Origin of the sequence: Pseudomonas sp. SMN5, from assembly GCF_052041925.1 — a bacterium.
In the GTDB taxonomy this organism is placed as follows: Bacteria; Pseudomonadota; Gammaproteobacteria; order Pseudomonadales; family Pseudomonadaceae; genus Aquipseudomonas.
Map to the genome: position 1 here is coordinate 1 of NZ_JBKGGX010000013.1, position 115,343 is coordinate 115,343.

Sequence of the window (115,343 nt, forward strand, 5' to 3'; positions counted from 1 at the left end):
GTGGGTGGGGTGGAGCCGGTCGGGGGGTTGGGTTCGTTCCCGGGGGGGGGGGGGGTTTGCTCCCTCGCCACAATGTTTTTCACCACCACACTGATGTGGGAACCCCCTACATGAAGCGTCTCCTCGGCGCCTGCGCCCTGCTGTCCCTGTTGGCCGGTTGTGCCAGCCAGAGCGGGACGGTCGATCCACACGGCTACGACCAGACCGGCGTCGCCTCCTATTACGGTGCCAGGCATCACGGCAAACGCACCGCCAGCGGCGAGCGTTTCGACCAGCACAGCCTGACCGCCGCCCATCGCCAGTTGCCGTTCGGCACGCGGGTGAAAATCACCAACCTTGGCAACAATGACAGCGTCGTGGTCCGCATCAACGACCGTGGCCCGTATACGCGCGGGCGCTTGATCGACGTGTCCCGCGAGGCGGCCGAGCAACTGGGCATGTTGCGCACCGGCACCGCACGGGTGCGCGTGCAAGCCCTCGACGATTGACTGACGGAGCCCGGCCATTTCCCTACTTACCGCCCTGCCGTTGCTCAGCCTGATTGAACTGGCCGGCGGCCTGCTACTGCTGATCGCCGGCGCCGAGCTGCTGGTGCGCACCGCCGTCGGCCTGGCGGCACGCTTGCAAGTACGGCCGCTGATCATCGGCCTGAGCGTCGTCGCCTTAGGCAGCAGTGCGCCGCAAATGGCCGTCAGCCTGCAAGCGACCCTGGCGCATAACGCCGACATCGCCGTGGGCAGCGTGATCGGCAGCAGCATTTTCAACATCCTCGTCACGCTTGGTCTGTCGGCGCTGATCATCCCGTTGCGCGTCTCGCGCCAACTGGTGCGCCTGGACATCCCGCTGATGATCGGCGCCAGCCTGTTGGTGTTCGTGCTGGCCTGGAATGAAGAGCTGACCCGCCTGGACGGCGTCCTGCTGTTGATGGCGCTGGCGGTGTACCTGGGCCTGCTGCTGCGCCAGTCCCGGCACTCGGCGCGGCCCCATGCCGTAGACGTCGAGGGGGCGCGAGCGTCCTGGCTCAAGAGCCTGTCGATGATCGTGCTGGGCCTGGCGATGCTGATTTTCGCCGGGCACCTGTTGCTGGGCGCAGCCGTGGAAGTGGCGACGGACCTGGGGCTTTCAGAGCGGATCATCGGGCTGACCGTTGTCGCGGTCAGCACCTCGCTGCCAGAGCTCGCCACCTCGCTGATCGCCGCCCTGCGCGGCCAGCGGGACATCGCGGTGGGCAACGTGATCGGCAGCAATCTGTTCAACCTGCTGGGCGTGCTGGGGGTGACCGCCCTCGCCGCCCCGACGCCGCTTTCGGTGTCGCCCAACGCCCTGGACTTCGACCTGCCGGTGATGCTCGGCGTCGCGGTACTGTGCCTGCCGGTGTTCTATTCCGGCTATCGCGTCACCCGCGCCGAAGGTCTGCTGCTCCTGGGGCTGTACCTGGCCTATGGGCTGCACGTGGTGTCGTTCACCACTGGCATGCCGTTGGCCGGCCGCCTGGAACATCTGATGCTGTTCTACGTGCTGCCAACCCTGCTGGCCTTTTTGCTGTTCAGTTCCTTGCGCGCCTGGCGTCGCCAACATCACAAGAGGGATTTGCCATGACCGATACTCCGAAAACCGGCCTGGACATGCGTCGCCAGGTCATGGGCGATGCGTTCGTCGACCGTGCCCTGGGCAATGCCACCGAATTCACCCAACCGCTCCAGGACTTCGTCAATGAACATGCCTGGGGCAGCGTCTGGAGCCGCGAAGGCCTGCCGTTGAAAACCCGCAGCCTGATCACCCTCGCCGCCCTCACTGCGCTCAAGTGCCCACAGGAACTCAAGGGTCACGTGCGCGGAGCGCTGAACAACGGTTGCACGGTGGAGGAGATACGCGAAGCACTGCTGCATTGCGCGGTGTATGCCGGCGTGCCGGCGGCGATCGATGCGTTTCGGGCGGCGCAGGAAGTGATCGATAGCTACCAGAAACCTGAGTGACCGTTAAATCGCTATCGCGAGCAAGCTCGCTCCCACAGTTGACCGGCGATGAACACAAATTTTGTATACGCCACAAATCTCCTGTGGGAGCGAGCTTGCTCCGGGCGGCGATCCGACGATTGGCCCTGAAGATCACCACAAACCCTGACCTTAAATCCACCCACCCCACTGCAACACAAAGATCCCGACATTGGTGGTAATCGCCGCCATCAACGTAGTAATGACGATGATCGCCGCCGCCAGTTCGTGGTTGCCCTCGGCCGCGCGGGCCATGACGAAGCTGGCGGCGGCGGTGGGGCTGCCGAAGTACAGGAACAGTATCCCCAACTCTGCCCCGCGAAAGCCCCAGAGCCAGGCGCCCAGGGTCGTCAGCAGCGGCAGGCCGACCATCTTCACCAGGCTCGAACTCAGGGCCATCTTCCCGCTCTTGCGCAGGACCGCCAGTGACAACGTGCCACCGATGCAAATCAGCGCCAGGGGCAAGGTCATCTGCGCCAGGTATTTGCCCGAGGTCTCTAACCAGTTTGGCAGGCCGATCTGCCAGTAGGCGAACGGTGCAGCAGCGATCACACTGATGATCAGCGGATTGCTGATCACACTTTTAAAGATGCTCCACGGATCGGACTTGATCACCGGGCTGTAGACCGCCAGCACGATGGTCGACAAAGTGTTGTAGAACAGGATCACCAGCGCCGCGAGAATCGCTCCCAAGGAAATCCCGTAATCGCCGTACATGCTCGCCGCCAGTGCCAGGCCGATGACCCCGTTGTTGCCGCGAAACGCGCCCTGGGTATAAATGCCGCGATCCTCCCGCGGGCAACGCCAGATCGCCCAGCCCCAGGCCATGGCGAAACTCACCAGGGTAGCGATGGAGAAATAGATCAGCAGGTCCGGCTGCAAGGCCGCGTGCAGGTCGGCGTGGAGGATGCCGAGGAACAACAGCGCCGGCATGGTGACGTTGAACACCAGGGACGAGGCGATGTGGATGAAGTTGTCGTTGATCCAGTAGACGCGCTTGAGCAGCACCCCCAGAAACAGCATGGCAAACACCGGCGCGGTGATGTTCAGGGTTTCGAGGAAAATTGCCAGCATGCCGGGGGACCTTGAGAGGGATGTCGTTAGGTGGCTAATGATAAGCCACTCACGGCATTGGCGTCTGGAGAGACCGCTATCGCCAGCGGGCTCGCTCCCACATTTTTCTTCAGGGGCCGCAGAATCTGTACTCACCACGATTCCCTTGTGGGAGCGAGCCTGCTCGCGATAGCGGTGTCTGAGTCGACATCAATGTCGCATGCACAGCCGTCATCGCGAGCAGGCTCGCTCCCACAGGGGGGGTAGTGATTGGCACCGGCTCAGGTAATCGGCGCCGGGTTGAACAGGGTAATGTCGTTGAACAACTTGTGCTGCTCGGCCCAGGTTTTTTTCTTGCCGCTGGCCACATCCAGGTAGTAGTGGAACAGCTCCCAACCCAACTCTTCGATCGTCGCCCGTCCGGTGGCAATCCGGCCGGCGTCGATATCGATCAGGTCCGGCCAGCGCTGGGCCAGTTCGGTGCGGGTCGAGACCTTCACCACCGGCGCCATCGCCAGACCGTACGGCGTGCCGCGCCCGGTGGTGAACACGTGCAGGTTCATCCCCGCCGCCAGCTGCAAGGTGCCGCAGACAAAGTCACTGGCCGGTGTGGCGCAGAAGATCAGGCCCTTTTGCTTGAAGCGCTCGCCCGGGCCGAGCACGCCGTTGATCGCGCTGCTGCCGGACTTGACGATCGAGCCCAGGGATTTTTCGACAATGTTCGACAACCCACCCTTCTTGTTGCCGGGCGTGGTGTTGGCGCTGCGGTCGGCTTCGCCCTTGGCCAGGTAACGGTCGTACCAGTCCATTTCGCGAACCAATTCCTGGGCGACTTCCTGGGTTTGAGCCCGTGAGGTCAGCAGGTAGATCGCGTCACGCACTTCGGTGACTTCGGAAAACATCACCGTCGCGCCAGCGCGCAGCAGCAGGTCCGAGGCGTAGCCCAGCGCCGGGTTGGCGGTGATGCCGGAAAACGCATCGCTGCCACCGCACTGCATGCCCAGGATCAATTCCGAGGCCGGCACGGTCTCGCGGCGGCGCTGGTCGAGCTTCTTCAGGCGGGTCTCGGCCAATTCCATGATCTGCTCGATCATTTCGGTAAAGCCGTGGCTGGCGTCCTGCAAGCGATACAGCCACGGCTCGCTGAGGTCCACCGAGCTATCGTTGTCGTGCATCACCTGCCCGGCCTGCAATTTCTCACAGCCCAGGCTGATCACCAGCGCCTCGCCGCCCAGGTTCGGGTTGCGCGCCAGGTTGCGCACGGTGCGGATCGGGATGTACGCGTCGGTGGCGGTGATTGCCACGCCACAGCCATAGCTGTGGGTCAGCGCCACCACGTCATCGACGTTCGGATACTTGGGCAGCAATTCGTCCTTGATGCGCTTGACCGCATGATCGAGCACGCCGGTCACGCATTGCACCGTGGTGGTGATGCCCAGGATATTGCGCGTGCCGACGGTACCGTCGGCGTTGCGGTAGCCTTCGAAAGTGTAGCCTTCCAGCGGCGCATCGGCCGCCGGCACGTCGGTGGACAGCGGCAAGCTGTCCAGCGGCGGCGCGGTGGGCATGCGCAGCTGGTCTTCCTTGACCCAGCTGCCACGGGGGATCGGTTGCAACGCGTAGCCAATGACCTGGCCGTAGCGAATCACTTCGCCGCCCTCGGCAATATCCTGCAGCGTGACCTTGTGGCTCTGCGGCACAAAGTCCACGGTGACCAGGCCATCCGGGAACTCGGTCCCGGCCGGTACGCCCTGGTCGTTGACGACGATCACCACGTTGTCCCGCTCGTGCAAGCGGATGTAACGGGGTGAGTCGGCATGTTCAATCAATTGCATTGCTGCCGCTCCTTCAGGATTTAGCTTCGGACAGACTGGAGATGCCGGCATCCTTGGCCGTAGGTTCCTTGAGCACGACACGCTTGATCGGCCCGACGATGACCAGGTAGCTGAACACTGCCACCAGCGCGTTGCAACCGACGAACACCAGTGCCCACTTGAACGAACCGGTGGCGCTGATGATGTAGCCGATGACAATCGGCGTGGTGATCGATGCCAGGTTGCCGAAGGTGTTGAACAGGCCACCGCTCAGACCGGCGATCTGTTTTGGCGAGGTATCGGACACCACGGCCCAGCCCAGCGCACCGACGCCTTTACCGAAGAAGGCCAGGGCCATGAAGCCCACCACCATCCACTCGATGTCCACGTAGTTGCACGCCACGATGCTGCTGGACACCAGCAGGCCGCCGATGATCGGTGCCTTGCGGGCGAAGGTCAGCGAGTGGCCCTTGCGCAGCAGGTAGTCGGAGATCACCCCGCCCAGCACACCACCGATAAACCCGCAGATCGCCGGCAGGGACGCAATGAAACCGGCCTTGAGGATGGTCATGCCGCGTTCCTGCACCAGGTACACCGGGAACCAGGTCAGGAAGAAGTAGGTGATGCCGTTGATGCAGTATTGGCCCAGGTACACGCCCAGCATCATGCGGTTGGTCAGCAGTTGGCGGATGTAATCCCACTTCGGACCGTCGGCCTTGGCTTTCTTGCCCTTGTCCTGGTCCATGTCGACCATCGCGCCGTTGGCGGCGATGTGATTGAACTCGGCTTCGTTGATCATCGGGTGCTGGCGCGGGCTGTAGATCACCTTCAGCCAGATCAGCGAGAACACGATGCCGATCACGCCCATGACGATGAACACGTGCTGCCAGCCGAAGCGATAGACGATCCAGCCCATCAGCGGGGCGAACAACACGGTGGCGAAATACTGCGCCGAGTTGAAGATGGCCGAGGCGGTGCCGCGTTCCGCAGTCGGGAACCAGGCGGCGACGATACGTGCGTTGCCCGGGAAGGACGGCGCTTCGGCCAGGCCCACCAGAAAGCGCAGCATGAACAGCGCAACCACGGCCGTGGACATGCCGAATTCACCCACATAGCCTTGCAGCACGGTGAACAGCGACCAGGTGAAAATGCTCAGGGCATAGATTTTCTTCGACCCGAAGCGGTCGAGCAGCCAGCCGCCTGGAATCTGCCCGGCGACGTAGGCCCAGCCGAAGGCGGAGAAGATATAACCGAGGGTGACCGCGTCGATGCCGAGGTCTTTTTGCAAGCTAGAGCCTGCAATAGCGATGGTGGCGCGGTCGGCATAGTTGATCGTTGTCACCAGAAACAGCATGAGCAGGATCAAGTAGCGGACGTGCGTCGGCTTGGTCGCTTGCATGTAACAGTACTCCCACTATTTATTTTTATGCGGGTCAGCAGATTGTACGGCCGGGCTGGTTGGCCAGCCCGGCCGGTGTTGCAGTTACGAACCGATGTAGGCGGTCTTCACCACGGTGTAGAACTCTTGTGCGTAGCGACCTTGCTCACGCGAACCATAAGACGAACCTTTGCGCCCGCCGAACGGCACGTGGTAATCCACGCCGGCGGTCGGCAGGTTGACCATCACCATGCCCGCCTGAGAATGGCGCTTGAAGTGGTTGGCATACTTCAGGGAGGTCGTGGCGATACCGGCCGAGAGTCCGAACTCGGTGTCGTTGGCCATCGCCAGCGCCGCCTCGTAGTCCGCCACGCGTACCACGTTGGCGACCGGGCCGAAGATCTCTTCGCGGCTGATGCGCATCGAAGCTTCACTGTCGGCGAACAGCGTCGGCGCCAGGAAGTAACCCTCGGTGTCACAGGTCACCAGGCCACCACCGCTGACCAGCCGGGCACCTTCGCTCTGGCCGATGTCGATGTATTTCATGTCCTGGTTGAGCTGGGCTTCGGAGACGACCGGGCCGATGTCGGTGCCGGCCTTCAATGCGTGGCCGACCTTGATCGACTGCATGCGCTCGGCCATCGCCGCGACAAACTTGTCGTGGATGCCGGCGGTCACGATCAGGCGGCTCGACGCAGTGCAACGCTGGCCGGTGGAGTAGAACGCGCTCTGCACCGCCAGTTCGACGGCCTGCTTGAGGTCGGCGTCGTCGAGGATGATCTGTGGGTTCTTGCCGCCCATTTCCAACTGCACCTTGGCCTGGCGCGATACGCAGCTGACCGCGATCTGCCGTCCCACGCCCACGGAACCGGTGAAGCTGATGCCGTCGACTTTCGGGCTGTTGACCAGGATGTCACCGACCACACGGCCGCTGCCCATTACCAGGTTGAACGCACCGGCCGGGAAACCTGCGCGGGAAATGATTTCCGCCAGGGCCCAGGCGCAACCCGGGACCAGCTCGGCGGGCTTGATCACCACACAGTTACCGTAGGCCAGGGCCGGGGCGATCTTCCACGCCGGAATGGCAATCGGGAAGTTCCACGGGGTGATCAGGCCGACCACACCCAGGGCTTCACGGGTGACTTCGACGTTGACGCCCGGGCGCACCGACGGCACGTAGTCGCCGGACAGGCGCAGGCACTCGCCGGCGAAGAACTTGAAGATGTTGCCGGCGCGGGTCACTTCGCCGATGGCTTCGGGCAGGGTCTTGCCCTCTTCCCGGGCCAGCAACTGGCCGAGTTCTTCGCGACGGGCGAGGATCTCGCTACCGACTTTATCCAGCGCATCGTGACGGGCCTGGATGCCCGAGGTCGACCAGGCCGGGAATGCGGCGCGGGCCGCTTCGATGGCGGCGTTGACTTGCGCTGCGTCAGCCTTGGCGTATTCACCGATGACATCGGACAAATCGGACGGGTTGATGTTGGTGCAATAGTCGGCACCGGCTACCCACTGACCGTTGATGTAGTTATCGAAACGCTTTGCATCAGTCACGGATGCTCTCCTCACAAAAAGCCTTACGCAAAAAGCCGCTGATTGCTCAGCGGCTTTGTCGGGTCTGTTACTGCTTGCCTTGCTTGTCCATCAGCGCGGCCAGGGCTTCGTATTCTTCTGGCAGCAGGTCGGTCAGCGGGGTGCGCACAGGGCCTGCGTCGTAGCCGGCGATCTTGGCGCCCGCCTTGACGATGCTCACGGCATAGCCGGCCTTGCGGTTGCGGATGTCTAGGTACGGCAGGAAGAAATCGTCGATGATCTTGCCGACGGTCTCGTGATCGTCACGGGCAATGGCGTGGTAGAAGTCCATCGCGGTTTTCGGGATGAAGTTGAACACCGCCGAGGAGTAGACCGGCACGCCCAGGGCCTTGTAAGCCGCGGCATAGACTTCAGCAGTCGGCAAGCCGCCCAGATAGCTGAAGCGATCGCCGAGGCGACGACGGATCGACACCATCAGTTCGATGTCACCCAGGCCATCCTTGTAGCCGATCAGGTTCGGGCAGCGCTCGGCCAGTTGTTCCAGTTGCACCGCGTTCAGGCGGCAAACGTTGCGGTTGTACACCACCACGCCGATTTTTACGGATTTGCACACGGCTTCGACGTGGGCGGCAACGCCGTCCTGGCTGGCTTCAGTCAGGTAGTGCGGCAGCAAGAGCAGGCCCTTGGCACCCAGACGCTCGGCTTCCTGAGCGTATTCGATGGCCTGGCGGGTGGCACCGCCAACGCCGGCCAGGATTGGCACGCTGGTGGCGCAGGTGTCGACGGCCGTCTTGATGACTTGCGAGTACTCGCTGGCGGCCAGGGAGAAGAATTCACCGGTGCCACCCGCTGCGAACAAAGCAGAGGCGCCATACGGGGCCAGCCACTCGAGGCGCTTGATGTAGCTGTCGCGATTGAAATCGCCTTGGGCCGTGAAATCGGTGACCGGGAACGACAGCAGGCCGGACGAGAGGATGGACTTCAGTTCTTGTGGATTCATTATTCGAACACCCTGGGACGCAAATGGTATGTGTGAGAGTTAAGCTTCGGCCAGAAGTTGTAGGTCATCGTACAACTTAAAATGTAGACGTCAACTGTATTTCGTCTTTTGTGCGCCGCTGGGCATCGTGCGTTCCTCTCCGAACGCCCTGGCACGAGGCTTGGCGCGCTTTCCCCGGTTTGATGAAACTTGCCTCGCCAGGGTATCGGACCGCTCATCGCGACTGTCAACTCTGTCAGTAGGCGCGGTGGCGCGATGCAGGCATAACGCAGCAGTGGCCGTGCGACCGCCCGGCCGGGGTTTTTCTGGCTACCTATCTAACAGTGAGTCACCGTATGCGACGTGCACGGTCGCCTCACAGGGAGAGACACCATGTCGAACTTTGCGCTGCCCATCATCACCCAGTTCTCAGGCAACAAACCCGCCGAGAAGGTCACGATCAGCCTGTCGAAGCTGGGGGCCGATCTGGAAGTCCAGATTCCTGACTCGAATGAAATCTCCGCCGATTGGTCGGTCTATCCGATTCTCGGCGCCAACAAGGATCATCCCGACTGGTCCGGCCAGCAGGTGGCGGCCGGCACCTGGGACGATGCCAACGACGGCATGGTGAAACTGACGGGGCTCAAAGTCACCGTACCCAAGGCAGAACTGCAAAAGTACCTGGGCCGCCAGGTTGAACTGCGCTACCGGTTTGCCAACGAATCGGGGTATGACTTGTATTCCGATCCGTCGGTGAAGTTGAAGATCGAGCCGTAGGCGCTCGGGCACAGCGGCGGCTGACCCGACGCCATCGCGAGCAGGCTCGCTCCCACAAGGGATTCGTGGCGGACCTCAACTCATGGCTCGCCGCGATCAACTGTGGGAGCGAGCTTGCTCGCGAAGAGGCCTTCACATTCAGCCTGTTCATTGACTGGCCCACCGCCATCGCGAGCAAGCTCGCTCCCACAAGGGGACTTGTGGCGGCCCTGAATTCAGGGACCACAGAAGATCCACTGTGGGAGCGAGCCTGCTCGCGATGGCGGTGGGTCGGCTGGCTAGATCTATGTGGCGAGGGAGCTTGCTCCCGTTGGGCTGCGCAGCAGCCCCCTCGCAATGAGCGCTTCGCACTCAAGCGGGAGCAAGCCTCCTCGCCACTGATCAACCCTGCGCCTGCGCCTCTTCATGGGCCTGGCGCAGCCGCTCGCGGCTGTTGGTCAGGTGCAGGCGCATGGCGGCACGGGCGGCGTCGGAGTCCTGGCGGGCGATGGCTTCGTAGATTTCCTCGTGCTCGCGGCTCAGGCGATCCATGTAGTGCTGTTGGTCGTCATGGGCCAGGCGCGCCGAGTTCAGCCGGGTGCGCGGGATGATGCTAGTGCCCAGGTGGGTCATGATGTCGGTGAAGTAACGGTTGCCGGTAGACAGGGCGATTTCCAGGTGGAAAGCGAAGTCCGAGGCCACCGCGTCGCTGGCGTGGGCCGCGCTTTCCTTCAAGGCGTCGAGGGCAGCGCGCATGGTCGCCAGCTGCTCGTCGCTACGGCGTTGCGCGGCCAGGCCGGCGGATTCCACCTCCAGACTGATGCGCAACTCCAGAACCGCCAGCACGTCACGCAAGGTGACCACCGTGGCCGGGTCAATGCGAAAGCCGCTCGGGCTCGGCGTGTCCAGCACGAAGGTGCCGATGCCGTGGCGAGTTTCCACCTGGCCGGCCGCCTGCAACCGGGAAATCGCCTCGCGCACCACGGTGCGGCTGACGCCATGGGCTTCCATGATCGCCGACTCGGTGGGCAATTTATCACCACGCTTGAGCAGGCCGTCGCGAATCTGCTCGGTCAGCACCGTCACCAGCTCCTGCGCCAGGCTGCGGCGCTTGCGGGGAAGGCGGGGTACGTTGATCGGGTTTTCCATGGGTCTGTGTCTCGGCAAGCGGCTGAATGCGCATCATCATAGCGCAACGTGGTTGTACGATCACCGTGGGGTGCAGCGAGTCCGTGTTGTTTGAGCCAGGCAATGGACCGGCGACCTTCATCGCGAGCAGGCTCGCTCCCACATTGGAGCAGTTGCGTACATTAGCACCCGGCTCACCACAAAACCCCTGTGGGAGCGAGCTTGCTCGCGATGGCGGTGGGTCAGCCACATCAATATCAACTGATCCATCGCTATCGCGAGCAAGCCCGCTCCCACAGGTTTTGCCTGCTCAGGCAGTCACGGCACGCTCCACCAACTGGCCATTTTCGATACGCACATGTCGTGGATGGAATCGTTTCAAACTGCTTCGGTGACCGACGCTGACGATACTCAGGCCCGGCAGTTGGTCGATCAACGCCTGATAGAGCGTCGCCTCGTCCTCTTCGTCCATCGCCGACGTGGCTTCGTCCATGTACAACCACTGCGGCGCATAAAGCAAGGCGCGGGCGAAAGCCAGGCGTTGCTGCTCGCCGGGCGAGAGCATGCGCTGCCAGTGGTTGGCTTCGTCCAGACGCTCCACCAGATGCGGCAGGCGGCATGTCTGCAGCACCTGTGCATAACGTTCCGCCGGGTAGATATCGGCAGGCTGTGGATAACTCAACGCATCGCGCAACGTGCCGATTGGCAGATAGGGCTTTTGCGGCAAAAACAGATAGCGCGCCGCCGGCAGCCTGATCACGCCGTGCCCCGCCGGCCACAGATGTCCCATCGCCCGGAACAGCGTGGATTTGCCGCTGCCCGAACGTCCGCTGAGCATAACTCGCTCGCCCGGCGCCACCGTCATTTCGGCGTCGCTGAGCAAATGGCGGCCATCCGCCAGGTCCAGCCCCAGGTTATGCACCTTCAGGGCATCGCCCTGGTTCTGCACATCGATGGCCGGCGCGCGCGCTTCGTTGTCGCTCATGGCCTGGCGGAAGCTCAGCAGACGATCGCAAGTGGCCCGCCAGGCAGCCAGATCGGCATAAGCGCTGATGAACCAACTGAAATTTTCCTGCACATTGCCGAATGCCGAGTTGATCTGCATGAGTTCACCCAGCTGGATCTTGCCGGCGAAGTAGCGCGGCGCGGCGACGATGAACGGGAAGATGATGGCGATCTGGCCGTAGCCGGAGGTGAAGAAGGTCAGGCGCTTGGAGACCCGCATGATGTCCCAGAAGTTATGCCAGACCAGGCCGAAACGCCCGTTCAAACGCTGATTCTCGTTGGGTTCGCCGTTGTACAGCGCAATACTCTCGGCGTTCTCACGGACCCGCACCATGGAGAAACGCAGGTCGGCTTCGAAGCGTTGCTGGTTGTTGTTCAGGCCGATCAGGCGGCGGCCGATCAAATGCGTCAGCCAACTGCCCACCGCCGCGTACACCAGCGCGCACCAGAACATATAGCCGGGGATGGTGTAGCCGAACACTTCGATACTGCCGGACACACCCCACAGGATGATCGAGAACGACACCAGGCTGACCACGGTACGCAGCAAGCCCAGCCCCAGGCTCAGGGTGTTGGTGGTGAAGCTGTTGAGGTCTTCGGAAATCCGCTGGTCCGGGTTGTCGGTGTAGCCGCCCTGCTCCAGCCGGTAGTAATTCTTGTCACTGAGCCAGCGGGCGAAATGCTGCTCGGTGAGCCAGGCCCGCCAGCGAATGGTGAGCATCTGCGTCAGGTACAGGCGATAAACGGCGCCGAGGATCGCCACTGCGGCGATGCCGCAGAAATACAGAATCAACTGCCAGAACGCCTCGCTGTTCTTCTCCTGCAAGGCGTTATAGAAATCCTTGTACCAACTGTTGATCCACACTGAAATCGCCACGCTGAACAGCGACAGCGCAATGACGGCGATCAACAGCGTCCAGGCCTTGCCCTTCTCCTCACTGCGCCAGTACGGCGTGGTCATCTGCCAGACACGGCGGAAAAACTGCCCGCGCACCGCGTCATTGACCGCGGAATATTCAGCGTTCTGATTCATGGTTAAGGCTCGATAAAGAAAAGAACAGACTCGGGCCGATGATAAACAGCGGCCCGATTTATCGCGAGGGTGGACAACATCTGTTCAGCGCAGGTTCAGCGACGTACCGGACGCTTCTGCAATTTGCGCTGCAAGGTACGCCGGTGCATGCCGAGGGCGCGGGCAGTGGCGGAAATATTGCCTTCGTGCTCGGTCAGCACCCGCTGGATGTGCTCCCATTGCAGACGGTCCACCGACATAGGGTTCTCTGGCACCAGACTGTCGAGGTCGGCATGCTCGGACAGCAGCGCAGCCAGCACGTCGTCGGCATCCGCCGGTTTGCACAGATAGTTGCAGGCACCGCGCTTGATGGCCTCCACCGCCGTGGCGATGCTCGAATAGCCGGTGAGGATGACCACACGCATTTCCGGGTCCAGCTCCAGCAATTTGGGCAGCAGCACCAGGCCCGAGTCACCGTCCATCTTCAGGTCCAGGGCGGCATAGTCCGGCAGGTCGGCCTGGGCGATGCTCAGGCCCTCTTCGGCGGAGCCGGCGGTGCTGACGCGAAAGCCGCGACGTGACATGGCCCGGGCCATGACGCGGGTGAAGGTGGCGTCGTCATCCACCAGCAACAGGTGCGGCAGTTCTTCGCCGTCGACTTGGATCTCGTCACTCATATTCGTCTCCTCGGTCGGCACGGGGCAGGCGCAGCTCGGTGAGCGTGCCGCCTCCCTCATGTGGGTAGAGTTTCACCGAGCCGCCGGCGCGTGTCACGCTGGCCTTGCTCAAGAACAGGCCCAGGCCCAAGCCTTTGCCCTTGGTGGTAAAGAATGGCTTGCCGATCTGCTCGGCAATCGCCAGCGGCACACCGGCCCCGTGGTCACGGATGCAGATGGTCAGCTCATAGTCATCCCAATCCAACGCCACTTCCAGGCCTTCGGGGCAGGCATCGGCGGCGTTGTTCAACAGGTTCAGCAGGGCCTGGGTCAGGTCCGGCGGTGGCGCGATGCGCGGGACCACGCCCTTGCCCAGGTGTTGCAGACGATAACTGGCCTCCGGGCGCATCAGGTGCCAACGGTTCAGGGCTTCGTCGAGCCAGAAGGTCACGGCCTGCATGTCGATGTCCAGCCGCCGGTTGGCCTCGGCGGCCCGCACCAGGTATTGCAGGGTTTCCTTGCAGAGCTTGACTTGATCCTGCAACACGCTGAGGTCGTCCTGCAGCGCCGGGTCATGGTGATCCTGGCGCATTTCTTTGAGCAGCACGCTCATGGTCGCCAACGGCGTTCCCAACTCATGGGCGGCGCCGGCGGCCTGGGTCGCCACGGCCAGCAATTGCTCGTCGCGCAAGCCTTCTTCACGCCGGATGGCGCGCAGCTCTTCCTGACGGCGCAACTCCTCGGCCATGCGTGCGGCAAAAAAGGTAATGACCGCCGCGGCCAGGGCAAAACTCAGCCACATGCCATAGATTTGCAGGTTTTCCCGGGCGATGGGAAAGGTTTCCAGCGGGTAGAAGCGCGCCAGCAGCAGGGTATACAGCGCCAGGGCGATACCGGACAGGATCAACGAAAACCGCCACGGCAGCGTCACCGCCGCGATGGTCAGCGGCACCAGGTAATAAGACACGAAGGGGTTGGTCGAGCCCCCGGAGAAATACAGCAGCGCGCTGTGGATGAACAGATCACAGGCCAGTTGTACGGCGTATTCCAGCTCCGTGACCGGCCACGAAGTGCGCAGGCGCACGGCGGTCAGCGCACACAGCACACTGGAGCAGACCAGGGTGATCGCCAGTTGCAGCCAGGGCAGCGGCAACAGGTCGAACCAATAGGCCAGGCCCACGGAACCGGCCTGGGCAGCCAGGACCAGGATACGAATGAACGTCAGGCGCCAGAGGTTCTGGCGAGAGGCGGAAGTCAGTAGCAAAGGGGCGAGCATGAGCTCTCCTGATGAGCGCTCCAGGCGAATCGCACGGAGTATAACCAAGGCGTGGGCAACACAGGCAGATATGCGGCAAAGCGCCACAGCCTCTGAAATCTTGTACATCCCTGTGGCGAGGGAGCTTGCTCCCGCCGGCCTGCGTACCAGGCCCGTTCAATTCTCCCCCCATCAGGCCAGTTGCGACTGCTACGCAGTCGAGCGGGAGCAAGCTCCCTCGCCACAGGTTGCTCCGTGCCTTTCTGTATCTGTATAGAAGTTGTAACTGTGCGAACCGGATGGCAAACGCTAGAGTCTTATCGTTCACGCAGGCCCGGACCTCACCCCTGCGCCTCATCCCAAGGAGTTTTCATGTACACGTTCAGTCGCCCCGCTGCCCTCCTCGCCCTGAGCCTCGGCACTGTTGCCAGCCTGCCGGCCCTGGCCGCCGATGAGCTTCACTACAACCAGATTTCCCTGCGCGCCGAAGTCAGCCAGGAAGTGGCCCGCGACCTGATGATCGTCACCCTCTACACCGAGGAACAAAACACGGACCCGGCCAAACTCGCCGCGGCCGTCAGCACCACGCTGAACAAAGCCATCGGCCAAGCCAAGCAAGTCAAGGACATCACCCTGCGCCAGGGCAGCCGCAACAGCTACCCGATCTACGATGGCAAAGGTCAGAAAATCACCGGCTGGCGCGAACGCGCCGAACTGCGCCTGGAAAGTGCCGACTTCGCTGCGCTGTCCAAGCTCACCGGCGAATTGCTCAATGATATGAAGATGGGCGGCATGGACTTCGCCATCTCCACCACCACCCGCCAGACCAGCGAAGACGCCCTGCTCAAAGACGCGGTCAACGCCTTCAAGGCCCGCGCTCAACTGGCCACCGAGGCCCTGGGCGGCAAGGGTTACAAAATCGTCAACCTGAACTTCAACACCAACGGCTACCCGCAGCCTTACATGCGCGCACCGATGATGATGAAAAGCGGTGCCATGGATGCTGAATCGGTCACGCCGGACGTTGAAGCCGGAACCAGCAAAGTGATCATGACCGCCGATGGGTCGATTGAAGTATCGATGCAATAAAGAGGCATTGGCGGGTCAATTGCCATTGCGTCAATTGATCCGCCGGATCGCGGGCTGCTTCAACAATGCCACGGCGGACCGGGCGAGGTTGATGAACAACTCCTCATCCTGCGCATCAAAATCGCCATCATTGTCGGCGTCACCTTTCACATCCACCTTGTCGTACTTTCCGTCCTTCCTCGAAGAAGAAACAGACGTCGAAAAATCCAGCTCCTTGCCGGTATAGAACTCGAACAGCACCTCGGGGCTGCTGTCGCGATCAAGGTCTTCGATTGAAATGCGGATCTCTTTAGCGGCCATCGTCACACCTCTCCGTAGGGTCAGGTTATGGGGGCATCGCTACTCCCAAGAAGCGCGCCTCTAGCCACCTTATAACCACGCCCTCAAATATCTACTGTCAGAACTGTCAGGTGGATGGGTGCACAGTGAAAGACATCTCCTGTGGCGAGGGAGCTTGCTCCCGCTGGGTTGCGAAGCAACCCCATCCATGACATTCCGATATGCCGGTGGATTGAGTTGCTGTCTCGGGGTCTGCTGCGCAGCCCAGCGGGAGCAAGCTCCCTCGCCACAGGACGGCGCCCGCTTAACCCTGGGTCGCCGGCGCCTCAAGCTGATCCAGCGCCTTGTCCACCAGCAACTGGCACAACTCCACCAACTGCTGAATCCCCAACGCCACACTACGGCGCGTGCCCTCCACATCAAACGCCAGGTCCTCGGCCATGGCCTTGACCGAGGCCAACGTTTCGGAGGTGCTGGTCAGCAGCGTGTCGGTGTCCGCCTTGGCGGTGACCGAGAACAGACTGTCGATGCGCGAGTCGGAAGGAGGCTCTTGCGGGGGCTTTGGATTGAGGTAATGGTCCAGGGCACGCTCGGCGGCGGCGCGGTCTTTTAGGAGGTCTTCAATGGCGTCGAAGCCGGAAAGGGGGGTGGTTTTGTTGAAGGGTGGATCGGGGACTAACTTATCCATTTGCTTGTACCTATTGAGTGATGAAGGCCATCACTCGCCGTTTCTCACTCGGCAAAGTGGTGGCAGCTATGTGCAGGGTGAGAAATCCGAGAATAGGTACTCGGCCAGACCGAGGTCTGCCCGCACACAGCCGCCATAACGCATCTACCGGCAGCGGATAACCTGACGGCGATTATGCAGGTCTGAACGCTGTATGCCTATTAATCGGGTTTCTCACGCCCGGTCGCTGATTAGGCAGCGACAAGCAAAAGGTTAGAGACCCCACTTCCGACGGACAACCTTAAAAACTCGTGGGACGTTTCGTTGTAGGCCAGGCGATCCGTCCGACATCCCAAAGTGATCCCTACTCACCCAGACACACCTCAACCCGTGGCGAGGGAGCTTGCTCCCGCTGGGCTGCGAAGCAGACCCGAACCGGACACTTCGCAGAGAAGGCCTTGAGGATCCGCCCCTCTACAAATCCCCGATACACTCAATCGTCGAGCACCCTTTAAACTCGGGCCGACTATCGGACCGCCATCGCGAGCAGGCTCGCTCCCACAATGGGTCGGAGTACAACCGCAAAAACAAGTCGGCAATGAGACCGCCATCGCGAGCAAGCTCGCTCCCACAATGGATCGGGTCACAACCGCAAAGGATTGGTCGGCTGTCAGGCCGTCTTCGCGAGCAAGCCCGCTCCCACAATGGATCGGGTCACAACCGCAAAGGATTGGTCGGCTGTCAGGCCGTCTTCGCGAGCAAGCTCGCTCCCACAATGGATCGGGTTACAACCGCAGAGGATTGGTCGGCTGTCAGACCGCCATCGCGAGCAGGCTCGCTCCCACAATGGATCGGGTTACAACCGCAAAGGATTGGTCGGTTGTCAGGCCGTCTTCGCGAGCAAGCCCGCTCCCACAAGATTCAGGTACAGCCGGAAAAGCCAGGCCGACCGTCAGACCGCCTCGCTCTGGCTTTTGCTCTGGCTTTTGCTCTGGCTTTTGCTTGGCTTTTGATCTTAGGCGCCCCATTAACCACAAGGGCCGAACGCAGGCATTGCGTAGTGGGCAACCCGGCATGGATGCCGGGTTAGCCGCGCAGGGCCATGGATGGCCCATCGCGGCGGGCCCGCGGAGCAATGCCGGAGTGAGGGAACACCGAGCGTAAGCGAGGTGCCCAGTGGTGGGGCAAGAGCGTTTTGCTTACTTTTGCGCTCCATCAAAAGTAAGCCGCCGTCAGGGCGGAACCCTAAGCCGCCGTTACCGCAGCAATGGATATGTACACAAAAATCCCGGCCGACTGCCAGGCCGCCATCGCGAGCAGGCTCGCTCCCACAATGGGTCGGAGTACAACCGCAAAAACAAGTCGGCAATGAGACCGCCATCGCGAGCAAGCTCGCTCCCACAATAGAAGCGGCGTACCGCCCAAATCCCAGGCCTATACCCAAACCCACCAGTCCCCCACACTTTTGGCTATTTCCCCACCCCCGCCCCAACCGCTACCCTCAAGAAAATCGTCACCACCAAGGGATCTCATGGACCGGACCACCTTCAAGCCACTCCTACTCACCATCGCCCTGATCACCAGCGCCCCCATCGCCCAGGCCGCCACCACCCTGGTCTACTGCTCCGAAGCCAGCCCCGCCGGGTTCGACCCCAGCCAATACACCAGCGGCACCGATTTCGACGCGTCGGCCGAAACCGTCTTCAACCGCCTCACCCAATTCAAGCGCGGCGGCACCGAGGTCGAGCCGGGGTTGGCGACGAGTTGGGAGGTGTCCGCCGACGGCCTGGTCTACACCTTTCACCTGCGTGAAGGCGTGAAATTCCACACCACCGACTATTTCACCCCCAGTCGCGACTTCAACGCCGACGACGTGCTGTTCACCTTCCAGCGCCTGCTCGACCCGCAACACCCGTTCCGCCAGGCCTACCCCACCGAGTCGCCGTACTTCACCGACATGGGCCTGAACACCACCATCAAGAGCCTGGAGAAAGTCGACGAGCACACGGTGCGTTTCCATCTGAACACTATCGACGCCGCGTTCGTGCAGAACCTGGCGATGAGTTTCGCCTCGGTGCAGTCCGCCGAATACGCCGGACAGTTATTAAAAGAAGGCAAGGCCGGCGAACTGAACCAGAAACCCGTCGGCACCGGGCCGTTCGTGTTCAAGCGCTACCAGAAGGACTCGCAGATCCGCTACGCCGCCAATACCGCGTACTGGAAACCCGAGGACGTGAAGCTCGACAACCTGATTTTCTCCATCACCCCGGACGCCGCCGTGCGCCTGCAAAAGCTCAAGCGCGGCGAATGTCAGGTCAGCGGCTACCCGCGTCCGGCTGACATTGAAGTCATCGAGCAAGACCCGAACCTGCAAGTGCTCAGGCAACCGGGTTTCAACCTGGGCTTTCTGGCCTACAACGTGACGCACCCGCCGCTGGACCAACTCAAGGTCCGCCAGGCGCTGGATATGGCGATTGATAAGCCGGCAATCATCAAAGCCGTGTACCAGAGCGCCGGGCAACTGGCGCAGAACGCTTTGCCGCCGGCGCAATGGTCGTTCGACCCGAGCATCAAGGACGCCCCCCATGACGTGACCAAGGCCAAGGCGCTACTCAAGGAAGCCGGGGTTGCGCCGGGTACCACCATCAATTTATGGGCGATGACGGTGCAGCGCGCTTCCAACCCCAACGCGCGAATGTCTGCGCAGATGATCCAGCAGGATTGGGCCAAGATCGGCATCAAAGCCAATATCGTCAGCTATGAATGGGGCGAATACATCAAGCGCGCAAAAAATGGCGAACATGACGCAATGATTTACGGCTGGACCGGTGATAACGGCGACCCGGACAACTGGCTCGGTGTGCTCTACAGCTGCGCGGCGATCAAGGGCAGCAACTACGCCAAGTGGTGCGACCCGGCATATGACCGCCTCATCCAGCAGGCCAAGGTCTCGACTGACCGCCAGCAACGCGTCGACCTGTACCAACAGGCGCAGAAAATCCTCAAGCAGCAGGTGCCGATCACGCCCATTGCCAACTCCACGGTCTTCCAACCGATAAACAGGAAAGTGGTGGATTTCAAACTCAGCCCGTTTGGCCTCACACCCTTCTACGGCGTGGGTTTGACGAAGTAATACCTGCCCCTTTCGGGTGCGTAGAAGGTCCGAAGCGCACCCGAAAGGGGCGCTCGACGCCCCAAAAAAACACTCGCAAACGGTCAACTGCGTCAGAAGTTATACAGATGCGACATTAAGGTACGTTCGTGCCACTGTTTCAGACTTGCGACCGCTCTGGATCTTGCATTGGGTATGGGGCCTGCATAAGTATCCGCAGGACGACTCACGAGGTCGCCCTCAAAATCCAAAAATGACAACAAATCATGAGGCCAACATGCTTAAACACGCGGTCATTCCGTTTTTAGTCGGCGCGAGCCTATTAGCCAGCGCACCCTTCGCCCAAGCCGCGACTAACCTGGTGTTCTGCTCCGAAGGGAGCCCGGCCGGTTTCGACCCAGGTCAATACACCACCGGAACCGACTTCGACGCCTCTGCAGAAACCATGTTCAACCGCCTGACCCAGTTCGAGCGTGGCGGCACCGCCGTGATTCCTGGTCTGGCGACCAAATGGGACATTTCCGAAGACGGCCTGAGCTACACCTTCCACCTGCGTGAAGGTGTCAAGTTCCACACCACCCCGTACTTCAAGCCGACTCGTGAGTTCAACGCCGACGACGTGCTGTTCACCTTCAATCGCATGATCAACAAGGACGATCCGTTCCGTAAGGCATACCCGACCGAATTCCCGTACTTCACCGACATGGGGATGGACACCAACATCACCAAGATCGAGAAAGTCGACGACCACACCGTCAAGTTCACCCTCAAGGACGTTGACGCCGCGTTCATCCAGAACATGGCCATGAGCTTCGCCTCGATCCAGTCCGCCGAGTACGCAGCCCAACTGCTCAAGGACGGCAAGGCTCCGGACATCAACCAGAAGCCGGTCGGCACTGGCCCGTTCGTGTTCAAGAGCTACCAGAAAGACTCCAACATCCGCTACACCGGGAACAAGGACTACTGGAACCCTTCCGACGTGAAGATCGACAACCTGATCTTCGCCATCACCACCGACCCGTCGGTGCGTATCCAGAAGCTGAAGAAGAACGAGTGCCAGGTCACCCTGTTCCCGCGTCCCGCCGACCTCAAGGCGCTGAAGGACGACAAGGCCCTGAAGATGCCTGACCAGGCCGGCTTCAACCTGGGCTACATCGCCTACAACGTGATGGACAAGATCAAGGGCAGCAACGAGCCGAACGTGCTCGCCAACCTGAAGGTCCGCCAGGCGCTGGACATGGCGGTCAACAAGCCGCAGATCATCGACTCGGTCTACCAGGGCGCCGGCCAGCTGGCCGTCAACGCCATGCCACCGACCCAATGGTCCTATGACACCACCATCAAGGACGCCAAGTACGACCCTGAGAAAGCCAAGGAGCTGCTCAAGGAAGCCGGCGTCAAGGAAGGCACCAACATCACCCTGTGGGCGATGCCGGTCCAGCGTCCGTACAACCCGAACGCCAAGCTGATGGCTGAAATGCTCCAGTCCGACTGGAAGAAAATCGGCCTGAACGTAAACATCGTCAGCTACGAGTGGGGCGAGTACATCAAGCGTTCCAAAGGCGGTGAAAACCAAGCCATGATCATCGGCTGGAGCGGTGACAACGGTGACCCGGACAACTGGCTCAACGTGCTGTTCGGTTGCGACTCCCTGAGTGGCAACAACTTCTCCAAATGGTGTGACAAGAAGTTCGATGGTCTGGTCAAGGAAGCCAAGCGCACCACCGACCAGGCCAAGCGCACTGAACTCTACAAACAGGCACAACACGTCCTCAAGGACGCGGTGCCGATGACACCTATCGCTCACTCGACGGTATATCAACCCATGCGCGCCAACGTGCAGGACTTCAAGATCAGCCCGTTCGGCTTGAACTCCTTCTACGGCGTCAGCGTCAGCAACTAAAGCGAACGCTGGTGAGGGAGCCTGCTCCCTCGCCACCGTTGCTTCATGCCAAGACCCGGGAAATCGCCTACATCCAAAAGCACTGCGGACCACAGCAGTTGGTTTCGGACGTATCGCCTTTTCCCACAAGTCTTTCAGGCTTTACGCATTTACTGCCTGGCCCGCGGCTCCTACCGTCGGGACCTGGACAACTTGCTGGCCTTGCGGCATCGCAACGCATTGGATTGAGCTCAGCGCCCCGACCTGTCCCCGGAAGGACACCGGCGCACTGTTAAAACACCCCGAATGAGAGAGGGAACGTCATGCGTCACACCTTGGTTTTTTCCGCATTGCTGGCCGCTACGTCACTGGCCCAGGCCGCTGAAGGCAGCCTGGTGTTCTGTTCCGAAGGCAGCCCCGCCGGTTTCGATACCGCGCAATACACCACGGCCACCGACAACGATGCCGCCGAACCGCTGTATAACCGCCTGGCCGAGTTCGAAAAGGGCGCGACCAATGTGGTCCCAGGCCTGGCGACAAGCTGGGATATTTCCGAAGACGGCCTGACGTACACCTTTCACCTGCGCGAAGGGGTGAAGTTCCATACCACCGATTACTTCAAGCCGACCCGTGACTTCAACGCCGACGATGTGTTGTTCACCTTCAATCGCATGCTTGACCCGCAGCATCCGTTCCGCAAGGCCTACCCCACCGAGTTCCCGTACTTCAACGGCATGAGCCTGAACAAGAACATTGCCAAGGTGGAAAAGACCGGACCGCTGACCGTGGTCATGACCCTCAACAGTGTCGACGCCGCGTTTATCCAGAACATTGCCATGAGTTTTGCCGCGATCCTTTCGGCCGAATACGCCGACCAGTTGCTCAAGAGCGGCAAGCCGAGCGACATCAACCAGAAACCGATCGGCACCGGGCCGTTCGAGTTCAAGAGTTACCAGAAAGATTCCAACATCCGCTACGTCGCCAATACTCAGTATTGGGCGCCGGAACGGGTCAAGCTCAAGAATCTGATCTTCTCCATCAACACCGATGCCTCGGTCCGGGTGCAGAAGCTCAAGGCCAACGAATGCCAGATCACTCTGCACCCGCGCCCGGCCGATGTGCCGGCGCTCAAGAGCGACCCCAAGCTGCAACTGATCGAGAAGCCCGGCTTCAACCTCGGCTACATTGCCTATAACACCCGCCACAAGCCATTCGACCAGGTCGAAGTGCGACGGGCGCTGGACATGGCGGTGAACAAGCAAGGCATTCTCAATGCCGTTTACCAGGGCGCAGGGCAACTGGCGGTCAACGCCATGCCACCGACCCAGTGGTCCTATGACGACACCATCAAGGACACCGCCTACAACCCGGAAAAAGCCAGGGAGCTGCTCAAGGCCGCCGGCGTCAAGGAAGGCACCGAGATTACCCTCTGGGCCATGCCCGTTCAGCGCCCGTACAACCCCAACGCCAAGCTGATGGCCGAGATGCTCCAGGCCGACTGGGCAAAGATCGGCTTGAAAGTGAATATCGTCAGCTACGAATGGGGCGAGTACATCAAGCGCACCAAAAACGGCGAGCACGACATCAGCCTGATCGGCTGGACCGGCGACAACGGCGACCCGGACAACTGGCTGGGCACGCTGTACAGCTGTGATGCCATTGGCGGTAACAACTACTCGATGTGGTGTGATCAGGATTACGACAAGTTGATCAAGCAGGCCAAGGTCGTCACCGACCGTGACCAGCGCACCGTGCTCTACAAACAGGCCCAGCAGTTGCTCAAGCAGCAAGTGCCGATCACCCCTGTTGCCCACTCCACGGTCAACCAGCCGCTGAGTGCCAAAGTCGAAGGGTTCAAGGTCAGCCCCTTCGGTCGCAACGTGTTCTCGGGCGTCAGCCTGAACCCATAACCGATTAGCCCTACAGCGAGAGCCCTAAGGGGCTCTCACGCAGACGTCTTGCCTGAATTCACCGATCAGGCGCCATGCAAACGTTTGCGGTTGTGATGAGTTGTAAAACCGATAGCCGTATCACCAAAAAAGACCGGCATTAAAAAAGAAAGAAAAGGAGCGTTACCCATGAAGTTGAGCAGCACCGCGATCCTGGCCTTGGCCATCAGCAGCATCACCGCGACGGCCTTTGCAGAATCCCAGAGCCAGGCCGTCACCCCGGTGACCCTCAAGACCACCAGCGAGCAAAGCGAAGCCAAAGGTTTCATCGATGGCCAATCGGTAACCGGGTCGACCCGTAACTGGTACGCCAACGAGCAATTCAAGCGCGGCGCGAAGCTGACCTACCGTAAAAACGGTGAAGCACGCGAGACCGACCGTCGTATCAACTGGGTGCAAGGCACCATCGTCAAGTACAACTCGGGCTTCACCGAAGGCACTGTCGGTTTCAGCACCGAAGTCGCGGCCTACAACGCCATCGCCCTGGACCAGGACCGAAAGGACCTGGCGTCCAACAACGGCGGCGCCCCGACCACCCGTCCAGGTGCCGGCAACAACCGCACCCTGACCCGCGAAGGCGGCGACGCCGTCGGCCAGTGGAGCAAACTGGGCCTGGCGAACGTCAAGGCGCGCGTGTCGAACACCACCCTGACCGCCGGCCGTCAGAACTTCAGCAGCCCGATGGTCGATGTCATCGGCAACCGTGCCCTGCCTTCCAGCTTCCAGGGCGTCAGCCTGCACAGCGAAGAGTTCGAAAACCTGGGCTTCGACATCGCCACCTTCGACCGCAACTCGCCACGTACTGAAGAGAGCCTGCGCAAGTTCCGTTCCGAATACGGCGACAGCAGCGTTGAAACCGATCACGTCAACACCGCTGGGATCACCTACCAGCCACTGGCCAGCCTGAAAACCAGCCTCTGGGCGACCCAGGCCGAAGACATGTGGAACCAGTACTACTTCGGCGCCACTCATGAACTGGGCGACAGCTCGGTACTGAGCCTGACCACCGGCCTGAACTACTACAAGACCGTGGACTCGGGCAAAAGCAAGCTGGGCGAGATCGACAACGACACCTACTCCCTGTCGTTCGGCCTGACCCACCAGGCCCACAGCCTGACCTTCTCGTACCAGGAAGTTAACGGCAACGAGTACTTCGACTACCTGCACGAAACCAACGGCATCTACCTGGCCAACTCCCTGCTGTCGGACTTCAACGGCCCGAACGAGAAATCCTTCCAGATCGCCTACGGCCTGAACATGGCTGAATACGGCGTACCAGGCCTGAAATTCAACATCTACCAGGCGCGTGGCTGGGGTATCGACGGTACTCACTACAACAGCACCGGTTACAGCGACGTAAGGGCGATGGACGGCGAGCACCACTACGAATACGGCATTGGCGCATCCTATGCCGTGCAGAGCGGCCCGCTCAAAGCCACCGCGATCCGCGCGACCTACACCGCACACCGCGCCAGCGAAAACCAGGCCGACGGCAGCCTCAACGAATTCCGCCTGGTAACCACCATTCCGTTCAACATTCTCTAAACCTTCCACCGGACGGTCGACTCACAAGGTCGACCGTTCGGCTTTTGCCATTCAGACGATTGCAGAGGATTGACGATGAACATGATCCCCCTACGCGCAGCCATTGCCGCGGCGCTGCTGAGTGTCGCCGTTGGCGCCAGCGCCAAACCCCTGGTGGTGTGCACAGAAGCCAGCCCGGAAGGCTTCGACATGGTCCAGTACACGACTGCAGTCACTGCCGATGCCGTGGCAGAAACCATCTTCAACCGCCTGGCCGATTTCAAGCCCGGCACCACCGAAGTGATTCCGGCCCTGGCCGAATCCTGGGACATCAGCGACGATGGCCTGACCTACACGTTCCACCTGCGCAAAGGCGTCAAGTTCCACACTACCGAATACTTCAAGCCGACCCGCGACATGAACGCCGACGACGTGGTCTGGAGCTTCCAGCGCCAGCTGGACCCCAATCATCCGTGGCACAAACTGTCGAGCGTGGGCTTCCCCTACTTTGAAAGCATGGGCTTCAAAGAGCTGCTAAAAAGCGTCGAGAAAGTCGACGAACACACGGTCAAGTTCACCCTGACCCGCCGCGAAGCGCCGTTCCTGGCCGACATCGCCATGGCATTCTCCTCGATTTACCCGGCCGAATATGCCGATCAGTTGCTCAAGGCCAACAAGGCCGGTGACCTGAACAGCAAGCCGGTCGGCACCGGGCCGTTCGTCTTCCAGCGCTACAACAAGGACGCCCAGGTGCGTTTCAAGGCCAACCCGGACTATTTCCGTGGCAAGCCACCGGCCGATGCGCTGATATTGGCAATCGCCACCGACAACAACGTGCGCCTGCAGAAGCTCAAGGCCAACGAGTGCCAGATCGCGCTGTACCCCAAGCCCGATGACATCCCGAGCATCAAGAAAGACGCCAACCTGAAGGTCGACGAGCTGGACGCGATGACGGTGTCCTACGTCGCCATGAACACCCAGCACAAGTACATGAGCGATGTGCGGGTGCGCAAAGCCATCGACATCGCGTTCGACAAGGAAGCCTACGTCAACGCGCTGTTCGGCAAGGGCAACGCCACCGTGGCGGTCAACCCGTACCCACCGACCCTGCTGGGCTTCAACCACGAGCTGAAGAACCCACCTCGTGACCTGGACAAGGCCCGCCAGTTGCTCAAGGAAGCCGGCGTACCGGAAGGCACCGTGTTTACCCTGTTTACCCGCAACGGCGGCGGCCCGACCAACCCCAATCCGATGCTCGGCGCACAGATGATGCAGGCGGACCTGGCGAAAGTCGGGATCAAGGTCGACATTCGTGTGATGGAATGGGGCGAAATGCTCAAGCGCGCGAAAAACGGCGAACACGACATGGTTTCCGCCGGATGGGCAGGCGATAACGGCGACCCGGATAACTTCCTGACGCCTTTGCTCAGTTGCGAAGCGGCCAAGAACGGCGAAAACTACGCCCGCTGGTGCAACGAGAAATTCCAGGCGCTGATCGACCAGGCCCGCGCCACAGTGAACCCCGAGGAGCGCACCAGGCTCTATGAACAGGCCCAGGTGCTTTTCAACCAGGACCAACCGTGGATCACCATGGCCCACACTAGGATGTTCACGGCAATGCGCAAAAATGTAGAGGGCTACTCCATTAGCCCGCTCACCACCAACAACTTCGCCACCACCCAGGTGAAGTAGATAAGAAAACGCCCGGCCACCTTTATCCAAAGGTGGCCGGGCACGCCTAACCGGCTGATGAGGTACACCTTAAGATGTTTAGTTTTATTGCCCGCCGACTGGGATTGTTGATCCCCACGTTCTTCGGCATCACCTTGCTGACCTTCGCGTTGATTCGCATGATTCCCGGCGACCCCGTGGAAGTGATGATGGGCGAACGTCGGGTCGATCCCGAAATGCATGCTCAGGCAATGGAACGCCTTGGCCTGAACAAACCGCTGTATGCCCAGTACCTGGACTACGTCGGCAAACTGGCCCACGGTGATCTCGGCGAATCGCTGCGCACCCGTGAAAGCGTATGGACCGAATTCAGCTCTCTGTTTCCCGCGACCCTGGAACTGTCCATGGCCGCCCTGTTGTTCGCCGGTATCCTGGGCCTGCTGGCCGGGGTGATCGCGGCCCTCAAGCGAGGTTCACTGTTCGACCATGGGGTGATGGGGGTCTCCCTGGCGGGCTATTCGATGCCGATCTTCTGGTGGGGCCTGATCCTGATCATGTTCTTCTCGGTGTCCTTGGGCTGGACCCCGGTGTCGGGCCGGATCGACCTGCTCTACGACATCGAGCCGCGCACCGGCTTCATGCTGATCGACACCCTGCTGGCCGATGAGCCGGGTGCCTTCCTCGATGCCCTGCATCACCTGATCCTGCCGGCCATCGTGCTGGGCACCATCCCGCTGGCGGTGATCGCCCGCATGACCCGTTCTTCGATGCTTGAAGTGTTGCGCGAAGACTACATCCGCACCGCCAAGGCCAAAGGCTTGTCGCCGACCCGCGTGGTGTTCGTGCACGGCCTGCGCAACGCGCTGATCCCGGTGCTGACCGTGGTCGGCCTGCAAGTCGGCACGCTGTTGGCAGGCGCGGTCCTGACCGAAACGATCTTCTCCTGGCCGGGTATCGGCAAGTGGCTGATCGAAGCCATCGGCGCCCGGGATTATCCCGTCGTGCAAAACGGCATCCTGTTAATCGCCTGCCTGGTGATTCTGGTCAACTTCGTCGTGGACATCCTCTACGGCTTTGCCAACCCACGTATCCGTCACCAGCGCTGAGATCAAATCCATGAGTACTCCAACTACTTCGGTAGCAGTCGATCAAAGCCTGCTGTATCCGTCGCCGTACAAAGAATTCTGGCAAGCGTTTTCCCGTAACAAGGGCGCCGTGGCCGGGCTGCTGTTCATGATCCTGGTGGTGTTCTGCGCCATTTTCGCGCCGTGGGTCGCCCCTCATGACCCGAGCGAGCAATATCGCGACTTCCTGCTCACCCCGCCGGCCTGGCTCGAAGGCGGCCAGATGCAGTTCCTGCTGGGCACCGACGAACTGGGCCGCGACCTGCTCTCGCGGCTGATCCAGGGTTCGCGCCTGTCGCTGCTGATCGGTTTGTCGTCGGTGGTGATGTCGCTGATCCCGGGCATCCTGCTGGGGCTGTTCGCCGGGTTCTTCCCGCGCATCCTCGGCCCGACCATCATGCGCCTGATGGACATCATGCTGGCCCTGCCCTCGTTGCTGCTGGCCGTGGCGATCGTTGCCATCCTCGGCCCAGGCCTGATCAACACCGTGATCGCCATCGCCATCGTGTCGCTGCCGTCCTACGTGCGCCTGACCCGCGCCGCAGTGATGGGTGAACTGAACCGCGACTACGTAACCGCCGCCCGCCTGGCCGGTGCCGGCCTGCCGCGCCTGATGTTCATCACCGTGCTGCCCAACTGCATGGCACCGCTGATCGTCCAGGCGACCTTGAGCTTTTCCTCGGCGATCCTCGATGCCGCCGCCCTGGGCTTCCTCGGCCTGGGCGTCCAGCCGCCGACCCCGGAATGGGGCACCATGCTGGCCTCGGCCCGCGACTACATCGAACGCGCCTGGTGGGTTGTGAGCCTGCCTGGCCTGACCATTTTGCTCAGCGTGCTGGCAATCAACCTGATGGGCGACGGGCTGCGCGATGCGCTGGACCCGAAACTCAAGAATGCCGCCTGAGGAGATTCCCATGTCACTGCTAGAAATCAAGAATCTCAACGTCCGCTTCGGCGACGCCACGGCCGTGCCAGTGGTCGACGGCCTGGACTTGAGCGTGGAAAAAGGCGAAGTGTTGGCCATCGTCGGCGAATCGGGCTCCGGCAAATCCGTGACCATGATGGCGCTGATGGGGCTGATCGAGCACCCCGGCATTGTCACCGCCGACGCGCTGAACTTCGACGGCAACAACATGCTCAAGTTGAGCGCCCGCCAGCGCCGGCAAATCATCGGCAAGGACCTGGCGATGGTCTTCCAGGACCCGATGACCGCGCTCAACCCCAGCTACACCGTGGGTTTCCAGATTGAAGAAGTGCTGCGCCTGCACCTGAAGATGTCCGGCAAGGCGACCCGCAAGCGCGCCATCGAACTGCTGGAGAAAGTCGAGATCCCCGGCGCCGCCAGCCGCATGGACGCCTACCCTCACCAACTGTCCGGCGGCATGAGCCAGCGCGTGGCGATTGCCATGGCGATTGCCGGCGAGCCGAAACTGCTGATCGCCGACGAACCGACCACCGCCCTGGACGTGACCATCCAGGCGCAGATCATGGACCTGCTGCTGGCTCTGCAAAAAGAACAGAACATGGGCCTGGTGCTGATCACCCACGACCTGGCCGTGGTGGCTGAAACCGCCCAACGCGTGTGTGTGATGTACGCAGGACAAGCCGTGGAAGTGGGTAAGGTGCCCGAGCTGTTCGACATCCCGGCCCACCCGTACAGCGAAGCACTGTTGGCGGCGATCCCGGAGCACAGCATGGGCGCCGAACGCCTGGCGACGTTGCCGGGCATCGTGCCGGGGCGCTATGACCGTCCGCAGGGTTGCCTGCTGTCGCCGCGCTGTCCGTATGTACGCGATAACTGTCGTCAAGAGCGTCCTGCCCTCGATCCGAAAACCAACAGCCTCGCCCGCTGCTTCTACCCGCTGAACCAGGAGGTGGCGTGATGGCCGTCGTACTTACCGCCCGTGACCTGACCCGTCATTACGAAGTGTCCCGTGGCATGTTCAAGGGCCACGCGACCGTGCGCGCACTCAATGGCGTGTCGTTCGAACTGGAGGCCGGCAAGACCCTGGCCGTGGTGGGTGAATCCGGTTGCGGCAAATCCACACTGGCCCGGGCCCTGACGCTGATCGAGGAACCGTCTTCCGGTTCCTTGAAAATCGCCGGCCAGGAAGTCGCCGGTGCCAACAAGGCCGAACGCAAGCAACTGCGCAAAGACGTGCAGATGGTGTTCCAGAGCCCTTACGCCTCTCTCAACCCACGGCAGAAAATCGGTGATCAACTGGCCGAACCGCTGTTGATCAACACCAGCCTGTCGGCCACCGAACGGCGCGAGAAAGTCCAGGCGATGATGAAGCAGGTGGGTTTGCGCCCCGAGCATTACCAGCGCTATCCGCACATGTTCTCGGGCGGTCAGCGCCAGCGCATCGCCCTGGCCCGCGCCATGATGCTGCAACCCAAGGTGCTGGTGGCGGACGAACCGACGTCGGCGCTGGACGTGTCGATCCAGGCCCAGGTGCTGAACCTGTTCATGGACCTGCAGCAGGAATTCAACACGGCCTACGTGTTCATTTCCCACAACCTGGCGGTGGTGCAACACGTCGCCGATGACGTGATGGTGATGTACCTCGGTCGCCCGGTGGAAATGGGCCCCAACGAGTCGATCTACAGCCGCCCGCTGCACCCGTACACCCAGGCGCTGCTGTCGGCCACGCCGACCATCCACCCGGACCCGAACAAGCCGAAGATCAAGATCGTCGGCGAACTGCCCAACCCGCTCAACCCACCGTCCGGCTGCGCCTTCCACAAGCGCTGCCCATACGCCACCGAGCGCTGCAAGACCGAAGAACCGGCGCTGCGTCCGCTGGATAACCGGCTGGTAGCCTGCCACTACGCCGAGCGGTTCCTCGACGGCGCGGCGTAAGGAGCCTGGTTAGACGGGCAGTGTTGTTCACAAGGACAACACCGCCCCCCTGTGGCGAGGGAGCTTGCTCCCGCTGGGTCGCGAAGCGGCCCTTTGGGGGGCTGCTGCGCACTCCAGCAGGAGCAAGCTCCCTCGCCACGGGGTCGGTGTAGAACTCAGGACTTGCTCTCTTCTTCATCGCCACCGTCGTCAGGATCCTGCTGGTCGATGGTCGAATCGTCATCATCCTGGTCGCCGGGGTCTTGCTGCTCATTGGCGGCCAGCAGCAGTTCCTCCTGCGCGACCTGCCCACTCGAAGCGTGCTTTTCATGCTCTTCGCATTCAGCCCATGCGGCCGTAGAGCCCAGGGACAGCATGACCACGACTTTCAGCAACAACATGACGCGTAGAAACCTGTTCATAAGCGATTCCCTCTCATGTGAATGAAGCCGCGGCCCGACGGCGTCCAGGAAACAGTCCTGAACAGGCTGGCTCACAAAGAGTAGGACGCAGAACCCCAGTCAGAATGCCCCTGGCCGACAGACCGCTTTCGAATAGGGGTTAGTTCGAACGGTTATGGCTGGAATGTGATTTTCTGTGGGAGCGGGCCTGCTCGCGATTGCGGCCTCGCAGTTTTTTTGACCGGGGACTTATCCGTTGCTGCGGTAACGGCTTCTTATGGTTCCGCCCTGACGGCGGCTTACTTTTGAGAAGCGCAAAAGTAAGCAAAACGCTCTTGCCCCACCACTGGGCACCTCGCCAAGGCTCGGTGTTCCCTCACTCCGGCATTGCTCCGTGGGCCCGCCGCGATGGGCCATCCATGGCCCTGCGCGGCTATCCCGGCATCCATGCCGGGATGCCCACTGCGCAATGCCTGCGTTCGGCCCTTGTGGTTGATGGGGCGCTCAAGATCAGAAGCCAAAGCAAAGCAAAAGCGAGGCGGCCTAACGGCCGACCTGACTTTTCCGGCTGTACCTGAATCCTGTGGGAGCGGGCTTGCTCGCGAAGACGGCCTGACAGCCGACCAATTCTTTACGGTTGTAACCCGATCCATTGTGGGAGCGAGCCTGCTCGCGATTGCGGTGCCTCAGTCAGCATCAATACTGCTGACCCGACGCCATCGCGAGCAGGCTCGCTCCCACACGGGATCTGCGTCGGGAGCAAGATTTTTTGTTCACTGAAGATTTCATGTGGGAGCAAGCTTGCTCGCGATGGCGGCCTCACAGCCGACTTATCTCTCCCGGCTGGACCTAAGTCCAACTGTGGGAGAGGCCAATCGAGGGGCAACAAAAAACCCCACTGCTTTCACAACGGGGTTTCTCGATGCTGCAAACTCAGCGTTTAGTGATGCTCACGCGTCGCGCGGAATTTCACATCCGGCCAGCGTTCTTCCATCAATGCCAGGTTGACCCGGGTCGGAGCCAGGTAGGTCAGGTGGCCGCCGCCGTCCAGGGCAAGGTTTTCCACGGCCTTGTTGGAGAATTCCTCGAACTTCTTCTTGTCGCTGCAATCGACCCAGCGGGCCGAGTACACGGTGATTGGCTCGTAGGAACACTCGACCTTGTATTCCTCTTTCAAGCGGCTGGCGACCACGTCGAACTGCAGCACACCCACGGCGCCGAGGATGATGTCGTTGCTGCGCTCCGGGAAGAACACCTGGGTGGCGCCTTCTTCGGCCAGTTGCTGCAAGCCCTGGCGCAGTTGCTTGGACTTGAGCGGGTCTTTCAGGCGTACGCGGCGGAACAGTTCCGGGGCGAAGTGCGGGATGCCGGTGAAGCCCAGGGTTTCGCCTTCGGTGAAGGTATCGCCGATCTGGATGGTGCCGTGGTTGTGCAAGCCGATGATGTCACCGGCGAACGCTTCTTCCAGTTGCTCACGTTCGGAGGAGAAGAACGTCAGGGCGTCGCCGATGCGCACGTCTTTGCCGGTGCGCACGTGGCGCATCTTCATGCCTTTCTCGTACTTGCCGGAGCAGATGCGCATGAAGGCGATGCGGTCGCGGTGCTTGGGGTCCATGTTCGCCTGGATCTTGAACACGAAGCCTGAGAACTTCTCTTCCACCGGCTCCACGGTGCGCTCGTTGGCAACCCGGGGCAGCGGACGCGGGGCCCAGTCCACCACGGCGTCGAGCACATGGTCGACGCCAAAGTTGCCCAACGCGGTACCGAAGAACACCGGGGTCAGTTGGCCGTCGATGAATTCCTGTTGGTTGAACTCATGGCAGGCACCCTGCACCAGTTCCAGTTGTTCGACGAAACGCTCGTACTCGTCCCCCAAATGCGCACGGGCTTCTGGGGAGTCGAGTTTTTCGATGATCTTGGTTTCGGTGCGCTCATGCCCGTGACCGGCGGTGTAGACGATGATGTAGTCGTCGGCCAGGTGGTAGACGCCCTTGAAATCGCGGTAGCAACCGATCGGCCAGGTGATCGGCGCCGCCTTGATCTTCAGCACCGCTTCGATCTCGTCGAGCAGTTCGATCGGGTCGCGGATGTCCCGGTCGAGTTTGTTGATGAAGCTGACAATCGGGGTGTCCCGCAGACGGCAGACGTCCATCAGCGCGATGGTCCTTGGTTCGACGCCCTTACCGCCGTCGAGGACCATCAGCGCCGAGTCCACGGCTGTCAGGGTGCGATAGGTGTCTTCGGAGAAGTCTTCGTGGCCCGGGGTGTCGAGCAGGTTGATCATGTGGTCGCGATACGGGAACTGCATGACCGACGTGGTAATGGAAATACCCCGTTGTTTTTCCATCTCCATCCAGTCGGACGTGGCGTGGCGGTCGGATTTACGCGACTTCACCGTGCCGGCGACGGCAATCGCCTTGCCCATCAGCAAAAGCTTCTCGGTGATGGTGGTCTTACCGGCATCGGGGTGGGAAATAATGGCGAAAGTGCGGCGTTTCGCGACTTCGGCGGCCTGTTGGGTCATGGGAAATCGCCTGGCTGGTGATTCAAAAAAGGGCGGCGATTATAGCTCAAGTTGTGCCAGGAACCGAACCGTTGAGCGCTTGCAGGGTGACCTCATCTGCCCCGACCGGGGAACCTTTTGACCCTTGGAAACGTCCACCTCCCTGATACAGCTTCGCGTCAGGCTCTGGAAAATCAGCAAGTTAGCTTGACGTAGCTGCGCTCATGGCTCGAATGAACTGCCGTTTTCGGCAGCCAAAAGAGCTGCTTCTCGCGAACGCTTTCCCGGCAACCAGTGATGGCTTGCCGCCCGGGATCGCGTGCGCCGACTGAAAGACAAAGGAGTCCGCCTGTGGCTATCCGCTATGGCAAAGGGCTGACGGGAGGTGCGGTCGTCGTCGCGCTCCTGGCCCTGTTGGTCCACTGGATCGGCATCGAGACGATCCAACGTTACCGCGACGATCTGCTGTTCTACCTGCAAGCACACCTGCTGTTGGTCCTCGCCTCCATGCTCGCCGCCCTGATTGTCGGCATTCCGGCCGGCATCGGCCTGAGCCGCCCCGGCATGGTCGGGCGCGCCGAACGCTTCATGCAAGTCTTCAACATCGGCAACACCGTGCCGCCCCTGGCCGTCCTGGCCATCGCCCTGGGCTTCCTGGGCATCGGCAGCGGTCCGGCCATTTTCGCCCTGTTCCTCGCCTCGCTGCTGCCCCTCGTGCGCAACACCTACGAAGGCCTGAAGAACGTCCAGGGCTCGCTCAAGGAAGCCGCCACCGGTATCGGCATGACCCCACGCCAGGTGCTGTGGCAAGTCGAGTTGCCCAACGCCGTGCCGATCATCGTCGGCGGCGTGCGCGTGGCCCTGGCGATCAACGTCGGCACCGCCCCGCTGGCGTTCCTGATTGGCGCCAACAGCCTGGGCAGCCTGATCTTCCCCGGCATCGCCCTGAACAACCAGCCACAGCTGCTGCTCGGCGCGGCCTGCACCGCCCTGCTGGCGCTGCTGCTCGACGGCCTGGTGACACTGGCCAGCCGCCTCTGGCTGGAGCGCGGTCTGCGCGCCTCATAAAGCCAGGCTGGATAAGGAATCGTTATGAAGAAGTTGAGCTTGATCCTGGGCTGTGTCCTGCTGCTGGCCGGATTCGCCCAAGCCGCTGAAAAACCCGTCATTCGCCTTGGAGCCCGGGTCTTCACCGAACAGACCCTGCTGGCGGAAATCACCGCGCAATACCTGCGCAGCAAAGGCTACGACGCGCAGATCACCGGCGGCCTGGGCAGCAACCTGGCCCGCAGCGCCCACGAAACCGGGCAACTGGATCTGCTGTGGGAGTACACCGGCGTGTCGCTGGTGGCCTACAACCACGTCACCGAAAAACTCGACAGCGCCCAGTCCTATGCGCGGGTCAAGGAACTCGATGCGAAAAAGGGCCTGGCCTGGCTGACGCCGTCGAGATTCAGCAACACCTACGCCCTGGCCCTGCCGGAAAAGGTCGCCCGCCAATATCCGCAGATCAACAGCATCAGCCAGTTGAACGCCGTGCTACAGGCCGAGGCGGACGAGAACCACCTGGTGGCGCTGGACACCGAGTTCGCCAACCGCTCCGACGGCCTGGCCGGCCTGGTCGAGCAATACGGCCTGAACCTCACGCGCAAGAACATCCGGCAGATGGACGCCGGGCTGGTCTACACCGCCCTGCGCAACGCCCAGGTGTTCGCCGGCCTGGTGTACACCACCGATGGCCGGCTGAACGCGTTCAAGCTGAAGTTGCTCGAAGATGACAAGCATTACTTCCCCGACTACACCGCCGCACCGGTGGTGCGCCAGGCGTTCCTCGACGAGCACCCGCAACTGGCCGACCAACTCAAGCCCCTGGCCGAGTTGTTCGACGACGAAACCATGCGCCAGCTCAACGCCCGCGTGGACGTCGATCATGAAAGCCCTTCCACCGTTGCCGCCGACTTCCTGCGCCAGCACCCTATCAACTGAAGAGGAAAAGCCATGGAACTGTTGAACGCCTTTTCCCATCTGGACTGGCAGCAGGTCATCCACCTGACCTGGCAGCATGTCACGCTGGTGGGCATCGCCGTGACCCTGGCGATTGTCATCGGCGTGCCGCTGGGAATCTTCATGACCCGCTTCCCGGCGCTGGCCGGCCCGCTACAGGCCAGCGCAACGGTGCTGCTGACGATTCCCTCGATTGCCCTGTTCGGCCTGTTGCTGCCGTTCTATTCCAAATTCGGCCAAGGCCTGGGCCCGATGCCGGCGATCACCGCAGTGTTTCTCTATTCGCTGTTGCCGATCATGCGCAACACCTACCTCGCGCTCACCGGCGTGGAACCCGGCATCCGCGAAGCTGCCCGCGGTATCGGCATGACCTTCGGCCAGCGCTTGCGCATGGTCGAACTGCCCATCGCCGTGCCGGTGATCCTCGCCGGCGTGCGCACCGCCGTGGTCATGAACATCGGTGTCATGACCATCGCCGCCACCATCGGCGCCGGTGGCCTGGGCGTGCTCATCCTCGCTTCCATCAGCCGCAGCGACATGTCGATGCTGATCGTCGGCGCCGTGCTGGTCAGCCTCCTGGCCATCTTCGCCGACCTGCTCCTGCAATGGCTGCAACGCTCGCTGACTCCAAAAGGATTAACCAAATGATCGAACTTCAAAACCTTAGCAAAACCTTCAAGAGCAACGGCAAGGATGTCAAAGCCGTGGACTCGGTGAACCTGACCGTCAACGAAGGCGAGATCTGCGTGTTCCTCGGGCCATCGGGGTGCGGCAAGAGCACCACGTTGAAGATGATCAACCGGCTGATTCCGCCCACCTCGGGCAAGGTGCTGATCAACGGCGAAGACACCACCGGCCTGGACGAAGTGACCCTGCGCCGCAACATCGGCTACGTGATCCAGCAGATCGGCCTGTTCCCGAACATGACCATCGAGGAAAACATCGTCGTGGTGCCCAAGCTGCTCGGCTGGGACAAACAGAAATGCCATGACCGCGCCCGCGAGCTGATGAGCATGATCAAGCTCGAACCCAAGCAGTACCTGCATCGCTACCCACGGGAACTCTCGGGCGGCCAGCAGCAACGGATCGGCGTGATCCGCGCCCTGGCGGCCGATGCGCCGCTGCTGCTGATGGACGAACCGTTCGGCGCGGTGGACCCGATCAACCGCGAGATGATCCAGAACGAGTTCTTCGAAATGCAGCGGGCGCTGAACAAGACCGTGATCATGGTCAGCCACGACATCGACGAAGCCATCAAGCTGGGGGACAAGATCGCGATTTTCCGCGCCGGCAAGCTGATCCAGTGCGACCACCCGGACACGCTGCTGGCGCATCCGGCCGATGAGTTCGTCAGCAATTTCGTCGGCCAGGACAGCACCCTCAAGCGGCTGTTGCTGGTCAAGGCCGAGGACGCGGCGGACAACGCCCCGTCGGTCAGCCCCGAGACGCCGGTGGCCGAGGCGCTGGAACTGATGGATGAACACGACCGGCGCTATGTGGTGGTCACCTGCGCCGAGAACAAGGCCCTGGGCTATGTGCGCCGTCGCGACCTGCACCGCCAGACCGGCACCTGTGGGCAATACCTGCGCGAGTTCAACGCCACGGCGGCTTATGACGAGCACCTGCGGATCCTGCTGTCGCGCATGTACGAGTTCAACCGCTCGTGGCTGCCGGTGATGGACGCCGAGCGGGTGTTCCTCGGCGAGGTGACCCAGGAGTCGATTGCCGAGTACCTGAGTTCCGGCAAGTCCCGTGGCGGCAAGACCAGCATCGTCTCGCCGGCCGAGATTGCGCAAGCCTGATTCCTGTTCCCGCCCTCCTGGGGGATGGGTTTTGCTCTTGTGGCGAGGGAGCTTGCTCCCGCTGGGTCGCGAAGCGGCCCCAATAAAAGCGATGAGCGCTCCGCACTCAAGCGGGAGCAAGCTCCCTCGCCACAAAGGCAAAAGCCGCTCAGCGGTCCCGAATGTCTCATCCACGGGAACATCAATCCGTCACACAGGTCGGTTACATCAGGAGCTGTCCCGCACCGCACGACGAATGCGTGCAAAAACGCGACATTTTTAGTTGATCTCAGGCCCCTCACGCCCTAAAGTTCGCGCCGAACGTCCATGCTGGAAACGATCCATCCGGCTCAAGTACTGACGACGAGACAGCAAGGCCAAGGGCATCCCCAGAGCCAGGTCGTTTGAGAGCGTAGCGAGCGCAGGCAAGACAAGGCGGGAAGAGGCGAGGAACGGCCGGGGTCGCGTGCGACTTTACGGTTGTAAATGAGCATTCCGAGCCTCTTTCCAACGCAGTATTGCTCGCGTAGCGCCGAAGGCGCACAGCACGCAGTAGCTCTCAAACGACCTGGATGGCCTTTTTGCTTTCGGCGGCAATGCCTTGGGAAGTAGGCGAACCAAAGTGGGGATACGGAGGACGTTCACGAAGGCTGCCAGCCTTCACACCCATTGATCCTGATGTTTGCCAGTAGGAGTCCCAAGTATGTCGATCCAGGTCGAAGATTATTTCGCGCGCGAAACTTTCCAGAAGATGAAAGCGTTCGCTGACAAGCAGGAAACCCCGTTCGTGGTGATCGACACCGCGATGATCGCCCAGGCCTATGACGACCTGCGCGCCGGTTTCGAATTCGCCAAGGTGTATTACGCCGTCAAGGCCAACCCGGCGGTGGAAATCATCGACCTGCTCAAGGAAAAAGGCTCGAACTTCGACATCGCCTCGATCTACGAGCTGGACAAGGTCTTGAGCCGCGGCGTAACCCCAGACCAGATCAGCTACGGCAACACCATCAAGAAATCCAAGGACATCCGCTACTTCTACGAGAAGGGCGTGCGCCTGTATGCCACCGACTCCGAAGCCGACCTGCGCAACATCGCCAAGGCCGCGCCGGGCTCGAAAGTCTATGTGCGCATCCTCACCGAAGGCTCGACCACCGCTGACTGGCCGTTGTCGCGCAAGTTCGGCTGCCAGACCGACATGGCCATGGACCTGCTGATCCTCGCCCGTGACCTGGGCCTGGTGCCGTACGGCATCTCGTTCCACGTCGGTTCGCAACAGCGCGACATCAGCGTCTGGGACGCAGCGATCGCCAAGGTCAAGGTGATCTTCGAGCGCCTGAAGGAAGAAGACGGCATTGTCCTGAAGCTGATCAACATGGGCGGTGGCTTCCCGGCCAACTACATCACCCGCACCAACAGCCTGGAAACCTACGCCGAGGAAATCATCCGCTTCCTCAAGGAAGACTTCGGCGACGACCTGCCGGAAATCATCCTGGAGCCGGGCCGTTCGTTGATCGCCAACGCCGGCATCCTGGTCAGCGAAGTGGTGCTGGTGGCGCGTAAATCGCGCACTGCCGTCGAGCGTTGGGTCTACACCGACGTGGGCAAGTTCTCCGGTCTGATCGAAACCATGGACGAAGCCATCAAGTTCCCGATCTGGACCGAGAAGAAAGGCGAGATGGAAGAAGTGGTCATCGCCGGCCCGACCTGCGACAGCGCCGACATCATGTACGAAAACTACAAGTACGGCCTGCCGCTGAACCTGGCCATCGGTGATCGCCTGTACTGGCTCTCCACCGGTGCCTACACCACCAGCTACAGTGCAGTGGAATTCAACGGCTTTCCGCCACTGAAGTCGTTCTACGTTTAAGCCGCTGTCGGTTGTACGCAAAAGCCCGTGACCGATGTCACGGGCTTTTTCATGTGCCCTGCATTTGGGCGAGGCGAGCCTTGTAAGCCTCGATCAACGGCTCCAGCTCAGGCGACCCGGCGCCTTGCAATGCCTGCGTCGCGGCGTGCAGAAAATTGAGGTTGCCGCCCTCCAGCGCCCGACGCAACCAGACCATACCTTCCTCGGCCTCTCCGGCGGCCAGCCGCACGCAGCCATAACTGAACTGCCCGCGAAAATCGCCACCTTCGGCCGAACGTCGATACCACTGCACGGCAGCCTGGGGATCGGCCGGACAATAACGCCCCTCCTCCAGGTAGCGACCCAGCAGGTTCATCGACTTGGCATGGCCCAATTCCGCGGCGCGGCGATACAGGCGCAACGCTTGCGGCTGATCTTCAGGTACGCCGCGTCCGGTTGCCAGCAGGTTGGCGTAGTTGTACATCGCCCAGTCCAGGCCGGCTTCGGCGGCCAGGCGATAATGTTCGGCGGCACGCGCGGCATCGGCGGTGCAACCCCAACCGTGTTCATGGCAACGCCCCAGCATGTTGCGCGCCATCAGGTGCCCGCGCCCGGCGGCAATGGCGAACCAGCGCACGGCCAGCGGCGGGTCCTGCTCGATGCCGTGGCCGTCGAGCAGGATCTGCCCCAGCCATGCCTGGGCTTGCAGCACACCTTCGCGAGCACCGATCAGGATCGCCTGGGCGGCCCGAGCCGGGCTTTCATCGAGCATGGCCTTGAGGCCGTCACCGTCGAGCAGTTCTTGCCGGCGCAGGCGAAAATTCGTCACTCAGACCTCGACCCAGCGGCGCAACAGGTTGTGATAAGTGCCGGTGAGGCGAATCAGCGAAGGATGATCCGGCATGTCACGGGTCAATTGTTGGATCGCTCCGTCCATCTCGAACAGCAGCGCCCGCTGGCTGTCTTCGCGCACCAGGCTCTGGGTCCAGAAAAACGAGGCGTAGCGCGCCCCGCGGGTGACGGCATTGACCTTGTGCAGGCTGGTCCCCGGGTACAGCACCATGTCGCCGGCCGGCAACTTGACTCGCTGGGTGCCGTAGGTGTCCTGGATCTCCAGTTCACCGCCGTCGTAATCCTGCGGATCGCTGAAGAACAGCGTGGCCGAAAGGTCCGTGCGCACTCGTTCGGCGCTGCCCTTTGGCTGGCGCACGGCGTTGTCGATATGGAAATCGAAGCTGCCACCGGCCGTGTAGCAGTTCACCAGCGGCGGGTACACCTTGTGCGGCAGCGCCGCCGACATGAACAACGGATTTTTCCACAGTCGCTCAAGCATCGCCGCGCCGATTTCTTTCGCCAGGGCATGCCCCTCGGGCAGTTGCAGGTTGTGCTTGGCCTTGGCTGACTGGTAACCGGCGGTGGCCTTGCCGTCCGCCCATTCGGCCTGCTCCAGCGCCTCGCGGATCCGCTGCACTTCTTCAGGAGAAAACACGCCGGGAATATGCAGCAACATTGGCATTCGCACCTGTGGATAAAAAGGGCGCCAATGGTAGTGATTCTTATTGACTGTGCACAACCCCCATGACGCCCCACTGATTCAAAACCGGAAAGGTCAATTGTAAAGAATGTAAATTCGTCTCAAATAGCAATGTTTCGCAATTGATACAAAGACCTGTTTACCCTATATTCCGCGGCCTCGAAACCTTGGGGAGGGGAATTTTCATGTCGCGGCAAGCACTACAATTACCGGTCAGCACGCCTCGTTTGCTGGCCTCCGCCATCGGCGTCGCGCTCAGCGCAACGACGGCGGCCCAGATGGCCCAGGCGGCCCAACCGACCGACGAAAAGGCCTCGCGCAACGCCATTGCCCTGGATGCCACCAGCATCACCGGCGAAGCCCAGGACACCACGTCCTACCAGGTGGAAAAAGCCTCTTCCCCTAAATACACCGCGCCGCTGGTGGACACGCCACGCTCGGTGACGGTGATCCCTCAGCAAGTGCTCAAGGACACCGGCGCGCTCAACATGCAGGACGCCCTGCGCACCGTGCCCGGCATCACCTTCGGCGCCGGTGAAGGTGGCAATCCTCAAGGCGATCGCCCGTTCATTCGCGGTTTCGACGCCCAGGGCGACACCTACCTAGATGGCGTGCGCGACACCGGCTCGCAAAGCCGCGAGATTTTCGCCGTGGAATCCATCGAGGTCAGCAAGGGCCCGAACTCGGCGGTCGGCGGTCGCGGCGCAGCCGGCGGCACCATCAACCTGGTCAGCAAGAAAGCGCACCTGGGCGATTCCTTCGACGGCGGTTTCACCTGGGGTTCGGACCAGACCCAGCGCTACACCCTCGATGGCAACTATCAGTTCAGCGACAGCGCCGCCGGGCGCCTGAACCTGATGAGCCATGAAAGCAACGTCGCCGGCCGCGACAAGGTCGACTACGACCGCTGGGGCATCGCGCCGTCGCTGGCCTTCGGCCTGGGCACCGACACCCGCGTCAACCTCGACTACTACCACCTGGAAAGCAACGACCTGCCGGACTCCGGCATTCCCTACAGCATGCCGGCCTCCGGTCTGTCGACCAACCGCACCAAGTCCAACCCGGACAAACCCGACGACGGCGGCGACAGCAGCAATTTCTACGGCCTGAGCGACCGCGACTTCCGCAAGACCCGCGCCGACACCGCCACCTTCGCCATCGAGCACGACTTGAGCGATGCGCTGACGGTCAAGAACACCCTGCGCCACGGCTCGACTTCCCAGGACTACATCCTGACCCAGCCCGACGACAGCAAGGGCAACGTCAACAACGGCAGCGTATGGCGCCGGGCGAACAGCCGGGTCAGCAACGTCGACACCACCACCAACCAGACCGATCTGTTCGGTGATTTCTATGTCGCCGGGTTCAAGAACAGTTTCTCCACCGGCATCGAGTTGAGCCGCGAGACCGGTGAAAAATCCTCCTACACCGTCAACACCGACACCGTGCCCGCCACCACTGCGGCGAACACTAACTGCCGGCCATCGATGATCGGCGCGTCGAGCGGCTACAACTGCACCTCGCTGGCGAACCCGAACCCGAACGATCCGTGGAATGGCCGCATCGCGCGCAATTACGCCGGCACCGAAACCACCAGCGTCACCCGTGCGCTCTATGCGTTCGATACCCTGGAACTGTCGCCACAGTGGCTGGTGAACATGGGCCTGCGCTACGACCACTTCGACACGAAGTACAAGACCTATAACGCCGCCGGCACCACCACATCCAAGGGCGACGACACCAGCGAATTCATCACCGGCCAGTTTGGCCTGGTCTGGAAACCGGCAGACAACGGCAGCATCTACGCCTCCTACGCCACCTCGGCGACACCGCCGGGCAACATGGTCGGCGAAGGCACTGAAGGCAACCCGCTGGGCGGCACCCCGGATCGCAACGGCAACCTGCTCAAGAGCGACATGGAGCCGGAAACTACCAAGAACTACGAAATCGGCACCAAGTGGGACCTGCTCAACGACCGTCTCTCGCTGACTGCGGCGATCTTCCGCACCGAGAAGGAGAACGCGCGCGTCCAGGTCGACGCCACCACCTATGAGAACGCCGGTACCACCCGGGTCGACGGCCTCGAACTGTCGGCCAGCGGCAAGATCACCGAGAAGTGGCAAGTGTTCGCCGGCTACAGCTACCTGGACAGCGAACAGGTCGATGGCGGCCCGCTGAGCGTCACCGACGGCAATGAACTGCCGAACACGCCGAAGAACAGCGCCAGCGTCTGGACCACTTACGCGATCACGCCGAAACTGACCATTGGCGGCGGCGCGTTCTATGTGGACGACGTATTCGGCAGCGTGGCAAATACCACGATGGTCGACTCCTACGTGCGCTACGACGCCATGGCCAACTACAAGGTCAGCAAAAACCTGGATCTGCAACTCAACGTGCAGAACCTGACCGACGAAACCTACTACGACAAAGCCTTCTCGACGCACTTCGCCAACCAGGCGGCAGGGCGCACGGCGTTGTTGAGTACCAATTTCCATTTCTGATTGGAGCCATGATTCAGGCGCAACACCTGGGCTGGGGCCTGATGAAACTGTTTAGTTCAGGAACAAGGTGAAACCTGTGGCGAGGGAGCTTGCTCCCGCTGGGGTGCGAAGCAGCCCTGAGATTCGGCGCTGCGGTATTTCGGGCTGAGCGGCTGAGTCCTCCAAGGGGCTGCTGCGCAGCCCAGCGGGAGCAAGCTCCCTCGCCACGGTTGCCACGACAGATAACGCAATAAAGCCCCGCTCATCCCCATGAGCGGGGCTTTATTGTGTGTTTATGAATGCTTCTCGATAACACACGGCATAATGCGCGCCGTGATGAACAGTATTGATTGAACAAGGCGGGCGACGTGTTGAAGAAAACCCTGTTCCAGTTGCACTGGTTTTTCGGCATCAGTGCCGGGCTGGTCCTGGCGTTGATGGGCATTACCGGGGCGGCGGTGTCGTTCCAGGACGAGATCCTGCGGGCGCTGAATCCGCAGGTGCTGACGGTCGAGAAACAACCGGCCGGCGTCCTGCCGCCTGCCGAGCTGGTGGAACAGATCGAGGCCGCGTCCGGTAAAACCGTTTCCATGCTCTGGGTCGAGACCGACAGCGGCAACGCCGCCCGGGTAATTTTCACCGCGCCGCCCGGGGAAAAGCGCGGCCCGATGCGCTATTTCAATCCCTACAACGCGCAGTTCCTCGGCGATGTGGTGGGCCAGGATTTCTTCGGCCTGCTGCTGCGGCTGCACCGGGTCCTGACCCTGGATGACGTAGGCCGGCAGATCACCGGGGCCTGCACACTGATCCTGGTGTTTTTCTGCCTGTCCGGCCTGTACCTGCGCTGGCCGCGCCGATGGCGAAGCTGGCGCGCCTGGCTGACCCTCGACTGGAGGAAAAAAGGCCGCAGTTTCAATTGGGACCTGCATTCGGTGGCCGGCACCTGGTGCCTGCTGTTCTATCTGCTGGCGGCGCTGACCGGGTTGACCTGGTCCTACGATTGGTACAACAAAGCCGTCAGCCAGCTGCTCTCCGATTCGCCCAAGGAAGAACGGGTACGCAACCGTGGCCCGGCACCGAGCGGCCCGCCACCCGTGGCCGACTACCGCGCCATGTGGAGCAGCATCTACAGCGCTGCCGGCCCCGACCTGTCCAGCTATAACGTGCGCATGCCACCGGTGGCCGGGCAACCGGCGACCGTGTTCTACATGCTGAAAAACTCTCCCCACGACCGGGCCTTGAACCAGCTCATGCTCGACCCGACCACCGGGGCCGTCAGCCGTCATAGCCGCTACAGCGACAAGAGCCTCAAGGCGCAACTGCTCACCAGCATCTATGCGCTGCACGTCGGCAGCTATTTCGGCCTGGCCGGACGGATCCTGGTGACCCTGGCCGCGCTGACCATGCCGTTGTTCTTCATCACCGGTTGGTTGTTGTACCTGGATCGCCGACGCAAGAAGCGCCAGGCCAGCCAAGCCCGCCGGGCACTCGCAGGCAACCCCGGCAATGCCCCGGCGTGGTTGATCGGCTTTGCCAGCCAGAGCGGTTTCGCCGAGCAACTGGCCTGGCAGACCGCCGGCCAGCTCCAGGCCGCCGGGTTGCCGGTAAACGTCCAGCCGCTGGCGAACGTCAACGACCGGGACCTGAGCAACGCCACCCATGCCTTGTTCGTGGTCAGCACCTTCGGCGACGGCGAGGGGCCGGACAGCGCCCGGGGATTCGAGCGCAAGGTACTGGGCCGGGCCTTGAGCCTGGAGCGTCTGCAGTATTCGGTGCTGGGCCTGGGCGACCGCCAGTACGAAAATTTCTGCGGCTTTGCCCGACGCTTGCACACGTGGCTGGCGGAGCACGGCGGCAAGACCTTGTTCGCCCCGGTGGAAGTCGACAGCGGCGACCCCTACGCCCTGCGTCATTGGCAACAGCAATTGGCGGAACTGACCGGCCAGACGCCCGCGGACACCTGGCAGGCGCCGAGTTTCGAGAACTGGACGTTGACCCAACGCAGCCTGCTCAACCCCGACAGCAGCGGCTCGGGCGTATACCTGCTGGGCCTCACCGCGCCCGGCCCGAGCAGTTGGCTGGCCGGTGACCTGGTCGAGATCCTGCCACGCAACGATCCCTGGGCCATCGAACATTTCCTCGATGGCCTGGGCATCGCCGGCCAGGCCCGGGTGCAGGTCGACGGCTTGTCGCTGAGCCTCGAGCAGGCCCTGGCCACCCGCCAGTTGCCGGAAAATCGCGCTCATCTGGTCGGCCTGCACGCCCAGGCGCTGGTGGATGCACTGGCACCGCTGGCGATGCGCGAATACTCCATCGCCTCGATCCCGGCCGACGGCGTGCTGGAATTGCTGGTGCGCCAGGAGCGTCACGCCGATGGCAACCTGGGCATCGGCTCCGGCTGGCTCACCGAACACGCGCCGCTGGGCAGCGCCATCAGCCTGCGGCTGCGGCGCAACAGCGGTTTCCACCTGCCGGCCAAAGGCGTGCCGATGATCCTGCTGGGCAACGGCACCGGCCTGGCCGGCCTGCGCAGCCTGCTCAAGGCCCGCGTTGCCGAAGGCATGCAGCGCAACTGGCTGATCTTTGGTGAACGCCAGCGCGAGCATGATTTCCACTGCCGCGACGAGTTGGAGGAATGGGTGGCTTCAGGCGACCTGGAGCGCCTGGACCTGGCCTTCTCCCGAGACCAGCAACAGAAAATCTACGTCCAGGACCGCCTGCGCCAATCCGCCCCGCTGCTCAAGCAATGGCTGGCCGACGGCGCGGTGATCTACATCTGCGGCAGCCTGCAAGGCATGGCTTCGGGGGTGGACCAGGCGCTTACTGAAATCCTTGGGGCCGAGGAAGTTCAGCATCTGATCGAACAAGGGCGGTATCGGCGAGACGTTTACTGAGCCCCCCGACTCAAGAACACACCGTCCCCTGTGGGAGCGAGCTTGCTCGCGATAGCGGATCGTCAGCTAGTGCAGTGTTAACTGACACACCGCCATCGCGAGCAAGCTCGCTCCCACAGAACTTGCTCCCACAGGAAATGAAACACAGTCAAACCGGCTGCAATTTCTTCTCAAACACCGCCACCCCCTCCAGATCACGCAACACCACGCTCATCTCCCCGCTAGCCCCGTCGATGTTCACCTCGCCAAAGAACTGATACCCGGCAAACGGCGAGGTGTTCTGGGCCGGTGGTGCTTTCTGGAACACCACCTCGGGGCCGAAGGTTTTGTCCAGGGCGTTGGGGCCGAAACTGCCGGCGTTCAACGGCCCGGCGACGAACTCCCAGAACGGTTCGAAATCCTGGAACGCGGCTTGTTCGGGATGGTAGTGGTGGGCGGCGCAATAGTGCACATCAGCGGTGAACCAGACGTAGTTGCGCACTTGATGCTTGCGCAGGAAGCCCAGCAACTCGGCGATTTCCACTTCACGGCCCTGGGCCTGGCCCGGGTCACCGTTGGCGACCGCTTCCCAGCGCGGCACGCCGGGGCTGACTTCACCATCGGGCACGCCGAGGCCGATGGGCATGTCGGCGGCGATGACTTTCCATTGAGCCCGGGACTGCTTCAATTCGCGCTTGAGCCAGTTCAACTGTTCACGCCCCAGGAAAGGCTTGGCCGCGCCCAGGTTGGCGTCGTTGGCTTCACGGTAGCTGCGCATATCGAGCACGAACACATCCAGCATCGGCCCGTAACCGAGCTTGCGGTAGATCCGCCCGCCGCCGTCGGCCTTTTGCAGGCGCATCGGCGCGTACTCCAGCCAGGCCTGACGCGCACGTCCGACGAGGCTGTGGATATCCTTGGTCTGGTAGCGCTCGTCCAACTGCTTGCCCGGCGACCAGTTGTTCACCACTTCATGGTCGTCCCACTGCCAGATCTGCGGCACCTCGGCGTTGAAGCGCCGTACGTTCTCGTCCATCAGGTTGTAGCGGTAGTTGCCGCGATACTCGTCCAGCGTCTCGGCGACCTTGCTCTTGGCTTGCGTGGTGAGGTTGCGCCAGACGCGCCCGCCCTCGGTGGTGATCTGCGCCGGCACCGGGCCGTCGGCGTAGATGGTGTCACCGCTGTGGATAAAGAAATCCGGCAGGCGCAGGCGCATGGCTTCGTAGATGCGCATGCCGCCGATGTCCGGGTTGATGCCAAAGCCCTGGCCGACCGTGTCACCGCTCCAGACAAAACGGATGTTGCGCTTGAACTGCGGCACGCTGCGCAGGTGACCGAACCAGGGTTCACTGGCGACACCGCTCTGGGCGTCTTCGAACCGTACCCGATAGAAAATCGCCTGGTCACGGGGCAACCCGGTCAGCTCGACCCGAGCGGTGAAATCGCTGCGACTGTCGGCCAGCGGCGAGACCACACGCCGTGGATTGCGAAAGTGACTGCGGGTGTCCCACTCCACCACCATCCGCGCCGGACGGTCGCTGCGGCTCCAGATCATCGCCCGGTCGCCTTGCAAGTCGCCGGATTGCACACCGTCGGTGAGCAGCGGACGGTCCTTGACCGAAGCGATCACCGCCGGCGCCAGCCCCGGCAACAACAAACCTGCGCCCACGGCCTGTATCACACGACGCCGGTCCCGGTCGAATTCGCTCATGGTGTTCTCCCTTGAAAATGGGAAAACTTAAGCATGGCTCTGTGAAGTGGGTGTGACAGGGATTTATGCCCGCCCCAAAACCAATGTGGGAGCGAGCTTGCTCGCGATGGCGGAGTGTCAGGCAACCAAGTTGTCGACTGATACACCGCTATCGCGAGCAAGCTCGCTCCCACAGGGGGACTTCATTGCTTCAAAAAACGGGTCAGGCCTTCGCCGGCTCCAACGCCATCTCCACCGCTTCCGGCCGCTTGAGCAGCGCATACGCCACGCCGGTCACCAGGCTCCCCGCAACGATTGCCAGCAGGTACAACAGCGCATGGTTGATGGCGTTGGGGATCAGCATGACGAACAGCCCGCCGTGGGGGGCCATGAGTTTGCAGCCGAAGTACATCGATAGCGCACCGGTCAACGCACCGCCGGCGATACTGGCCGGGATCACCCGCAGCGGATCCTTGGCGGCGAATGGGATCGCACCTTCGGAGATGAAGCACAGCCCCAACACCAGCGCCGCCTTGCCGGCCTCGCGCTCGGTCTGGGCGAACTTGCGCCGGGCGATGAAGGTGGCGATGCCCAGGCCAATCGGCGGCACCATTCCGGCGGCCATGGTCGCGGCCATCGGCGCATAGCTTTGCGATGCGAGCAGACCCACCGAGAACGCATAGGCGGCCTTGTTGATCGGCCCGCCAAGATCGACGCACATCATCGCCCCGAGCAGCACACCCAGCAGAATGGCGTTGGTGGTGCCCATGCTGTCGAGGAAATGCGTGAGGCCTTCCAGCATGCCGGCTACCGGTTTGCCGACGATGTAGATCATCACCAGGCCGGTGAACAGACTCGCCAGCAGCGGGATGATCAGGATCGGCTTCAATGCCTCCAGGCTCTGGGGCAGGCGCGCATAACGGTTGATCGCCAAAGCCGCGTAACCGGCGAGGAAACCGGCGATGATCCCGCCGATGAAACCGGCGCCCAGGGTGCTTGCCAGCAATCCACCGATCATCCCCGGCGCCAGGCCGGGACGGTCGGCGATGGAATAGGCGATGTAGCCGGCCAGCAGCGGCACCATCAGCTTGAACGCCGTGTCGCCACCGATCTGCATCAGCGCCGCCGCCAGCGTGCCGGGTTCCTTGAACGCGGTAATGCCGAAGACGAACGACAACGCAATCAGCAACCCACCGGCCACCACCATCGGCAGCATGAACGACACGCCGGTCAGCAGGTGCTTGTAGACCCCGGTCTTCTCCGACTTGGCCGGGCTGGCCGAACCGCTCGCTACGCTTTCCTGGCGGCCTTCGGTCAGGGCTTTGTTCAGCGTGGCCTCGGCCTGTTTCAGGGCGATGCCGGTGCCGCAGCGGTAGATTTTCTTGCCAGCGAAACGCTCGGTCGCCACTTCGATGTCCGTGGCGAGCAGCACCACGTCGGCCTCGGCGATGGCTTCGGCGCTCAACGGGTTGCGCGCACCCACCGAGCCTTGGGTTTCCACTTGCAGGTCGTAGCCCAGCCGCGTCGCCGCCTGTTGCAAGGCTTCGGCGGCCATGAAGGTATGGGCGACGCCAGTCGGGCAGGCGGTGATGGCGACCAGGCGCGGGGCGCGCTCGGTCGAGACCGAGGACGCCGGTGCCTGTTCGAGCACGTCCGATTCGCGAAGCACGCTGGCCTCTTCAGCACCACGGCGCAGCAGCGAATCGACGTCTTGCAGGGCCTGAGCCGGGGTGCTGCGAAACACTCGCTTGCCGACGAACCGCGACAGGTCCAACGGGCCGCTGGTCACCAGCAACACCCACTCGGCCGCCTCCAGGGTGGCCGCCGACAACTGGCGTTCCGGATGGGCCGCATCATGCACTTCGACGCTGGTGCTCCAACCCTGGCGCTGGGCTGCTGCGTCCAGCAGGCGGGCGCACAACACACTGGTGACCATGCCGTTCGGGCAGGCCGTCACAATGGCTAATTTCATTCTTGCGAACCCTCTTATTGTTCTGTCAGGGGGCGCACGCGCACGCCCTGTTCAAGCGACGCCAGCAACGCGGTGTCGTGGATGCCAAAACCGATCTGCGTGACCGCCATCGCCGCGATGGCCGTGGCGCTGCGCAGGGTCTGCTCCGGGGTGTGCGCGCCGAGCAGGCCATGCAGCATGCCGGCCAGCAGTGAATCCCCGGCGCCGACGGTGCTGGCAACGCTGACCTTGGGCGGCGACGCATGCAACGCCGAACCGACGCTGAACCAGTTCACACCCTCGGCGCCGTGGGAAATCACAATATGTTCGATGCCTTGGGCGTGCAGGCGCTGCGCCGCTTCGGCCTGGGCCTGCTCGCTGACCACTTCACACCCCAGCGCATCGGCCAGTTCCTCGGTGTTCGGCTTGATCAGCCATGGCCCGGCGGCCAACGCAACGCGCAAGGCCTCGCCACTGGTGTCCAGGGCCACATTCAAACCGAGTGCTTTCAAGCGCGTGATCAACGCCTGCAGCCATTGCGGGCTGACGCCGCGGGGCAGGCTGCCGGCGACCACCACCGCGTCGTGGCCAGGAGCGATGTGTTCCAGTCGCTCCAGCAACGCCTGTTGCGCGGCGTCGTCCACCACCGGGCCAGGCCCGTTGAGGTCGGTGATGCGCCCGTCCTGTTCGGCGAGCTTGACGTTGCTGCGGGTTTCGCCCGGCACACGGACAAACCCGTCGACAAAACCGCGCTGGGCAAACAGCGTCTCGAACGGCTGGGCGTTGTCCTCGCCGAGAAAACCGCTGACCGTCAAGGTGTGGCCCAGATCAGCCAGTACCTGGGCCACGTTCACGCCCTTGCCGGCGGCGTGGCTGTGCATCGCATCGCTGCGGTTGACCTGCCCCGGCTCCAGGCGCGCCAGCTCTACCGTGAGGTCGAGCGCCGGGTTGAGGGTCAGGGTGAGAATCTTCGCCATTACAGCGCCTCCACTAATGCGCGCACGTCATCGGCGCTACCCACGGCCAACGCCGACTGGGCCAGGGTCTGGACCTGGGCGAGTTTCAGTTCACGAACCCGCGCCTTGACCTCGGCAATGCTGCGGGCCGAGACACTCAGCTCGTCCACGCCCAGGCCCACCAGCACCGGCACCGCCAACGGATCGGCCGCCAGCTCGCCGCAGACCCCGACCCACTTGCCATGGGCATGGGCGGCCCGCACGGTGATGTCGATCAGTTGCAGCACTGCCGGGTGCAAGCCATCGGCCTGGGCCGACAGGGTCGGATGCCCCCGGTCGATGGCCAGGGTGTATTGGGTCAGGTCGTTGGTGCCGACGCTGAAGAAGTCCACTTCCTTGGCAAGCACCGGCGCCAGCAAGGCGGCGGACGGCACTTCGATCATGATCCCCAGTTGCAGGTCCGCCACGGGGTTTTCCCGGCGCAGGCGCTCGGTCATGTCCCGGGCCTGGCGCCACTCATCGACGCTGCCGACCATGGGGAACATGATCCGCAACGGACGGTTGTCCGCCGAGCGCAACAGAGCGCGCAGCTGCGTTTCCATGATCTGCGGGCGCTGCAAGGTCAAGCGAATGCCACGCACGCCCAGGAACGGGTTTTCCTCCTTCGCGATCGGCCAGTACGGCAGCGGTTTGTCGCCGCCCACGTCCAGGGTGCGCACCACCAGCGGCCGCCCGGCCAGGCCATCGAGGACCTTGCGGTACTCGGCCTCCTGGGTCGCTTCGTCCGGCGCCTGGTTGTGGGCCATGAAAATCAGCTCGGTGCGCAACAGGCCGATACCCTCGGCGCCCTGCTCCACCGCGCTGATGACGCCGGCACTTTCACCGATGTTGGCGAATACTTCCACGGCGTGACCGTCGCCGGTCACGGCCGGTTGATGGCGCTGTTCGGCGGCCACCTTTAGGCGCCGCTCGCGGGTATCGCGTTCTTGCGCGGCCCGTTGCAGGGTGGCGGCGTCCGGGTCCACGTGCAGGCGACCGCGCTGGCCGTCGAGCAGCAGCGAAGTGCCCGGCGCCAGCAGCAAGACCGAAGCACCGGCGCCGACCAGCGCTGGAATGCCCAGGGCCCGGGCAACAATCGCACTGTGGGCGGTGGCGCCCCCACGGGCAGTGAGAATCCCTGCCACGCGGGTCGGGTCCAGGCGCGCCACATCGGACGGACCGACTTCGTCCATCACCAGGATGTACGGTTGCTCCGGTTCGTTCGGGGTTTGCACACCGCACAACTGCGCCAGCACCCGCCGACCGACGTCCCGCAGGTCGGCGGCACGTTCGGCGAGCAGGGCGTCCTGCAAGGCTTCCTGTTCCTTCGCGGCGGCCTCGATCACGCCCATCCAGGCGGCTTGCGCGCTCTCACCCAGTTTCAGGCGGGTGTCGACTTCGTCGGTCAGCTCCGGGTCGTCGAGCATTTCCTGGTGGGTGATGAAAATCTCACGGATGGCCTTGGCCTTGGCGCGCTCGATCAGCCCTTCGATATCACGGCGCACCTGGTTCAGCGCTTTTTGCAGACGCTCACGCTCAATGGCTGCCGACTCGCCGCGCAGCGGATAGTCGATGGCTTGCAGGACCTGGACGTGAGCCGGGCCGATGGCGATGCCTGGAGCCGCAGGCACCGCCTGGATCAGGCTGCCGGATTCGGGCGCCAGCACGACCGTCGCGACGTCCGCTACGACGGTTTCCTGTGGCGCAGTCGGTGGCGGCAGCGGCTCGACTTCTTCGCCCAAGCCTTCCTCGATGGCCGCCAGCAACGCCGGCAGTGCGTCGGCGGCAATGCTCGGTTCGGCGATGAATTCCAGGACTTGTCCGCGACGGGCGCCCAGGCTCAGCAACTTGCTCAGGCTCTTGACCGACACGGCGCTGTCCTGGCCGTCGACGATGCGTACGCGGATCTCGCCGTCGAAGCTCTTCGCCAGTTGCGCCAGGATCTTCGCCGGGCGTGCATGCAAACCGTGGGCATTGGCCAGACCGATGCGGGCGCTGGGCCAGTCGGCGGGCAGTTCACCGCCGAGCACTTCCAACACCTTGCGGCTGCTGGTGGCTTGGCCCAGTTCATGGCCGCGGCCCTCGATCAGCAGCGCACAGAGCCTTTCCAGCAATGCCTGGTGGGCCTCGCCCAGGCTGGCGAGGCAGAACAGCCCGCTCAAGGGTTGGCCGAGGTAACGGATGGGCTTGTCCGGCGTGACGAACGCCAGGCCCGGACGCTTGACAGTCTGCTCGCTGTGCAGCCACCACAGGCCGTCGCCCAGGGGCAGCGCCTCGACCTGCTGCAAGACCCCGGCAAAACCATTGCTCACGCAGTCGGCCTGGCGCAGCAACCGGGCGCCACGCCAGACCAGTTCTTCAAAATCATCGGCCGACACACCAAGACCGATCATCTGCGCATCCAGAGCCAGCTCCTGCGGCGCCCCTTGCAGCAGTTTCAACAGCGCCTCGGGAGAACCGGCGCGCCGCAGGGCCTGGCCCAGGTCGGTCTCGCCGAGGGCGCGAGTCAGCAGTTGCAGCAGGCGCAGGTGTTCGTCGGACTTGGCCGCGATGCCGATGGCCAGGTAGACAATCTGCCCATCGCCCCAGTCCACACCTTCGGGGAATTGCAGCAGGCGCACGCCGGTGGCGTGCACCAGGTCGCGGGTCTGCGGAGTACCGTGGGGAATGGCAATCCCTTGCCCAAGAAAGGTCGAGCCCTGGGCTTCGCGAGCCTGCAAGCCGGCGAGGTAACCCTCGGCGACCAGACCATCGGCCACCAGTCGGTCAGCGAGCAGTTGCAGCGCTGCGTCTTTATCCACGGCGGTCTGCGCCATGGATATCTGCTCTAGAGTGAGCTCGAGCATGCTTTCTCCTTTTTGGCGTCCGGTCGGCGCCAGGTATTGTTTTGAATGGAATCAGCTTAGCGTCGCAGAACGGTTTTTGGCGCTATCGCGGCAGCACGGCCAAAAATCCTGACAGCCTTGAAAATACGCTTGCTGAAACGTTTAATCTAGAAGGATTGGCACGTTACTCGATAATCTCTTGTCGTTGAAGTGCAACTTGTCGCCAGTGTCAGGGCGGTGACCGTCATCTTGAATCGGGTAGGATGGCCCTTATTGTCGGGCAAACTCGAAAAAACAAGGAAAACCGGGTTGAAACTCAGTGATATCGCCCAGCTCGCCGGTGTGTCCGTGACCACGGCCAGCTACGTCATCAACGGCAAGGCCGAACAGCAACGCATCAGCAGCGCCACCGTCGAACGGGTGCGGGCGGTGGTCGAGGAGCACGGCTTCACGCCCAATCCCCAGGCCGCCGGGCTGCGCAGTCGACACACGCGCACCTTGGGCTTCATCCTGCCGGATCTGGAGAACCCCAGTTATGCGCGCATCGCCAAGCTGCTGGAGCAAGGCGCCCGAGCCAGGGGTTATCAGTTGCTGATCGCCAGCTCCGACGATGCGCCCGACAGCGAACGGCAACTGCTGCAACTATTCCGTGCCCGACGCTGCGATGCGCTGATCGTCGCCAGTTGCCTGCCGGCCGGTGACGACAGCTACCAGCAATTGCAGGCCAAGGGCATTCCGATCATCGCCATCGACCGGGTCATGGAGCCGGCGCATTTCTGCTCGGTGATCAGCGATGACCGCCAGGCCAGCCTCCAATTGACCCGCAGCCTGCTGGAGACCAAGCCCCGGCAGATCGCCCTGATCAGCGCCCGCCCCGAACTGAGCATCAGCCAGGAGCGGACCGCAGGCTTTCGCGACGCGTTGGCCGGGTTCGAGGGCCAGGTGCTGATCGAGCACGGCGAATCGTTCAGCCGTGAATGCGGTCGGCAATTGATGGAAGAAATGCTCACGCGCCTGGGCCATTTGCCGGATGCGCTGATCACCACCTCCTACGTGCTGCTGCAAGGGGTGTTCGACGCGCTGCACGACTTCCCGCTCAAGTCGCGCCCGCTGCGCCTGGGCACGTTTGGTGATACGCAACTGCTGGATTTTTTGCCGCTGCCGGTCAACGCCATGTCCCAGCAGCATCAGTTGATCGCTGACAAGGCTCTGCAGCTTGCGCTGGCTGCCATCGAAAACGATGACTACCAGCCGGGCGTGCAGGCCATTGCGCGGACTTTCAAGCAGCGCATTCACCAAGGCTGACCCATGGAGCTGATCGACACCCACACCCATCTGGACTTTCCCGATTTCGATGCGGACCGCCCGGCCCTGCTGGCCGAGAGTCGTGCGCTGGGAGTCCGCGAGATGGTGGTGCTGGGGGTCTATCGGGACAACTGGCAACGGGTCTGGGATCTGGTACAAAGCGACCCGCAGCTGCACGCCGCGTTGGGCCTGCACCCGGTGTACCTGGAGCAGCATCAACCCGAGGACCTGACGCATTTGCGTGACTGGCTGGCCCGCGTGACCGGGCATCGGCAGTTGTGCGCAGTAGGGGAAATCGGCCTGGATTATTACGTCCAGACCCTGGACCGTGAGCGCCAGCAGGCGTTGTTCGAGGCCCAACTGCAACTGGCGGCGGAGTTCGAGCTGCCGGCGCTGATCCACGTGCGCCGCAGCCATGCCGCCGTCATCGCGACACTCAAGCGCATCGGCCTCAAGCGCGCGGGGATCATCCATGCCTTCGCCGGCAGCCTCGAGGAGGCCCGCGAATACATCAAGCTGGGTTTCAAGCTCGGCCTCGGCGGTGCCGCCACTTGGCCCCAGGCCCTGCGCATGCACCGGGTTCTGGCGCAACTGCCGCTGGAGGCGGTAGTGCTGGAAACCGACTCGCCGGACATGGCCCCGGCGATGTTCCCCGGCCAGCGCAACAGCCCGGCGCATCTGCCGGCCATTTGCGCGGCGTTGGCGCAGATTATGTCGATCAGTCCTGAGCGGCTGGCCGAAGCCAGCACTCAGAACGCACGCCAATTGTTTGGGTGGTAACCGCGTTTCCCTGTGGGAGCGAGCCTGCTCGCGATGCGGTGTATCAGGCAACGCAATGGTGTCTGACAGACCGCTATCGCGAGCAGGCTCGCTCCCACAAGGGAGGCGGTGGTGCGGCTTTTATTGGCTAAACCCGAAACGCATTGATCAACTGCTTGAGCTGCACCACCTGGGCTGACAGTTCGCGGCTGGCATCCTCGGTCTGGTGCGCGCCTTCGGCGGTGCGTTCGCCGGCGCGGTTGATTTCGACGATGTTCTGGTCGATGTCGTGGGCCACGGCCGTCTGTTGCTCCACTGCTGCGGCGATCTGCTGGTTCTGGTCGACGATCATGCCGACCGCACCGAGGATATTTTCCAAGGCCTGCTGGACCTTCTCCGACTGGCCGACCGTGCCGCTGGCCATCTCATGGCTGCTGCCCATCGCCTTGACGGCTGCGCCTACTCCGCCGTGCAGGCGGCTGATCATCGCTTCGATTTCTTCGGTCGATTGCTGGGTCCGCTTGGCCAGGGTCCGGACCTCATCGGCCACCACCGCAAAGCCGCGCCCTTGCTCGCCGGCGCGGGCGGCTTCGATAGCGGCGTTGAGGGCCAGCAGGTTGGTCTGCTCGGCGATGCTCTTGATCACGTCCAGCACGCGGCTGATCGCCTGGCTGTCAGTTGCCAGCTGATTGATGACCTGCACCGACTGGTCGATCTCGCTGGCCAGGCGAGCGATGCTGCCCTGCTGGGATTCCACCAAGCCACGCCCGCTGAGGGTCTCGTCATTCACACTGTGGGCGCTGCTGACCGCTGCGGCGGCGCTGCGGGCCACTTCCTGGGCGGTGGCTGACATCTGGTTCATTGCGGTGGCCACCAGTTCGATCTGGCTGCGCTGCCCGGCAACCGCCTGGTTGCTGCGGGCCGATACCGTTTCCACCTGGCCGGCCTGACGCTCGACTTCGGCGACCGTGCGACCGACCTGTTCGATCAGGTCATGGATCTTCGCCACCGTGCCGTTGAACACCTCACCCAACTCCCCCAGCTCGTCCTTGCTACGGGCGACGAAATTCACCGTCATGTCCCCCGCCGCCACCTTGTCCATCATCTGGCCCAAGTGCTGGAGGGTGGTGCGGGTCGAGGCGTAGAAACCGGCATACAGGTAAAAAATCAGCAGGAATACCGCCGCCAGGGCCACGGCTTGCAACACCATGTGGCTGCGGTTCTGCTCCAGGCGATGTTGCAACTGCACGCCAAGAAAGGCCTGGGTCGCGTCGTTCAGCCGGTAGGTACGCTCCATCAGGCCACTGACCTGTTCAAAGAACGCCGGCCATGGCGCATCCAGGGTGTCGGCCATCACCACTTGTTCTTCGATCAGTTCCGAAGCTTTCTTGAGGGTGCTCTTACTGCCATCCGCCTGCTCGGCCAGGGCTTGCCCAGCGGCTTTGCTCGACCCCAGGGCGTCTTGCAGTTTCAGCTCGTATTCGCCCTGGAGTTTTTCGATCTGCGCGAGCAACTCTTCGAAGCGGGTGCTCGCCGCCGAATTGAGGAACCCCTGTCCCAATGAAGACGCGCCCAACGCACGGCCCTCACCCAGCAGTTGAGTGACTTTTGGGGTGGTGCCGACAATCAGCTCGCTGAGCTGACGGATGTCGCTCTGGTTGTCACGACTCAACCCGGCCTGACTGGCAATGATCTGGTTGAACATCTGGGCGCTGTTGAGCAGCTTGCCGATCAGTGCACTTTTGCTTTGCAGGGAGCTTTCGGCCTGCTGGGCCTTGAACGCGGCAATTATCTCGTCGCGCTTGGCGTCGAAGGCGCTGACCTGTTCAGGCTCCACAGCCATGGCCGTCATACCTTGCAGGCGTGCCAGGACTTGCTGCTCAAGGGTGCCGATCTTTGCCTCCACGTCGCCGGCCTTGCCGGACTGCCCCAGGCTGGCGTTGATCTGCACCAGATTATTCAGGGTTTCCAGATCCCGGCGCAGGGCCAGACTGCTGCCCAGCAGGTCGAGGCTTTGCAGCTCCACCTGGGTGCACTGGAATTCGCGGTAGGAATCGCGCACCAGAAAGAAGTTGGTCGCCAGCATGGGCACAAGAAACAACACGCTGATCAGGCTGAACTTCATGCCGAAGCTCAGGCGGTTCATCAGGGCGACGGCGGGCCAGAGCAAACTCTTCACAAGGGAGTCTCCCGGTAGTGTTGTTATTGTTATGGGCAGGCGCACGCAGACAGCACAAAGCCACTATTCGGGCGCTGTTCCTGTATAGCCTAAATCGGCGGTGAGATTTGTAACTTAAGGTTAACGAGTCAACGTGGCACGGTCCCTGTGGCGAGGGAGCTTGCTCCCGTTCGGGCGCGCAGCGGCCGCAATCTATTGGAGGCGCTTCGCACCTCAGCGGGAGCAAGCTCCCTCGCCACAGCAAGCTCCCTCGCCACAATAAGCGCACTGGCCACAACAGGCTCACTTATCACAACAAGCTGCCGGTCATTCGATCACTCGCTGTGTCAGGCCAACACCGTCCACAACGCAAACCCCGCATACCAGAGCAGTGCCGCGCGCAGCAGCAGTTCCCAGAGCCGGTCCAGGCTGTTGATGCCGTCCGGCCCGGCCACGGGCTTGGGAATCTCACCCGCCACCAGGCCAACCTTGTCGATGAGTTCCGCGGCGCTGATGTTCCAGTTCAGCAACTCGTGCAGCATGACCCGACTGACCGCGACGAAGTTGCCCACCAGGGCGAAGCTTGCCGCCAGCAGCCGCACGGGCACCCAGTCGAAGGCATGGCGCATCTGCGCGGCCCGCTCCGCTACGCCGGGGTTGAGGCTGTGCTCGGCGGCCAATGCCAGTAGCCGATAACTCAAGGCCGCCACCGGACCGAGCAGGAAGTACCAGAAAATCACCGCGAAAAAGCTCTGGTAGGCCTGCCACAACAGGTGCCCCTGGACCCGCTCCAGCAGTTGCTCGCCGTCGCTGGCTTCAAGGCCCAGGTCGCGCCTGGCGACATGGGCTGCCGCTTGCAGGTCTTGCCGACGCCACGCATCGCGAAACGGCCCCAGGCCGGCGAGCAGATCGCCGCGCCCAAGGCTGTAGATCACCACCAGCAGGTGCACCGGTAGCGCCAACAGCCCATAGGCTACCGGCTCCAGCACCCACAGCAACAGCGCCAGCAGCGCCGCCGGCAGCACCACCATGACGATCAGCACCAGCCATGGTCGTTTGACCCAACGGGGATGCGCCTCGAGCCTGTTCAGCTCGCGCAACCAACCGCCGTCGCGCTGGACCCGCTGGCGCAAGGCCGAGAATTTCTCGACCCAGACCGCCAGCAGCAATACCAGAAAACTCATTGTCCTTCCCCTTCTGTCAGGGCCGCACGGTAGCGTGCCCAGTCGAATGCCGATCCTGGATCGGTCTTGCGCCCCGGGGCGATGTCGCTGTGCCCGCAAATGCGCTGCACCGTGATCGCCTTGAACGCCGCCTGCAGCTGCCGCGTCAGGTCCACCAATGCGACGTATTGCGCGTCGGTGAACGGCAGATCATCGGTGCCCTCGAGCTCGATGCCTATGGAAAAATCGTTACAGGTTTCCCGCCCCTCGAAACATGAGACGCCCGCATGCCACGCGCGGTCCAGACAGGAGACAAACTGGGTGACGGCACCGTCACGCTCGATCAGAAAATGCGCCGAGACACGCAGGTCAGCGATACCGGCAAAGTAGGGATGTTCCGTGACATCCAGACGATTCTGGAAGAATTCCTGCACCTTGCCCGTGGCAAATTGTGCCGGAGGCAGGCTGATGTTGTGGATCACCAGCAGGGAAATTTCGCCCTCGGGGCGCGCATTGAAGTTGGGCGAGGGGCAATGACGCACGCCATCACACCAACCGCTCGCGGGGTCCAGCTGCATACGGGTTCCTTCGATGACGACAGTGAATGGCGCCAGTATGCCGCGATCGGCCCCGGCTGCGCGATCACTTGCCGCGATTGAGCTGGCGCAGATTGCCCAGCACCGACTCCAGTGCCCGGTCGAACAACAACGTGTCGTCCAGCAACCGGGCCGCCCCTCGGCGGAACTCCAGGGCCAGGCTGGTGCGGCTGTGCTCCAGCACCTTGAGACCGGTGCGGTTGACGAAAACATATTTGCCGGTGGCCTGGATGATTGCCGCCAGCTTGCAGCGCAGGCGGTTGTCGTCCTCTTCCTGGAACTCGACCCAACTGCCCAGGCGCAATTGATCGACCTGGATCAAGCCCACGTCATCGGCCGGCAGCCGAACTGCCGCGCTCTCCGCCGGCGCCTTGTTGGCTGCGCGCAGGACGATTCTTTCCGACACCTGGACCATTACCGGCAGGTCGGACGGCTGCGGCTTCGCCTGCTCCGGCGCCTGTCCCATGCGCTCTAGCGATTGCACGTGCAAGACTTCCAACTCACTGAAGAATTCGCTGGTGGCAAACGGGTCGAACGCCGAGCGGCTCAAGCCCTCGCGCAGGGCCTTGAGCAGTTCCGGCACCATCGCCAGCAAGCGCAGGCCGGCGTCGGACTCATCGTGCGGCTGGACGCTCCAGATCAATTGCTCCAGGGTCAGGACATCCGCTTTCCACTCCTCGGAATGTTCACCGTGCTTGAAGCAGGTCAACAGCAGCACCTGGCTCCAGGCCTGTTGCACGAACTCCACCACCGCCTGGGGCAACACCTTGCCCAGCAGGACCTGGTTCAGCGCTCCTTCGACTCGCTGCCGAGCGAGGTCGGCCTTGGCCCTGCCCTCTTCCGCGTCACGGATGCGCTGCTCAAGCAATTCACTGCGGCGCCGTTCGTCACTGGTGAAGGCCAGGAAGTCAGCCAGCAACTCGGAGAAAATCGTCGGGTCATCGACATAATCATTCAACAGGCGCTGGACCACCTGCTCGATACGCAAGTAGAGGCTATCGCGCTGTTGGTCATCGCAATCGCCACACCCCATGGCCGCGGCGGCAATCTCATTGAGCAACCTGCGGGCGGGGTGATTGCCGCGGCTGAAGAAACTCTTGTCCTGCACCGCGACCTTGAGCATCGGGATTTGCAGGCGCCCGATCAGGGCCTTGAAGGTGTCCGGCAGATTATGGTCGTCGAGGATGAACTCGAACATCATCGAGATCAGGTTGATCACGTCCTCATCGGCATCCTCCACAACCCGGGACTTGCCACTCCTGACGCTGACGCGGGTGAGCAATTGTTCCAGCTGGCCGCGCAGGTCGAATTCGTCCTGCACAGCAGGTGCCGGCACGTATTGCTGCAAGTGAGAGAGCAACCGCAGCAGGTCACGGGTGGAAATCGGCTGGGCCGGTGCGCTGGCTTCCAGGGTGGGCGCCACACTGCCGCGTACCTGCATCAACAACTTCTGCAACGCGGCGAACACTTCCTGCACGCTGTCGTCGACCTCGGCCGCTCGCGGTTTGGCTGGTTTGTCGGCCTTGGGCACCGGCTTGTCGGCGGTGCGATCCGAGGCCCGCCGCGACGGCGAGGCCTTGAGGTCAGGCAGGATCCCGGTGGCGGCCAGCAACTGATTGGCCTCGGCATAGAGTTGGTCGCATTCGCTGAGCACATAGCGCTCGAACAGCTTGAGCAGGATCAGCTTGACCTTGATCCCCACCCCCAGATTGCGCCCGGCCTGCAGGAAATGTTCGCACAGCAACGCCGGGCTCAATGGATTGTGCTGGCTGGTCAGTGGCCGCTCCAGTAATACGCCGAGCCGGGCGGTCAATTGTTCGAGCGCCACGCCATCGTGCCTGAGCACGCGGGCGACCATGGACTCGACCGCCAGGTGTCGCTCCAGCTCGTCCTTGGTCGGTTGCGCGGGTATGCCGGCGGCCACGACGGGCGCGAGGGTGGCCTGGGTAAAATCATACTGGGCCAGGTTGACGAAAGCATCGAAGAACTGCTCGATGAATTCGCGCTCGATGCTCTTGCGCTTCAGGCGCAGGTCGCGCATGGCTTCGAAGAACAGGTTCTGCTCGACGTCGTCCCGCGCCCGGTCGGCCATTTCGAACAGCGTGTCGTCGGCGTTATCGAACAGCCCCTGCAAACCCTGGCGCAACTGCTGGGCGGCCTTGTCGCGGACCTGGAGCAGAATCACCGGCAGGCGGGCGAGCGGCGAACGATTCGCCTGATCGGTAGATACCTTATGTAAAGGCACTACATTCCCGTCGTTATGCATTCTAGCCTCCTGAAACGGCATTCTTCGGTTCGCAACGTCAAAGCTATGGCGTCAATCGAAAGGCGGATTATCAGGTAAAAGAACCCCGTCCTGCCAGCAGACTCTGTGATCGAGCTCGAAATACTGCGCAACAAGTGACCGGAAAAATCAGAAAATGTTGCGAGGATGCGACCAAATGCAGGTCGTGAAGCGCTGGGCAGGCGCGCGGCGCCTTGGGTTCGCTCACGGCCTGGCCCTATAATCGGGCCACTTTGTTTGTGGAGCCCGTCATGCCGAATCTACGCCTCGCCGATCTGACCGCCGAAATCGAAGCCAACGTGCGCCGTGCGTTGCTCGAAGACATCGGCAGCGGCGACATCACCGCGCAACTGATCCCCGCCGAACGCTTGGCCAAGGCCACCATCATTACCCGCGACGCCGCGACCATCAGCGGCACGGCCTGGGTCGATGCGGTGTTCCGGCAACTGGACCCACGGGTCGCGGTGCATTGGCAAGTACGCGACGGCGACCGGGTCAGCCCCGACCAGGCGCTGTTCCACCTCGAAGGCCCGGCTCGCTCGCTGCTGACCGGCGAGCGCAGCGCGTTGAACTTCCTGCAACTGCTGTCAGGCGTCGCTACCCGGGCCCGCTACCTGGCCGACTTCGTCGCCGACACCCAGGTCAAGCTGCTGGACACCCGCAAGACTCTGCCGGGCCTGCGCCTGGCGCAGAAATACGCCGTCACTTGCGGCGGTTGCCATAACCACCGCATCGGCTTGTACGACGCGTTCCTGATCAAGGAAAACCACATTGCCGCCTGCGGCGGGATCGCCCAGGCCATCGCTGCCGCCCACAGAATCGCCCCAGGCAAGCCGGTGGAAGTCGAAGTGGAAAGCCTGGCGGAATTGAAAGAAGCGCTGGCGGCCGATGCCGATATCATCATGCTCGACGAACTGAGCCTGGACGACATGCGCGAAGCCGTGCGCCTGAACGGTGGCAAGGCCAAACTGGAGGCCAGCGGCGGCGTCAACGAAAGCACATTGCGCCCGATTGCCGAGACCGGGGTGGACTACATCTCGATTGGAGCGATGACCAAGGATGTGAAGGCGGTGGATTTGTCGATGCGGCTCAGTCTCTGAGCAGCTGCAAGCTGCAAGCTGCAAGACAAAGCCTCGACGCTTGTAGCTTGTAGCTTGTAGCTTGTAGCTTGTAGCTTGTAGCTTGTAGCTTGTAGCTTGCAGCTCACAGCTAAACGACCAAATTATTCATCTCGCAGTACTCCTCCCATTCCACCCCCAACACCTCGGCCGCCTCCTTGTGCAAGGCAAGGCGTTGCGCCTCGAACTCCTCAGGTGTGCTGGTGTACTTGAGCGTCAACTCCCAGGGCTGCATCCCCTGGGCTTCAGCCTCGTCCTCGAATGCCCACTGGATCTGGTCTTTCTGATCGTCAGCACTCAGGTTCTTTATTTCTTCCAGTAACTGAGGCGTGTCCAGGGCGTACTTGCGCAGGGCTTCTTCGTGTCTGGCTTCTTGCGTCAGTGCTTTCGCGGTCATGGTGTTCTCGCTGATCGGAGGAATGGAGGATGGATCTGGATCTTCAAGGATCTCTCTGACGCAGGAAACCGTAGCAAGCCCGGTTTCCCTGGCCTTCAGAACCATTCGGGGGATCATCTGAAAACAGAAGTATTGCTGCATGCGACAAGGATCCTAGCAGAGACGCAAGCCAGTGCAACAACTGGCATAGACACAAGGAACCTAGAAAGTGTCCGGTTACAGTTTCCCGTTTCCAACGGTGCACATTTACCTCGTATAAACAACACCGCCAGAAGATCGTTGAACAACTGAAAACAGGAGGCCTGATTCCATGAGCGCCCAGTTGCAGCACAAGGGTTACATCGGCTCGATTGAGGCAAGCACCGAGGATAAATGTCTATTCGGAAAGCTGCTGTTCATCCGGGCGCTGGTAAGTTACGAAGGGCAAACCGTCGCAGAATTGGAAACAGCTTTTCGCGAAGCGGTGGATGATTATCTACAAAGCTGCGAGCAGCTCGGACAGCAGCCAGAACTGCCTTGCAAAGGTTCGTTTAATGTCCGTATCGGACATGATCTGCATCTGGCGGCAGCGTTAGCCGCGACCCGTCAAAACGTTTCTTTGAACGATCTGACGCGCCAGGCATTGAACGAATACTTACAGCACCACGCGTGAGGAGCTCGAAGGGCGCGGGGAACCTATGTCTCGTTATCCAGTCATAGCGATGTGCCATATCGGCACTTCACAAGGAACCCCAGTGATGCGCAGCTTTTCCGCGTTGTCTTCATTCCACGTTGGCGTTGCCAGCCTGTTGCTCGGCAGCATGATCTCGTCAGGTACAGCCCGGGCGGCTGTCGAAACCGAGTCTGGTTACACATTGTCCTCCGACACCATTCCAGCCCTGCGCAGCTCAATCAACAATGACGTGCTCCTCAAGACCAGTATCAGCGTCGGCGTCCTTGAAGAACTGCCTAAAAATGTAAAGGCCAACACCACCGAACTGGAAGAACAGAAACGGACCCTCGCCGACCAGGCCCGCCAGATCGAGGAACTCAAGCGCAACAGTGGTTCGAGCTCCAGTTCGAGCAACAAGGAAATCGAAGAACTCAAGCGCACCGTCAAGGAACAGGAGCAAGACCTGCGCGACCTGGGTAAGCAAGTGGAAGAACTCAAGCGCAACAGTGGGACCAGTTCTAATTCGAACAGCAGCGAAATCTCGACGCTTAAGCGGGACCTGAGTGATCAGGATCGTGAAATTGACCAGCTCAAACGCACGGTCGAGGAACTAAGCCGGAAGGTGAAATGACGGGAGGGGGTTAATCTTGCCCGAGACAGGAATCGAACCTGCGACCTTCGCGTTACGAGTGCGCTGCTCTACCGACTGAGCTACACGGGCGGTGGCTAAACCTAGCACCGTCACGTGTGGCCAGGCAACCGGCAACGCAAGGATTTTCGACCCACAGCAAAACGCCCCGAACCAGTCGGGGCGTTTTGCTGTTCAGTGGTCAAGCGCAGGGGTGATTAAACGCCCGATGCCTTGGCTGCCGCGACGTCCTTGATGGACAGCTTGATACGGCCGCGGTTGTCCACGTCCAGTACCAGTACTTCCACTTCCTGGCCTTCTTTGAGGATGTCGGTCACTTTCTCGACGCGGGCATCGCTCAGCATGGAGATGTGTACCAGACCGTCCTTGCCCGGCAGGATGTTGACGAAGGCGCCGAAGTCGACGATGCGCTCGACCTTGCCGACGTAGATCTTGCCGATCTCGGCTTCGGCAGTGATGCCCAGGACACGTTGGCGTGCCGCTTCTGCCGCTTCCTTGGTTTCGCCGAAGATCTTGATCGAGCCGTCGTCTTCGATGTCGATCGAAGCCTTGGTCTCTTCACAGATCGCACGGATGGTCGCGCCGCCTTTACCGATGACATCACGGATTTTGTCGGTGTCGATTTTCATCGCGATCATGGTCGGAGCGTTTTCCGACAGCTCGGTACGGGACTGACCGATGATCTGGTTCATCTGGCCGAGGATGTTCAGGCGCGCTTCCAGGGCTTGGCCCAGAGCGATTTCCATGATCTCTTCGGTGATGCCTTTGATCTTGATGTCCATCTGCAGTGCGGTGACGCCCTTGGCGGTACCGGCCACTTTGAAGTCCATGTCGCCCAGGTGGTCTTCGTCACCCAGGATGTCGGTCAGGACGGCGAATTTCTCGCCTTCCTTCACCAGGCCCATGGCGATACCGGCAACCGGCGCCTTCATCGGCACACCGGCGTCCATCAGGGCCAGGGAAGCGCCGCAGACCGAAGCCATCGAGCTCGAACCGTTGGACTCAGTGATTTCCGACACCACACGAATGGTGTACGGGAACACATCAGCGGCCGGCAGCATGGCCTGGACCGAACGACGGGCCAGACGACCGTGACCGATTTCGCGACGACCGGCACCACCCATGCGGCCACACTCGCCCACCGAGAACGGAGGGAAGTTGTAGTGCAGCATGAACGGGTCTTTCTTTTCGCCTTCCAGGGTGTCCAGCAGTTGCGCGTCACGAGCGGTGCCCAGCGTGGCAACGACCAGGGCCTGGGTTTCACCACGGGTGAACAGTGCCGAGCCGTGGGTCTTTGGCAGGACGCCGACTTCGATGTTCAGCGGACGCACGGTGCGGGTGTCACGGCCGTCGATACGTGGCTTGCCGTTGACGATGTTTTCGCGAACGGTGCGGTACTCGATCTCGCCGAAAGCGGCTTTGACGTCGCTGGCCGAAGGTTGGCCTTCTTCACCGGAGAACTTGGCGACGACCTGGTCTTTGAGCTCACCCAGGCGTGCGTAACGGTCAGCCTTGACGGTGATGGTGTAGGCCTGGGAGATCGCTTCGCCGAACTCGGCACGGATCGCGCCCAGCAGCTCGGTGGCTTCGGCCTGCGGAGCCCAGGTCCAGGTTGGCTTGGCGGCTTCGGCGGCCAGTTCCTTGACGGCGTTGATGACTGCCTGGAACTCATCGTGGGCGAACAGTACGGCACCCAGCATCTGGTCTTCGGTCAGTTCCTTGGCTTCGGATTCAACCATCAGCACGGCTTCGGATGTACCGGCCACGACCATGTCCAGGCTCGAAGCCTTCAGTTGCTCGTAGGTCGGGTTCAGCAGGTAGCCGGTGCTTTCGTGGAACGCGACGCGGGCAGCGCCGATCGGACCATCGAAAGGAATACCGGAGATGGCCAGCGCGGCCGAGGTGCCGATCATCGCAGCGATGTCCGGATCGGTCTTCTTGCTGGTGGAAACGACGGTGCAGACAACCTGCACTTCGTTCATGAAGCCTTCCGGGAACAGCGGACGGATCGGACGGTCGATCAGTCGCGAAGTCAGGGTTTCTTTTTCGGAAGGACGGCCTTCGCGCTTGAAGAAACCGCCAGGGATCTTACCGGCAGCGTAAGTCTTTTCCTGGTAGTGGACAGACAGTGGGAAGAAGCCCTTGCCTGGATCGGCTTGCTTGGCACCGACGACGGTCACCAATACGCTGACGTCGTCGTCAACGGTGACCAGCACTGCGCCGGAGGCCTGACGGGCGATACGGCCAGTCTCGAGGGTAACGGTCGACTGACCGAACTGGAATTTTTTGATTACCGGGTTCACGGTGTCCTACCTTCTTTTGTGGCTCTTGGGGGAACTTGTCTTCTTGCGAAATTCTTGGGCAATGCCGGGAATCGGCCCGACTCTTGTCCAGGGTAAAACGTGTATCCAGATAAAACTTGAGGCTGGGAGCCTGCCGCAGGCCAGCGGAAATTCCACTGACACACGGCAGACAACCAACCTCTAGCGCAATCGCTTATTAGCGACGCAGACCCAGGCGACCGATCAGAGTCTGATAGCGACCCAGATCCTTGCCTTTCAGGTAGTCCAGCAGCTTACGGCGCTGGTTAACCATGCGGATCAGACCACGACGGGAGTGGTGGTCCTTACCGTTGGCCTTGAAGTGACCTTGCAGTTTGTTGATGTTGGCGGTCAGCAGTGCAACTTGCACTTCTGGCGAACCGGTATCACCAACAGCTTGCTGGTAGTCAGCTACGATTTGTGCTTTTTCTTGAACGTCGAGAGCCATGAGGCAATCCTTCTATCAGGAAACCACCAGGGGCGGTTTCAACAGGCCAGGGACAAATCCCTGTATCAATAAAAGAGTAGTGACCGTGCCTGTTGACAGCCACACTCGCCAGCCCGCTGTTACGCAGACTGGTTCCGGTCATTCCGACCGAATCAATCGACGCGGCGCAATGCGTCCGTCTTCGCTCACTTCACCGATACCGATGAAGCGGCCATTGTGATCCTGTACCCGGACCATACCGAACTTCGGCGCGTCCGGGGCGCGTACCGGCTGACCATTGAGCCAGTAGAACGCGCTGTGCTCGGAGAACTGCAACAGCGGCCAGTCCAGCAAACCGCTGTCGGAGGGCATCAGGAAGCGGTCGACCGCCTCGTTGCCGCCTTCGGCGTGTGCCGCTTCGAGCTCTTCCAGCGTGACCGTCTGGGCCAACGTGAAAGGCCCGGCCTGGGTCCGGCGCAATTCTGCCACGTACGCACCACAGCCAAGCTGCTCACCGATATCCTCCACCAGGGTCCGGATATAGGTGCCCTTGCTGCAATCCACGGCCAGCCGCGCAGTATTACCGTCAAAGGCCAGCAATTCCAAGCGCGCAATAGTAACAGAACGCGGTTCACGCTCCACTACTTCGCCTGCACGGGCCAGCTTGTACAACGGCTGTCCATCGCGCTTGAGGGCCGAGTACATCGGCGGTATCTGACTGATTTCTCCACGAAATGCCGGCAGCACCGCTTCAATATCCGCCTGACCAACGGTCACCGGGCGCTCCAGCAACACCTCACCTTCGGCATCCGCCGTTGTAGTGGTCTTGCCCAGTTGCGCCAGGGTTTCATAGCCTTTGTCGGAATCGAGCAGGTACTGGGAAAACTTGGTCGCCTCGCCGAAGCACAGCGGCAGCACGCCGGTGGCCAGCGGATCGAGGCTGCCGGTGTGCCCGGCCTTCTCGGCATTGAGCAGCCAGCGAACCTTCTGCAACGCCGCATTGGAAGTAAAGCCCAATGGTTTGTCGAGCAGGATGATGCCGCTGACGTTACGGCGGATACGTTTGACCTGAGCCACCGATTACTCCTTGGTGTCGCCGGGTTCAACCGCGTGCTGACTGTCTTCAGCCACGGCACGCTCGATCAGCGCCGACAGATGCGCACCACGGGCGACACTTTCGTCGTAGTGGAAATGCAATTGCGGAACGCTGCGCAGCTTCATTTCCCGAGCCAGTTGCATGCGCAGGAAGCCGGCGGCGGAGTTCAGCACCTTGATGCTCTGGGCGACGTCCTCGACGCCGTCCTGGCCCATGACCGTGATAAAAATCTTCGCATGACCGACGTCACGGCTGACTTCCACTGCGGTAATGGTGACCAGGCCGACGCGCGGATCTTTGACTTCGCGGCGGATCAGTTGGGCCAGCTCGCGCTGCATCTGATCGCCGATTCGTTGGGTACGGCTGTATTCTTTTGCCATGTCTTGTTACCTGTTACTGCCCTGCGGGAAACCCGCAAGGTCTGAAAGCGGCAAACGCCCGGCCTGGCAAAAGCCAGACCGGGCGTTGCGTTTAGAGTCCGCCAGCGCGGCAGCGCATGTTCATGCGGCTGCCCATTGCGGCTCTTGAAGTACGCGAGTCAGAGGCTGCGAGCAACCTGGACCTTCTCGAAGACTTCGATCTTGTCGCCGACCTTGACGTCGTTATAGCTCTTGACGCCGATACCGCATTCCATGCCGGCACGTACTTCGGACGCGTCATCCTTGAAGCGGCGCAGCGATTCCAGCTCGCCTTCGAAGATCACGATGTCTTCACGCAGTACACGGATCGGACGGTTACGATGAACGACACCTTCGATCACCATGCAGCCGGCAATGGCACCGAACTTCGGCGAACGGAACACGTCGCGAACTTCGGCCACGCCCAGGATGTTTTCCCGGACATCACTGCCCAACATACCGGTCAGGGCTTTCTTGACGTCTTCGATGATGTCGTAGATCACGTTGTAGTAACGCATATCCAGACCTTCCTGCTCGACGATCTTGCGAGCACCGGCATCGGCACGCACGTTGAAGCCGAACAGCACCGCATTGGAAGCCAGTGCCAGGTTGGCGTCGCTTTCGGTGATACCACCGACGCCGCCACCGACCACGCGCACTTGTACTTCGTCGTTGCCCAGGCCGTTCAGAGCGCCTTGCAATGCTTCCAACGAGCCACGGACGTCGGATTTGAGGACGATGTTGAGCGTCTTCTTCTCTTCCTGGCCCATGCTTTCGAAGATGTTTTCGAGCTTGCCGGCGTGAGCACGGGCCAGCTTCACCTCGCGGAACTTGCCTTGACGGAACAGCGCAACTTCACGGGCCTTCTTCTCGTCAGCCACAACGCTCATCTCGTCGCCAGCGTCCGGTGTACCGTCCAGGCCGAGGATCTCGACCGGAATGGCCGGACCTGCTTCCTTGATTGGCTTGCCGTTCTCGTCGAGCATGGCACGTACGCGGCCATAGTTCGAACCGACCAGCACCATGTCGCCCTGGCGCAGGGTACCGTCTTGAACCAGAACGGTCGCAACCGGGCCACGACCCTTGTCCAGACGCGATTCCACAACCACACCACGGCCCGGGGCCGAAGGGGTAGCGGTCAGCTCCAGGACTTCGGCCTGCAACAGGACGGCTTCGAGCAACTCATCAACGCCGGTACCCATCTTCGCCGAGACCGGTACGAATGGCGTGTCACCACCCCAATCTTCGGAGGTCACACCGTGAACCGACAGTTCGCTACGGATGCGATCGAGGTCGGCACCCGGCTTGTCGATCTTGTTCACCGCAACCACCAGCGGTACGCCGGCTGCCTGGGCATGCTGGACCGCTTCGACGGTCTGAGGCATCACGCCGTCGTCCGCTGCGACCACCAGGATCACGATGTCGGTGGCCTTGGCACCACGGGCACGCATCGCGGTAAACGCGGCGTGACCCGGGGTATCGAGGAAGGTGACCATGCCGCGTTCGGTTTCAACGTGGTAGGCACCGATGTGCTGGGTAATGCCACCGGCTTCGCCAGCGGCAACCTTGGCACGACGGATGTAGTCGAGCAGCGAGGTCTTACCGTGGTCAACGTGGCCCATGACAGTCACGACTGGCGCACGCGGAACCGCTTCGCCTTCGAACTTCAGGGACTCGGCCAGGGAGTCTTCCAGGGCGGTGTCGCTGACCAGGGTCACTTTGTGGCCCAGCTCTTCGGCAACCAGCTGGGCAGTTTCCTGGTCCAGTACCTGGTTGATGGTCGCTGGGGTGCCCAGCTTGAACATGAACTTGATGATTTCAGCAGCCTTGACCGACATCTGCTGGGCCAGATCGCCCACAGTGATGGTCTCGCCGATCTTCACTTCACGCACGACAGGGCCGGTCGGGCTCTGGAAACCGTGGGCGTTGCGTTTCTTCAGCTTGGCCTTGCCGCGACCGCCGCGACGGAAGCCATCGCTTTCTTCGTCGGTGGTACGTGGCGCAACACGGGGTGCCGGCGCCTTTTCCTTGACCGAAGCCCGATGAGGAGCGTTCTTGCGCTCGCCATCGCCACCGCCACGACGGTTTTCGTCGGCACGTGGCTTGTCGGGACGACGCTGTTCGTCGCGTTTACGAGTATCGGCAGGTGCCGGAGCCGGCGCCACGACCGGCGCGCTTTCACGCACTGGTTCGGCCTCCGGAGCAGGCGCGGCAACGGCTTCGACCGGAGCAGGTGGCGCGACAGGCTGGCGACGCGCTTCTTCTTCGGCGCGACGCTTGGCTTCTTCTTCAGCCTTTTGACGTGCTGCGTTTTCTACTGCGCGGCGCTCTTCCAGCTCGCGCTTGCGCTCGGCTTCGATTTCTTCCGGGCTGCGCTGTACGAAGACTTTCTTCTTGCGTACTTCGACACTGATGCTTTTGCTACCGGCAACACGCAGGGTGCTGGTGGTCTTACGCTGCAGCGTGATCTTGCGTGGTTCTTCCACTTTCGCCTTGTGACTGCTCTTCAGGTGAGTCAGCAGCGATTGCTTCTCACTGTCGGTCACATGTTCCTCGGCGGCGGTGTGCGGCAGACCTGCCTCACGCATCTGCTGCAACAGGCGCTCTACCGGTGTTTTGACCTCATCGGCCAGTTGTTTCACCGTGACTTGCGTCATGCACTTCTCTCCTCAGGCCGCGCCTAATTACTCGAACCAGTGGGCTCGGGCGGCCATGATCAACTTGCCGGCACGATCATCGTCAATGCCGTCGATGTCGAGCAGGTCGTCAATAGACTGCTCGGCCAGGTCTTCGCGGGTAATTACGCCGCGCACCGCCAGTTCCATCGCCAAATCCTTGTCCATGCCCTCAAGCGAGAGCAGGTCTTCGGCCGGATGGGCGTCTGCCAGCTTTTCCTCAGTAGCGATGGCTTTGGTCAACAAACGATCCTTGGCACGAGCGCGGAGCTCGTTGACGATTTCCTCGTCGAAGCCGTCGATGTTGAGCATTTCTTCCACCGGCACGTAGGCAATCTCTTCCAGGCTGGTAAAGCCTTCATCCACCAGCACCTGGGCCAGCTCTTCATCGACTTCAAGTTCTTCGATGAAGTTGCGCAGGATGTCGCCGGTTTCAGCTTGCTGCTTAGCCTGGATGTCCGATTCGGTCATCACGTTCAGGGTCCAGCCAGTCAACTGGCTGGCCAGACGCACGTTCTGACCACCGCGACCGATGGCCTGAGCCAGATTGTCTGCGCCAACGGCGATGTCCATGGCATGGGCATCTTCGTCGACGATAATTGCCGCCACTTCAGCAGGCGACATGGCGTTGATCACGAACTGAGCCGGGTTGTCGTCCCACAGGACGATGTCCACGCGTTCGCCGCCCAGCTCGCCGGATACGGCCTGGACACGCGAACCACGCATACCGATGCAGGCGCCTTGCGGGTCGATGCGCTTGTCCTTGGAGCGGACTGCAATCTTGGCACGCGAACCCGGATCACGGGAAGCAGCCATGACTTCGATCAGGCCTTCGGCAATTTCCGGCACTTCGATACGGAACAACTCGATCAGCATTTCCGGCGCGGTACGCGACAGGATCAACTGCGGGCCACGGTTCTCCGTGCGGATTTCCTTGAGCAACGCGCGCAGCCGCACGCCAACCCGGAAGGTTTCGCGAGAAATGATGTCCTCACGCGCCAGCAACGCCTCGGCGTTGTTGCCCAGGTCGACGATCACGTTGTCGCGGGTGACTTTCTTCACGGTGCCGGAGATGATTTCCCCCAGCTTCTCGCGATAGGCATCGACGACTTGGGCGCGCTCTGCTTCGCGAACCTTCTGCACGATGACCTGCTTGGCGGTCTGCGCAGCAATACGACCGAACTCGATGGACTCGATTTTCTCTTCGACGACATCGCCTACCTTGGCACCCGGGTGCGTTTGCGCAACCTTGCTTGGCCAGGTTTCGATCGCCGGATCGTCCAGGTCGTCTTCCTCGACCACCGTCCAGCGACGGAAAGTCTCATAGGCACCGGTGTGGCGATTGATTTCCACACGCAAATCAACTTCGTCTTCAAACCGCTTCTTGGTAGCAGTGGCCAGAGCCAGCTCCAGCGCTTCAAAAATCACTTCAGCCGGTACGCCCTTTTCATTGGATACCGACTCAACAACCAGCAGTACTTCTTTGCTCATCGTACGCCTCGCCTTTCGCAAGCCATTGGATCCGCGGGATCCGCAGTATCTGGCACGTATCAGTCAAAACTGGGAATAATGTTGGCCTTGTCGATCATATCGATCGGCAACAGGAACTCGTGGTCGTCTACCTGCACCACGACATCCTGCTCTTCTACACCACGCAGAAGGCCCTGGAAGTTGCGCCGACCTTCGAAAGGCGAGCGCAGCCTGATCTTCACTTGTTCACCGGCAAACGAAGCAAACTGTTCAAGAGTGAACAGCGGGCGTTCCATGCCAGGCGAGGAAACTTCAAGGGTGTACTCAGAGCTGATTGGATCTTCAACATCCAATACACCACTGATCTGGCGGCTGACGATGGCGCAATCGTCCACCAACACGCCGCCTTCCTTATCGATATAAACGCGCAACAATGAGTGGCGACCTTGAGCCGAAAACTCAATACCCCAGCATTCATAGCCCAGGGCCACGACCACCGGGGCCAACAAGGCCTGCAACTGTTCTAGCTTGCTCGACACCTGAACCCCCTCGTGCATGTTTGTGCATGCTGTGCAAATAAAAAAAAATGGGCGAATCGCCCATCCCTGAAACGCCGTTGAACAGCGGCGTTATAAAGTGTCCAGCTAACAAAAAGCCCCTTGGAAGGGGCCCCTGAAACTGGTTGCGGGAGCCGGATTTGAACCGACGACCTTCGGGTTATGAGCCCGACGAGCTACCAGGCTGCTCCATCCCGCGACAAAGCTGGGGCGCAAGTATACGGCTGAACCCTTACAGGGTCAATGTAACCTCCACCTACAAGAAAGCCCGCAATTGCGGGCTCTCCTGATAATTGGTACCGAGAAGGGGACTCGAACCCCTACACCCTATGGGCACAACCACCTCAAGGTTGCGTGTCTACCAATTCCACCACCTCGGCAATACAGCGTTTGAAACCTTCTTACTTCTGCTCTTGAGCTTGAGGTACGTCAGTCGCCGAGTTGGCCGACTTTTGCTCTTGAAGCACCGGGACATCATCAGAAGCCGGTTGTTGCTTGGGCGCCTCCAATACCGCTGGGTTTGGCAAACCTACTTGAGTCAGCTCATGAGCTTTCTCTTTAGCAAAGTAACCTAACCCTAAGCTGGTCATGAAGAAACCGGCGGCAAGTATAGCAGTAAACTTACTAAGAAAGGTAGAGGAACCTTGGCTTCCGAACACAGTATTTGAAGCACCTGCACCGAAAGACGCGCCAGCATCGGCACCTTTACCCTGCTGCAGCAATACGAGAGCAACTACGCCCAGTGCGCCCAGCAGATGAAAAACGACTACGACTGTTTCCAGCATTTTTTCAGTTTCCCGCGGCGCGACAGATCGCACCGAACTCATCTGCATTCAGGGACGCTCCACCAATGAGCCCCCCATCGATATCCGGCATGCCGAACAGTTCGACCGCATTGGCCGCCTTCACGCTGCCGCCGTATAGAAGCCGCACACCTCGTGCCACTTCAGAATTCTCTGCCGCCAACTGCGCGCGGATGGCTGCATGCACATCCTGCGCCTGTTGCGGCGAAGCAGTCAGCCCGGTGCCAATGGCCCAGACCGGCTCGTAAGCAATGACTGCTTTTGCAAAAGCGCCGACACCCAGGTCTTCAATGATGCTGCCCAGCTGACGCCCGACAACTTCAAGGGTCTTGCCGGCTTCGCGTTGCTCGAGAGTTTCCCCTACGCACAACACCGGAGTCAGACCACACGCCTGGGCCGCTGCAAATTTGCGAATCAGGGTCTTGTCCTGCTCGCCCATGATCAGGCGACGCTCGGAGTGTCCGACCAGGACCAGAGTACAACCTGCATCCACCAGCTGACTCGGCGCAACCTCACCGGTCAACGCACCTTGCATGGATTCCACCGCAGAGTTCTGCGCGCCGACCGAAATCGACTTGCCTTTCAAGCCATCAATCACCTGATTGATATACAAGCAAGGCGGGAATACCGCGACATCAACACCGCTTGGCAAGGCCAGATGACGAAGGCCATTGATCAGCTCAGCGACGCTGGCGCGGGTACCGTGCATCTTCCAGTTACCAGCTACCATAGGGCGACGCATGCTGTACCTCGTCGGTCAAAGTGGGCGCAGATGTTACCCAACCGATTCATGACTGGCAAGCCGAATTCAGGCAGAAACTTCAGTTACGATCTTCGCCAGCTCTTCAGCGTAACCACGAACCTGTGCTTCATCCTCGCCTTCGACCATGACGCGCACCAAAGGCTCGGTGCCGGACTTGCGCAGCAATACACGTCCACGCCCCGCCATCGCTTGAGTTACGCGCTCGCTGGCCTCTCGGACCGCTGCGTGCTCAAGAGGATTCGCACCGCCACCAAAACGCACATTTATCAGTACCTGCGGACACTTGCGCAGCGCTTGGCGCGAGTGTGCAAGCCCTTCGTTACGTGCCTTGAGCGCCATCAGCACTTGCAGGGCGGCGATGATTGCGTCACCGGTGGTGGTGTGATCGAAGCACACGATATGACCGGAGTTTTCCCCCCCGATCTTCCAGTTGCGCTCCAGCAGCTCGGACATTACGTAGCGGTCGCCCACGTTGGCCCGCACGAAAGGAATATCCAGATCTGCCAGGGCGAGCTCAAGCCCGAGGTTGCTCATCAGTGTGCCAACGACGCCGCCGTGCAACTTGCCTCGCTCGCGCAGATCCCGAGCGATGATGAACAGCAGCTCGTCACCGTCCACAAGAGTACCGGTATGGTCAACCATCAAGACCCGGTCGCCATCTCCATCGAAGGCGATGCCGAGATCGGCATGCTCGGCCAGCACGGCAGCCTGCAACGCTTCGGTATGAGTGGAACCACAATTGTGATTGATATTCAGCCCGTTGGGCTGGGCAGAAAGCACCACAACCTCTGCTCCCAACTCACGGAAGACACTGGGCGCGACCTTATAGGTTGCGCCATGGGCACAATCGACAACAATTTTCAGGCCCGCGAAACTGGTACCGGCCGGCACGCTGCCCTTGCAGAATTCGATATAACGGCCTGACGCATCGTTGATCCGCGACACCTTGCCGATCTTGCTCGACTCAACCACCGTCATCGGCGTATCCAGCAGCTCTTCGATCATCAGTTCCACTTCATCCGGCAGCTTGGTGCCCTTGCCAGAGAAGAACTTGATGCCGTTATCGTCATGCGGATTGTGCGAGGCACTGATCACAATGCCCGCCTGCCCCTGAAAAGTACGGGTCAGGTACGCAATGGCAGGCGTCGGCATAGGCCCCAACAGCATGACATCGGCGCCCGCCGAAGTCAGGCCAGCCTCGAGAGCCGACTCGAACATGTAGCCGGAAATACGCGTGTCCTTGCCTACCAGCACCTTGCAAGCGCCCATTTTGCGGAACGCCATGCCAGCTGCCCAGCCGAGCTTGAGCATGAAATCAGGGGTGATGGGATACTCGCCGACCCGACCACGAATACCATCGGTGCCAAAGTATTTTTTGCTCATGAGTGCTCCGTCATTCTTATTCGGCTGAATCCACAGCGGCGATCATCCGTACGACATCCATCGTTTCGGCCACATCGTGCACACGCAGTATGCGCGCACCTTTGGTCAGGGCCAGGGCCGCGAGTGCAAGCCCGCCGTACAGACGCTCACCTACCGGACGCCCTAGGGCATTGCCTATCATGCTCTTGCGCGAGACCCCGACCAACAAGGGTCGCCCCAAGGCATGCAAGGCTTCCATATGTTTGAACAGGCTCAGATTGTGAGCCAGCGTCTTGGCAAAGCCAAACCCCGGATCGAGAATAGTTCGCTCTGCAGGGATTCCCGCCACCGCGCACTGTTCCAAACGCTGCGCGAGGAATTCGCCCACCTGTGCGGTCACGTCGTGATACTGCGGGTCGTTCTGCATGGTCCCCGGCTCGCCACGCATATGCATCAGGCATACCGGCAAGCCAGTAGCCGCCGCCGCATCCAGCGCTCCGTCGCGCTGCAACGACCGGACATCATTGATCAAACCCGCACCGAGACGTGCAGTTTCGCGCATGACCGCAGGCGTAGAAGTATCAACCGAGATGATCACATCGAGCTCGCGATGGATGCGCTCGACAATCGGTGCCACCCGCTCCAGCTCCTCGGTGGGAGAAACCGATCGGGCGCCCGGCCGGGTCGATTCGCCGCCGACGTCGATCAGCGTCGCCCCAGCGGCAACCATGGCCTCGGCATGTCGTAGCGCAGCGTCATGCTGACTGAAACGACCACCATCGGAAAAGGAATCGGGAGTGACATTGAGAATACCCATGACATGCACATGGGCTAAATCAAGAACCCGGTTGCCGCAAGGCAACCGGGTCGAGGACGGAACAGAAGTCATTTCAAGCCTTAGACATCAGCAGCCGGACCGCCAATCGGTGTTTCCGGACGCTCGCCCTGCACTGCCGGCGGGGTACCGGAGGTGCCGGTACCGCCCGACCAGTCGCGAGGCTCGCGAGGCGTGCGTCCCGCCATGATGTCGTCGATCTGGTCGGCATCGATGGTTTCATACTTCATCAGGGCGTCGGCCATGGCGTCGAGCTTGTCACGGTTATCCGTCAGGATCTGCTTGGCCGTGCCGTAGCACTGGTCGATGATGCTGCGCACTTCCGAGTCAATCAGCTTGGCCGTCTCGCCAGAGAAGCTGGCATGCTGGCCACTGCCACCACGCCCTAGGAAAACCTCCCCTTCTTCTTCGGCATACATCAGCGGCCCCAGCTTCTCGGACAGGCCCCACTTGGTGACCATATTCCGTGCTATCTGGCTGGCACGCATGATGTCGTTCGATGCACCGGTGGTCACGCCGTCGAAGCCCAACGTCATTTCTTCTGCGATACGACCGCCGTACAGCGAACAGATCTGGCTGATCAGGGCGCGCTTAGACAGGCTGTAGCGATCTTCCTCCGGCAGGAACATGGTCACGCCCAAAGCACGACCACGCGGGATGATCGAGACCTTGTAGACTGGATCATGCTCAGGCACCACGCGACCGACGATGGCGTGGCCCGCCTCGTGGTATGCGGTGTTCTGCTTTTCTTTCTCCGACATGACCATGGATTTGCGCTCGGCGCCCATCATGATCTTGTCCTTTGCCAGCTCGAACTCTTTCATCTCGACGATGCGCTTGCCGCCACGAGCGGCGAACAGCGAAGCCTCGTTGACCAGGTTGGCCAGGTCGGCACCGGAGAAGCCCGGCGTACCACGAGCGATGACCGCCGGAGCGACATCATCACCCATCGGCACCTTGCGCATATGAACCTTGAGGATCTGTTCGCGACCGCGGATGTCCGGCAGCCCCACGACGACCTGACGGTCGAAGCGGCCGGGACGCAGCAACGCAGGGTCGAGTACGTCAGGACGGTTGGTGGCGGCGATCACGATGATGCCGTCATTCATTTCGAAACCGTCCATCTCCACCAGCAACTGGTTGAGGGTCTGTTCGCGCTCGTCGTGACCGCCGCCCATGCCGGCGCCACGATGGCGGCCGACGGCGTCGATCTCGTCGATGAAAATGATGCATGGCGCGTGCTTCTTGGCCTGTTCGAACATGTCACGAACACGACTGGCACCCACGCCGACAAACATTTCCACGAAATCGGAACCGGAAATCGTGAAGAACGGCACCTTGGCTTCGCCGGCAATCGCCTTGGCCAGCAAGGTTTTACCGGTACCGGGTGGGCCAACCATCAGCACACCGCGAGGAATGCGGCCGCCCAGACGCTGGAACTTGCCCGGATCGCGCAGGAACTCGACCAGTTCGCCGACTTCCTCCTTGGCCTCGTCGCAGCCCGCGACGTCGGCCAGGGTAGTTTTCACCTGGTCTTCGGAAAGCAGACGGGCCTTGCTCTTGCCGAAACTCATCGGCCCGCCCTTGCCACCGCCGCCGCCCTGCATCTGGCGCATGAAGAACATGAACACGGCGATGATCACCAGGATCGGGAAGCTTGCGACCAGGAGTTGGGTCCAGATGCTCTGCTGCTCAGGCTGCTTGCCTTCGATCACGACGTGGTTGTCCACCAGGTCACCGATCAGGCCATTGTCCTGGATTGCCGGACGAATGGTCTTGAAGGTGTCGCCATCGGCGCGCTTGCCGGTAATCACATAGCCATCAACGGCTACGCGCTCGACCTTGCCATCCTTGACCTGCTGGATGAAGTCGGAATAGTTGAGGGTCTGCGGCTCGTTAGGGCTGGAGAAGTTGTTCATCACGGTCACAAGGACAGCGGCGATGATCAACCACAGGATCAGATTCTTTGCCATATCGTTCAATTAACTACCCTCTGAAGCAAGCTCCGCTACTGGCGCGCGCTTCGCATGATATTCACCGGCCTAACTTACTACATTACCTACGACTCTGGCAGGCGCCGTCTGTAACCCTTTGTGAAACTTTGACCGCGCAATTTTCGTTACGTGGCATTTTCAATGCGAGACAAAAAAAACTATCACCCCACTCAAAGACGCTCATCGCTCGCTGCGCCTTCGACTCCGCGGAACCCCCGCGCCAGCAGATACTGCTCGCGAGAGCGGTCACGGGACGACAATGGCTTGCGCATCTGCACCTTGTCGAACAATTTGCGCATGCCCTTGTGGTACTCGTCAAAACCTTCCCCCTGGAAGACCTTGATCAAGAAATCGCCACCCGGGCGCAGTACCCGCCCGGCAAGATCCAGGGCCAGCTCACTGAGGAACATTGCACGAGGCATGTCGACAGCGGCCAGTCCACTCATATTGGGGGCCATATCGGAAATCACAAGGTCGACCTGCGTATTTCCGACGGCTTCGAGGATTTTCGCCAGCACGGCGTCTTCCGTGAAATCACCCTGGATAAAGGTCACGTCGGGGATACTGTCCATTTCCAGGATATCGGACGCAATCAGCCGGCCCTGACCGCCAATCAGACGACTGGTCACTTGCGACCACCCACCCGGCGCTGCTCCGAGATCGATCACCGTCATGCCTGGGCGGATCAGGCGATCCTTTTCCTGGATCTCCAATAATTTGTAGCTGGCACGTGAGCGGTACCCGTCTTTTTGCGCCATTTTGACGTACGGATCGTTGAAATGCTCTCTGAGCCAGTTCTGGCTAGTCTTGGAACGGGCCACGGGCCACCTCTAAAAATAAAACGGGTCGTGATTAAGTGGGCGGTCCCGGACTCGCTCGGGTAAACTGGCCGCCGCTTTTTTACAAGATCAGACGCAGGGGTCAGATTATGCCGCTCACTCAAGAGCAGAAGAAACAATACAAATCCATTGGCCACCATCTGAAACCGGTTCTGACTGTGGCTGACAACGGTTTGACTGAAGGTGTACTGGCCGAACTGGAGCGTGCCCTGGGTGACCATGAGCTGATCAAGATCAAGCTCAACATTCTGGACCGCGAAGCCCGCCTGGCCGCCATTGCCGAATTGTGCAAGGCCGGCAAGGCCGACCTTGTGCAGGTCATCGGCAAGATGGCGCTGATTTATCGCAAGAACTTCAGCGTCAACAAGCAACTGTCGAACGTTCACCGCTTCAAGTGATGCCAAAGGGTCAAGGGTGTGCCTCGCACACCCTGCCACTCCATCCGGGGACCGGTTGCAGCACCAGCACCAGGCCGGAAAATCCCAGGACCAGGTAGCTGAACACCTGCCACTGGCCAGCATCCGGCCAGCCGAGACGCACCGCAAAGAACATCCCGCACGCGTACAACGCCATGAGCAGCAATTGCCCACGAATGTCGCGCCATAGACTGGCAAGGCCCTCGGCCTGAACCAGCACCAAAGCCTGGAATATCACGCACATCGCGCAAAAACCCACCAGCAGCATCGTCAGCGTGCCTGCAATTTCGTCGATGAGCAATGGCGCAAGGCCGATCCGATTGAGCACTGGCAGCAATCCGATGTGCAGCAACCAGACGCCGCCCACCCATAACATCTGGGTGAGCTGCCAGACCATGGCGCCCGCTCGAAGCGGGCGCCTTCTTTCAGATGTGACGGACTTCGACAATCTCATACTCGATCACGCCACCGGGCGTCTTCACCGCCACCACATCGCCCTCTTCCTTGGCAATCAAGGCGCGAGCGATGGGCGAGCCGACGGAGATCTTGCCAAGCTTGATGTCAGCCTCATCCTCACCCACGATCTGGTAGGTGACGCTTTCATCGGTCTCGACGTTGGCGATTTCAACGGTAGTGCCAAAGATGACCTTGCCAGTATGCGGAATCGTCGTGACATCGATGATCACCGCATTCTGCATGCGGCCTTCGATGTCACGAATACGCGCCTCGACCATGCCCTGCTCTTCGCGTGCGGCATGGTACTCGGCATTTTCCTTGAGATCGCCCAGTTCACGGGCCTCACCAATGGCCTGGCTCAAGCGCGGACGCTCGACCTTGGTCAAATGAGCGAGTTCTTCTTCCAGGGCGCGAGCGCCCTGAACAGTCATGGGGTACTTGGTTATGCTCATGCCTTCAATCCTGCATGTAAATCCTGCAAGCGACGCACGGTCTTCTCAGGACCGAACTTGAGCGCTTCGCAGATCGCTTCGCCCGCGGCAATGGTCGTGGTGCAATAGATCTTGTGCTGCAGCGCATTGCGGCGGATGGAGTAGGAATCGGCGATCGACTGGCGACCCTCGGTGGTGTTGATGATCAGCGTGACTTCGTCATTCTTGATCATGTCGACCACATGCGGACGCCCCTCGGTCACCTTGTTCACGCGACGCACTTTCAGCCCTGCCGCCTCGATCAGCTTGGCGGTACCGGCAGTGGCGACCACTTCGAAGCCCAAGTTGATCAGATCACGAGCCACGCCTGCAACCAGTGGCTTGTCGTCATCACGCACGCTGATGAACGCAGTACCACCTGTCGGCAGGACTTCACTGGCGCCCATCTGGGCCTTGGCGAACGCTTCGCCGAAGGTGTCGCCCACGCCCATCACTTCACCGGTGGACTTCATTTCCGGGCCAAGGATCGGGTCGACACCCGGGAACTTGGCGAACGGGAACACCGCCTCTTTGACGCTGTAGAAGTTCGGGATGATTTCCTTGGTGAAGCCCAGTTCCTTCAGGGTTTTGCCTGCCATGACCCGTGCAGCGATCATTGCCAGGGAAACACCGATGCACTTGGAGACGAACGGTACGGTCCGGGAAGCGCGCGGGTTGACTTCGATGACGTAGATATCTTCGCCCTGAAGCGCCAGCTGCACGTTCATCAGGCCGACAACGCCCAACTCCAATGCCATTTTCTTGACCTGCTCGCGCATCTCGTCCTGGATGTGCGCAGGCAACGAGTAAGGCGGCAGCGAACAGGCGGAGTCACCGGAGTGAACCCCGGCCTGCTCGATGTGCTGCATGATCGCGCCAATCACCACGTCGGTGCCGTCGCTGACCGCATCCACGTCCATTTCGATGGCGCAGTTGAGGAAGTGGTCGAGCAGCACCGGGCTGTCGTTGGACACCTGAACCGCTTCGCGCAGGTAGCGCTTGAGTTCTTCTTCCTTGTAGACGATTTCCATCGCCCGGCCACCCAGCACATAGGACGGACGCACCACCAGCGGGTAACCGATCTTGGCCGCAGCCTTGACCGCCTCGTCCTCGCTGCGCACGGTGGCGTTAGGCGGCTGACGCAGGTTCAGGCGCTCGACCATCTGCTGGAAACGCTCGCGGTCTTCGGCGCGGTCGATCGCGTCCGGGCTGGTGCCGATGATCGGCACGCCGGCCGCTTCCAGGGCACGCGCCAGTTTCAGAGGCGTTTGGCCGCCGTACTGGACGATCACGCCCTTGGGCTTCTCGACGCGGACGATTTCCAGCACGTCTTCCAGGGTCACCGGTTCGAAGTACAGGCGGTCGGAAGTGTCGTAGTCGGTGGACACGGTCTCCGGGTTGCAGTTGACCATGATGGTCTCGTAACCGTCGTCGCGCAGGGCCAGCGCGGCGTGTACACAGCAGTAGTCGAACTCGATGCCCTGGCCGATCCGGTTAGGACCGCCACCCAGGATCATGATCTTGTCGCGGGTCGATGGCGCGGCTTCGCACTCTTCTTCGTACGTGGAGTACAGGTAGGCGGTGTCGGTCGCGAATTCAGCCGCGCAGGTGTCGACGCGCTTGTAGACCGGGAATACTTCCAGCTTGTGGCGATGGGCCCGCAGACTCTTCTCGGTTACACCCAGCAGCTTGGCCAGGCGCTGGTCGGAGAAACCCTTGCGCTTGAGGCGGAACATGGTGTCGCGGTCGATGCTGGACATGCCCAGGGTCTTGACCTTCTCCTCTTCCTTGATCAGGTCTTCGATCTGCACCAGGAACCAAGGGTCGATCATGTTCATGCCGAAGATCTGCTCGACGGTCATGCCGGCGCGGAAGGCATCGGCCACGTACCAGATACGCTCGGCACCCGGCACGGTCAGCTCGCGCTTGAGCTCGCTCATGCTTTCCGGATTGCTCAGGTCCAGCTTCGGATCGAGACCGCAAACACCCACTTCCAGGCCGCGCAGGGCTTTCTGCAGGGATTCCTGGAAAGTCCGGCCGATGGCCATGACTTCACCGACCGACTTCATCTGCGTGGTCAGGCGGGCGTCAGCCTTGGCGAACTTCTCGAAGGCGAAACGTGGCAGCTTGGTAACGACATAGTCGATGGATGGCTCGAAGGACGCCGGGGTCTTGCCACCGGTGATGTCGTTCGACAACTCATCCAGCGTGTAGCCCACGGCCAGCTTGGCGGCGACCTTGGCAATCGGGAACCCGGTGGCCTTGGAGGCCAGGGCCGACGAACGGGAAACCCGAGGGTTCATCTCGATGACCACCATGCGCCCGGTGTTCGGGCAGATGCCGAACTGGACATTGGAGCCGCCGGTTTCCACGCCGATCTCGCGCAGTACCGCCAGGGAGGCGTTACGCAGGATCTGGTATTCCTTGTCGGTCAGGGTCTGGGCCGGTGCGACGGTGATCGAGTCGCCGGTGTGCACGCCCATCGGGTCAAAGTTTTCGATGGAGCAGACGATGATGCAGTTGTCCTTTTTGTCACGGACAACTTCCATTTCGTATTCTTTCCAGCCGATCAGCGATTCGTCGATCAGCAGTTCCTTGGTCGGCGAAAGGTCCAGACCACGCGCACAGATTTCTTCGAATTCTTCGCGGTTATAAGCGATACCGCCACCGGTGCCGCCCATGGTGAAGGACGGACGGATGATGCACGGGAAGCCCAGTTTGTCGAGGACCGCATTGGCCTCTTCCATGCTGTGGGCGATGCCCGAGCGCGGGCACTCCAGGCCAATGGCTTTCATGGCCTTGTCGAAACGGGAACGGTCTTCGGCCTTGTCGATGGTGTCGGCGTTGGCACCGATCATCTCTACGCCGAACTTCTCCAGGACGCCTTCGCGCTCCAGGTCCAGGGCGCAGTTCAGGGCAGTCTGCCCACCCATGGTTGGCAACAGTGCGTCCGGGCGCTCTTTCTCGATGATCTTGGCAACGGTCTGCCACTTGATCGGCTCGATGTAGGTAGCGTCGGCCATGGCCGGGTCGGTCATGATGGTGGCCGGGTTGGAGTTCACCAGGATGACGCGATAGCCCTCTTCGCGCAGGGCTTTGCAGGCCTGGGCGCCGGAGTAGTCGAATTCGCAGGCCTGGCCGATCACGATCGGGCCAGCGCCGAGAATCAGGATGCTTTTTATGTCTGTACGTTTTGGCATGGGTTTGTCACTCAAATCCGCAGGTCAGTCGGCTAGGCCGTCGAACAATCTTTGCAGCGCCTGAGGGGGCCGCCGTATGCGGGGCCGCCCTCGGGCTTACGCGGTCAGCGTCGCTTGGCCATCTCATTGATGAAGCGATCGAACAGCGGAGCCACGTCGTTCGGGCCCGGGCTCGCCTCAGGGTGACCCTGGAAGCTGAACGCGCTCTTGTCGGTGCGCTCGATGCCTTGCAGCGTACCGTCGAACAGCGATTTGTGGATCGCGCGAACGTTGGCCGGCAGGGTCGCTTCGTCTACCGCAAAACCGTGGTTCTGGCTGGTGATCATGACGACGCCGGTGTCCAGGTCCTGCACCGGGTGGTTGGCACCGTGGTGGCCGTGGCCCATTTTCAGGGTCTTGGCACCCGACGCCAGGGCCAGCAACTGGTGGCCGAGGCAGATGCCGAACACCGGGATCTCGGTTTCCAGCACATCTTTGATTGCCTGGATCGCGTAGTCGCATGGCTCCGGATCACCCGGGCCGTTGGACAGGAACACGCCATCGGGTTTGAGGGCCAGCACTTCTGCGGCTGGGGTTTGCGCCGGCACTACCGTCACACGGCAGCCACGCTCTACCAGCATGCGCAGGATGTTCAGTTTGACGCCGTAGTCGTAGGCCACCACGTGATAGGGCAGCTCGGAAGTCTCGATAGTCGCGTGACTGTCGGTCTTCAGATCCCAGACCGAAGAGCGCCACTCGTACTGCTTCTGGGTGCTGACCACTTTGGCCAGATCCATACCCTTGAGGCCTGGGAAACCCTTGGCAGCGGCGATAGCCGCCTCTTCGGAAATGTTATCGCCAGCCATGATGCAGCCGTTCTGCGCACCTTTCTCCCGCAAGATGCGGGTCAGGCGGCGGGTGTCGATACCGGCGATCGCCACGACGTTGTTGGCTTTCAGGTAATCGGACAGTGACATGGTGTTACGCCAGTTGCTCGCCACCAGCGGCAGATCACGGATGACCAGGCCGGCGGACCATACACGGTCGGACTCGGCATCTTCCGGCGTGGTGCCAGTGTTGCCGATGTGCGGGTAGGTCAGGGTAACGATTTGCTGGGCGTAGGAAGGATCGGTAAGAATTTCCTGATAGCCGGTCATTGCGGTGTTAAACACCACCTCACCAACGGTCTGACCGTCGGCTCCAATGGCTTCGCCGCGAAAAATGCTGCCATCAGCAAGGGCGAGTATGGCTGGCTTAGTCAAGAAGACCTCCCGTAAATAAAGCCTGAAAGGGCGATCGCAGGTTGTAAAAAAGCGGAGTGACGTATGGACACGTCACCCCGCTTGTTCACTGAATTATTCTGCGCGCTTTTAGTGGACACACTAAAGCTGTAGCTTACAGAAAAAGGCTTTTTTGGTCCACCGCTAATGAGCCTTAAAGGCAGGGGAATGCGACAGACCGTCGCGAAGCGGTGAAAAACGGGGCGCAGTATAACCTGTACCCCGCTTTGCGATGCATCAACGCAGGTCGAGAACGTCCTGCATGTCGTACAGGCCAGGCTCACGCCCATCCAGCCACAGCGCTGCACGTACGGCGCCCTTGGCGAAGGTCATCCGGCTCGAGGCCTTGTGGGTGATCTCCAGGCGCTCGCCCTCGGTGGCGAACAGGACGGTGTGATCGCCTACCACATCACCACCGCGCACAGTCGCGAAACCAATGGTGTCTCGATCTCGTGCGCCGGTGTGGCCCTCGCGTCCGTAGACCGCGACTTCCCGCAGATCGCGACCGAGCGCATCGGCAATCACCTCTCCCATGCGCAACGCCGTTCCCGAAGGCGCGTCGATCTTGTGCCGGTGATGCGCTTCGATGATTTCGATATCCGCGTCATCACCCAGGACCCGCGCCGTCAGATCCAGCAGCTTCAGCGACAGGTTCACACCCACGCTGAAGTTCGCCGCGAACACGATCGGAATGTCCTTGCCGGCATCGGCCAGCAATTGCTTCTGCGCCGCATCCAGTCCGGTGGTGCCGATGACCATGGCCTTGCCGTGCTTGCGGCAGATGGCGAGGTTTTTCAGCATCACTTCCGGCAGGGTGAAATCGATCAGTACATCGAATTCATCGAGCACCTTTTCCAAGCCACCGGTCATCGGCACGCCGATACGCCCCAACGACGCCAGCTCCCCGGCATCAGCACCCACCAGCGTGCTGTCAGGCCGAACGATGGCAGCCGTCAAGCCGGAGAGCGGAGAGCGCTGCTGCACCGCCTCGACCAACGCCTTACCCATGCGCCCCGCAGCGCCCATCACAGCTATACGTCGCATGCGACCTCCTTACAGATCGCCGAAGAAGCGCTTCACGCCTTCGAACCAACCGGTGGTTTTAGGGGAATGACTGTTGTCACCCTCCAGCGAACTGCGGAACTCTTCCAGCAACTCACGCTGGCGCCGACTCAGGTTGACCGGTGTCTCTACTGCCACGCGGCACATCAGGTCACCGGCGCCGCCACCACGCACTGGCGCAACGCCTTTGCCGCGAATGCGGAACTGCTTGCCAGTCTGCGTACCCTCGGGAATCTTCAGCTTGACGCGACCATCGAGGGTCGGGATCTCAAGCTCGCCACCCAAGGCTGCATCGACAAAGCTGATCGGCACTTCGCAGAACAGATGCTTGCCGTCGCGTTGGAAAATCGCGTGCTCGCGCACATTGATAACCACGTACAGGTCGCCGGTCGGACCACCTTGGGCACCCGCCTCGCCCTCACCCGACAAGCGAATACGGTCACCGGTGTCGACACCAGCCGGCACCTTGACCGACAGCGTCTTGTACTCTTCGACACGCCCTTCGCCGTGGCAGGAGTCGCACGGATCGGAGATGATCTTGCCCTGGCCATGGCATCGCGGGCAGGTCTGCTGCACCGAGAAGAAGCCTTGCTGCATGCGAACCTGGCCGATACCGCCGCAGGTTGGGCAGGTGACGGGCGACGAGCCTTTCTTGGCGCCCGAGCCATCGCAAGGCTTGCAATTGACCAGCGTCGGAACGCGGATATTGACGGTGGTACCACGCACCGCCTCTTCCAGGTTCAGCTCCAGCGTGTAGCGCAAGTCACTGCCACGCTGGGCACCGCCACGAGAGCCACCGCGACCGCCGCCGAAGAAATCGCTGAATACGTCGCCGAAAATATCGGAGAAATTCTGACCGCCGAAACCGGCGCCACCGCCGCCCATGCTCGGGTCGACCCCGGCATGACCGTATTGGTCGTAGGCTGCGCGCTTGCTGGAATCGGACAGTACCTCGTAAGCCTCGTTGGCTTCCTTGAACAGCTCTTCCGACGCTTTATCGCCGGGATTACGGTCCGGGTGGTGCTTCATGGCCAGACGACGATAAGCCTTCTTCAGCTCCGCCTCACTGGCACCCCGCTCAACACCCAATACTTCGTAGAAATCACGTTTTGCCATTAGTCTTTGCACTCTTATAGGACGTCCGGCAAACCTCTCCTGAACCTTGCCAAACTCGTTGAGCCCCCATACAGGCCCGGACCCAACTCACGTCGATTCAACGATCCTGGTCTTCAATCTTTCAGCCAGGGCCCCGGCCAAAACGCAGTGCCTGTCGATCGAAAAGCAGGAGCATCCCCGATCACACCGCCAGCATCCGAACGCCGTCGCATGCTGTAAAAATTCGCTGGCTCCAGACACGCCAACGCGGGAGCAAGCTCCCGCGCGGCGACATCCTACCAGCCACCGCACAAATGCAGTCAACCGGCCGACCAACAAGCGATTACTTGTGGTCTTTCACTTCTTCGAACTCGGCATCGACGACGTCGTCGGCTTTTTCGGCCGACTCGCCTTGCTGTGCGGCGCCTTCAGCCGGCTGGGCCTGCTCGGCGTACATCTTCTGAGCCACTGGCGCGGAGACCTTGGACAGCTCTTCGATCTTCGCTTCGATGGCAGCCTTGTCGTCGCCCTTGACGGCAGCTTCCAGGGCAACCACGGCCGCTTCGATGGCAGTCTTCTCTTCCGCGGTCACTTTCTCGCCTGCATCAGCGATCATCTTGCGGGTCGAGTGCACCAGGGCATCACCCTGGTTGCGGGCGCTGGCCAGCTCTTCGAACTTGCGGTCTTCCTCGGCGTTGACTTCAGCGTCGCGAACCATCTGCTGAATTTCTTCCTCGGACAGACCGGAGTTGGCCTTGATCACGATCGACTGAGTCTTGCCGGTAGCCTTGTCTTTCGCGCCGACGTGCAGGATACCGTTGGCGTCGATGTCGAAGGTCACTTCGATCTGTGGCACGCCACGTGGAGCCGGTGGAATCTCAGCCAGGTCGAACTTGCCCAGGGACTTGTTCTGGGCAGCCTGCTTGCGCTCACCTTGCAGTACGTGAATGGTCACGGCGCTCTGGTTGTCGTCGGCAGTCGAGAACACCTGGGATTTCTTGGTAGGAATCGTGGTGTTTTTCTCGATCAGCGCGGTCATCACGCCACCCATGGTTTCGATACCCAGGGTCAGCGGGCTGACGTCGAGCAGCAGAACGTCCTTCACGTCACCGGCCAGAACGGCGCCCTGGATGGCAGCACCCATGGCAACGGCTTCGTCAGGGTTCACGTCCTTGCGCGCTTCTTTACCGAAGAAATCGGTCACCAGCTTCTGGACCAGCGGCATACGAGTCTGACCGCCGACCAGAATCACGTCGTTGATCGAACCTACGTCGATACCGGCGTCTTTCATGGCGATGCGGCAAGGTTCGATGGTGCGCTGAACCAGGTCTTCCACCAGCGCTTCGAGCTTGGCGCGGGAGATTTTCACGTTCAAGTGCTTAGGACCGGTGGCGTCTGCGGTGATGTACGGCAGGTTCACGTCGGTCGACTGGCTCGAGGACAGCTCGATCTTGGCTTTTTCAGCGGCTTCTTTCAGACGCTGCATGGCCAGCGGGTCACCCTTGAGGTTCATGCCGCTTTCTTTCTTGAACTCATCTACAAGGTAGTCGATCAGGCGGATGTCGAAGTCTTCACCACCGAGGAAAGTGTCACCGTTGGTTGCCAGAACTTCGAACTGGTGCTCGCCGTCGACTTCAGCGATCTCGATCACCGAAACGTCGAAGGTACCGCCACCCAGGTCATAAACGATCACGGTGTGATCGCCCTTGGCCTTGTCCATGCCGTAGGCCAGAGCCGCTGCGGTTGGTTCGTTGATGATGCGTTTTACGTCCAGGCCCGCGATGCGGCCGGCGTCTTTGGTGGCCTGGCGCTGGCTGTCGTTGAAGTAGGCAGGCACGGTAATGACCGCTTCAGTCACTGCCTCGCCGAGATAATCTTCGGCGGTTTTCTTCATTTTCTTCAGGATTTCAGCCGAGATCTGTGGCGGCGCCATTTTCTGGCCGTTCACTTCAACCCAGGCGTCGCCGTTGTCAGCCTTGGCGATTTTGTAAGGCACCATCTTGATGTCTTTCTGAACGACTTCTTCGTCAAACTTGCGACCGATCAGACGCTTCACCGCGTACAGGGTGTTATGCGGATTGGTCACTGCCTGACGCTTGGCCGACTGGCCAACCAGAATCTCGCCATCGTTGGCGTACGCAATGATCGACGGCGTGGTACGCGCGCCTTCAGCGTTTTCAATGACTTTGGCCTTGCCGTTTTCCAGCACGGAGACGCACGAGTTGGTGGTCCCCAGGTCGATACCGATAATCTTGCCCATGTTAACTCTCCCGGAACTTGGATTTTGTTGCCGCAGCAGTGGTGGCTATCTGCGGTAGCACTTAAACGCTTGACTTATAAATGGGGCCGTTACGACCGATTTCAAGCCTGCTCATCAATAGAAGGCGAAACCGGTGCCGGCGACTTGCTGACCACAACCATGGCCGGGCGCAGCAGGCGGCCGTTGAGCAGATAGCCCTTCTGGAAAACTTTCAGGACGCTGTTGGGCTCGACGTCGGCACTTTCCTGCATCGCCATGGCCTGATGATGCTCGGCATTGAACGGTTCGCCATGGGGATCGATGGCTTCGAGCTGGTAACGCTTGAGCGTGTCCTGGAACATCTTCAGGGTCAGCTCGATGCCTTCACGCATCGGGCGGATGTTTTCGTCATCCGGATTGGACAGTTCCAGGCCGCGTTCCAGGCTGTCGATAATCGGCAGCAGGTCACCGGCGAAACGCTCCAGGGCGAATTTGTGAGCCTTTTCTACATCCTGCTCGGCGCGACGGCGGACATTCTGCAGGTCGGCTGCTACACGCAACGCCTGATCCTGCGCACCGGCCAGTTGCTCCTCGAGCACTTGTACACGTGCCGCCAGGTCCTCACCCGAATCCTGGGGAGCCTGATTGGCGTCTAGATTTTGCGTGTCCTGCGTCTGTTCGTCAGCCATAGAGATTTCTCCTTTCAACTTCGTCCGCGAGCTCGACTCGCGCTTCTGCCCCGGTATATGGGGCCGGGTTTTTCAGCTTCAAGGGCCGCCCGACGAATTAACCTTACAAAAAACAGCTGCATACCCATTCCGTGCAGCACTAAGAAAACCATCGAACCAAGCAAATCGAGCTAAGCGAAGGCATTGTCAGGCCGAAACAAAACACTGTATAAATAACCAGACCTAAAGCCTGGGAGCGGCCTTATGCTGGTGCACCTGTCCGTACACAATTACGCCATCGTCGAACATCTCGACCTCGAACTCGATCGAGGTATGAGCGTGATCACCGGTGAAACCGGCGCCGGCAAGTCGATCATGCTCGACGCCCTCGGCCTGACGCTGGGCGATCGTGCCGACAACGGCGTGGTACGTCCCGGCGCAGACAAGGCCGACATCCTGGCGACATTCGACCTGGTCGACATCCCCGAAGCCCGCACCTGGCTGGCCGAGCGCGACCTGGACACCGACGGTCCGTGCATCCTGCGCCGGGTCATCACCGCCGAAGGCCGCTCCCGTGGCTACATCAACGGCACGCCTTGCCCATTGGGCGATCTCAAGGCCCTCGGCGAGCTGCTGATCGATATCCACAGCCAGCACGAACACCAATCCCTGCTCAAGACCGATACCCATCGTCGCTTGTTGGATGAATACGCTGGCGCCACCGACCTAGCTCGCCAGGTCCAGCTGGCAGCCCAGCGTTGGCGCCAGACGCGACAGGAGCTGGAGCGGCTTTCCAACTCGGGCGATGAACAGCGCGCCCGTCACCAGTTGCTCAGCTACCAGCTCGAGGAACTGGAGAACCTGGCCCTTGGGGAAAACGAGCTGGAGGAACTGGAGCAGGAACACAAGAACCTGACCAATGCCGAAGCCCTGCTGGGCATCTGCCGCCAGGTCGTCGATCAATGCAGCGAAAGCGATTCGGGGAACGTACTCAACGCCCTGACCGCGAGCCTGAACCGACTGTCCAGCGTGAACAACTCGGTAGGTGCCCTGAGCGAAGCGACCAACCTACTGACCAGCGCGCAGATCCAGGTCGAGGAAGCTGTCGGGGAATTGAACCGGTTCCTCGATCATTTCGATGCCGACCCGGCTCGACTCCAGTATCTGGAAGAGCGCCTCGACACCATCTATACCCTGGCCCGCAAACATCGCGTCCAGCCAACCGAAGTGGCCGAACTCCAACAACGGCTGCTGGAAGAGCTGGAAACCCTGAATGCCAATGACGAGTCCATTGAGCGGCTCGGTGATGAGCTGGCGGCCTATGCCCGTCATTACCAGGAAAAGGCCAAAGAACTCAGCGAACTGCGCAAGCAGGCCGCCACAGGGCTGGCCAGTGCCGTGGAACAGGAAATCCAGCGATTGGGCATGCCGGGGGGACGCTTCACCATCGAACTACACCCCAACACCGGTGACGAACTTCAGCCCAACGGGTTGGAGCAAGTGGAGTTGCTGGTCAGCGCCAACCCCGGCCAGCCGCTCAAGGCCCTGGCCAAAGTTGCTTCGGGCGGTGAGTTGTCGCGGATCAGCCTGGCCATCCAAGTCATCACGGCGCAGACGTCTCGCGTGCCGACCCTGGTATTTGACGAGGTGGATGTGGGTATCGGGGGGCCGACTGCGGAAATAGTCGGGCAATTACTGCGCCGACTCGGAGAGCGGGGCCAAGTGCTGACGGTCACTCACCTGCCCCAAGTCGCGGCCCAGGGGCACCAGCATTTGTTCGTGCACAAAGTGCGTGGAGAGGATGCCACTCGCACCGCGGTGTCCAAGCTCAACAAGAACGAACGCGTGGAAGAAGTGGCACGGATGCTGGGAGGGATCGACCTCACCAAGGAATCCCTGGCCCACGCGAAAAAAATGGTGGTTGCGGCAAAAAGCTGACAACCGCCATAAAGAAAGAAGGCGACCCTGGGGTCGCCTTCTTTCGTTTCGGGAGCCTGAGCTCACGCAACATGCTTATTTGAGCTTGCGTACGTGTAAGACGAGATGGTGATCGATCAGCTCGAAACCATGCTCTTCAGCAATTGCCTTTTGCAACTTTTCGATTTCCGGACTGACGAATTCGATGACCTCACGGGTCTCCACGTTCACCATGTGATCGTGATGCTCCCCGTCAGCCAATTCAAAGACAGCATGACCGCCATCGAAATTGTGACGAGCCACAAGACCCGCTGCCTCGAACTGGGTCAGGACACGGTAGACCGTGGCCAGACCAACGTCCTCGCCAGCCTCCATAAGCGCCTTGTAGACGTCTTCGGCACTCATGTGGCGTTGCTCGGCGGAATCGAGCATTTGTAGAATCTTGACCCGTGGCAGGGTCACTTTGAGGCCGGCTTTGCGTAGTTCGCTATTTTCAACCATGGTCAGCTTTCTCGCGATGCTGCTTCGCAGCTTCTCTTAATGCGGGTATGATCGGCGTTTACGTTGTCCCAGCCAAGATAGTGGAAGTCGCCCACCGATGCAAAACACCAAGCTCTTGCTAACCAGTTTCACCTTCGTGGGACTGCTCGCACTCGCCGGTTGTTCATTCCCCGGGGTTTACAAAATCGACATCCAGCAGGGCAATGTCGTCACGCAGGACATGATAGACCAGTTACGCCCGGGAATGACCCGCCGGCAAGTACGTTTTATCATGGGCAACCCTCTGCTGGCCGACACGTTCCACGCCGATCGCTGGGATTATCTCTACAGCTTGCAGCCCGGTGGCGGTGAGCGCCAACAGGAACGCATCAGCGTTATCTTCAACGCCAATGACCAACTTGTCAGCCTGTCGGGCGATTTCATGCCCGGCGTGAGCCGCGACGAGGCCATCATGGGCAAGGACAGTGGCACGACAGTCACTGCGCCGGCGGAGAACGCCGACAAGTCGAAACCGGAAAAGCCGGCCAAGCCAGGTTCATTGCTGGATCAGATCCAGAAGGACGTGGACAACGTCGAGACCGTACCCGTCCCGACGCCAGAGCCCCTGGATACGTCGCCCCAGTAATCGGCGATATAAAAAACCCGGCATGCCGGGTTTTTTATTGCCTGCGTTCCTGACCCGCTATTGTCCCGATTGACGCGCCAAGGCAGCCTTGGCTGCGCGTAACCGACGGACTTCTTTCGGATCCACCAACAATGGCCGATAGATTTCCAACCGGTCGGCCGCCTGTACCAACTGGTGCTCCGGATCGGCCACGACCTTGCCAAAAATTCCGACAGTGCAAGTCGCCAGATCCAACTCCGGGAATGCATCGGCAATCCCTGACGCCAGCAGCGCCGCACGGACACTCGTGCCTTGCGGCACGGCACAAGTACGCAACTCCTGACGCTCGACAGAGGCGTACACCACTTCTATTTCGATCAACGCTTGAGCTCTGCGTTTTGCTTGGCACGCTGGCAGAAAGCGTCGACCAGGGTGTTGGCGGCTTGATTGAACAACGGCCCCAACGTCGCCTTCACCAGAGGACCGGCGTAATCGAACGACAGGTCCAGGCTGATCTTGCAGGCCTTTTCACCCAGCGGCTTGAATACCCAGACGCCGTGCAGCTGGTTGAAAGGCCCCTCTTCCAGGTTCATTTCAATGGACTGTCCCGGCACCAGGGTATTGCGCGTGACAAAGCGCTGGCTCAAGCCGCCCTTGGCTATGTTGAGACTGGCACGCATATGGGTCTCGGAACTCTCAAGCACCTCGGCCGATGAGCACCAAGGCAAGAATTGCGGGTAACTCGCCACATCGTTGACCAGGTCGTACAACGCCTGCGCCGGATAGGGCAGCAAGGCCGAGCGTTGAATATGTGTCGTCATGTAAGCGTCACTTCCACAGCTGGGCGGCAAACACTACGAGAATGCCGATGGGCGCCACGTAGCGCATCAAGAACAGGCTCAAGGCGAACAATACAGGGCTGCGCAGCGACAGCTCGTCACGCACAGCTTCACGCCCCATCACCCACCCTGCAAACACCACGAAACACAAACCGCCCAACGGCAGCATGATCCGCGATGTGAAGAAATCAATCACGCCAAAGAAATCCAGCCCTCCGGTAGCCCCCCACTGATAGAGACTGAACATCCCGTCTTCGTTCACGAAAAACTTGGCCTGCTTCCATATATTGAAGGAAAACACCGTCCCCAGGCCCACGAACCAGCAGGTGAAGGCCAACCAGAAGGTCACCCAGGCGCGACCGATACGCGTGCGCTCAACCAGATAGGCCACCATGGGTTCGAGCAGGGAAATGGCCGAGCTCCAGGCGGCGATGGCCACCAGGACGAAAAACACCACGCCCATCAACTGTCCGAACGCCATGCTGCCAAAGGCGAACGGCAAGCTGACAAACATCAACCCTGGGCCTTCGCTGGGGTTCAAGCCGGCGGCGAACACAATCGGAAACAAAGCCACACCGGCCATCAGCGACACGAAGGTATCCAACAGCGCGACGCCGACGACCGTGCGGGTCAGGGAGGCGTTCTTGGGCATGTAGGCGCCGTAGATCATGATCGAGCCAACGCCCACGCTCAGGGAGAAGAACGCATGCCCCATGGCCGGCAGCAGGCCATCCAGCACTTTTTCCGGCTTGAAGTCGAACATGAAGTGCAGGCCTTCCATGAAGTGCCCGGTGGTCATGCTGTAGCCCAGCAGCACCAGGATCATGACGAACAGCAGCGGCATCATGATCCGCAGGCTGCGCTCCAGCCCCGCAACGACACCCTTGGCAATCACCACGGCCGAAAGCACCATGAAAATCGTATGCCACAGGGTCAGCCGCCACGGATCGTCGATCACCTTGCCGAAGTAGGCGCCAACCTGATCAGGCGCGACGCCCTGGAAATCCCCTCGCCCCATGTCGATGATGTAATCCAGCGACCAGCCGCCGACCACACTATAGAAAGACAGGATCAGCAAAGCGGTGATCATCCCGGCGAAGGCGCCCCAGGACCACTTGGTCGAGTGCCCTGCTTCTACCGCCAGCACCTTCAAGGCATTGGCCGGGCTTTGCCGGGCGCGACGTCCGATCAGCGTTTCGGCGAGCATGACCGGTGCCCCGATCAGCGCGATGCACGCCAGGAACATCAAGACGAAGGCGCCGCCACCGTAGACGCCCACCATGTATGGAAACTTCCAGATGCTACCCAGCCCCACGGCAGAACCGGTTGCCGCGAGTATGAAGACCCAGCGGCTAGCCCAACTGCCGTGGACAGAAACCTTGTCTGTCGACATCGTGATCACGCCCAAGCGTTCAAAAAAGAGGCCGCATTGTCCGGGATTCACTCAAGGTGCTCAAGCACACCGCTTCACCGTAGCCGACACGCGCGCAACTGCCTATAATGCCGCCCCTATGGCTAAACAGAAGAAACACCCCACAGGGACCATCGCGCAAAATAAAAAGGCGCGACACGATTACTTCATCGAACAACGGTTCGAAGCTGGCATGGTCCTGGCCGGCTGGGAAGTAAAGAGCCTGCGTGCCGGCAAGGCGCAACTGGTGGACAGCTACGTGCTGCTCAAGGACGGCGAGGCCTGGCTGCTGGGCAGTCATATCACGCCGCTGACCACCGCCAGCACCCACGTGATTGCCGACCCGGTGCGCTCGCGCAAGCTGCTGCTCAACAAGCGCGAACTGGAAAAGCTCTTCGCGGGCGTCCAGCAGAAGGGCTACACCTGCGTCTGCACGTCGCTGTACTGGAGCAAGCACTTGATCAAGTGCGAGATTGCGCTGGGCAAGGGCAAGAAGGAATACGACAAGCGCGATACCGAGCGCGAACGCGACGCCGGTCGCGAGCTGCAGCGGGCCGTGCGGAACAAGGGCAAGGAAGACTAGCCCGCGCAAGAACCCATGTGGGAGCGAGCCTGCTCGCGATGGCGGTGAGTCAGTAATATTGATTTGACTGGCCCACCGCAATCGCGAGCATGCTCGCTCCCACAGTTTTTTATAGCTACATCCCTTTACGCCGCTCGGCACGCGCCACGCGCTGCACTTCCTGACGCACCTCTTCCAGCACCTCTTGCACATACAGAATATGTCGGCTGGACACTTCCCGCGCCTGTTCGGCATGCCCATCCATGATCGCCTGATACAACTCCCGGTGCTGGCTGATCAGCATGTCGCGGGTTTCGCTGCGTTGCTTGTACATCCCGCCAATGTTGGTGACGACATTACGCTTGAGCAGGTCGAACAAGCCGCGGATGGTGTGCAGCAGCACCGCGTTATGACTGGCCTCGGCAATCGCCAGGTGGAACCGGGCATCGGCCGCCCCCTCCTCCGCACGACTCACCTCTTCATGGCGCGAATAGCAATCCTGCAATTGCTCGAACGCCGCCGTCAGTCGCTCACGATCTACATCCGTGGCGCGCAACGCTGCGTAATAAGCACAGGATGCTTCCAGAGTATGCCGAAACTCCAGCAAGTCGCGTTGCGCCTCGGGATTGCTTTCCAACAGTTGCAGCAAAGGATCGCTGAACGTCGACCCCAGTGACTCCACGACGTAATTGCCACCGCCCTGGCGACTGACCAACAAACCCTTGGCCGTGAGCTTCTGGATCGCCTCTCGCAACGATGGGCGTGACACGCCGAACTGTTCGGCCAGGGTTCGCTCGGCCGGGAGCCGTTCGCCGGATTTCAGCGTGCCCTCAAGGATCATTCCTTCAAGCCGCTCGACAATATCGTCAGACAAACGGCGCTGACGAATCTGATCAAACCCCATAACTCGACTCTCCACCATCCCGACCGCTCGCCGGGCTCTCTATTCTGGCCTATCCGGGCCTTGTCGACACGCATCAAAAGCGGGATCTGCAAACGGATCAGAGACCCTCTGCACCGCTTATTCGACGAAAGTTTTGCGGGCGGCAAATTGACACATCACAACCAAGGCTTTTACCCTAGCCGACAGCGCTTGTAAATTGGTCTTACCAATTAACCAAATACGCTGACCAGTGCCTGACCAACAACAATTAGGGGCCCACCCACATGCAAACCTGGCAACAGCTCTACAGCCCGCTCGGCAGTCTTGGCTTGTCCGCTCTCGCGGCTGTTATTCCCATCGTATTTTTCTTCCTGGCCCTGGCGGTGTTTCGCCTCAAAGGCCATGTGGCCGGCAGCATCACCCTGGCCCTGGCCATTGCCGTGGCAATCTTCGGCTTCAACATGCCCGCCGACATGGCCTTCGCCGCCGCCGGCTATGGCTTCGCCTATGGCCTGTGGCCCATCGCATGGATCATCGTCGCCGCGGTTTTCCTCTACAAACTGACGGTCAAGAGCGGCCAGTTCGAGGTCATCCGCAGCTCGGTGCTGTCGATTACCGATGACCAACGCCTGCAAGTGTTGCTGATCGGCTTTTGCTTCGGTGCATTCCTGGAAGGCGCCGCCGGCTTCGGTGCACCGGTGGCGATTACCGCCGCCCTGTTGGTCGGCCTGGGCTTCAACCCGCTGTATGCCGCAGGCCTGTGTCTGATCGCCAATACCGCGCCAGTGGCATTCGGCGCACTGGGCATCCCGATCATCGTGGCCGGTCAGGTCACCGGGATCGACGCCTTCAAGATCGGCGCCATGACCGGTCGCCAACTGCCGTTGCTGTCGCTGTTCGTACCGTTCTGGCTGGTGTTCATGATGGACGGCCTGCGCGGCGTGCGGGAAACCTGGCCGGCCGCATTGGTAGCGGGCCTGAGCTTCGCCATCACCCAATACTTCACCTCCAACTTCATCGGCCCGGAACTGCCGGACATCACCTCGGCCCTGGCCAGCCTGATCTCGCTGACCCTGTTCTTGAAAGTCTGGCAGCCCAAGCGCGCCGCCGGTGCGCAGATTGCCGGCGCCACTTCCAGCGCAACGATCACCGCCAGCGTCGGCGGTTTCGGCCAACCGCGCAGCACCGTGGCTTCGCCCTACAGCCTGGGGGAGATTTTCAAGGCCTGGTCGCCGTTCCTGATCCTCACCGTGCTGGTGACGATCTGGACCCTGAAACCGTTCAAGGCGATGTTCGCCGCAGGCGGCGCGATGTACGCCTGGGTGTTCAACTTTGCCATCCCGCACCTGGACCAGATGGTGGTCAAGGTCGCGCCGATCGTGGTCAACCCCACGGCCATTCCTGCTGTGTTCAAGCTGGACCCGATTTCCGCCACCGGTACGGCGATTTTCTTTTCGGCGCTGATCTCGATGCTGGTGCTGAAAATCAACCTCAAGACTGGTCTTACCACTTTCAAAGAAACCTTTTTCGAGCTGCGGTGGCCGATCCTTTCCATCGGCATGGTGTTGGCGTTCGCCTTCGTCACCAACTATTCGGGCATGTCCTCGACCATGGCTCTGGTGCTGGCCGGCACCGGCGCAGCGTTCCCGTTTTTCTCGCCGTTCCTGGGTTGGCTGGGGGTATTCCTGACCGGTTCCGATACGTCGTCCAACGCCCTGTTCAGCTCGCTGCAAGCCACCACCGCACACCAGATCGGCGTCAACGACACTTTGCTCGTCGCGGCGAATACCAGCGGTGGCGTAACCGGCAAGATGATTTCACCGCAATCGATCGCCGTGGCCTGTGCGGCGACCGGGCTGGTGGGCAAGGAATCGGATCTGTTCCGTTTCACCCTCAAACACAGCCTATTCTTTGCAACGATCGTCGGCCTGATCACCTTGGCCCAGGCCTACTGGTTCACTGGCATGCTGGTGCACTGAGTCCTACAAGAAATACCGAAAGAACCGACGCCGATCCCTGCATCGGCGTTCGCTATCGATTACCGGGTCTGCAAGGCTGCTGAAAGATTTGCTCTTTATATTCAGCGGCCTCAGCGGACGGATAACCGGGACCACCCGGAGACACGCCTGATGAGCGAGCTTTTTTACAACGCCGTGCCGAACGCGACCCGAGTCGCGCCACCATTGCCCGAGCCTCGGCAGTACCCCAGCGAGAAACCGCCACGGGTCTACCTGTTCGGCACCTGCGTGGTGGACCTGTTCTACCCCGAAGCCGGGATGGATGCGATCCGTCTGCTGGAGCGTGAGGGGATCCGGGTGGATTACCCGCAAGGGCAAAGTTGCTGCGGCCAACCGGCCTACACCTCGGGGTACACCGAACAGGCGCGGACGGTGGCGCGAGCGCAACTGGCCTTGTTTGCCGATGATTATCCGGTGGTGGTTCCGTCGGGCTCCTGCGCCGGGATGCTGCGTGAGCATTACGCCGATCTGTTCAAGGATGAGCCCGAAACGCTCAAGCAAGTCCAGGCCCTGGCGGCCCGGACCTATGAACTGGCCGAGTTCCTGCTGTTTGTCTGCAAGGTGCGGTTGAACGACAGTGGCGCGCCGGTAAAGGTCGCCCTGCACACGTCGTGTTCGGCACGGCGTGAAATGAACACCCACCTGCATGGCCGCGCCCTGTTGGCGCAGTTGGGCAATGTGGAACGTGTCGAGCATAGCCATGAAAGCGAATGCTGTGGCTTTGGTGGGACATTCAGCGTGCGCATGCCGGATATTTCCGGCGCGATGGTGGCCGACAAGACCCGGGCGCTGAAGGAATCCGGCGCGCATCAGGTTATCAGTGCCGACTGCGGCTGCCTGATGAACATCAACGGCGCGCTGGAAAAACAGCAGGAGGCGCTGCGCGGCCAGCATCTGGCAAGCTTCCTCTGGCAGCGTACCGGAGGTGTCGCATGAGCACGCCCACGCTGATTCCGGCCGTAGAGGTACAAGAGGATTTTCGCGCCCGAGCCCACAAGGCCCTGGACGACACGCAACTGCGAAACAACTTTCGCAGTGCGATGGATTCACTGATGACCAAACGGGCAACGTCCTTCAGCGATGCCCACGAAAGGGAACACCTGCGGGTGCTCGGCAATGCCGTTCGCGCCCGTGCGTTATCCAAGCTGCCCGACCTGCTCGAGCGACTTGAAACCAACCTGACCCGCAACGGTGTGAAAGTGCACTGGGCGGAGACGGTGGACGAGGCCAATGGCATCGTCCTCTCGATCATCCGCGCTCACGAGGCGCGGCAAGTGATCAAGGGCAAATCGATGGTCAGCGAAGAGATGGAGATGAACCATTTCCTTGAGGCTCGGGACATTGAATGTCTCGAATCCGACATGGGGGAATACATCGTCCAGCTCGATCACGAGAAGCCTTCACACATCATTATGCCGGCGATCCACAAGAATGCCGGCCAGGTCGCGTCCTTGTTCCACGACAAACTCGGCGTGGAGTACACCAAGGACGTCGACCAACTCATTCAGATCGGTCGCAAAGTCTTGCGACAGAAATTCTTCGAGGCTGATGTCGGCGTCTCGGGCGTCAACTTTGCCGTTGCCGAAACCGGCACCCTGTTGCTAGTCGAAAACGAAGGCAACGGGCGGATGTCCACCACCGTGCCGCCCGTACACATCGCCGTGACCGGCATCGAAAAAGTGGTGGAGAACCTGCGCGATGTCGTGCCGCTGCTCTCGCTGCTGACCCGCTCGGCCCTCGGCCAGCCGATTACCACCTACGTCAACATGATCTCCGGACCACGCAAGTCGCACGAGTTGGACGGCCCCCAGGAAGTGCACCTGGTGTTGCTGGATAACGGTCGCAGCCAAGCGTTTGCCGACAGCGAACTGCGCCAGACCCTGAACTGCATTCGTTGCGGCGCCTGTATGAATCATTGCCCGGTCTACACCCGAATCGGCGGTCATGCCTACGGCGAGGTTTACCCGGGGCCTATCGGAAAAATCATCACGCCGCACATGGTTGGCCTGGCCAAGGTACCGGACCATCCCAGCGCCTCTTCGCTCTGCGGCGCCTGCGGTGAAGTGTGCCCGGTGAAGATTCCGATTCCGGCCTTGCTGCGGCGGCTGCGGGAAGAAAACGTCAAGGCGCCGGACAGCCCCCATCAGGTGATGCGCGGCCAGGGCAGCAAGTATTCGTCCAAGGAACGCTTCATCTGGAACACTTGGGCGTGGCTCAACAGCTCGCCGCGGCTGTATCGCCTATTTGGTTTTCTTGCCACACGCCTGCGCGCCCTGACGCCCCGTAACGTCGGCCCATGGACCCAGAACCACAGCGCCCCCAAACCCGCCGCCCGCTCATTGCATGACCTGGCCCGCGAACACCTGGATCAACAGGGAGACCGTCGATGAGCGCCAAGGAAAATATCCTCGCCAAGCTGCGCAAAAGCCTGACAGGCACCACGCCCGTTGCGGATACCTACAACGTCGAGCTGGTGACGCAAACCTATCGCTACGCACCCGAGGAACGCATCCAGCAGTTACGCAAGCTAATGGAGGCGGTGCACACCGAAATCCACCTGACATCCGGCGAAGGCTGGCCGGCGCTATTGGCGCAGCTGCTGCGCGATCGTCAATTGCCAAGCCTGCTCATCGCCCCGACCACGCCCCACGGGAAAAGAATCACACAGTTCTGGGCGAACAATCCGGACCTGCCAACGCTCAAGGCCTACGACCGACCGGTCGAAGAATGGAAAGGCGAACTGTTCAACGACACGCCCGCCAGCCTGACCGGAACCCTCGGCGCCATCGCCGCCACCGGTAGCCTGATTCTCTGGCCGACGCGGGAAGAACCGCGGCTGATGAGCCTGGTCCCGCCGGTGCATTTCGCCTTGCTCAAGGCCAGCGAGATTCGCGACAACTTCTACGAAGTGCAGCAGGAATTCGAATGGGCCCAAGGCATGCCCACCAACGCCCTGCTGGTGTCGGGCCCGTCGAAAACCGCAGACATCGAACAAGTCCTGGCCTACGGCGCCCACGGTCCGAAAGACCTGGTGGTATTAATCCTGGAGGACCAATGACCCTTCCGGCCTCTTTCCTACGCGACGTACGCCAACTGATCCCCCAGAAACGCCTTTTCGACGATCCTCTGTCGACCCTGGCCTTCGGCACCGACGCCAGTTTCTATCGGCTGATTCCGAAACTGGTGGTTCGGGTCGAAAGCGAAGACGAAGTGGTGGCGCTGCTGCAACTCGCCCAGCGCGAGCGGGTGCCCGTCACCTTCCGCGCGGCGGGCACCAGCCTGTCCGGGCAAGCGATCAGCGACTCGGTGCTGATCGTATTGGGGGATAACTGGAACGCTCGGCAGATTCGCGACCAAGGCACACAGATTCGCTTGCAGCCCGGCGTGATCGGCGCCCAGGCCAACGCCTGGCTAGCCCCGTTCGGGCGCAAGATCGGCCCGGACCCAGCCTCGATCAACGCCTGCAAAATCGGCGGCATCGTCGCCAACAACGCCAGCGGCATGTGCTGCGGCACTGCGCAGAACACCTATCACACCCTGGCCGGCATTCGTCTGGTGCTGGCTGACGGGACCCGCCTCGATACCGAGGACGAGGCCAGCGTGACAGCTTTTCGCACCCGCCATGGCGACCTGCTGGAACGCCTGGCGACCCTAGGTCGCGAGACCCGCGCCAACGCCGAACTGGCCGCCCGAATCCGCCACAAATATCGTCTGAAAAATACCACCGGCCTGTCACTCAATGCCCTGGTGGATTTCGACGACCCTGTGGATATCCTGAGCCATCTGCTGGTGGGCTCCGAGGGAACCCTCGGCTTTATCAGTGCGGTGACCTACAACACCGTCATCGACCATCCGAACAAGGCGTCGGCACTGATCGTATTCCCGGATGTGGAAACCTGCTGCAACGCGGTCACCGTGCTGAAAAGCCAGCCGGTATCGGCCGTGGAGTTGCTCGACCGGCGCAGCCTGCGTTCGGTGCAGGACAAGCCGGGCATGCCCGAATTCGTACAACATCTGTCGCCCCATGCCTGCGCCCTGCTGATCGAATCCCGCGCCGCCTCTTCGTCACTCCTACAGGAACAACTGACGCGGATCATGGGTTCGCTGGCCGCGTTCCCAGTGGAAAAACAGGTCGACTTCACCGAAGACCCAAAGGAAAACGCTCGGCTCTGGGCCATCCGCAAGGACACCTTCCCCGCCGTTGGGGCGGTACGCAAAACCGGAACCACGGTCATCATCGAGGACGTAACCTTCCCGGTGGAGCAACTGGCCATTGGCGTGAATCGCCTGATCGAGCTGTTCGACAAACATCACTACGACGAAGCGATCCTTTTCGGACACGCACTGGAAGGCAATCTGCACTTCGTCTTCACCCAAGGCTTCAACAACCCGGATGAAGTCGCACGCTACCAGGCGTTCATGGACGACGTGGCCCAATTGGTGGCGGTGGAGTTCGGTGGCTCGCTGAAAGCCGAACACGGCACCGGACGCAACATGGCGCCGTTCGTCGAGCTGGAATGGGGCCACGATGCCTACCAACTGATGTGGCAACTCAAGCGCCTGCTCGACCCCAACGGCATCCTCAACCCGGACGTGATACTCAGCGAAGATCCGCAGATCCACCTCAAGCACCTCAAACCACTGCCGGCCGCCGATGAGATCGTCGACAAGTGCATCGAGTGCGGGTTCTGCGAGCCGGTGTGCCCCTCCAAGGACCTGACCTTGAGCCCGCGCCAACGCATCGTGATCTGGCGCGACATCCAGGCGAAAAAACGCTCGGGCATCGACACATCGGAACTTGAAGCAGCCTACCAGTACCACGGCATCGACACCTGCGCCGCCACCGGCCTGTGCGCGCAACGCTGCCCGGTCAGCATCAATACCGGCGAGCTGGTGAAAAAACTTCGCAGCCGTGAAGCGAAGAACACGAAAATCGCCAACTGGGCTGAAGGAAATTTCGCCACCGCCCTCCAAGGCGCACGCTTTACCCTACATGTGGCCAACGGCGCACGCATGCTGCTGGGAGCGCCACGCCTGGCAAAACTCTCGGCATCATTGACCCGACTGTCCAAAGGCAAGGTCCCACAGTGGACCAACGCCATGCCGCAACCGGAAAGCGCCATCCGCTTCAGCCCTAGCGCATCGGACGAACGGCCGAGAGTGGTCTACCTGGCCGCGTGCGTCTCCCGCGTCATGGGCCCGGCGGCACAGGACAAGGAGCAGATGTCGCTGTACGACAAAACTCGCGGCCTGCTGGAAAAGGCCGGCTATCAAGTGGTCATCCCAGACAACGTGGACAGCCTCTGCTGCGGCCAGCCATTCGCCTCCAAAGGCTACGCCGAACAGGCCGAACACAAGCGCCAGGAACTGCTCGGTGCACTGCTGCACGCCAGTCGCGGCGGACTCGACCCGATCTACTGCGACACCAGCCCATGCACGTTGCGGCTGGTCCAAGACCTTGGCGATGTGCGTTTGGATTTGTACGACCCGGTGCGCTTCATCCGCACCCACCTGATGGAGCGCCTCGACTTCACACCGCAGGAAGCCCCCATCGCCGTCCATGTTACCTGCAGCACCCAACACCTGGGCGAAAGCCAGGCGCTGATTGACCTGGCGCGCAAATGCAGCAAGCACGTGGTCATCCCCGAAGGCATCCACTGCTGCGGTTTTGCCGGCGACAAAGGCTTCACCACACCGGAGCTGAACGCGCATGCATTACGCACGTTGAAAGATGCGGTCCAACCGTGCAGCGAAGGGATTTCCACCAGCCGCACCTGTGAGATCGGTCTTACGCACCATGGCGAAATCGACTACCACGGACTGGTCTACCTGGTGGATCGGGTGACTCAGGCGAGGCGGATTTAAAGAAAAATAGAACCCTTGAGCGCGACGGCAGTCCACAGAACAAGCCCCGAACGTCGGGGCTTTTCCTCCATTCGGTTGCCCGTCTGACGGCCAACGAAGCCTGGATCCTCAGTTCAAGGAGATACATATGAAACGTTCTGCACTGTTAGGTCTGTTCATTACCGCCTCGATGATGGCCTCCACTTCGTTCGCCGCAGAGAAGCCGGACAGCCTGTGCGAAGCCAATATCCAAACCATCGAGAATGCCAAAACACAATATCAGTCATCACCCGATCTCAATGGCCGTGCGACAGACAGCGTAAGGAGGGCACGGGAGCTCAAAAAAGAAGGAAAAATTGATGACTGCGTTGCTGAAACCCAGCAAACCATCCTCGAAATCAGAAAGGCCACTGACGGCACCAACAAGTGACCGAACGGGCAGGCCAACCTTCGGGTTGGCCTCAGCCGCAGATTGGCGTACACTGCAAACGCCTGTCGCTTCAGCAGATTCACGAAACGACAGGTTCGGGGCCGTTTAGGATTCGACGCCGGTTGCGAAACTTTAGGTGCATGCCGAGTTGGTAACAGAACTCGTAAATCCACTGTTGCAACTTCTATAGTTGCCAATGACGAAACCTACGGCCAGGAATTCGCTATCGCTGCGTAAGCAGCCTTAGATCCTGAGCTTCTGGTACCTTCGGGTCCAGCAATCATTAGGGGATGTCCGTAAACCCAAAGTGATTGTCATATAGAACGGAATCGCCGTGCAGTACGTTGTGGACGAAGCGGCTAAAACTTACACAACTCGCCCAAAGCACCCTGCCCGTCGGGTCGCTGAGGGTTAACTTAATAGACACGGCTACGCATGTAGTACCGACAGCGGAGTACTGGCGGACGGGGGTTCAAATCCCCCCGGCTCCACCAAATGACCAAACAAAGACGTCCACGGACGTCTTTTTTTGTGCCTAAAACCCAGCAAATACGCGGCCTCCAGCGCTTTTGCGGTCTTTTGAGAGTTTTTGAGTTCCAGCCATTCGGGTATTCCAGACGGTATTCCAGTCCGTCCGGTGCTAATCTTTGGAATACCGAATCAGTGCCTGAGGACAATCTCATGCCTGCTCAAAACCTCCGCCTCTCCGATCGACAGCTCAAGGGAGTCAAACCCGCGTCCAAGGATTACGTCCTCACGGATGGTGACGGTTTGCAGCTCCGCGTACGCAGCAACGGCTCATTGCTGTGGAATTTCAATTACCGTGAACCGGTGACCAAGAAGCGCATCAACATCGGCTTCGGGACCTATCCCGAACTGTCACTGGCGAACGCACGAAAGATGGCAGTCGATGCGCGTGAGCTACTCGCGCAGGGCATTGACCCGAAGGTGCAGCGCAATACGCTGAATGAAGCCAAGCGTGCAGAAACGGAACACACCTTTGAGAACGTGGCCACCGCCTGGTTCGAGCTCAAGAAAGACTCGGTGACCCCGGCCTATGCCGAGGACATTTGGCGGTCGCTCACGTTGCACGTGTTCCCCGACTTGAGGACGACACCACTGGTGAAAATCACCGCGCCGATGGTGATCGCATTGCTTCGTCCAATCGAAGCGAAAGGCAGCCTGGAAACGGTCAAGCGTCTCAGCCAGCGGTTAAACGAGATCATGACCTACGGCGTAAACTCCGGCCTGATCTTCGCCAACCCGCTCAGCGGTATCAGGGCAGTATTCAAGAAGCCCAAGAAAGAGAACATGGCAGCGCTTCCGCCCGAAGAGCTCCCCGAGCTTATGCTGGAGATCGCAAACGCCAGCATCAAACGCACCACCCGCTGTCTGATCGAATGGCAGTTGCACACGATGACTCGCCCCGCCGAGGCGGCGACTACTCGCTGGGCAGACATCGACTTTGAAAGGCGTGTCTGGACAATCCCAGCAGAGCGGATGAAAAAGCGCCGCCCACACAGCATCCCGTTGAGTGATCACGCTGTCGCACTGTTGGAGTCATTGAAGACTCATAGCGGCCATCGCGAATACGTCTTCCCGGCAGACAGAAATCCACGCACCCACGCCAATAGCCAGACCGCGAACATGGCGTTGAAACGCATGGGCTTCCAAGATCGCTTGGTCAGCCACGGCATGCGTTCGATGGCCAGCACCATCTTGAATGAACATGGGTGGGACCCGGAGCTCATTGAGGTCGCACTGGCGCATGTCGACAAGGATGAGGTGCGCAGCGCCTACAACCGAGCCGACTACATCGAGCGCCGGCGCCCGATGATGGCTTGGTGGAGTGAGTACATTCAGAAAGCCGCCACCGGCAGCCTGCTTGCCTCAGCATACGGCCAAGTCAGAGACAAAAACGTGGTGCCGATCCGCTAGCGCTGTACAAGCGCAATAACGGCGGCGACAGCAAATGAGCGCTCAAGATTCAGGGCGAGCAGCCTCGCTCATCCGCTTCTCAGCGCGGGTCCATCCAAACAGGGCTGCAAAGCCGCCCTGTTTGGATGGACCTCACTTTGAAGAGCTAAAAGCCACGATGTTGTCCGGGATTTACCACGGAATTCCACCAATGGATAACCGCTTTTCACGTCCCCAAGAGCGCCGAATGTAGGCCCTTGACCGGGTTTATCCACAGGCGTAGAACTGGCCGTGCAAGCGCTGTCGATGACAGCACCCCAGGTGACCCGAACCTTAAAGGTCACGCCGCTCCCGCGGTGGTTCTCCCCAAGGGCGATTCGCATCCGGCAGCTCGCCTGGTCACCTCCCCGGTGATGGATGCCAACTACATATCATGGCCCTCGTGCGCCAGACGACACTTCCTATTGCGCTGCCCTGCAGCAACCTATCCGCTTGGCCGAATATTGCGCCAACCTGTGCCCGTCTCTTTCTCTGGAAAGAGACGGGCACTCCTAACACTGCTGCAGCCCAGATCGCATATGGCTTTGCGGCAATCCCCCTCGTGACAATCGGCGTGACAAACGCCGATGTCACCAGCAACAGCCATGCAGATGATGGTGCCGCAGACCAAGGAATGGACTGCACCTGACTGACAGTCAGGCATGCCCCGGTCATCGCATCGCTGCTTGCTCGTGGCTCAGGATCTCCAGGCGCTGGTCTCGTCAGCCAATGCTGCCTCCACCCGCCCACCGGTAACGGTGCTCAGGAGGCCAGATCATGAGATGCCCTTGCTCCCGGTCGTAAGGAGCCGCCAGTCCAGCGTAGAGGACATTCCCCACAGGTCGCAGGGGCCTTGATCCCTGATAACACTCAGCATTCTTGGCGGGATGACGTGGGGCGAGGATCGGAGATCGGATGATGAGGTGACTGACATGGCATTGGTGGGTAGACGCGATGGTCGTAATTTTGGTTACGGCAGGCAATTGAGCTACGCAGGGCCGCAAGCGTTGAAAGACATGTTCGGTGGCGGTCATTACGGCACGGTCAAAGCACACTGTGATCGGTGGCAGGCATTCGTCAAATGGTGCCGCTCAGAACAGGGGCCGGGTATCAATGATGCGCGGCAGATTGATCGGGAGGTGTTGGCGGACTATGCGGCGTATCTACGCGACGTGGTTAGGCGCGGTGACCTTGCTGTTAGCACCGCACAAAACCGCCTATCCAGCGTTAACAGGACCATGGCGGCGCTTCGCGGTGATCAGTATGTGAAATTGCCAAGTCCGAGCAAGGCGTTGGGTATGCAGCGCACCGGGGTTCGTCAATCGGTGCCGCAGGGACAAGATCGCGAACAGGTTAAACAGATCGTCGATGCGCTTTGCGGCCATCATCAGCTACGAGCCGCTGCGATTGTTCTGTTGGCGCGAGCCATCGGCATGCGCTTGCGTGAGGCCATCTTGGCTGACCTGCCACGGCTTAGCCGTGAGGCTGATGGCCTAGGAAGGCTTAACATTCAGGATGGCACCAAAGGCGGTCGCGCCGGTGCCTCGGCGCCGCGTTGGATTCCGGTAGACGGCCATGTTCGAGATGCACTTGAGTTTGCACGCCAGATTTCGCCTGCGGGTAGCCGAAACTTGATTGCACCAAACGAAAGCTACCTGGATGTATTGCAGAAAATCGTCCGCCCTGCCCGCTGCATCCTCCAGGCGTACAACCTAAAAGGTCTTCACGAATTACGAGCTGCTTATGCTTGTGAGCGCTACGAGCAGATCACCCAACACCTCGCACCAATCAATGGGGGCCAATGTAGCCAGGCAGATAGGAACCTAGCTCGTCAGGCCCGGAGGCAAATCAGCTATGAGCTTGGGCATGGTCGGCTCGACGTGGTTGCTGCCTACATTGGAGGGCGGATATGAGAAAGCCATTCGATATGGAGCTGTTCTTGGCTGGAGTGCTGACGGGTTCGTACGCAACCAGGCAGCGCCATTTACGGCAAGCAAAGCTCATCCAAGCTGAGATATCTGAACGCTGGCAGCTGGAGGCACCTTGGGCTTGGCAGAAAAAACATGTGAATTGGTTTCTTGACCACCGACTAGCTGGGCGATGCGCAGCGACTCGATACTACTACCTGTTGACAGCGCGGCTTCTCGTTCGACGCCTTGAGAAATCATGGACTCTAAATGTGCGATAATTAGCTAATACAGGAATCAGTAGCTAGGCGTTCAATCAGATCCCCTTAATTAACTTCACCAACCGCTAGACATAATGGCAATACAGAACTTTCTTTAACATGCGTCCTTTAGCGGCCATCGCTTGTGAAGCTTTAAGCAAAGAACGCGCTAAGCTAAATGATTCAAGTGAAACTTATCAACCTATATGACCAGCAATAATTGGAAAGCCACATGGACTCTGTAGCAAAAGGAAATGCCCTGGAGAATAAAGTCTTCAATCTTCTACAAAAAGAACTAATCGAAGGACGTCTTGGAATCATTCCTTCTTCCGCAAAAATCTTCCAAAAAAAAGGTTACTACTCCAAAGATCGAGAAAAAGATATTGTAGTAGACATTTCAATTGAGGTATGGCCACCGGAAGCCGAAAATTATGCATTGCTGTGGGTATGCGAATGTAAAAACTACAACCACAGCGTACCAGTCGATGACGTAGAAGAATTCAAAGCAAAGTTAGACCAAATTGCAGGAAAAAACGTAAAAGGCGTTATAGCTACCAGAAATTCATTTCAAAGCGGATCGATTTCTTACGCAAGAAACCAAGGGATCGGATTGGTTAGGGTAATGCCAGACGATCAAGTGTCTTGGCTAATGCATTGTGTTATATCAAGCTCAGCGCCCAGACAAAAAAGCCTTAACCCTCGTGAATTCAACGACGCCCTATCATACGAGGGCTACCAAGCAAAAGAGCGTGCTTTTTTCTCCGCTTACGATGGTTATATTTTTGGAAGCTGGCAAAGTCTGATCAGACATGCACTCAGCGAAACACCTTAGATGATTAACAAAGATCAATACCTCTATGGATAGCTATGGGCGAACTTCGTCCTTGCCGTAACTTATTTTACATTTTAAGTGAGCACAATGGGCTTACAACCCTAGATACCTGGGCGTTCGATCTTTGAGAGAAGGCAGCCCTATCGTGACCGACCGCAATCAAACTATTGTGGATGATCACAACAGAAAAATTTCGGCCAGAAGCGGTCATCGAGCACCTTTAAAATTTAAGACATTTCAGGCTACCGCAAGCCATATATTGGCAAAAGCAAAGTAGGTATGATAAGCGTGGATCATGGCATGACACCAGCGGAAATAGCTGCAATTCCGCTGGTGTAAATCAATCAAGGGCTAACTATGACTCTGATGTCCGAGCCCGATATGCTCTTGATGTATGAGTAACTCGTCCCCAGGACGGCCAGTTGCTCTTTCGACACCTTCTTCGCTGAGATCGCAGGTTGTACGATCACAAACTTGAAGATCAGTTCATGGTCGTGGCATTTATTACGCAGGATCTCCAGCTGCTGGGGCGTGCCCTTCAGGATTCTATCGAAGTCCTTCAGCAGTCCCTGCTGGTAGCGATCCATTAATCGGTTGAAGAACTTATCGGCGGTGTACAGCCATTTTACCGACCTGGACGCCTGCCCGCATACTTCATAGACATCGGCGACGCGCGCTCCCGGGGCAGCCACACCATCCGTCATAGGACAGAATTTGCAGTGATATAGGTCGACGTATATAGCGTCCTGGTTTTCTCGAATGGCCACTAGGTCAGCGATTTCGCCTTTGCCGTCATCGTTGAACACGATTGAGTAATCATCAGCGATCTTATCGAAAGTGAACCCTTGTACTGAATCCTTGCGTTGCTCCGCACGCATGGACTCTTGATGGATTTTCGTCGCTCCCCAGTCCCAGGTTTCGAGCAAACCGGCTGGCAGTTTTACATCCATACTGTTAAGCGAGTACTGACGGTAGTTGCCCTGCACCATGGAGCCGTCGACTCTGAGCAGTACCAGCGGCTCTTCATCCAGGTAAGAATCCAGTGGTACTTCGTGGGGGTAAAGGATCTTCACACCTGGGCAGGAGGTCTTGTACCCATCCACCAGCAATTTGATGGCGATAGTAGTGAGGCGACGCTCTTTGCCATCGTTACCTGCGACCAAGACAGGGATCTCCAGCGTTCGTGCATCGCTATACTCAGGCTTACCAAGCTCGACATCCAGCAGGTTGAAAGTCTCTCCCTGAAAATACAGCGAGATCCTTTGCTCGTTTTCGATCGCGATCGACACAGGCCAGTCGGCGTAGAACAGCCCCTCTGGCCATTTGCCCTTGATTTGGTCGGCACGCATGACATTTTTGAGGACGTCACCAGGGTCGATGGTGTTGTCGTTGAGTTTGACCGCCATCCGCTTGCACCACTCGACCCAGTAGTTGATCGGAGAAGAGTTCATCTCCCAGATCTTGCCCTTGTGCGAGCAGCCCACGGTGGTTCGTTCTCCATCCTCAAAACCAGTGGCGAAGATGTTCGACTTTGTCGCATTGCCTTTCTCGATATCGCTGATCACCTGGTTAATGTCGCGCCCCACATGCATCGTAAACCGCAGGTCTTTCCGGGCGCGGGACAGACCAACGTTCTGCAGCTTCATCAGCTTGATGTCGTGGAGCGTCCGGAACGCCGGCTCACCATTGATGCGCCGAGAGTCTTTGGCCACCAGGTTCAGGAAGCGAGATGCCTGGGTGTCGTCACCCGAGGTATGAATGAAGAGGATTTTCTGCGCTTTGTCGTAGAACGCGATGTACAGATTCCAGCTGGTATCGACGATTTCTTCGGTCTGAGCCCATCCAACCAGCGTCTCTCGCCGAGTCACGGCAATGACGGTATCGGCCTGCTCATTGATCGAAAAGTACTGCAGTGTCTCCTTCCGGCCATCCAGACTCTGTGCCCGCTGCGGTGTCCAGTCTTTGACAGAGAGGTGATACGCCACGGCGCTGATTTTGGGGTTCGGGTTGAGCCCAAAGATTACCTGGGCATCGTCACCGTCAGCGAATTGCTCGGTGAAGTCTGCCTTCTGAATTTCCCGGCTAACCTTTTTCTCACTCACATTGCGAATGACTGCCCCCCAGTCAGCACTCTCCTTATAGAGGTCAGCCATCTGGTGATCGGTCTTCTGGTTAGCGATGTTCGCCACGAACTTGGCATCACCAAGGGCGGCGTCCACACGTGTCAGCCGGCCGATGAACTGGAGCGTCACGGCAGGGCTTTGGTGTTGGTCATGAATGGCAGCAATTTTGAGCTCGGGTAGGTCGAAGCCCTCGCCAAGCATGTCGACGCACACGATGATCCGGTGCTTCTTCTTGATAATCTCAGCCATCACCCTCGCCTGATTCGGCACATTGCTGTGAATCAGTACCGGCGTGAGGTCGGGGTGCTGCTTGTAAATCTCAAACAGGTCTGATGCCCGCTTGTGTGACTTGGCCCGCACCATCATCAGATGGTTATACCCGGCCTTGAGGTCAGCCCTGAGCAGCTCAACAGCTTTGTCTGCGATGGCCTGGTCGGACAGCTTGAGGTTGTATTCTCGTACCGGATGAAACTCGATACCTTTGAAATAGCCGTCAAGCTGCGCATCCCGGAGCGGGTAGTTGTAAATGATCTTACCGGCCAGAGCCAGACCATCTTCCCGGAATGGTGTCGCTGTGAACTGAATACACGGTTTGCCGATGAAGGCGGTTTTGATTCGATTCCAGCTAGCAGCGGCGACGTGATGAGCCTCGTCGATCATCAGGTGGCTGCAAATATTGACCAGCGCACCCAAAGCGGCGTCTTCGAATAGCAGCAGGGCCTGGGGAGTAGCCACAATGATGTTGGCGCTAACCAAATCAGCAACCTGCTCCTCTGACAACTTCGAATCGATGGCCGCAACAATGGGATTTCGCGCAGTGTCCGATACCGCCCCCACGTTACGGAGTGTCTTCATCTCCGTGCACTTACCCACCAACTGCGTTCTGAGGGCGTCCGAGGGAACCAAGATCAACGTTCTTGCCATCCTCGCAGCGATAATCAGCGCGAGCATGGTGTCAGTCTTCCCTGTACCGGTCGGCATGACCACTGTGGCGGTCGAAGAGGGATCAACAACCAGGTGCCCCAGAGTGGCATAAAGCGCAGCCAGTTGAGGCTTGCGCAGCCCAGGTGCGTTGGTCTTTGGATCGTCGAGACTGAAATTGAAGAGATGGCTTTGCCAGCTTTGGTACACATCCAAATGCGTTTTGACTAAATCGTCCATGATGATTACCTGAAGGCAGAAAAGATTTCTGGGGGCAGGGTGGCTATATGATAGCACGCACACTATCGCTCCCATGACCTTAACCACTCAGACATAAGGACAAAACCAATCGAGCCTCGTGCAGGTTTGGTGAATTATAGGTCTCGCTCTTAGCCGAAAGCAGCCAGCCATGAGCGCGGACCTATCCCGATGCAAAAGACTGGCCGGGACCAATTTGCTTTTACACCGCCTTGTAGATGCTTGATAGGCGCCTTGCTCAGTTCTTGAGGCATTAGGACTGCTGGAGGGTTTGGCTACCAACCATGCTGCTCATGTAGGCATTTGCGCGGAGAGTGGCCGGCAGAGCTGTGGGCACGCAACAATCGTCATCAGCATGCATGCCGGCCCGAGCTGTCGTGAGGGAGCCATTCGATTGCTCCATAGCCGCCAGACGGGGCGACAGAATCATACGACTTCCTTTTTTTTCACATCGAATGATGTAGAATAACTGGAAATCTCTTGAGGTCCTCCTCCAATGCTTAGTAATGATTTCGCGTTTCAAGCAATGCCGCCTCAACAGGCGATTCAAGAGCTGTTTGGCATTCTGGAGCAGGATCTGAAGACGACAATGCTGGAGTGTTTCCGCGCCTTTATTAGCGCGAGCCCACTGCACCCCAAGGGGTCCAGTGGGACCATGGCTTGGATTCAGGGTACCCGCACTTTACGTTCCGTGACTCTGCCTCAAGGGTGGGTTTTGGACGATCCAAAAAACCAGCCACGCATCGTTTCTCCGGATGGTAGGCATGCGATAACCGTGATGTGCGGTGACGAAAACACGGGCAACCCCAACAGAACACCCCAGACGCGGAACAAACGAGGTCGGCAGACGACTAACAGTGTCGCGTACAACGCTGGGCAGCAAGACCTCTTTCCTGTGGATCGTGAGGAGCTGCAGCGATTTACCCCAGGAAGTGATTCTCAGCAAACCCTGTGGATCCTGCTGTTTCACGTAGATTTGCCGAACCGGGTTGTGCAATACGAGCTG

92 protein-coding genes, 3 tRNA genes, 1 other RNA gene and 1 pseudogene (1 of these 97 running past the window's edge) are annotated in these 115,343 nt (G+C 60.5%); 42 read left to right on the plus strand and 55 right to left on the minus strand.

Annotated features, from left to right (window positions below; genetic code table 11):
* Positions 1–110 precede the first annotated feature (110 nt).
* From ACLEJR_RS14695 to ACLEJR_RS14705, 3 genes are read left to right on the plus strand one after another with little or no spacing between them, the layout of a single operon-like run.
* Positions 111–488, plus strand: coding sequence for a septal ring lytic transglycosylase RlpA family protein (locus tag ACLEJR_RS14695; protein WP_047699503.1), 378 nt, complete (start codon positions 111–113; stop codon positions 486–488).
* 49 nt (positions 489–537) lie between these two features.
* The gene (locus ACLEJR_RS14700; RefSeq protein ID WP_440793958.1) at positions 538–1,599 is read left to right on the plus strand and encodes a calcium/sodium antiporter; all 1,062 of its coding nucleotides are present in this window, start codon (positions 538–540) and stop codon (positions 1,597–1,599) included.
* A complete protein-coding gene (locus ACLEJR_RS14705; protein ID WP_003177973.1) occupies positions 1,596–1,976 on the plus strand; it encodes a carboxymuconolactone decarboxylase family protein in 381 nt (126 codons plus the stop codon). Before ACLEJR_RS14700 ends, ACLEJR_RS14705 begins: the two co-directional genes overlap by 4 nt.
* 150 nt (positions 1,977–2,126) lie before the next feature.
* Here ACLEJR_RS14705 and ACLEJR_RS14710 read toward each other — a convergent pair whose 3' ends face one another.
* From ACLEJR_RS14710 to kdgD, 5 genes are all read right to left on the minus strand, one after another.
* Positions 2,127–3,068, minus strand: a complete 942-nt coding sequence (locus ACLEJR_RS14710; protein WP_440814774.1) for an AEC family transporter — start codon at positions 3,066–3,068, stop codon at positions 2,127–2,129.
* 260 nt (positions 3,069–3,328) lie between these two features.
* On the minus strand, positions 3,329–4,882 hold the full coding sequence (garD, locus tag ACLEJR_RS14715) for a galactarate dehydratase (protein WP_440814776.1): 1,554 nt from the start codon (positions 4,880–4,882) through the stop codon (positions 3,329–3,331).
* Between the two features lie 13 nt (positions 4,883–4,895).
* Entirely contained in the window at positions 4,896–6,260 is a 1,365-nt protein-coding gene (locus ACLEJR_RS14720; RefSeq protein ID WP_440814778.1) for an MFS transporter, read from the minus strand.
* An 84-nt stretch (positions 6,261–6,344) separates the two neighbouring features.
* Positions 6,345–7,790, minus strand: coding sequence for an aldehyde dehydrogenase family protein (locus tag ACLEJR_RS14725; protein ID WP_440793752.1), 1,446 nt, complete (start codon positions 7,788–7,790; stop codon positions 6,345–6,347).
* Positions 7,791–7,857: 67 nt separating this feature from the next.
* Entirely contained in the window at positions 7,858–8,769 is a 912-nt protein-coding gene (gene kdgD, locus ACLEJR_RS14730) for a 5-dehydro-4-deoxyglucarate dehydratase (protein WP_144922743.1), read from the minus strand.
* A gap of 372 nt (positions 8,770–9,141) precedes the next feature.
* On the opposite strand from kdgD, the gene ACLEJR_RS14735 reads away from it, so the two are divergent.
* Entirely contained in the window at positions 9,142–9,525 is a 384-nt protein-coding gene (locus ACLEJR_RS14735) for a hypothetical protein (protein ID WP_440793750.1), read from the plus strand.
* Between the two features lie 381 nt (positions 9,526–9,906).
* Here the strand turns inward: ACLEJR_RS14735 and ACLEJR_RS14740 are convergent, their stop codons facing one another.
* From ACLEJR_RS14740 to ACLEJR_RS14755, 4 genes are all read right to left on the minus strand, one after another.
* Positions 9,907–10,653, minus strand: a complete 747-nt coding sequence (locus ACLEJR_RS14740; protein ID WP_245139665.1) for a FadR/GntR family transcriptional regulator — start codon at positions 10,651–10,653, stop codon at positions 9,907–9,909.
* Positions 10,654–10,942: 289 nt separating this feature from the next.
* The gene (locus tag ACLEJR_RS14745) at positions 10,943–12,670 is read right to left on the minus strand and encodes an ABC transporter ATP-binding protein/permease (RefSeq protein WP_440814780.1); all 1,728 of its coding nucleotides are present in this window, start codon (positions 12,668–12,670) and stop codon (positions 10,943–10,945) included.
* Positions 12,671–12,765: 95 nt separating this feature from the next.
* On the minus strand, positions 12,766–13,326 hold the full coding sequence (locus ACLEJR_RS14750) for a response regulator transcription factor (protein ID WP_440793746.1): 561 nt from the start codon (positions 13,324–13,326) through the stop codon (positions 12,766–12,768).
* Positions 13,319–14,581 (minus strand): ATP-binding protein, encoded by a 1,263-nt coding sequence (locus ACLEJR_RS14755; RefSeq protein ID WP_440793744.1) that lies wholly within the window; start codon positions 14,579–14,581, stop codon positions 13,319–13,321. Before ACLEJR_RS14755 ends, ACLEJR_RS14750 begins: the two co-directional genes overlap by 8 nt.
* A gap of 351 nt (positions 14,582–14,932) precedes the next feature.
* Between ACLEJR_RS14755 and ACLEJR_RS14760 the strand changes: the two genes are divergently transcribed.
* The gene (locus ACLEJR_RS14760) at positions 14,933–15,649 is read left to right on the plus strand and encodes an SIMPL domain-containing protein (RefSeq protein WP_440814782.1); all 717 of its coding nucleotides are present in this window, start codon (positions 14,933–14,935) and stop codon (positions 15,647–15,649) included.
* A 30-nt stretch (positions 15,650–15,679) separates the two neighbouring features.
* On the opposite strand, the gene ACLEJR_RS14765 is transcribed toward ACLEJR_RS14760, so the two are convergent.
* Both ACLEJR_RS14765 and ACLEJR_RS14770 read right to left on the minus strand, forming a co-directional pair.
* On the minus strand, positions 15,680–15,949 hold the full coding sequence (locus ACLEJR_RS14765) for a hypothetical protein (protein ID WP_440814783.1): 270 nt from the start codon (positions 15,947–15,949) through the stop codon (positions 15,680–15,682).
* Between the two features lie 283 nt (positions 15,950–16,232).
* The gene (locus tag ACLEJR_RS14770; RefSeq protein ID WP_440793738.1) at positions 16,233–16,616 is read right to left on the minus strand and encodes a DUF6124 family protein; all 384 of its coding nucleotides are present in this window, start codon (positions 16,614–16,616) and stop codon (positions 16,233–16,235) included.
* 1,510 nt (positions 16,617–18,126) lie between these two features.
* On the opposite strand from ACLEJR_RS14770, the gene ACLEJR_RS14775 reads away from it, so the two are divergent.
* The 9 genes from ACLEJR_RS14775 to ACLEJR_RS14815 all read left to right on the plus strand — a co-directional run bounded on the left by ACLEJR_RS14775 (position 18,127) and on the right by ACLEJR_RS14815 (position 30,720).
* A complete protein-coding gene (locus ACLEJR_RS14775; RefSeq protein ID WP_440814785.1) occupies positions 18,127–19,728 on the plus strand; it encodes an ABC transporter substrate-binding protein in 1,602 nt (533 codons plus the stop codon).
* A gap of 256 nt (positions 19,729–19,984) precedes the next feature.
* Entirely contained in the window at positions 19,985–21,610 is a 1,626-nt protein-coding gene (locus ACLEJR_RS14780) for an ABC transporter substrate-binding protein (protein WP_440793736.1), read from the plus strand.
* Positions 21,611–21,912: 302 nt separating this feature from the next.
* Complete coding sequence (locus ACLEJR_RS14785; protein ID WP_440793734.1) at positions 21,913–23,499, plus strand: ABC transporter substrate-binding protein; 1,587 nt, start codon at positions 21,913–21,915, stop codon at positions 23,497–23,499.
* 168 nt (positions 23,500–23,667) lie between these two features.
* The gene (locus ACLEJR_RS14790; RefSeq protein WP_440793732.1) at positions 23,668–25,083 is read left to right on the plus strand and encodes an OprD family porin; all 1,416 of its coding nucleotides are present in this window, start codon (positions 23,668–23,670) and stop codon (positions 25,081–25,083) included.
* A 75-nt stretch (positions 25,084–25,158) separates the two neighbouring features.
* Positions 25,159–26,754 carry an ABC transporter substrate-binding protein gene (locus tag ACLEJR_RS14795; protein ID WP_440814787.1) on the plus strand — a complete coding sequence of 532 codons (1,596 nt, stop codon included), beginning with the start codon at positions 25,159–25,161 and terminating at the stop codon, positions 26,752–26,754.
* Positions 26,755–26,828: 74 nt separating this feature from the next.
* Positions 26,829–27,839: an ABC transporter permease subunit gene (locus tag ACLEJR_RS14800; protein WP_440793728.1), complete on the plus strand. Its 1,011-nt coding sequence runs from the start codon at positions 26,829–26,831 to the stop codon at positions 27,837–27,839.
* Between the two features lie 10 nt (positions 27,840–27,849).
* Entirely contained in the window at positions 27,850–28,761 is a 912-nt protein-coding gene (locus tag ACLEJR_RS14805) for an ABC transporter permease subunit (protein WP_440793726.1), read from the plus strand.
* 10 nt (positions 28,762–28,771) lie between these two features.
* Complete coding sequence (locus ACLEJR_RS14810; protein ID WP_440814788.1) at positions 28,772–29,740, plus strand: ABC transporter ATP-binding protein; 969 nt, start codon at positions 28,772–28,774, stop codon at positions 29,738–29,740.
* Positions 29,740–30,720: a peptide ABC transporter ATP-binding protein gene (locus ACLEJR_RS14815; RefSeq protein ID WP_440793722.1), complete on the plus strand. Its 981-nt coding sequence runs from the start codon at positions 29,740–29,742 to the stop codon at positions 30,718–30,720. The genes ACLEJR_RS14810 and ACLEJR_RS14815 overlap by 1 nt, the downstream gene beginning before the upstream one ends.
* 155 nt (positions 30,721–30,875) lie before the next feature.
* Here the strand turns inward: ACLEJR_RS14815 and ACLEJR_RS14820 are convergent, their stop codons facing one another.
* Both ACLEJR_RS14820 and ACLEJR_RS14825 read right to left on the minus strand, forming a co-directional pair.
* On the minus strand, positions 30,876–31,121 hold the full coding sequence (locus ACLEJR_RS14820; protein WP_440793720.1) for a hypothetical protein: 246 nt from the start codon (positions 31,119–31,121) through the stop codon (positions 30,876–30,878).
* Between the two features lie 919 nt (positions 31,122–32,040).
* On the minus strand, positions 32,041–33,624 hold the full coding sequence (locus ACLEJR_RS14825; RefSeq protein WP_440793718.1) for a peptide chain release factor 3: 1,584 nt from the start codon (positions 33,622–33,624) through the stop codon (positions 32,041–32,043).
* A gap of 330 nt (positions 33,625–33,954) precedes the next feature.
* Between ACLEJR_RS14825 and ACLEJR_RS14830 the strand changes: the two genes are divergently transcribed.
* From ACLEJR_RS14830 to ACLEJR_RS14850, 5 genes are all read left to right on the plus strand, one after another.
* Entirely contained in the window at positions 33,955–34,671 is a 717-nt protein-coding gene (locus tag ACLEJR_RS14830; protein ID WP_440814790.1) for an ABC transporter permease, read from the plus strand.
* Positions 34,672–34,695: 24 nt separating this feature from the next.
* Entirely contained in the window at positions 34,696–35,589 is an 894-nt protein-coding gene (locus ACLEJR_RS14835) for a glycine betaine ABC transporter substrate-binding protein (RefSeq protein ID WP_440814791.1), read from the plus strand.
* A 12-nt stretch (positions 35,590–35,601) separates the two neighbouring features.
* A complete protein-coding gene (locus tag ACLEJR_RS14840; protein WP_440793714.1) occupies positions 35,602–36,255 on the plus strand; it encodes an ABC transporter permease in 654 nt (217 codons plus the stop codon).
* Positions 36,252–37,409 carry an osmoprotectant ABC transporter ATP-binding protein OsmV gene (locus ACLEJR_RS14845; RefSeq protein WP_440814792.1) on the plus strand — a complete coding sequence of 386 codons (1,158 nt, stop codon included), beginning with the start codon at positions 36,252–36,254 and terminating at the stop codon, positions 37,407–37,409. Before ACLEJR_RS14840 ends, ACLEJR_RS14845 begins: the two co-directional genes overlap by 4 nt.
* Positions 37,410–38,091: 682 nt before the next feature.
* The gene (locus ACLEJR_RS14850) at positions 38,092–39,255 is read left to right on the plus strand and encodes a type III PLP-dependent enzyme (RefSeq protein ID WP_042732281.1); all 1,164 of its coding nucleotides are present in this window, start codon (positions 38,092–38,094) and stop codon (positions 39,253–39,255) included.
* 49 nt (positions 39,256–39,304) lie between these two features.
* Here the strand turns inward: ACLEJR_RS14850 and ACLEJR_RS14855 are convergent, their stop codons facing one another.
* Positions 39,305–40,006 (minus strand): tetratricopeptide repeat protein, encoded by a 702-nt coding sequence (locus tag ACLEJR_RS14855; RefSeq protein WP_440814875.1) that lies wholly within the window; start codon positions 40,004–40,006, stop codon positions 39,305–39,307.
* A gap of 57 nt (positions 40,007–40,063) precedes the next feature.
* The gene (locus ACLEJR_RS14860) at positions 40,064–40,744 is read right to left on the minus strand and encodes a Fe2+-dependent dioxygenase (protein ID WP_440814794.1); all 681 of its coding nucleotides are present in this window, start codon (positions 40,742–40,744) and stop codon (positions 40,064–40,066) included.
* Between the two features lie 209 nt (positions 40,745–40,953).
* Here ACLEJR_RS14860 and ACLEJR_RS14865 point away from each other — a divergent pair, with 209 nt between their 5' ends.
* Positions 40,954–43,272, plus strand: a complete 2,319-nt coding sequence (locus ACLEJR_RS14865) for a TonB-dependent receptor (protein ID WP_440814795.1) — start codon at positions 40,954–40,956, stop codon at positions 43,270–43,272.
* 347 nt (positions 43,273–43,619) lie between these two features.
* On the plus strand, positions 43,620–46,145 hold the full coding sequence (locus ACLEJR_RS14870) for a PepSY domain-containing protein (protein WP_440814797.1): 2,526 nt from the start codon (positions 43,620–43,622) through the stop codon (positions 46,143–46,145).
* Positions 46,146–46,293: 148 nt separating this feature from the next.
* On the opposite strand, the gene ACLEJR_RS14875 is transcribed toward ACLEJR_RS14870, so the two are convergent.
* The 4 genes from ACLEJR_RS14875 to ptsP all read right to left on the minus strand — a co-directional run bounded on the left by ACLEJR_RS14875 (position 46,294) and on the right by ptsP (position 53,606).
* Positions 46,294–47,835 (minus strand): alkaline phosphatase D family protein, encoded by a 1,542-nt coding sequence (locus ACLEJR_RS14875; RefSeq protein ID WP_440814798.1) that lies wholly within the window; start codon positions 47,833–47,835, stop codon positions 46,294–46,296.
* 202 nt (positions 47,836–48,037) lie between these two features.
* Positions 48,038–49,786, minus strand: a complete 1,749-nt coding sequence (locus ACLEJR_RS14880) for a PTS fructose-like transporter subunit IIB (RefSeq protein WP_440814800.1) — start codon at positions 49,784–49,786, stop codon at positions 48,038–48,040.
* A gap of 14 nt (positions 49,787–49,800) precedes the next feature.
* Positions 49,801–50,742 carry a 1-phosphofructokinase gene (gene pfkB, locus ACLEJR_RS14885; protein ID WP_440814801.1) on the minus strand — a complete coding sequence of 314 codons (942 nt, stop codon included), beginning with the start codon at positions 50,740–50,742 and terminating at the stop codon, positions 49,801–49,803.
* Positions 50,742–53,606, minus strand: coding sequence for a phosphoenolpyruvate--protein phosphotransferase (gene ptsP, locus ACLEJR_RS14890; protein ID WP_440814803.1), 2,865 nt, complete (start codon positions 53,604–53,606; stop codon positions 50,742–50,744). Before ptsP ends, pfkB begins: the two co-directional genes overlap by 1 nt.
* 288 nt (positions 53,607–53,894) lie before the next feature.
* Between ptsP and cra the strand changes: the two genes are divergently transcribed.
* Together cra and ACLEJR_RS14900 are read left to right on the plus strand one after the other, a co-directional pair.
* On the plus strand, positions 53,895–54,890 hold the full coding sequence (cra, locus tag ACLEJR_RS14895; RefSeq protein WP_440793695.1) for a catabolite repressor/activator: 996 nt from the start codon (positions 53,895–53,897) through the stop codon (positions 54,888–54,890).
* Between the two features lie 3 nt (positions 54,891–54,893).
* Positions 54,894–55,670, plus strand: a complete 777-nt coding sequence (locus ACLEJR_RS14900) for a TatD family hydrolase (RefSeq protein ID WP_440814805.1) — start codon at positions 54,894–54,896, stop codon at positions 55,668–55,670.
* A 127-nt stretch (positions 55,671–55,797) separates the two neighbouring features.
* Here the strand turns inward: ACLEJR_RS14900 and ACLEJR_RS14905 are convergent, their stop codons facing one another.
* The 5 genes and pseudogenes from ACLEJR_RS14905 to ACLEJR_RS14925 all read right to left on the minus strand — a co-directional run bounded on the left by ACLEJR_RS14905 (position 55,798) and on the right by ACLEJR_RS14925 (position 61,832).
* Entirely contained in the window at positions 55,798–56,511 is a 714-nt protein-coding gene (locus ACLEJR_RS14905) for a methyl-accepting chemotaxis protein (protein ID WP_440814877.1), read from the minus strand.
* A gap of 144 nt (positions 56,512–56,655) precedes the next feature.
* Positions 56,656–57,795, minus strand: a pseudogene (locus tag ACLEJR_RS14910) (HAMP domain-containing protein); the annotation flags it as partial.
* A 359-nt stretch (positions 57,796–58,154) separates the two neighbouring features.
* On the minus strand, positions 58,155–58,991 hold the full coding sequence (gene ampE, locus ACLEJR_RS14915; protein WP_440793691.1) for a regulatory signaling modulator protein AmpE: 837 nt from the start codon (positions 58,989–58,991) through the stop codon (positions 58,155–58,157).
* A complete protein-coding gene (ampD, locus tag ACLEJR_RS14920; RefSeq protein ID WP_440814806.1) occupies positions 58,988–59,548 on the minus strand; it encodes a 1,6-anhydro-N-acetylmuramyl-L-alanine amidase AmpD in 561 nt (186 codons plus the stop codon). The genes ampE and ampD overlap by 4 nt, the downstream gene beginning before the upstream one ends.
* 64 nt (positions 59,549–59,612) lie before the next feature.
* Positions 59,613–61,832 (minus strand): DUF1631 domain-containing protein, encoded by a 2,220-nt coding sequence (locus ACLEJR_RS14925; protein WP_440814808.1) that lies wholly within the window; start codon positions 61,830–61,832, stop codon positions 59,613–59,615.
* A gap of 269 nt (positions 61,833–62,101) precedes the next feature.
* Between ACLEJR_RS14925 and nadC the strand changes: the two genes are divergently transcribed.
* Positions 62,102–62,950, plus strand: a complete 849-nt coding sequence (gene nadC, locus ACLEJR_RS14930) for a carboxylating nicotinate-nucleotide diphosphorylase (RefSeq protein ID WP_440793685.1) — start codon at positions 62,102–62,104, stop codon at positions 62,948–62,950.
* 109 nt (positions 62,951–63,059) lie between these two features.
* Here the strand turns inward: nadC and ACLEJR_RS14935 are convergent, their stop codons facing one another.
* Entirely contained in the window at positions 63,060–63,365 is a 306-nt protein-coding gene (locus ACLEJR_RS14935) for a DUF6388 family protein (protein WP_440793683.1), read from the minus strand.
* 310 nt (positions 63,366–63,675) lie between these two features.
* On the opposite strand from ACLEJR_RS14935, the gene ACLEJR_RS14940 reads away from it, so the two are divergent.
* Entirely contained in the window at positions 63,676–64,017 is a 342-nt protein-coding gene (locus tag ACLEJR_RS14940) for a type II toxin-antitoxin system HicB family antitoxin (RefSeq protein WP_245145134.1), read from the plus strand.
* A gap of 85 nt (positions 64,018–64,102) precedes the next feature.
* The gene (locus tag ACLEJR_RS14945) at positions 64,103–64,648 is read left to right on the plus strand and encodes a hypothetical protein (RefSeq protein WP_440814810.1); all 546 of its coding nucleotides are present in this window, start codon (positions 64,103–64,105) and stop codon (positions 64,646–64,648) included.
* Between the two features lie 17 nt (positions 64,649–64,665).
* Here ACLEJR_RS14945 and ACLEJR_RS14950 read toward each other — a convergent pair.
* The 16 genes from ACLEJR_RS14950 to rlmE form a co-directional block, all read right to left on the minus strand.
* Positions 64,666–64,738, minus strand: a tRNA-Thr gene (locus tag ACLEJR_RS14950).
* Positions 64,739–64,863: 125 nt separating this feature from the next.
* The gene (gene pnp / locus ACLEJR_RS14955; RefSeq protein ID WP_440814812.1) at positions 64,864–66,969 is read right to left on the minus strand and encodes a polyribonucleotide nucleotidyltransferase; all 2,106 of its coding nucleotides are present in this window, start codon (positions 66,967–66,969) and stop codon (positions 64,864–64,866) included.
* A 196-nt stretch (positions 66,970–67,165) separates the two neighbouring features.
* The gene (gene rpsO, locus ACLEJR_RS14960; RefSeq protein WP_015093441.1) at positions 67,166–67,435 is read right to left on the minus strand and encodes a 30S ribosomal protein S15; all 270 of its coding nucleotides are present in this window, start codon (positions 67,433–67,435) and stop codon (positions 67,166–67,168) included.
* Between the two features lie 138 nt (positions 67,436–67,573).
* The gene (truB, locus tag ACLEJR_RS14965; protein WP_440793674.1) at positions 67,574–68,491 is read right to left on the minus strand and encodes a tRNA pseudouridine(55) synthase TruB; all 918 of its coding nucleotides are present in this window, start codon (positions 68,489–68,491) and stop codon (positions 67,574–67,576) included.
* Positions 68,492–68,494: 3 nt separating this feature from the next.
* A complete protein-coding gene (rbfA, locus tag ACLEJR_RS14970) occupies positions 68,495–68,890 on the minus strand; it encodes a 30S ribosome-binding factor RbfA (RefSeq protein WP_440793672.1) in 396 nt (131 codons plus the stop codon).
* Positions 68,891–69,048: 158 nt separating this feature from the next.
* Positions 69,049–71,565, minus strand: coding sequence for a translation initiation factor IF-2 (gene infB / locus ACLEJR_RS14975; protein WP_440814813.1), 2,517 nt, complete (start codon positions 71,563–71,565; stop codon positions 69,049–69,051).
* A gap of 27 nt (positions 71,566–71,592) precedes the next feature.
* The gene (nusA, locus tag ACLEJR_RS14980) at positions 71,593–73,074 is read right to left on the minus strand and encodes a transcription termination factor NusA (RefSeq protein WP_440793669.1); all 1,482 of its coding nucleotides are present in this window, start codon (positions 73,072–73,074) and stop codon (positions 71,593–71,595) included.
* A 59-nt stretch (positions 73,075–73,133) separates the two neighbouring features.
* Positions 73,134–73,592, minus strand: a complete 459-nt coding sequence (gene rimP, locus ACLEJR_RS14985) for a ribosome maturation factor RimP (RefSeq protein ID WP_440793951.1) — start codon at positions 73,590–73,592, stop codon at positions 73,134–73,136.
* Positions 73,593–73,732: 140 nt separating this feature from the next.
* Positions 73,733–73,809, minus strand: a tRNA-Met gene (locus ACLEJR_RS14990).
* Between the two features lie 95 nt (positions 73,810–73,904).
* Positions 73,905–73,990, minus strand: a tRNA-Leu gene (locus ACLEJR_RS14995).
* A 21-nt stretch (positions 73,991–74,011) separates the two neighbouring features.
* The gene (secG, locus tag ACLEJR_RS15000; protein WP_440793950.1) at positions 74,012–74,395 is read right to left on the minus strand and encodes a preprotein translocase subunit SecG; all 384 of its coding nucleotides are present in this window, start codon (positions 74,393–74,395) and stop codon (positions 74,012–74,014) included.
* 4 nt (positions 74,396–74,399) lie between these two features.
* Complete coding sequence (gene tpiA, locus ACLEJR_RS15005; protein ID WP_304554054.1) at positions 74,400–75,155, minus strand: triose-phosphate isomerase; 756 nt, start codon at positions 75,153–75,155, stop codon at positions 74,400–74,402.
* A 66-nt stretch (positions 75,156–75,221) separates the two neighbouring features.
* Positions 75,222–76,559 carry a phosphoglucosamine mutase gene (glmM, locus tag ACLEJR_RS15010; protein ID WP_440793668.1) on the minus strand — a complete coding sequence of 446 codons (1,338 nt, stop codon included), beginning with the start codon at positions 76,557–76,559 and terminating at the stop codon, positions 75,222–75,224.
* Between the two features lie 16 nt (positions 76,560–76,575).
* The gene (gene folP, locus ACLEJR_RS15015) at positions 76,576–77,427 is read right to left on the minus strand and encodes a dihydropteroate synthase (RefSeq protein WP_440814815.1); all 852 of its coding nucleotides are present in this window, start codon (positions 77,425–77,427) and stop codon (positions 76,576–76,578) included.
* Positions 77,428–77,435: 8 nt separating this feature from the next.
* Positions 77,436–79,346: an ATP-dependent zinc metalloprotease FtsH gene (ftsH, locus tag ACLEJR_RS15020; RefSeq protein ID WP_440793665.1), complete on the minus strand. Its 1,911-nt coding sequence runs from the start codon at positions 79,344–79,346 to the stop codon at positions 77,436–77,438.
* A gap of 191 nt (positions 79,347–79,537) precedes the next feature.
* Positions 79,538–80,188 (minus strand): 23S rRNA (uridine(2552)-2'-O)-methyltransferase RlmE, encoded by a 651-nt coding sequence (gene rlmE, locus ACLEJR_RS15025; protein ID WP_135843643.1) that lies wholly within the window; start codon positions 80,186–80,188, stop codon positions 79,538–79,540.
* A 107-nt stretch (positions 80,189–80,295) separates the two neighbouring features.
* Between rlmE and ACLEJR_RS15030 the strand changes: the two genes are divergently transcribed.
* Complete coding sequence (locus tag ACLEJR_RS15030) at positions 80,296–80,604, plus strand: YhbY family RNA-binding protein (protein ID WP_039592320.1); 309 nt, start codon at positions 80,296–80,298, stop codon at positions 80,602–80,604.
* 10 nt (positions 80,605–80,614) lie between these two features.
* Here the strand turns inward: ACLEJR_RS15030 and ACLEJR_RS15035 are convergent, their stop codons facing one another.
* From ACLEJR_RS15035 to grpE, 8 genes are all read right to left on the minus strand, one after another.
* Positions 80,615–81,019, minus strand: a complete 405-nt coding sequence (locus ACLEJR_RS15035; protein WP_440793661.1) for an MFS transporter — start codon at positions 81,017–81,019, stop codon at positions 80,615–80,617.
* A gap of 28 nt (positions 81,020–81,047) precedes the next feature.
* On the minus strand, positions 81,048–81,524 hold the full coding sequence (gene greA, locus ACLEJR_RS15040; RefSeq protein ID WP_440793948.1) for a transcription elongation factor GreA: 477 nt from the start codon (positions 81,522–81,524) through the stop codon (positions 81,048–81,050).
* A gap of 2 nt (positions 81,525–81,526) precedes the next feature.
* A complete protein-coding gene (gene carB / locus ACLEJR_RS15045; RefSeq protein WP_440793659.1) occupies positions 81,527–84,748 on the minus strand; it encodes a carbamoyl-phosphate synthase large subunit in 3,222 nt (1,073 codons plus the stop codon).
* 104 nt (positions 84,749–84,852) lie between these two features.
* Complete coding sequence (carA, locus tag ACLEJR_RS15050) at positions 84,853–85,989, minus strand: glutamine-hydrolyzing carbamoyl-phosphate synthase small subunit (protein ID WP_440793657.1); 1,137 nt, start codon at positions 85,987–85,989, stop codon at positions 84,853–84,855.
* 255 nt (positions 85,990–86,244) lie between these two features.
* The gene (gene dapB / locus ACLEJR_RS15055; RefSeq protein WP_440814816.1) at positions 86,245–87,051 is read right to left on the minus strand and encodes a 4-hydroxy-tetrahydrodipicolinate reductase; all 807 of its coding nucleotides are present in this window, start codon (positions 87,049–87,051) and stop codon (positions 86,245–86,247) included.
* Between the two features lie 9 nt (positions 87,052–87,060).
* A complete protein-coding gene (gene dnaJ / locus ACLEJR_RS15060) occupies positions 87,061–88,185 on the minus strand; it encodes a molecular chaperone DnaJ (RefSeq protein ID WP_245145158.1) in 1,125 nt (374 codons plus the stop codon).
* 322 nt (positions 88,186–88,507) lie between these two features.
* Positions 88,508–90,424: a molecular chaperone DnaK gene (gene dnaK, locus ACLEJR_RS15065; RefSeq protein ID WP_041025003.1), complete on the minus strand. Its 1,917-nt coding sequence runs from the start codon at positions 90,422–90,424 to the stop codon at positions 88,508–88,510.
* A gap of 101 nt (positions 90,425–90,525) precedes the next feature.
* Entirely contained in the window at positions 90,526–91,092 is a 567-nt protein-coding gene (grpE, locus tag ACLEJR_RS15070; RefSeq protein WP_440814818.1) for a nucleotide exchange factor GrpE, read from the minus strand.
* A 243-nt stretch (positions 91,093–91,335) separates the two neighbouring features.
* Between grpE and recN the strand changes: the two genes are divergently transcribed.
* A complete protein-coding gene (recN, locus tag ACLEJR_RS15075) occupies positions 91,336–93,009 on the plus strand; it encodes a DNA repair protein RecN (protein WP_440793651.1) in 1,674 nt (557 codons plus the stop codon).
* Between the two features lie 75 nt (positions 93,010–93,084).
* Here recN and fur read toward each other — a convergent pair whose 3' ends face one another.
* The gene (gene fur / locus ACLEJR_RS15080) at positions 93,085–93,489 is read right to left on the minus strand and encodes a ferric iron uptake transcriptional regulator (RefSeq protein WP_440793649.1); all 405 of its coding nucleotides are present in this window, start codon (positions 93,487–93,489) and stop codon (positions 93,085–93,087) included.
* 97 nt (positions 93,490–93,586) lie between these two features.
* Between fur and ACLEJR_RS15085 the strand changes: the two genes are divergently transcribed.
* Complete coding sequence (locus tag ACLEJR_RS15085; RefSeq protein WP_440793647.1) at positions 93,587–94,114, plus strand: outer membrane protein assembly factor BamE; 528 nt, start codon at positions 93,587–93,589, stop codon at positions 94,112–94,114.
* 57 nt (positions 94,115–94,171) lie between these two features.
* Here ACLEJR_RS15085 and ACLEJR_RS15090 read toward each other — a convergent pair whose 3' ends face one another.
* The 3 genes from ACLEJR_RS15090 to ACLEJR_RS15100 are packed head-to-tail and all read right to left on the minus strand — an operon-like array spanning position 94,172 to position 96,325.
* A complete protein-coding gene (locus ACLEJR_RS15090) occupies positions 94,172–94,474 on the minus strand; it encodes an RnfH family protein (RefSeq protein ID WP_440793645.1) in 303 nt (100 codons plus the stop codon).
* Positions 94,471–94,914, minus strand: coding sequence for a type II toxin-antitoxin system RatA family toxin (locus ACLEJR_RS15095; protein ID WP_440793643.1), 444 nt, complete (start codon positions 94,912–94,914; stop codon positions 94,471–94,473). Before ACLEJR_RS15095 ends, ACLEJR_RS15090 begins: the two co-directional genes overlap by 4 nt.
* Before the next feature lie 7 nt (positions 94,915–94,921).
* A complete protein-coding gene (locus tag ACLEJR_RS15100) occupies positions 94,922–96,325 on the minus strand; it encodes a sodium-dependent transporter (protein WP_440793641.1) in 1,404 nt (467 codons plus the stop codon).
* Between the two features lie 118 nt (positions 96,326–96,443).
* On the opposite strand from ACLEJR_RS15100, the gene smpB reads away from it, so the two are divergent.
* Entirely contained in the window at positions 96,444–96,926 is a 483-nt protein-coding gene (smpB, locus tag ACLEJR_RS15105) for an SsrA-binding protein SmpB (protein ID WP_440793946.1), read from the plus strand.
* Positions 96,927–97,041: 115 nt separating this feature from the next.
* Here the strand turns inward: smpB and ACLEJR_RS15110 are convergent, their stop codons facing one another.
* Positions 97,042–97,809 (minus strand): FCD domain-containing protein, encoded by a 768-nt coding sequence (locus ACLEJR_RS15110; protein ID WP_440793639.1) that lies wholly within the window; start codon positions 97,807–97,809, stop codon positions 97,042–97,044.
* 263 nt (positions 97,810–98,072) lie between these two features.
* Here ACLEJR_RS15110 and ACLEJR_RS15115 point away from each other — a divergent pair, with 263 nt between their 5' ends.
* The 11 genes from ACLEJR_RS15115 (at position 98,073) to ACLEJR_RS15165 (ending at position 111,035) form a co-directional block, all read left to right on the plus strand.
* Complete coding sequence (locus ACLEJR_RS15115) at positions 98,073–99,767, plus strand: lactate permease LctP family transporter (protein WP_440814820.1); 1,695 nt, start codon at positions 98,073–98,075, stop codon at positions 99,765–99,767.
* A 150-nt stretch (positions 99,768–99,917) separates the two neighbouring features.
* A complete protein-coding gene (locus ACLEJR_RS15120; protein ID WP_440793635.1) occupies positions 99,918–100,742 on the plus strand; it encodes a (Fe-S)-binding protein in 825 nt (274 codons plus the stop codon).
* Positions 100,739–102,196 (plus strand): LutB/LldF family L-lactate oxidation iron-sulfur protein, encoded by a 1,458-nt coding sequence (locus ACLEJR_RS15125; RefSeq protein WP_440814822.1) that lies wholly within the window; start codon positions 100,739–100,741, stop codon positions 102,194–102,196. Before ACLEJR_RS15120 ends, ACLEJR_RS15125 begins: the two co-directional genes overlap by 4 nt.
* Positions 102,193–102,864, plus strand: coding sequence for a LutC/YkgG family protein (locus ACLEJR_RS15130; RefSeq protein ID WP_440814823.1), 672 nt, complete (start codon positions 102,193–102,195; stop codon positions 102,862–102,864). Before ACLEJR_RS15125 ends, ACLEJR_RS15130 begins: the two co-directional genes overlap by 4 nt.
* On the plus strand, positions 102,861–105,671 hold the full coding sequence (locus tag ACLEJR_RS15135) for an FAD-binding and (Fe-S)-binding domain-containing protein (RefSeq protein WP_440814825.1): 2,811 nt from the start codon (positions 102,861–102,863) through the stop codon (positions 105,669–105,671). Before ACLEJR_RS15130 ends, ACLEJR_RS15135 begins: the two co-directional genes overlap by 4 nt.
* 127 nt (positions 105,672–105,798) lie before the next feature.
* Positions 105,799–106,080 carry a hypothetical protein gene (locus ACLEJR_RS15140; protein ID WP_440793627.1) on the plus strand — a complete coding sequence of 94 codons (282 nt, stop codon included), beginning with the start codon at positions 105,799–105,801 and terminating at the stop codon, positions 106,078–106,080.
* A 97-nt stretch (positions 106,081–106,177) separates the two neighbouring features.
* Positions 106,178–106,574: a transfer-messenger RNA gene (gene ssrA, locus ACLEJR_RS15145) on the plus strand.
* Between the two features lie 187 nt (positions 106,575–106,761).
* On the plus strand, positions 106,762–108,018 hold the full coding sequence (locus ACLEJR_RS15150) for an integrase domain-containing protein (protein ID WP_440814826.1): 1,257 nt from the start codon (positions 106,762–106,764) through the stop codon (positions 108,016–108,018).
* 950 nt (positions 108,019–108,968) lie between these two features.
* The gene (locus ACLEJR_RS15155; protein WP_243055850.1) at positions 108,969–109,949 is read left to right on the plus strand and encodes an integrase domain-containing protein; all 981 of its coding nucleotides are present in this window, start codon (positions 108,969–108,971) and stop codon (positions 109,947–109,949) included.
* Positions 109,946–110,224 carry a hypothetical protein gene (locus tag ACLEJR_RS15160; protein WP_243055849.1) on the plus strand — a complete coding sequence of 93 codons (279 nt, stop codon included), beginning with the start codon at positions 109,946–109,948 and terminating at the stop codon, positions 110,222–110,224. Before ACLEJR_RS15155 ends, ACLEJR_RS15160 begins: the two co-directional genes overlap by 4 nt.
* 211 nt (positions 110,225–110,435) lie before the next feature.
* On the plus strand, positions 110,436–111,035 hold the full coding sequence (locus ACLEJR_RS15165; protein WP_243055848.1) for a restriction endonuclease: 600 nt from the start codon (positions 110,436–110,438) through the stop codon (positions 111,033–111,035).
* 344 nt (positions 111,036–111,379) lie between these two features.
* Here the strand turns inward: ACLEJR_RS15165 and ACLEJR_RS15170 are convergent, their stop codons facing one another.
* Positions 111,380–114,319, minus strand: coding sequence for a DEAD/DEAH box helicase (locus ACLEJR_RS15170; protein ID WP_440814828.1), 2,940 nt, complete (start codon positions 114,317–114,319; stop codon positions 111,380–111,382).
* Between the two features lie 514 nt (positions 114,320–114,833).
* Here ACLEJR_RS15170 and ACLEJR_RS15175 point away from each other — a divergent pair.
* Positions 114,834–115,343, plus strand: the 5' portion of a protein-coding gene (locus tag ACLEJR_RS15175) for a hypothetical protein (RefSeq protein WP_243055845.1). 150 nt of this gene lie beyond the right edge of the window; 510 of the gene's 660 nt are visible here — the first part of the coding sequence; it begins with the start codon at positions 114,834–114,836; the stop codon falls past the right edge of the window.

Bases quoted from the DNA above. Each gene is read 5' to 3' on its own strand.
- glmM (WP_440793668.1), bottom strand. From the start codon at position 76,559: ATGAGCAAAAAATACTTTGGCACCGATGGTATTCGTGGTCGGGTCGGC.
- ACLEJR_RS14840 (WP_440793714.1), top strand. From the start codon at position 35,602: ATGGAACTGTTGAACGCCTTTTCCCATCTGGACTGGCAGCAGGTCATC.
- nadC (WP_440793685.1), top strand. From the start codon at position 62,102: ATGCCGAATCTACGCCTCGCCGATCTGACCGCCGAAATCGAAGCCAAC.
- ACLEJR_RS14710 (WP_440814774.1), bottom strand. From the start codon at position 3,068: ATGCTGGCAATTTTCCTCGAAACCCTGAACATCACCGCGCCGGTGTTT.
- ACLEJR_RS14860 (WP_440814794.1), bottom strand. From the start codon at position 40,744: ATGTTGCTGCATATTCCCGGCGTGTTTTCTCCTGAAGAAGTGCAGCGG.
- ACLEJR_RS15085 (WP_440793647.1), top strand. From the start codon at position 93,587: ATGCAAAACACCAAGCTCTTGCTAACCAGTTTCACCTTCGTGGGACTG.
- ACLEJR_RS14925 (WP_440814808.1), bottom strand. From the start codon at position 61,832: ATGCATAACGACGGGAATGTAGTGCCTTTACATAAGGTATCTACCGAT.
- carB (WP_440793659.1), bottom strand. From the start codon at position 84,748: ATGCCAAAACGTACAGACATAAAAAGCATCCTGATTCTCGGCGCTGGC.
- ACLEJR_RS14795 (WP_440814787.1), top strand. From the start codon at position 25,159: ATGAACATGATCCCCCTACGCGCAGCCATTGCCGCGGCGCTGCTGAGT.
- ACLEJR_RS14720 (WP_440814778.1), bottom strand. From the start codon at position 6,260: ATGCAAGCGACCAAGCCGACGCACGTCCGCTACTTGATCCTGCTCATG.
- grpE (WP_440814818.1), bottom strand. From the start codon at position 91,092: ATGGCTGACGAACAGACGCAGGACACGCAAAATCTAGACGCCAATCAG.
- ACLEJR_RS15100 (WP_440793641.1), bottom strand. From the start codon at position 96,325: ATGTCGACAGACAAGGTTTCTGTCCACGGCAGTTGGGCTAGCCGCTGG.
- ACLEJR_RS14945 (WP_440814810.1), top strand. From the start codon at position 64,103: ATGCGCAGCTTTTCCGCGTTGTCTTCATTCCACGTTGGCGTTGCCAGC.
- ACLEJR_RS14940 (WP_245145134.1), top strand. From the start codon at position 63,676: ATGAGCGCCCAGTTGCAGCACAAGGGTTACATCGGCTCGATTGAGGCA.
- secG (WP_440793950.1), bottom strand. From the start codon at position 74,395: ATGCTGGAAACAGTCGTAGTCGTTTTTCATCTGCTGGGCGCACTGGGC.
- ACLEJR_RS14800 (WP_440793728.1), top strand. From the start codon at position 26,829: ATGTTTAGTTTTATTGCCCGCCGACTGGGATTGTTGATCCCCACGTTC.
- ACLEJR_RS14745 (WP_440814780.1), bottom strand. From the start codon at position 12,670: ATGAATCAGAACGCTGAATATTCCGCGGTCAATGACGCGGTGCGCGGG.
- ACLEJR_RS14815 (WP_440793722.1), top strand. From the start codon at position 29,740: ATGGCCGTCGTACTTACCGCCCGTGACCTGACCCGTCATTACGAAGTG.
- ACLEJR_RS15125 (WP_440814822.1), top strand. From the start codon at position 100,739: ATGAGCACGCCCACGCTGATTCCGGCCGTAGAGGTACAAGAGGATTTT.
- ptsP (WP_440814803.1), bottom strand. From the start codon at position 53,606: ATGCTCGAGCTCACTCTAGAGCAGATATCCATGGCGCAGACCGCCGTG.
- ACLEJR_RS15155 (WP_243055850.1), top strand. From the start codon at position 108,969: ATGGCATTGGTGGGTAGACGCGATGGTCGTAATTTTGGTTACGGCAGG.
- infB (WP_440814813.1), bottom strand. From the start codon at position 71,565: ATGACGCAAGTCACGGTGAAACAACTGGCCGATGAGGTCAAAACACCG.
- folP (WP_440814815.1), bottom strand. From the start codon at position 77,427: ATGACTTCTGTTCCGTCCTCGACCCGGTTGCCTTGCGGCAACCGGGTT.
- ACLEJR_RS14790 (WP_440793732.1), top strand. From the start codon at position 23,668: ATGAAGTTGAGCAGCACCGCGATCCTGGCCTTGGCCATCAGCAGCATC.
- recN (WP_440793651.1), top strand. From the start codon at position 91,336: ATGCTGGTGCACCTGTCCGTACACAATTACGCCATCGTCGAACATCTC.
- smpB (WP_440793946.1), top strand. From the start codon at position 96,444: ATGGCTAAACAGAAGAAACACCCCACAGGGACCATCGCGCAAAATAAA.
- ACLEJR_RS15030 (WP_039592320.1), top strand. From the start codon at position 80,296: ATGCCGCTCACTCAAGAGCAGAAGAAACAATACAAATCCATTGGCCAC.
- ACLEJR_RS14900 (WP_440814805.1), top strand. From the start codon at position 54,894: ATGGAGCTGATCGACACCCACACCCATCTGGACTTTCCCGATTTCGAT.
- rpsO (WP_015093441.1), bottom strand. From the start codon at position 67,435: ATGGCTCTCGACGTTCAAGAAAAAGCACAAATCGTAGCTGACTACCAG.
- ACLEJR_RS14835 (WP_440814791.1), top strand. From the start codon at position 34,696: ATGAAGAAGTTGAGCTTGATCCTGGGCTGTGTCCTGCTGCTGGCCGGA.
- ftsH (WP_440793665.1), bottom strand. From the start codon at position 79,346: ATGGCAAAGAATCTGATCCTGTGGTTGATCATCGCCGCTGTCCTTGTG.
- ACLEJR_RS14780 (WP_440793736.1), top strand. From the start codon at position 19,985: ATGCTTAAACACGCGGTCATTCCGTTTTTAGTCGGCGCGAGCCTATTA.
- ACLEJR_RS15095 (WP_440793643.1), bottom strand. From the start codon at position 94,914: ATGACGACACATATTCAACGCTCGGCCTTGCTGCCCTATCCGGCGCAG.
- ACLEJR_RS14845 (WP_440814792.1), top strand. From the start codon at position 36,252: ATGATCGAACTTCAAAACCTTAGCAAAACCTTCAAGAGCAACGGCAAG.
- nusA (WP_440793669.1), bottom strand. From the start codon at position 73,074: ATGAGCAAAGAAGTACTGCTGGTTGTTGAGTCGGTATCCAATGAAAAG.
- ACLEJR_RS14805 (WP_440793726.1), top strand. From the start codon at position 27,850: ATGAGTACTCCAACTACTTCGGTAGCAGTCGATCAAAGCCTGCTGTAT.
- ACLEJR_RS14750 (WP_440793746.1), bottom strand. From the start codon at position 13,326: ATGAGTGACGAGATCCAAGTCGACGGCGAAGAACTGCCGCACCTGTTG.
- ACLEJR_RS14875 (WP_440814798.1), bottom strand. From the start codon at position 47,835: ATGAGCGAATTCGACCGGGACCGGCGTCGTGTGATACAGGCCGTGGGC.
- ACLEJR_RS15130 (WP_440814823.1), top strand. From the start codon at position 102,193: ATGAGCGCCAAGGAAAATATCCTCGCCAAGCTGCGCAAAAGCCTGACA.
- ACLEJR_RS14775 (WP_440814785.1), top strand. From the start codon at position 18,127: ATGGACCGGACCACCTTCAAGCCACTCCTACTCACCATCGCCCTGATC.
- dnaK (WP_041025003.1), bottom strand. From the start codon at position 90,424: ATGGGCAAGATTATCGGTATCGACCTGGGGACCACCAACTCGTGCGTC.
- ACLEJR_RS15165 (WP_243055848.1), top strand. From the start codon at position 110,436: ATGGACTCTGTAGCAAAAGGAAATGCCCTGGAGAATAAAGTCTTCAAT.
- tpiA (WP_304554054.1), bottom strand. From the start codon at position 75,155: ATGCGTCGCCCTATGGTAGCTGGTAACTGGAAGATGCACGGTACCCGC.
- ACLEJR_RS15135 (WP_440814825.1), top strand. From the start codon at position 102,861: ATGACCCTTCCGGCCTCTTTCCTACGCGACGTACGCCAACTGATCCCC.
- ACLEJR_RS14705 (WP_003177973.1), top strand. From the start codon at position 1,596: ATGACCGATACTCCGAAAACCGGCCTGGACATGCGTCGCCAGGTCATG.
- ACLEJR_RS14820 (WP_440793720.1), bottom strand. From the start codon at position 31,121: ATGAACAGGTTTCTACGCGTCATGTTGTTGCTGAAAGTCGTGGTCATG.
- pfkB (WP_440814801.1), bottom strand. From the start codon at position 50,742: ATGGCGAAGATTCTCACCCTGACCCTCAACCCGGCGCTCGACCTCACG.
- ACLEJR_RS15160 (WP_243055849.1), top strand. From the start codon at position 109,946: ATGAGAAAGCCATTCGATATGGAGCTGTTCTTGGCTGGAGTGCTGACG.
- ACLEJR_RS14935 (WP_440793683.1), bottom strand. From the start codon at position 63,365: ATGACCGCGAAAGCACTGACGCAAGAAGCCAGACACGAAGAAGCCCTG.
- ACLEJR_RS15120 (WP_440793635.1), top strand. From the start codon at position 99,918: ATGAGCGAGCTTTTTTACAACGCCGTGCCGAACGCGACCCGAGTCGCG.
- ACLEJR_RS14905 (WP_440814877.1), bottom strand. From the start codon at position 56,511: ATGAACCAGATGTCAGCCACCGCCCAGGAAGTGGCCCGCAGCGCCGCC.
- rbfA (WP_440793672.1), bottom strand. From the start codon at position 68,890: ATGGCAAAAGAATACAGCCGTACCCAACGAATCGGCGATCAGATGCAG.
- ACLEJR_RS14865 (WP_440814795.1), top strand. From the start codon at position 40,954: ATGTCGCGGCAAGCACTACAATTACCGGTCAGCACGCCTCGTTTGCTG.
- ACLEJR_RS15115 (WP_440814820.1), top strand. From the start codon at position 98,073: ATGCAAACCTGGCAACAGCTCTACAGCCCGCTCGGCAGTCTTGGCTTG.
- ACLEJR_RS14810 (WP_440814788.1), top strand. From the start codon at position 28,772: ATGTCACTGCTAGAAATCAAGAATCTCAACGTCCGCTTCGGCGACGCC.
- ACLEJR_RS15035 (WP_440793661.1), bottom strand. From the start codon at position 81,019: ATGGTCTGGCAGCTCACCCAGATGTTATGGGTGGGCGGCGTCTGGTTG.
- ampD (WP_440814806.1), bottom strand. From the start codon at position 59,548: ATGCAGCTGGACCCCGCGAGCGGTTGGTGTGATGGCGTGCGTCATTGC.
- dapB (WP_440814816.1), bottom strand. From the start codon at position 87,051: ATGCGACGTATAGCTGTGATGGGCGCTGCGGGGCGCATGGGTAAGGCG.
- ACLEJR_RS15110 (WP_440793639.1), bottom strand. From the start codon at position 97,809: ATGGGGTTTGATCAGATTCGTCAGCGCCGTTTGTCTGACGATATTGTC.
- garD (WP_440814776.1), bottom strand. From the start codon at position 4,882: ATGCAATTGATTGAACATGCCGACTCACCCCGTTACATCCGCTTGCAC.
- ACLEJR_RS14770 (WP_440793738.1), bottom strand. From the start codon at position 16,616: ATGGATAAGTTAGTCCCCGATCCACCCTTCAACAAAACCACCCCCCTT.
- ACLEJR_RS14695 (WP_047699503.1), top strand. From the start codon at position 111: ATGAAGCGTCTCCTCGGCGCCTGCGCCCTGCTGTCCCTGTTGGCCGGT.
- fur (WP_440793649.1), bottom strand. From the start codon at position 93,489: ATGGTTGAAAATAGCGAACTACGCAAAGCCGGCCTCAAAGTGACCCTG.
- ACLEJR_RS15150 (WP_440814826.1), top strand. From the start codon at position 106,762: ATGCCTGCTCAAAACCTCCGCCTCTCCGATCGACAGCTCAAGGGAGTC.
- ACLEJR_RS14740 (WP_245139665.1), bottom strand. From the start codon at position 10,653: ATGGAAAACCCGATCAACGTACCCCGCCTTCCCCGCAAGCGCCGCAGC.
- dnaJ (WP_245145158.1), bottom strand. From the start codon at position 88,185: ATGGCAAAACGTGATTTCTACGAAGTATTGGGTGTTGAGCGGGGTGCC.
- ACLEJR_RS15140 (WP_440793627.1), top strand. From the start codon at position 105,799: ATGAAACGTTCTGCACTGTTAGGTCTGTTCATTACCGCCTCGATGATG.
- ACLEJR_RS14880 (WP_440814800.1), bottom strand. From the start codon at position 49,786: ATGAAATTAGCCATTGTGACGGCCTGCCCGAACGGCATGGTCACCAGT.
- ACLEJR_RS14850 (WP_042732281.1), top strand. From the start codon at position 38,092: ATGTCGATCCAGGTCGAAGATTATTTCGCGCGCGAAACTTTCCAGAAG.
- kdgD (WP_144922743.1), bottom strand. From the start codon at position 8,769: ATGAATCCACAAGAACTGAAGTCCATCCTCTCGTCCGGCCTGCTGTCG.
- ACLEJR_RS14825 (WP_440793718.1), bottom strand. From the start codon at position 33,624: ATGACCCAACAGGCCGCCGAAGTCGCGAAACGCCGCACTTTCGCCATT.
- ACLEJR_RS14735 (WP_440793750.1), top strand. From the start codon at position 9,142: ATGTCGAACTTTGCGCTGCCCATCATCACCCAGTTCTCAGGCAACAAA.
- ACLEJR_RS14765 (WP_440814783.1), bottom strand. From the start codon at position 15,949: ATGGCCGCTAAAGAGATCCGCATTTCAATCGAAGACCTTGATCGCGAC.
- ACLEJR_RS14785 (WP_440793734.1), top strand. From the start codon at position 21,913: ATGCGTCACACCTTGGTTTTTTCCGCATTGCTGGCCGCTACGTCACTG.
- ACLEJR_RS14855 (WP_440814875.1), bottom strand. From the start codon at position 40,006: ATGCTCGATGAAAGCCCGGCTCGGGCCGCCCAGGCGATCCTGATCGGT.
- ACLEJR_RS14755 (WP_440793744.1), bottom strand. From the start codon at position 14,581: ATGCTCGCCCCTTTGCTACTGACTTCCGCCTCTCGCCAGAACCTCTGG.
- ACLEJR_RS15170 (WP_440814828.1), bottom strand. From the start codon at position 114,319: ATGGACGATTTAGTCAAAACGCATTTGGATGTGTACCAAAGCTGGCAA.
- ampE (WP_440793691.1), bottom strand. From the start codon at position 58,991: ATGAGTTTTCTGGTATTGCTGCTGGCGGTCTGGGTCGAGAAATTCTCG.
- ACLEJR_RS14760 (WP_440814782.1), top strand. From the start codon at position 14,933: ATGTACACGTTCAGTCGCCCCGCTGCCCTCCTCGCCCTGAGCCTCGGC.